This window comes from Aromatoleum buckelii (assembly GCF_012910785.2).
Classification (GTDB): Bacteria; Pseudomonadota; Gammaproteobacteria; order Burkholderiales; family Rhodocyclaceae; genus Aromatoleum; species Aromatoleum buckelii.
On the sequence record NZ_WTVH02000008.1, the window covers coordinates 793,165 to 889,899 of the forward strand.

General features: G+C 66.4%; 84 protein-coding genes, 2 tRNA genes, 3 rRNA genes and 2 riboswitches (1 of these 91 only partly in view). Of the genes, 47 read left to right on the forward strand and 42 right to left on the reverse strand.

Going from position 1 to position 96,735, the window contains the following annotated elements; translation table 11 throughout:
• Both GO608_RS05665 and GO608_RS05670 read left to right on the forward strand, forming a co-directional pair.
• A protein-coding gene (locus GO608_RS05665) for an IclR family transcriptional regulator (RefSeq protein ID WP_169197109.1) crosses the window boundary here: on the forward strand, positions 1 to 73 show its 3' portion. Its footprint begins 473 nt before the window's first position; only the last 73 of its 546 coding nucleotides appear in the window; its start codon lies off the left edge, out of view; the stop codon is at positions 71 to 73.
• Positions 74 to 158: 85 nt separating this feature from the next.
• Positions 159 to 1,349, forward strand: a complete 1,191-nt coding sequence (locus tag GO608_RS05670) for a class I SAM-dependent rRNA methyltransferase (protein ID WP_169197108.1) — start codon at positions 159 to 161, stop codon at positions 1,347 to 1,349.
• Here the strand turns inward: GO608_RS05670 and GO608_RS05675 are convergent.
• From GO608_RS05675 to GO608_RS05750, 16 genes are all read right to left on the reverse strand, one after another.
• On the reverse strand, positions 1,337 to 1,693 hold the full coding sequence (locus tag GO608_RS05675; RefSeq protein WP_169197107.1) for a hypothetical protein: 357 nt from the start codon (positions 1,691 to 1,693) through the stop codon (positions 1,337 to 1,339). The two genes, GO608_RS05670 and GO608_RS05675, sit on opposite strands and share 13 nt — an antisense overlap.
• A gap of 9 nt (positions 1,694 to 1,702) precedes the next feature.
• On the reverse strand, positions 1,703 to 2,764 hold the full coding sequence (ruvB, locus tag GO608_RS05680) for a Holliday junction branch migration DNA helicase RuvB (protein WP_169197106.1): 1,062 nt from the start codon (positions 2,762 to 2,764) through the stop codon (positions 1,703 to 1,705).
• A gap of 51 nt (positions 2,765 to 2,815) precedes the next feature.
• The gene (gene ruvA / locus GO608_RS05685) at positions 2,816 to 3,415 is read right to left on the reverse strand and encodes a Holliday junction branch migration protein RuvA (protein ID WP_169197105.1); all 600 of its coding nucleotides are present in this window, start codon (positions 3,413 to 3,415) and stop codon (positions 2,816 to 2,818) included.
• Between the two features lie 35 nt (positions 3,416 to 3,450).
• Positions 3,451 to 4,410 (reverse strand): prenyltransferase, encoded by a 960-nt coding sequence (locus tag GO608_RS05690; RefSeq protein ID WP_169197104.1) that lies wholly within the window; start codon positions 4,408 to 4,410, stop codon positions 3,451 to 3,453.
• On the reverse strand, positions 4,407 to 5,861 hold the full coding sequence (gene rng / locus GO608_RS05695; RefSeq protein WP_169197103.1) for a ribonuclease G: 1,455 nt from the start codon (positions 5,859 to 5,861) through the stop codon (positions 4,407 to 4,409). Before rng ends, GO608_RS05690 begins: the two co-directional genes overlap by 4 nt.
• Before the next feature lie 92 nt (positions 5,862 to 5,953).
• A complete protein-coding gene (locus GO608_RS05700; protein ID WP_169197102.1) occupies positions 5,954 to 6,574 on the reverse strand; it encodes a Maf family protein in 621 nt (206 codons plus the stop codon).
• A gap of 176 nt (positions 6,575 to 6,750) precedes the next feature.
• The gene (locus GO608_RS05705) at positions 6,751 to 8,427 is read right to left on the reverse strand and encodes a ferric reductase family protein (RefSeq protein WP_169197101.1); all 1,677 of its coding nucleotides are present in this window, start codon (positions 8,425 to 8,427) and stop codon (positions 6,751 to 6,753) included.
• 78 nt (positions 8,428 to 8,505) lie between these two features.
• Positions 8,506 to 9,555, reverse strand: coding sequence for an ethylbenzene dehydrogenase-related protein (locus GO608_RS05710; RefSeq protein ID WP_169197100.1), 1,050 nt, complete (start codon positions 9,553 to 9,555; stop codon positions 8,506 to 8,508).
• A gap of 352 nt (positions 9,556 to 9,907) precedes the next feature.
• Complete coding sequence (rlmH, locus tag GO608_RS05715; protein ID WP_169197099.1) at positions 9,908 to 10,378, reverse strand: 23S rRNA (pseudouridine(1915)-N(3))-methyltransferase RlmH; 471 nt, start codon at positions 10,376 to 10,378, stop codon at positions 9,908 to 9,910.
• A 49-nt stretch (positions 10,379 to 10,427) separates the two neighbouring features.
• Positions 10,428 to 10,799, reverse strand: coding sequence for a ribosome silencing factor (gene rsfS, locus GO608_RS05720; RefSeq protein WP_011238061.1), 372 nt, complete (start codon positions 10,797 to 10,799; stop codon positions 10,428 to 10,430).
• Positions 10,799 to 11,482: a nicotinate-nucleotide adenylyltransferase gene (gene nadD / locus GO608_RS05725; protein ID WP_169197098.1), complete on the reverse strand. Its 684-nt coding sequence runs from the start codon at positions 11,480 to 11,482 to the stop codon at positions 10,799 to 10,801. The genes rsfS and nadD overlap by 1 nt, the downstream gene beginning before the upstream one ends.
• A complete protein-coding gene (locus GO608_RS05730) occupies positions 11,463 to 12,239 on the reverse strand; it encodes a BPSS1780 family membrane protein (protein WP_169197097.1) in 777 nt (258 codons plus the stop codon). The genes nadD and GO608_RS05730 overlap by 20 nt, the downstream gene beginning before the upstream one ends.
• A 5-nt stretch (positions 12,240 to 12,244) precedes the next feature.
• Positions 12,245 to 13,072: a BPSS1780 family membrane protein gene (locus tag GO608_RS05735; protein ID WP_169197096.1), complete on the reverse strand. Its 828-nt coding sequence runs from the start codon at positions 13,070 to 13,072 to the stop codon at positions 12,245 to 12,247.
• A 3-nt stretch (positions 13,073 to 13,075) separates the two neighbouring features.
• A complete protein-coding gene (locus GO608_RS05740; RefSeq protein ID WP_169197095.1) occupies positions 13,076 to 14,017 on the reverse strand; it encodes a homoserine kinase in 942 nt (313 codons plus the stop codon).
• A gap of 34 nt (positions 14,018 to 14,051) precedes the next feature.
• Positions 14,052 to 14,378: a DUF2782 domain-containing protein gene (locus GO608_RS05745; protein WP_169197094.1), complete on the reverse strand. Its 327-nt coding sequence runs from the start codon at positions 14,376 to 14,378 to the stop codon at positions 14,052 to 14,054.
• 162 nt (positions 14,379 to 14,540) lie between these two features.
• Positions 14,541 to 15,266, reverse strand: coding sequence for an LOG family protein (locus GO608_RS05750; RefSeq protein ID WP_169197093.1), 726 nt, complete (start codon positions 15,264 to 15,266; stop codon positions 14,541 to 14,543).
• A gap of 90 nt (positions 15,267 to 15,356) precedes the next feature.
• Between GO608_RS05750 and polA the strand changes: the two genes are divergently transcribed.
• Positions 15,357 to 18,083, forward strand: coding sequence for a DNA polymerase I (gene polA, locus GO608_RS05755; RefSeq protein ID WP_169197092.1), 2,727 nt, complete (start codon positions 15,357 to 15,359; stop codon positions 18,081 to 18,083).
• 27 nt (positions 18,084 to 18,110) lie between these two features.
• Here polA and GO608_RS05760 read toward each other — a convergent pair whose 3' ends face one another.
• Entirely contained in the window at positions 18,111 to 19,538 is a 1,428-nt protein-coding gene (locus tag GO608_RS05760) for an alanine/glycine:cation symporter family protein (protein WP_169197091.1), read from the reverse strand.
• Between the two features lie 204 nt (positions 19,539 to 19,742).
• Here GO608_RS05760 and GO608_RS05765 point away from each other — a divergent pair, with 204 nt between their 5' ends.
• Genes GO608_RS05765 through msbA form a run of 5 tightly spaced genes read left to right on the forward strand, consistent with a single transcriptional unit; the run spans position 19,743 to position 26,804 of the window.
• Positions 19,743 to 21,500 (forward strand): carbamoyltransferase family protein, encoded by a 1,758-nt coding sequence (locus tag GO608_RS05765; protein ID WP_169197089.1) that lies wholly within the window; start codon positions 19,743 to 19,745, stop codon positions 21,498 to 21,500.
• Positions 21,497 to 22,417, forward strand: a complete 921-nt coding sequence (locus tag GO608_RS05770; RefSeq protein WP_169197088.1) for a glycosyltransferase family 2 protein — start codon at positions 21,497 to 21,499, stop codon at positions 22,415 to 22,417. Before GO608_RS05765 ends, GO608_RS05770 begins: the two co-directional genes overlap by 4 nt.
• Before the next feature lie 23 nt (positions 22,418 to 22,440).
• Positions 22,441 to 23,664: a hypothetical protein gene (locus tag GO608_RS05775; RefSeq protein WP_169197311.1), complete on the forward strand. Its 1,224-nt coding sequence runs from the start codon at positions 22,441 to 22,443 to the stop codon at positions 23,662 to 23,664.
• A gap of 57 nt (positions 23,665 to 23,721) precedes the next feature.
• A complete protein-coding gene (locus GO608_RS05780) occupies positions 23,722 to 24,939 on the forward strand; it encodes an O-antigen ligase family protein (RefSeq protein ID WP_169197087.1) in 1,218 nt (405 codons plus the stop codon).
• Positions 24,940 to 24,998: 59 nt separating this feature from the next.
• Entirely contained in the window at positions 24,999 to 26,804 is a 1,806-nt protein-coding gene (msbA, locus tag GO608_RS05785) for a lipid A export permease/ATP-binding protein MsbA (protein WP_169197086.1), read from the forward strand.
• 55 nt (positions 26,805 to 26,859) lie between these two features.
• Here msbA and GO608_RS05790 read toward each other — a convergent pair whose 3' ends face one another.
• From GO608_RS05790 to cobU, 12 genes are all read right to left on the reverse strand, one after another.
• Entirely contained in the window at positions 26,860 to 28,323 is a 1,464-nt protein-coding gene (locus GO608_RS05790; RefSeq protein ID WP_247002898.1) for a lipopolysaccharide kinase InaA family protein, read from the reverse strand.
• A 2-nt stretch (positions 28,324 to 28,325) separates the two neighbouring features.
• Complete coding sequence (gene rfaP, locus GO608_RS05795) at positions 28,326 to 29,153, reverse strand: lipopolysaccharide core heptose(I) kinase RfaP (protein ID WP_169197085.1); 828 nt, start codon at positions 29,151 to 29,153, stop codon at positions 28,326 to 28,328.
• Positions 29,150 to 30,271: a glycosyltransferase family 4 protein gene (locus tag GO608_RS05800; protein WP_169197084.1), complete on the reverse strand. Its 1,122-nt coding sequence runs from the start codon at positions 30,269 to 30,271 to the stop codon at positions 29,150 to 29,152. The genes rfaP and GO608_RS05800 overlap by 4 nt, the downstream gene beginning before the upstream one ends.
• Positions 30,271 to 31,440, reverse strand: coding sequence for a lipopolysaccharide heptosyltransferase I (gene waaC / locus GO608_RS05805; RefSeq protein WP_169197083.1), 1,170 nt, complete (start codon positions 31,438 to 31,440; stop codon positions 30,271 to 30,273). The genes GO608_RS05800 and waaC overlap by 1 nt, the downstream gene beginning before the upstream one ends.
• On the reverse strand, positions 31,440 to 32,492 hold the full coding sequence (gene waaF, locus GO608_RS05810) for a lipopolysaccharide heptosyltransferase II (protein ID WP_169197082.1): 1,053 nt from the start codon (positions 32,490 to 32,492) through the stop codon (positions 31,440 to 31,442). Before waaF ends, waaC begins: the two co-directional genes overlap by 1 nt.
• Positions 32,492 to 33,451 (reverse strand): ADP-glyceromanno-heptose 6-epimerase, encoded by a 960-nt coding sequence (gene rfaD / locus GO608_RS05815; RefSeq protein WP_169197081.1) that lies wholly within the window; start codon positions 33,449 to 33,451, stop codon positions 32,492 to 32,494. The genes waaF and rfaD overlap by 1 nt, the downstream gene beginning before the upstream one ends.
• A complete protein-coding gene (gene rfaE1, locus GO608_RS05820; RefSeq protein ID WP_169197080.1) occupies positions 33,448 to 34,449 on the reverse strand; it encodes a D-glycero-beta-D-manno-heptose-7-phosphate kinase in 1,002 nt (333 codons plus the stop codon). Before rfaE1 ends, rfaD begins: the two co-directional genes overlap by 4 nt.
• A gap of 178 nt (positions 34,450 to 34,627) precedes the next feature.
• Positions 34,628 to 35,179: an alpha-ribazole phosphatase family protein gene (gene cobC, locus GO608_RS05825; RefSeq protein WP_169199764.1), complete on the reverse strand. Its 552-nt coding sequence runs from the start codon at positions 35,177 to 35,179 to the stop codon at positions 34,628 to 34,630.
• Positions 35,164 to 35,934 (reverse strand): adenosylcobinamide-GDP ribazoletransferase, encoded by a 771-nt coding sequence (locus GO608_RS05830; RefSeq protein ID WP_169199763.1) that lies wholly within the window; start codon positions 35,932 to 35,934, stop codon positions 35,164 to 35,166. Before GO608_RS05830 ends, cobC begins: the two co-directional genes overlap by 16 nt.
• A 15-nt stretch (positions 35,935 to 35,949) precedes the next feature.
• On the reverse strand, positions 35,950 to 36,993 hold the full coding sequence (gene cobT / locus GO608_RS05835; RefSeq protein ID WP_169199762.1) for a nicotinate-nucleotide--dimethylbenzimidazole phosphoribosyltransferase: 1,044 nt from the start codon (positions 36,991 to 36,993) through the stop codon (positions 35,950 to 35,952).
• A 77-nt stretch (positions 36,994 to 37,070) separates the two neighbouring features.
• Entirely contained in the window at positions 37,071 to 38,000 is a 930-nt protein-coding gene (locus GO608_RS05840) for a GGDEF domain-containing protein (RefSeq protein ID WP_247002881.1), read from the reverse strand.
• Positions 38,001 to 38,151: 151 nt separating this feature from the next.
• Positions 38,152 to 38,697 carry a bifunctional adenosylcobinamide kinase/adenosylcobinamide-phosphate guanylyltransferase gene (gene cobU / locus GO608_RS05845; protein WP_169199760.1) on the reverse strand — a complete coding sequence of 182 codons (546 nt, stop codon included), beginning with the start codon at positions 38,695 to 38,697 and terminating at the stop codon, positions 38,152 to 38,154.
• A gap of 70 nt (positions 38,698 to 38,767) precedes the next feature.
• Positions 38,768 to 39,013: riboswitch (cobalamin riboswitch) on the forward strand.
• Between the two features lie 130 nt (positions 39,014 to 39,143).
• Between cobU and btuB the strand changes: the two genes are divergently transcribed.
• From btuB to GO608_RS05890, 9 genes are all read left to right on the forward strand, one after another.
• Positions 39,144 to 40,991 carry a TonB-dependent vitamin B12 receptor gene (btuB, locus tag GO608_RS05850; RefSeq protein ID WP_169199759.1) on the forward strand — a complete coding sequence of 616 codons (1,848 nt, stop codon included), beginning with the start codon at positions 39,144 to 39,146 and terminating at the stop codon, positions 40,989 to 40,991.
• 66 nt (positions 40,992 to 41,057) lie between these two features.
• Complete coding sequence (locus tag GO608_RS05855) at positions 41,058 to 42,038, forward strand: FecCD family ABC transporter permease (protein ID WP_169199758.1); 981 nt, start codon at positions 41,058 to 41,060, stop codon at positions 42,036 to 42,038.
• Positions 42,035 to 42,814 carry an ABC transporter ATP-binding protein gene (locus GO608_RS05860; RefSeq protein ID WP_169199757.1) on the forward strand — a complete coding sequence of 260 codons (780 nt, stop codon included), beginning with the start codon at positions 42,035 to 42,037 and terminating at the stop codon, positions 42,812 to 42,814. Before GO608_RS05855 ends, GO608_RS05860 begins: the two co-directional genes overlap by 4 nt.
• 3 nt (positions 42,815 to 42,817) lie before the next feature.
• Entirely contained in the window at positions 42,818 to 43,426 is a 609-nt protein-coding gene (cobO, locus tag GO608_RS05865; protein WP_169199756.1) for a cob(I)yrinic acid a,c-diamide adenosyltransferase, read from the forward strand.
• A gap of 76 nt (positions 43,427 to 43,502) precedes the next feature.
• Positions 43,503 to 44,363: a uroporphyrinogen-III C-methyltransferase gene (gene cobA, locus GO608_RS05870; RefSeq protein WP_169199755.1), complete on the forward strand. Its 861-nt coding sequence runs from the start codon at positions 43,503 to 43,505 to the stop codon at positions 44,361 to 44,363.
• Between the two features lie 27 nt (positions 44,364 to 44,390).
• On the forward strand, positions 44,391 to 45,704 hold the full coding sequence (locus tag GO608_RS05875) for a cobyrinic acid a,c-diamide synthase CobB (RefSeq protein ID WP_169199754.1): 1,314 nt from the start codon (positions 44,391 to 44,393) through the stop codon (positions 45,702 to 45,704).
• Between the two features lie 40 nt (positions 45,705 to 45,744).
• Positions 45,745 to 45,929: riboswitch (cobalamin riboswitch) on the forward strand.
• A gap of 46 nt (positions 45,930 to 45,975) precedes the next feature.
• A complete protein-coding gene (gene bluB / locus GO608_RS05880) occupies positions 45,976 to 46,728 on the forward strand; it encodes a 5,6-dimethylbenzimidazole synthase (RefSeq protein WP_169199753.1) in 753 nt (250 codons plus the stop codon).
• A gap of 269 nt (positions 46,729 to 46,997) precedes the next feature.
• Positions 46,998 to 47,876, forward strand: a complete 879-nt coding sequence (locus GO608_RS05885; protein ID WP_169199752.1) for a LysR substrate-binding domain-containing protein — start codon at positions 46,998 to 47,000, stop codon at positions 47,874 to 47,876.
• A 12-nt stretch (positions 47,877 to 47,888) separates the two neighbouring features.
• Positions 47,889 to 48,473: an acyl carrier protein phosphodiesterase gene (locus GO608_RS05890; protein ID WP_169199751.1), complete on the forward strand. Its 585-nt coding sequence runs from the start codon at positions 47,889 to 47,891 to the stop codon at positions 48,471 to 48,473.
• A gap of 72 nt (positions 48,474 to 48,545) precedes the next feature.
• Here the strand turns inward: GO608_RS05890 and GO608_RS05895 are convergent, their stop codons facing one another.
• Together GO608_RS05895 and GO608_RS05900 are read right to left on the reverse strand one after the other, a co-directional pair.
• Positions 48,546 to 49,706, reverse strand: coding sequence for a mechanosensitive ion channel family protein (locus GO608_RS05895; RefSeq protein ID WP_169199750.1), 1,161 nt, complete (start codon positions 49,704 to 49,706; stop codon positions 48,546 to 48,548).
• 84 nt (positions 49,707 to 49,790) lie between these two features.
• Positions 49,791 to 49,937, reverse strand: coding sequence for a hypothetical protein (locus tag GO608_RS05900; protein WP_169199749.1), 147 nt, complete (start codon positions 49,935 to 49,937; stop codon positions 49,791 to 49,793).
• Between the two features lie 582 nt (positions 49,938 to 50,519).
• On the opposite strand from GO608_RS05900, the gene GO608_RS05905 reads away from it, so the two are divergent.
• Positions 50,520 to 51,269, forward strand: coding sequence for a transglycosylase SLT domain-containing protein (locus GO608_RS05905; RefSeq protein ID WP_211159516.1), 750 nt, complete (start codon positions 50,520 to 50,522; stop codon positions 51,267 to 51,269).
• Positions 51,270 to 51,410: 141 nt separating this feature from the next.
• Here the strand turns inward: GO608_RS05905 and GO608_RS05910 are convergent, their stop codons facing one another.
• Positions 51,411 to 53,255: a phosphoenolpyruvate carboxykinase (GTP) gene (locus tag GO608_RS05910; protein ID WP_169199748.1), complete on the reverse strand. Its 1,845-nt coding sequence runs from the start codon at positions 53,253 to 53,255 to the stop codon at positions 51,411 to 51,413.
• A 324-nt stretch (positions 53,256 to 53,579) separates the two neighbouring features.
• Here GO608_RS05910 and GO608_RS05915 point away from each other — a divergent pair, with 324 nt between their 5' ends.
• The 3 genes from GO608_RS05915 (at position 53,580) to GO608_RS05925 (ending at position 58,325) form a co-directional block, all read left to right on the forward strand.
• The gene (locus GO608_RS05915; RefSeq protein ID WP_169199747.1) at positions 53,580 to 55,856 is read left to right on the forward strand and encodes an NADP-dependent malic enzyme; all 2,277 of its coding nucleotides are present in this window, start codon (positions 53,580 to 53,582) and stop codon (positions 55,854 to 55,856) included.
• A gap of 90 nt (positions 55,857 to 55,946) precedes the next feature.
• Positions 55,947 to 57,077: a patatin-like phospholipase family protein gene (locus GO608_RS05920; protein ID WP_169199746.1), complete on the forward strand. Its 1,131-nt coding sequence runs from the start codon at positions 55,947 to 55,949 to the stop codon at positions 57,075 to 57,077.
• Positions 57,078 to 57,236: 159 nt separating this feature from the next.
• On the forward strand, positions 57,237 to 58,325 hold the full coding sequence (locus GO608_RS05925; protein WP_169199745.1) for a serine hydrolase: 1,089 nt from the start codon (positions 57,237 to 57,239) through the stop codon (positions 58,323 to 58,325).
• Positions 58,326 to 58,342: 17 nt separating this feature from the next.
• Here the strand turns inward: GO608_RS05925 and GO608_RS05930 are convergent, their stop codons facing one another.
• Entirely contained in the window at positions 58,343 to 59,077 is a 735-nt protein-coding gene (locus tag GO608_RS05930) for an IclR family transcriptional regulator (RefSeq protein ID WP_211159518.1), read from the reverse strand.
• A gap of 134 nt (positions 59,078 to 59,211) precedes the next feature.
• Between GO608_RS05930 and GO608_RS05935 the strand changes: the two genes are divergently transcribed.
• The 11 genes from GO608_RS05935 (at position 59,212) to GO608_RS05985 (ending at position 70,776) form a co-directional block, all read left to right on the forward strand.
• Positions 59,212 to 59,952, forward strand: a complete 741-nt coding sequence (locus GO608_RS05935; protein ID WP_211159515.1) for a (Fe-S)-binding protein — start codon at positions 59,212 to 59,214, stop codon at positions 59,950 to 59,952.
• A complete protein-coding gene (locus tag GO608_RS05940) occupies positions 59,952 to 61,394 on the forward strand; it encodes a LutB/LldF family L-lactate oxidation iron-sulfur protein (protein WP_169199743.1) in 1,443 nt (480 codons plus the stop codon). The genes GO608_RS05935 and GO608_RS05940 overlap by 1 nt, the downstream gene beginning before the upstream one ends.
• A gap of 88 nt (positions 61,395 to 61,482) precedes the next feature.
• Positions 61,483 to 62,136: a LutC/YkgG family protein gene (locus GO608_RS05945; protein WP_169199742.1), complete on the forward strand. Its 654-nt coding sequence runs from the start codon at positions 61,483 to 61,485 to the stop codon at positions 62,134 to 62,136.
• 80 nt (positions 62,137 to 62,216) lie between these two features.
• Positions 62,217 to 63,473, forward strand: a complete 1,257-nt coding sequence (locus GO608_RS05950; protein WP_169199741.1) for a putative Na+/H+ antiporter — start codon at positions 62,217 to 62,219, stop codon at positions 63,471 to 63,473.
• 147 nt (positions 63,474 to 63,620) lie between these two features.
• A complete protein-coding gene (locus GO608_RS05955) occupies positions 63,621 to 66,464 on the forward strand; it encodes a monovalent cation/H+ antiporter subunit A (RefSeq protein WP_169199740.1) in 2,844 nt (947 codons plus the stop codon).
• A gap of 1 nt (position 66,465) precedes the next feature.
• A complete protein-coding gene (locus GO608_RS05960; protein WP_169199739.1) occupies positions 66,466 to 66,813 on the forward strand; it encodes a Na+/H+ antiporter subunit C in 348 nt (115 codons plus the stop codon).
• Positions 66,810 to 68,336, forward strand: coding sequence for a monovalent cation/H+ antiporter subunit D (locus tag GO608_RS05965; RefSeq protein ID WP_211159514.1), 1,527 nt, complete (start codon positions 66,810 to 66,812; stop codon positions 68,334 to 68,336). Before GO608_RS05960 ends, GO608_RS05965 begins: the two co-directional genes overlap by 4 nt.
• Positions 68,333 to 68,848, forward strand: a complete 516-nt coding sequence (locus GO608_RS05970; protein WP_169199738.1) for a Na+/H+ antiporter subunit E — start codon at positions 68,333 to 68,335, stop codon at positions 68,846 to 68,848. The genes GO608_RS05965 and GO608_RS05970 overlap by 4 nt, the downstream gene beginning before the upstream one ends.
• Positions 68,845 to 69,114 carry a K+/H+ antiporter subunit F gene (locus GO608_RS05975; RefSeq protein WP_169199737.1) on the forward strand — a complete coding sequence of 90 codons (270 nt, stop codon included), beginning with the start codon at positions 68,845 to 68,847 and terminating at the stop codon, positions 69,112 to 69,114. The genes GO608_RS05970 and GO608_RS05975 overlap by 4 nt, the downstream gene beginning before the upstream one ends.
• Complete coding sequence (locus tag GO608_RS05980; RefSeq protein WP_211159513.1) at positions 69,111 to 69,518, forward strand: Na+/H+ antiporter subunit G; 408 nt, start codon at positions 69,111 to 69,113, stop codon at positions 69,516 to 69,518. Before GO608_RS05975 ends, GO608_RS05980 begins: the two co-directional genes overlap by 4 nt.
• A 538-nt stretch (positions 69,519 to 70,056) precedes the next feature.
• A complete protein-coding gene (locus GO608_RS05985; protein WP_247002882.1) occupies positions 70,057 to 70,776 on the forward strand; it encodes a pseudouridine synthase in 720 nt (239 codons plus the stop codon).
• On the opposite strand, the gene GO608_RS05990 is transcribed toward GO608_RS05985, so the two are convergent.
• The 6 genes from GO608_RS05990 to GO608_RS06015 form a co-directional block, all read right to left on the reverse strand.
• The gene (locus tag GO608_RS05990) at positions 70,753 to 71,025 is read right to left on the reverse strand and encodes a hypothetical protein (protein WP_169199736.1); all 273 of its coding nucleotides are present in this window, start codon (positions 71,023 to 71,025) and stop codon (positions 70,753 to 70,755) included. The genes GO608_RS05985 and GO608_RS05990 overlap by 24 nt on opposite strands.
• A 165-nt stretch (positions 71,026 to 71,190) precedes the next feature.
• On the reverse strand, positions 71,191 to 72,390 hold the full coding sequence (locus GO608_RS05995; RefSeq protein ID WP_169199735.1) for an ABC transporter permease: 1,200 nt from the start codon (positions 72,388 to 72,390) through the stop codon (positions 71,191 to 71,193).
• Positions 72,387 to 73,595, reverse strand: a complete 1,209-nt coding sequence (locus GO608_RS06000) for an ABC transporter permease (RefSeq protein WP_169199734.1) — start codon at positions 73,593 to 73,595, stop codon at positions 72,387 to 72,389. The genes GO608_RS05995 and GO608_RS06000 overlap by 4 nt, the downstream gene beginning before the upstream one ends.
• A complete protein-coding gene (locus tag GO608_RS06005) occupies positions 73,596 to 74,294 on the reverse strand; it encodes an ABC transporter ATP-binding protein (protein WP_169199733.1) in 699 nt (232 codons plus the stop codon).
• A 7-nt stretch (positions 74,295 to 74,301) separates the two neighbouring features.
• Entirely contained in the window at positions 74,302 to 75,474 is a 1,173-nt protein-coding gene (locus GO608_RS06010) for an efflux RND transporter periplasmic adaptor subunit (RefSeq protein ID WP_169199732.1), read from the reverse strand.
• Between the two features lie 121 nt (positions 75,475 to 75,595).
• Complete coding sequence (locus GO608_RS06015; protein WP_169199731.1) at positions 75,596 to 77,329, reverse strand: glutamine--tRNA ligase/YqeY domain fusion protein; 1,734 nt, start codon at positions 77,327 to 77,329, stop codon at positions 75,596 to 75,598.
• A gap of 237 nt (positions 77,330 to 77,566) precedes the next feature.
• On the opposite strand from GO608_RS06015, the gene crcB reads away from it, so the two are divergent.
• A complete protein-coding gene (crcB, locus tag GO608_RS06020) occupies positions 77,567 to 77,962 on the forward strand; it encodes a fluoride efflux transporter CrcB (protein ID WP_169199730.1) in 396 nt (131 codons plus the stop codon).
• Positions 77,963 to 77,974: 12 nt separating this feature from the next.
• Here the strand turns inward: crcB and GO608_RS06025 are convergent, their stop codons facing one another.
• The gene (locus tag GO608_RS06025; protein ID WP_169199729.1) at positions 77,975 to 79,273 is read right to left on the reverse strand and encodes a TIGR03862 family flavoprotein; all 1,299 of its coding nucleotides are present in this window, start codon (positions 79,271 to 79,273) and stop codon (positions 77,975 to 77,977) included.
• Positions 79,270 to 79,770, reverse strand: coding sequence for a DNA-deoxyinosine glycosylase (locus GO608_RS06030; protein ID WP_169199728.1), 501 nt, complete (start codon positions 79,768 to 79,770; stop codon positions 79,270 to 79,272). The genes GO608_RS06025 and GO608_RS06030 overlap by 4 nt, the downstream gene beginning before the upstream one ends.
• 229 nt (positions 79,771 to 79,999) lie before the next feature.
• On the opposite strand from GO608_RS06030, the gene GO608_RS06035 reads away from it, so the two are divergent.
• The 14 genes from GO608_RS06035 to GO608_RS06100 all read left to right on the forward strand — a co-directional run bounded on the left by GO608_RS06035 (position 80,000) and on the right by GO608_RS06100 (position 95,624).
• The gene (locus tag GO608_RS06035) at positions 80,000 to 80,599 is read left to right on the forward strand and encodes a Yip1 family protein (protein ID WP_169199727.1); all 600 of its coding nucleotides are present in this window, start codon (positions 80,000 to 80,002) and stop codon (positions 80,597 to 80,599) included.
• A gap of 246 nt (positions 80,600 to 80,845) precedes the next feature.
• Positions 80,846 to 84,904 carry an ATP-dependent RNA helicase HrpA gene (hrpA, locus tag GO608_RS06040; RefSeq protein WP_169199765.1) on the forward strand — a complete coding sequence of 1,353 codons (4,059 nt, stop codon included), beginning with the start codon at positions 80,846 to 80,848 and terminating at the stop codon, positions 84,902 to 84,904.
• 126 nt (positions 84,905 to 85,030) lie between these two features.
• Positions 85,031 to 85,417 (forward strand): 30S ribosomal protein S6, encoded by a 387-nt coding sequence (rpsF, locus tag GO608_RS06045; RefSeq protein WP_011238126.1) that lies wholly within the window; start codon positions 85,031 to 85,033, stop codon positions 85,415 to 85,417.
• 1 nt (position 85,418) lies between these two features.
• A complete protein-coding gene (priB, locus tag GO608_RS06050) occupies positions 85,419 to 85,775 on the forward strand; it encodes a primosomal replication protein N (RefSeq protein WP_169199726.1) in 357 nt (118 codons plus the stop codon).
• Positions 85,735 to 86,010, forward strand: coding sequence for a 30S ribosomal protein S18 (gene rpsR / locus GO608_RS06055; RefSeq protein ID WP_053421062.1), 276 nt, complete (start codon positions 85,735 to 85,737; stop codon positions 86,008 to 86,010). The genes priB and rpsR overlap by 41 nt, the downstream gene beginning before the upstream one ends.
• Positions 86,011 to 86,025: 15 nt before the next feature.
• On the forward strand, positions 86,026 to 86,478 hold the full coding sequence (gene rplI, locus GO608_RS06060; protein ID WP_169199725.1) for a 50S ribosomal protein L9: 453 nt from the start codon (positions 86,026 to 86,028) through the stop codon (positions 86,476 to 86,478).
• A 128-nt stretch (positions 86,479 to 86,606) separates the two neighbouring features.
• A complete protein-coding gene (gene dnaB, locus GO608_RS06065; protein ID WP_169199724.1) occupies positions 86,607 to 88,007 on the forward strand; it encodes a replicative DNA helicase in 1,401 nt (466 codons plus the stop codon).
• 350 nt (positions 88,008 to 88,357) lie between these two features.
• Positions 88,358 to 89,895: ribosomal RNA gene (locus tag GO608_RS06070) — 16S ribosomal RNA — on the forward strand.
• A gap of 75 nt (positions 89,896 to 89,970) precedes the next feature.
• Positions 89,971 to 90,047: transfer RNA gene (locus GO608_RS06075), tRNA-Ile, on the forward strand.
• Positions 90,048 to 90,059: 12 nt separating this feature from the next.
• Positions 90,060 to 90,135: transfer RNA gene (locus GO608_RS06080), tRNA-Ala, on the forward strand.
• A gap of 282 nt (positions 90,136 to 90,417) precedes the next feature.
• Positions 90,418 to 93,302: ribosomal RNA gene (locus GO608_RS06085) — 23S ribosomal RNA — on the forward strand.
• A 91-nt stretch (positions 93,303 to 93,393) separates the two neighbouring features.
• A 5S ribosomal RNA gene (rrf, locus tag GO608_RS06090) occupies positions 93,394 to 93,507 on the forward strand.
• Together the 16S, 23S and 5S rRNA genes with 2 tRNA genes alongside form the textbook arrangement of a ribosomal RNA operon.
• Before the next feature lie 212 nt (positions 93,508 to 93,719).
• A complete protein-coding gene (locus tag GO608_RS06095; protein ID WP_169200623.1) occupies positions 93,720 to 94,883 on the forward strand; it encodes a UbiH/UbiF family hydroxylase in 1,164 nt (387 codons plus the stop codon).
• A gap of 15 nt (positions 94,884 to 94,898) precedes the next feature.
• On the forward strand, positions 94,899 to 95,624 hold the full coding sequence (locus GO608_RS06100) for a DsbC family protein (RefSeq protein ID WP_169200621.1): 726 nt from the start codon (positions 94,899 to 94,901) through the stop codon (positions 95,622 to 95,624).
• A gap of 53 nt (positions 95,625 to 95,677) precedes the next feature.
• Here GO608_RS06100 and mltA read toward each other — a convergent pair.
• A partial coding sequence (gene mltA, locus GO608_RS06105; protein ID WP_425532290.1) for a murein transglycosylase A occupies positions 95,678 to 96,735 on the reverse strand: 1,058 nt, incomplete at its 5' end.

Genomic DNA, 96,735 nt, shown 5'->3' on the forward strand with positions numbered 1-96,735 from the left:
GGAGTTCCTCGAAACCGCGGATCGCGTGCGGAAGCTTCGGCATCCGCGGGGCCGGACAAACCGCAAGGGCTGAAGCTTTGGCGGCACGGCGCTGGTGAGCCGGCGCCGCTCGCCTTACACTCTCGCGCCTGACTCATCTCCCTGCGGTCCGCCTCCCGATGTCCAAGCTCGTCCTCAATCCCGGCAAGGAGCGTTCGCTCCTGCGCCGTCATCCCTGGGTTTTCGCCGGCTCGGTGGCCCGCCTTGAAGGGCGCGCGCGGCCGGGCGACACCGTCGAAGTCGTCGCCGACGACGGGCGCTTCCTCGGCCGTGCGGCGTGGTCGCCGGAATCGCAGATCCGCGCCCGGATGTGGTCGTTCGCTGCCGACATCACGATCGACCATGCATTCTTCAAGCGCCGCGTCGCCGAATCGGTCGCGCGCCGGGCGACGCATCCGCTACTCGCCGACGAGAGCGGAGTGCGGCTGATCCACGGTGAATCGGACGGCCTGCCCGGCATCATCGCGGATCGCTTCGGCGACGTCGTGGTCATGCAGCTGACGAGCGCTGGCGCCGAGAAGTGGCGCGAGGCGATCATTGCCGGGCTGGTGCAGGCGACCGGTTGCACGGCCGTGTACGAGCGCTCCGATTCCGAGGTGCGCGGCCTCGAAGGACTCGGGCCCAAGACCGGCTGCGTGCATGGCGAGCTGCCAGAGGCCGTGCTGACGATCGTCGAGAACGGCGTGCGCATGGAAGTCGATGTCATCAGTGGCCACAAGACCGGCTTCTACCTCGATCAACGCGACAACCGCCGCTTGACGGGCGTGCTCGCGGCCGGGCGCAGCGTGCTGAACTGCTTTTGCTACACCGGCGGGTTCTCGCTGCAGGCGCTGGCCGGCGACGCAACGTCGGTGCTGTCGATCGACTCGTCCGCGCCGGCGCTCGACGCGGGACGGCGCAATCTGGCGATGAATCCGCAGCTCGACGCGGGGCGCGCCGAATGGCTGCAGGCTGACGTGTTCGAGGCCTTGCGCGCGTTGAAGAGCGAAGGGCGACGCTTCGACCTGATCGTGCTCGATCCGCCGAAGTTCGCCCCGTCGGCGGCGCACGCCGATCGCGCGTCGCGCGCATACAAGGACATCAACTTGTTCGGCTTCCGCTTGCTCAATCCCGGCGGCATTCTGATGACGTACTCATGTTCCGGCGGCATCGGCCTCGAACTGTTCCAGAAAATCCTCGCCGGCGCGGCAAGCGATGCCGGCGTCGATGCGCGCATCCTGCACCGGCTGGCGGCGGCGGCCGATCACCCGGTCGGCCTTGCGGTGCCCGAAGGCGAATATCTGAAAGGGCTCGCGCTTCAGGTCGGCTGAACGCCTTCGCTCGCCGGCGCGCGCCAGTCCGGGTTCGGGCCGCGCTCGCCGGTCGTGAAGGCCGCGCTGACCAGACCCAGCGCGAGCACGATCAGCAGGAAATAGCGGAGCTGCCAGCGGCGCGGCGCGGCGCGTCCGTCGCCGTGTCCCGCCTGCCGGCCGGCCATCAGGCCGAGCGCGGCGACGACGACGAGGCCGGCACCGAGCAGCTGCGACGACAGGCCGCCGAGCAGCACGCCGCGGGCCGGATCGAAGCGATCGGGCCAGAAGAACGTCGGCCCCTGCAGCAGATGGATTGCGCCGAACACACACAGCACGATCGCCAAAGCCTGGAACGTGCGCATTGCGACCGCTCAGGGAGTGGAGAATAGCTCCGCGCTTTCGTCGCCGGCGCGCCGGGGAAAGGCGAGGCCGAAATGCTGCCAGATCGACGCGCTCGCGATGCGCCCGCGCGGCGTGCGCTGCAGGTAGCCCTGCTGGATCAGGTACGGTTCGAGCACGTCCTCGATCGTGTCGGATGATTCGCCGATCGCCGCGGCGAGGTTGTCGAGCCCGACCGGGCCGCCGCCGAATTTTTCGAGCATCGCGCCGAGCAGCTTGCGGTCCATCAGGTCGAGTCCGAGGTGGTCGACGTCGAGCATGAGCAGCGCGGCATCGGCGACGGTGGCGGTGATGTCGCCGTCGGCTTTCACCTGCGCATAGTCGCGTACACGGCGCAGCAGCCGGTTCGCGATCCGCGGCGTGCCGCGCGCCCGCCGCGCGATCTCGACCGCTCCGGCGTCGTCGATCGTGACATCGAGCAGGCTGGCGGAACGCCCGACGATGTACGCGAGCTCCTGCGGCGTGTAGAACTCGAGCCGTGCCGCGATGCCGAAACGGTCGCGCAGCGGGTTCGTCAGCATCCCGGCGCGCGTCGTCGCGCCTACCAGCGTGAAAGGTGGCAGATCGAGTTTGACCGAGCGCGCCGCGGGCCCTTCGCCAATCATGATGTCGATCTGGAAATCCTCGAGTGCCGGATAGAGGATCTCCTCGACGACCGGCGACAGGCGGTGGATCTCGTCGATGAACAGCACGTCGTGCGGTTCGAGGTTCGTCAGCAGCGCCGCGAGATCGCCGGCGCGTTCGAGCACCGGCCCCGAAGTCTGGCGCAGGTTCACGCCCATCTCGGCGGCGACGATGTGCGCGAGCGTCGTCTTGCCCAGACCCGGCGGGCCGAACAGCAGCACGTGGTCGAGCGCCTCGCCGCGGTTCTTCGCCGCCTGGATGAAGATCTCGAGCTGTTCGCGGATTTTTGCCTGGCCGACGTATTCGGCGAGCCGCTTCGGACGCAGCGCGCGCTCGACGACGTCTTCCTGGCGGTCGGCGGTCTGCGCCGAAATCATGCGCGGAGCCTGCAGTTTGTCGGTTTCGATCATCGCGAGAGTTTAGCCTGAGCGGCCCATGCGGCGAAACTCGGCCTCGCGGCCTCAGGCTTTCGACAGCAGCTTGAGCGCCTGGCGGATGCCGTCGGAGACGCCTGTCTCGGGCGGAATCGCTTTCAGCGCCGATTGCGCTTCCTTGTCGTTGTAGCCGAGCGCGAGCAGCGCGTTGAGGATGTCGCTGCGACTGTCTGCCGGCTGCGCTGCAGCGCCTGGAACGGTGCTTGCGCCGAGCCCGGGCAACGCCCTGCCGAGCTTGTCGCGCAGTTCGAGCAGCAGCCGCTCGGCGGTTTTCTTGCCGATGCCGGGAATTTTCACAAGGCGACCGGTTTCCTGCAGCGCGACTGCCTGCGCGAGATCGCCGACCGACAGGCCCGAGAGCACCGACAGCGCGGTGCGCGCGCCGATGCCGGACACTTTCAGCAGCTGGCGAAAGGCGGCGCGTTCGTCGGCGCTCGCGAAGCCGTAGAGGAAATGGCCGTCCTCGCGGATCGCCAGGTGCGTGAACAGCGAGAGCGACTGCCCGGTCGCGGGCAGGCCGTAGAACGTGCTCATCGGCACGTCGATTTCGTAGCCGACGCCGTGCGTGTCGACGACGATCTGCGGCGGGTTCTTTTCCAGCAGGATGCCGGTGATGCGTCCGATCATGAGGGGTGGTCCGGAGGTCTGGGAGTTGTGTCCGATCAGCCGTGCGAGCCGAACGCGAGCGTCGCAGCGAGCACGAGACCGTGCAGGTTCGTCGCGGCGATCGTCAGCCTGATCGCCGGTGCGAGTTCGGCCGGTTCACCGGCGTGCTCGCGCAACTGCCGCGCGGCATGAAACGAGAGGACCAGCGTCAGCGCCGCGGCGGCGCACGCCTGCGGCAGGTTGTTGCGTCCGATCTGCAGCACGAGCCAGCCGTAAGCGACCAGCGCGATGCCGAAATAGCCCCATTTCGCGGTGTCGGCGCCGAGGCGCACGACGAGCGTGCGCTTGCCTGCCGCGGCGTCAGCGGCGCGGTCCGGGAACTGGTTGATGTAGAGGAGGTTCGCGACGAGCAGCGCGAACGATACGCCGGCCGCGACCGGCGTCCAGGCGAACGCGCCGCGCTGGACGAAATCGGCGCCGACCACGACGAGCAGCCAGCACGCCGCGACAGCGAATTCGCCCAGCCCGCGGCTCGCAAGCTTGAGCGGCGGCGCCGAATACGCCCAGCCGAGCACGAGTCCGGCCAATCCGATCGCAATCAGGCCCGCCCCCGCGCCGAACGCGAGCCACAGTCCGGCCGGGATCACCAGTGCGAACAGCGCGTAGCCGAATGCCGCCGTCTCGCGCAGCGTGAGCACGCCGTTCTGGATGAAGCGGCTGCCGCCGGTGAACGGATAGATGCGCTCCGAGTTTGCGGCATCGGCGCCGGTGACCGCGTCGTGAAAGTCGTTGAGCACGTTCGCGCCGGCGTGCGCGAGCAGCGCGAACAGCACCGTGACCGCTGCGCGCAGCCCATCCAGCGCAACGCCGTCGGCATGCGCCGCGGCGAGCCCGATCAGGCAGCCGGCGAGCGTGACGCTGAGGAAAGCCGGGCGTGTCGCCGCGAAGTAACGCCGCGGCGCGCTCGCGTAGCGTTGCGGCGTCGGCTCGGCGGCCGGAGGCGCAGCGCGACTCACAGCAGCACGATGTCGAACTGTTCCTGCGAGTAGCTCGCTTCCGGATGCAGCGAGATCTTCTTGCCGATGAAGTCCGACAGCATCGCTAGCGACTGGGATTCCTCGTCGAGGAAGAGGTCGATGACGTTCGGCGCGGCGAGTACGCGGAACTCGCGCGCGTTGAACTGGCGCGCCTCGCGCAGCAGTTCGCGCAGGATCTCGTAGCACACCGTGCGCGCGGTCTTGACTTCGCCGCGGCCATCGCAGGTCGGGCAGGGCTCGCACAAGAGATGGGCGAGGGACTCGCGCGTGCGCTTCCTCGTCATTTCGACGAGGCCCAGCGCGGTAAAGCCGTTGACGGTCATCTTGGTGTGGTCGCGCGCGAGCGCCTTCTTGAACTCGTCGAGCACCATGTCGCGATGCTCGACGTTTTCCATGTCGATGAAGTCGATGATGATGATGCCGCCGAGGTTTCGCAGGCGCAGCTGGCGGGCGATCGTCTGCGCCGCCTCGAGGTTGGTCTTGAAGATCGTGTCGTCGAAGTTGCGCGCGCCGACGAAACCGCCGGTGTTGACGTCGACGGTCGTCATCGCTTCGGTCTGGTCGATGATCAGGTAGCCGCCGGACTTGAGGCTGACACGCCGCGCGAGCGCTTTCTGGATCTCGTCCTCGACGTTGTGCAGGTCGAACAGCGGCCGCTCGCCGCCGTAGTGCTCGAGCAGCGGCAGCACCTTGGGGGTGTACTCGGCGGCGAAAGCGGCGAGTTTCTGGTGGTTCTCGCGCGAATCGACGAGGATGCGCGAAGTGTCGTCATCGACGAGGTCGCGCAGCACGCGCTGGCCGAGGCCGAGGTCTTCGTACAGCAGGCTCGGCGGGAAGCGGCCGGTCGCGCTGTTGCGGATCTCGTTCCACAGTTTGCGCAGGTACGCGATGTCGGCGCCGAGTTCGTCGTCGGACGCTGATTCGGCCATCGTGCGGACGATGAAGCCGCCGGCTTCGTCCGCCGGCACGAGTCGTGTCAGGCGCTCGCGCAGCGCCTCGCGCTCCGATTCGTCCTCGATGCGCTGCGAGATGCCGATGTGCTTTTCCTGGGGCAGGTACACGAGCAGCCGCCCCGCGATGCTGATCTGCGTCGACAGGCGTGCGCCTTTGGTGCCGAGCGGGTCCTTTAGCACCTGCACGGTGAGATTCTGGCCTTCGGCAAGGATGCGCTCGATCGGCCGCCCCGTGTCGCCGTTGTGTCGATCGCTCCAGATGTCGGCGACATGAAGAAAGGCGGTGCGTTCGAGACCGATGTCGATGAACGCCGACTGCATGCCGGGCAGCACGCGCACGACCCGGCCGAGGTAGATGTTGCCGACGATGCCGCGGCTCGCGGTACGCTCGACGTGCAGTTCCTGTACCACGCCCTGTTCGACGATCGCGACGCGCGTCTCCTGCGGCGTGAAGTTGATGAGAAATTCGATGCTCATTGGGAAAACCGGTAATGGGGAATGCGCAATCGATGATGTCCACATCATCGATTGCGCATTGCCCATCGCGTCCCGCAGGTGAGCCGCCGCGGCTACAAAGGATAGCCGAAGCTTTCGAGCAGCTGGGCGGTTTCGAACAGCGGCAGGCCCATGATTCCGGTGTAGCTGCCGCGGATCTCCTCGATGAACAGCGCCGCTCGCCCCTGGATGCCGTATGCACCCGCTTTGTCCATCGGTTCGCCGGTGGCGATGTAGTGGCGGATCTCGGCGTCGTCGAGGGGGCGAAAACGCACTTCGCTGATGCTCGTCCGGCTGCGCGTGCGACTGCCGTCGCTCAGCGCGACTGCGGTCAGAACGCGGTGCGTGCGTCCCGACAGCTGGTGCAGGATCGCCGCGGCGTCGGCGGCATCGGCAGGCTTACCGATGATATGGCCATCCAGTTCGAGCGTCGTGTCGGCGCCCAGCACCGCGTGATGGGGCAGCGAACGCCATTGCAGGCGCCGACATCCCGCTTCGGCTTTGGTCAGCGCGAGGCGCTCGACGTAACGTTCGACGGGCTCGCCGGGCTGCGGGGTTTCGTCGACATCCGCGTCCTGGCCGCGCTCGCCGCCGCGGAACACGAGCAGCTCGAATTGAACGCCGATCTGGCGCAGCAACTCGCGCCGGCGCGGGCTGCGCGATGCGAGGTAGATGCGGGCTTGAATGGGCTTCATTGGTGTCGGGGCGCCGGGAATGTGCAGTTCGGCCGAAATTCTACCGCGCGCGGCCCCGCAAATGCGCCGGCAATGCCCCGTTTCGGTCGATGCGGAGTGATCCCTGCGGCCTGGCCTCTTCATGCACGGTCCGCCGGGCCGTTTCTCGGCGTGCGCCGGCAAGATCGCCCGGTGACCTAGAACTGTTCCAGCCGCACCGGCCAGCCGCGGCGTCGGCAGACGCGTACGACGTCGCTGGCGAGGGCCGCCGGTCCGCAGACGAAGCAGGTGGGACGCCGGCTCTGGACGGCGATTTCGGCGGCGAGCGTCGACCAGTCGGGCATGCCGCTGCGCAGCCTCACTCCCGGCTCGCCCTGAACGCGCTCCAGCCACACCGGCGGGCGGCCATCTTCAGGCAGATCGGTGAGGTAGAAGTACCAGTGGCAGCGGATGTCCCGGCGCTCGCACAGGCGCTCGACCAGGGGGCGCACCCATTCCAGCAGCGCCGGCTCGCGCACCATCCAGACCAGGTGGAATTCGCGGTGCATCCCGGGCTCGCGCAGGATTTCCCGGATCAGGCCGAGGAAGGGTGTGACGCCGATGCCGCCAGCCACCAGCACCCATTCCCCTGTCTTCAGCGCATGGGCCACCGGACTGGCGTAAGGTCCCCGCAGATCGACCTGCAGTGTGTGCTCGGTCTTGCCGGCCAGCGTCGCCTGCAGGCGACCGGTCCAGTCGCCACTGCAGCGGATCTTGAGTACCACCGAGTCTCCTTCCGCCGTCGGACGCTGGCCGGTGAGGGAGAACTCGTGCCATTCCTTGCGCGACAGGGCGGGAATGCGCAGCCGCACGTAGTGGCCGGCGCGCAGGATCATGCCTTGGGGGCGATCGATCTCCAGGCGCACCACGTTGCCTTCCAGGGGGGTCAGCCGGGCGATGCAGTCGCGATAAAGGTGATGGCGGCGGGAAAGGTAGAGTTCGGCCGCCAGCCCGACCAGCGGCAGATAGATCCACTCCAGGCTGGGGATGTGCAGCAGCAGAAGGGCGGCGAACAGGTAGCCGAGGCGGTGGATGCGCTGGAACAGGTGATGATGCCGGCGGCGGAAGTGCTTCAGGGAGAAGATCCATAGCGCCGCCCCGAGGACGAACAGCACGAGGCCGCTCATGTTGATGCGGAATTGGCGCGACTGGATGTTCTCTCCGGTCCAGGAAGCCGCCTCCGCGTAATTGGTGATGGGCATCCCGGGAATCGCGTAGGTCTGGGTCGACGAGCTGCTGTGGCACTTGCCGCACTCATCCTTGATGAAATACCCCAGTTCCGCCTCGTACATGTCCTTCGGCATGCCGGCGGCGATCCAGCGCTCGGTGATGTCGATGTACTCGTCGTCGCTGACGAACTCGTACATCGTGGTGCGCATGGCGCGCAGCAGATCCGGCTCACGGCCGAAGAGGATGTCGGTGAAGGGGGCGTTGAGGGTCGTGAAATAGCCCAGGTAGTTCGCGCCATGCACCAGGGCGAGGGCGATGAACAGGTGGCCGAGCCAGCGGTGGACGGACTTGGCCTTGTCCAGCGGCAGCCCCTCGCCCAATCGGGAGCGGCGCAGCGCCGAGACGGCATGGCGCATCACCGGCAGCCACAGGACGGCAAGCACCACCAGGAGGGACCAGGCGGTGCCCCGGGCGAGCCGCATGGGCAGGTTCGTGGTCTCGTTCGACTGGTAGATGAAGCCGAGGTAGAACTGGGCGACCAGGGCGGCGCTGAAGAGAAGCAACCAGGGGATGCCCGACCACAGGTTGTGGCGCGCAGTGAGCCGGCCCGGACGCCAGCCTCCCGGCGCTGCAGTCGAGACGGCGAGTATGTTGCGGGTATTCATGCTGGCAAGCCTCCTGGTCGGAGCGGGCGTGAACGGTTCCCGGTACCGGCGCCGGCATGCCGGCGCCGGCGCTCGGTCTCAGCGCTTGAAGGTGAAGGCGACGGCTTTCTTGTGGAACAGGTGGTTGATCTGGGCGTGGTCGAAAATGGCCAGGCCGAAGTGGTAAGTCCTGGCCAGGTCGGCAAATTGCACGTCCTGTTCGGTCGCTCCTTCCCCTGCGGTGACGCGCTTGCGCTTGATCTCCAGCGTCCAGTAGCCGTCCTTCCACACGCCTTGGGCCGCGATGTCGGCCCGGGAGCCTTCGAAGCCGCGGGCGACGATGCCGTTCACCCTGTCCCCCGGCTTGAAATCGTCCTCGAACGCGACCTTGGTCGGCTCGGCCACCAGATGACGGTGCCGGGTCACCTTGGCGCCGTTCATCCAGGCCGGCAGCTTGCCGTCGGCGCTCTTGTTGTCATAGTAGCCGCCAGTGCCGACGTCGCTCTTGCGCCCCCACTCCTTGTTCTCCTGCCGGCTGGCGTCCACGTACTGGTCGTCGGCGAGGCCGACGGGACCAGTGCGGGTCGATTTCCAGTGCCACATATCCACCGTTTCACCCTTGCTCCTGGTGTAGTGGCGACCGGCGGATTTGTCCTCGACGCCTTCGATCAGACCGTTCTCGGGCAAGTGGCAGGACATGTCGCAGCCCTTCTTCTCGAAACCCTTCTGATCGATGTTCCAGAACAGGGAGACTTTGTCCTCGTACCATTGGTTTTCATGGCCGGTGCTGTCCTTGTTCATCATCTGCTTCCAGCTGCCGTCGGCCTGCTTGATCCACGGAAAGCGCTGCAGGCTCTCGGTCGGGTCCTCGTAGCGCAGCAGGAAATAGACGTGCTCGTCGTCGTGGAGGGCGCGCAGTTCCGCCTCCGTGTCCTTGATTCCGTCATAACCGCTACTCGGCTTGTAGGGCAGTTCGTTGAGGGTCAGGGTAAGCGGGACAGCCTTGCTCCAGGCCTTGTCCGGGACGCCGTCAATGGCGATCGGCTGATCAGTGCGGAAGGACTGGAGTTGTAGCGGGGAGGCGGCCTGGGCGCCGGTCGCGCCGAGCAAGGCAGACAGGGTCAGGACGAGGATATCCGGTTTGTTCATCGACTCTACTCCGGGAGATGAGTTGGCTCCGATTGACGGCGCATGGCGACATGCAGCGCCGCGGAGTTGCGGGGGAGGAGAGTCGGGGAAGCCACAGGCCATCTTCCGCTCCTGCCTCGGCGAGGCTGCGTCAATGGCTGGCGGAAGGCAGGGCATGCCTGCTGGCTGGCTGGCTGGCGATCCCGCGCTGGCGGGGTCATCTATCATAACAACGATAATGATAATGAGTCGCACTATCGTATGCAAGCGTTGAGCTGCCACTATGCCGGAGAAATGGTCCTTGCTGTGTGCAAGCAGGGACTACAACACCGACAGAGCACGCTGGGAGGTCGCGGCAATCGTTAGTGTGGTGCTACTCGCGATGATAGGGATGATTTTTGAGCACGCTCCACGCGCGATACAACGCTTCGGCAAGGAGCGGGCGGACCAGTGCATGCGGGAGCGTCAGGCTCGACAGGCGCACCCGCTCGTGCGCCGTCGCCTTCAGCGCGGGGGACAGTCCGTCCGGGCCGCCGACGATCAGCGCTACGTCCTCGCCGCCGGCCTGCCAGGTTTCGAGGCGGCGTGCGAGCGCCATCGTCGTCAGGTCGGTACCGTGCTCGTCGAGGATCACGCGCCGACAGCGCGCCGGAAGCGCCGCTTCGATGCGCGTCGCTTCGGCCGCCATCATCGCGTCGACGGTCTTGCCGGTCGTGCGCGGCTCGGCCTTCACTTCGACGAGTTGCAACGGCAATTCGCGTGGCATCCGTCGCGCGAATTCACCGAAACCGGCTTCGACCCATGCAGGCATGCGCGTGCCGACGGCGACGATCAGCAGCTTCATCGGCGACGACGGCCGCGGCAGCCAATGGCGTAGCGCCGCACCCTGCGGTTCATTCGGACGCCAAGTGAGCCGTGCCCGCAGCGACGCGCGAGCGCTTCGGCGTCGTCGCCCACAGTTCCTCGAGGTTGTAGAAGTCGCGGGTGGCCGGCTGCATGATATGCACGACGATGTCGCCGAGATCGACCAGCACCCATTCGCCGGTCTCCTCGCCTTCGACGCTGACAACATGGCCGCCCGCTTCCCTGACCTTGTCCTGCACGTTGCGTGACAGCGCCCGTGTCTGCCGGTTCGAGTCGCCGCTGGCGACGACGATGCGGTCGAACAGCGACGTGAGCTTGGTGGTGTTGATGACCTCGATGTCCTTGGCCTTGATGTCCTCGAGGGCGTCGACGACGGTTTTCTGCAGTTTGCGTATGTCCATCAGCTTCCGTGATAAAGGTGGTGTCGCTCGATATAGTCGAGGACCGGATCGGGCAACAGATAGCGGGCACTGCGTCCCGCCTGGATCAGGCCGCGCACCTGCGATGCAGAGATCGCGAGCGGCGTCATGTCGAAGGGAACAATCCGGCCGGCGGGTGATTCGCGCACGGCTCCCGGATCGTTGCTCATGTGATCGCTGCACACGGCGTCGAGTTCCGGCGACAGGATATCCGACCGGCGATCGCGGTGCGGCGCATATCCCGGGCGGTTTGCCACCGCGACATGGGCGAGCTGCAGGATGTCGCGCCAGCGGTGCCAGGTCGGCAGGCCCTCGAACGCATCGGCGCCGAGGATCAGCACCAGCGGACGCTGCGGGCCGAGTGCCGCGCGCAGGCGCTCGAGCGTCAGCGCAGTGTAGCTCTTGCCTTGCGCGAATACTTCGGCGTCGTCGACCGTGAAAGCCGGATTGCGGGCAGTCGCCAGCCGCACCATCGCCAGCCGGTCGGCGGCGCGGGAACGCGGCGCGCCGCGGTGAGGGGGGTCGCCGGCAGGAACGAAGCTGACCTGGCTGAGCCGCAATGTTTCGTGCGCCTCCTGCGCGAGGCGCAGGTGACCGATGTGGATCGGGTCGAAGGTGCCGCCGAAGATGCCGAGCGGCCCGGACTCAGGGTTCGCGGCGCTCATCAAGGGCGTCACGGAAGACGTCGCGCGCGTTGGCGTAGAAGCTGGCGAACACGATCGGGATCAGCAGTACCGGCAGCGGCACCGAAAACAGCGTCGCGAGCGTCGGCGAGACGAGCCCCAGCATGCCGATGACGAGGCCCGGCAGGAGCACGCAGAAGATCATCAGCGCGACCGAATAGGCGAGGAACGGGCGCCAGTTGCGCAGGCACGCGATGAAGCTGAAGAACATCGCTTTCTGCGGCGCAATGTTCCACCAGCCGGCGAGGATCGGCGCGAACCAGTAGGCCATCATCACCGGCGTCGACAATGCGATCGCGATCAGCAGCGCGGACGTGAAGCCGGGCGCGTCGGCTGCCGCTTCGGGATCGACTTTCTCGCCGCCGGTCATGATCTGCAGCAGGGTGCCGCCATCGGCGAGCGAGGTCAGGAACAGCACCAGCAGGCTGCCGGCGAGGTACAGTGCGCCGATCGTGACGAGCCCGCGCAGGTTCTGTTGGAAGCCGGAGAACAGCACGTCGGGGCCGGCCTTGCGGCCCTCGTCGATCTCGCGGCAGGTGTTGAGCACGCCGAGCGAGAACACCGGCATCAGCAGCGATGCGAGCGGCTGGCCGATCAGCGGCACGACGCTGAGCAGAACCAGCATCAGCAGGTAGCCGAGCGAAGCGAAGGTCAGCAGCGCCGGGTTGCGGCGCCAGATCACGAGGCCTTCGCCGAGCCAGGCGAAGCCGCGGGCGAGCGGCAGTTGTCGTACTTGCATGCGGTCTATGACTCGTGGTCGGTGTCGGGCGCCGGACCGGGGGCCGGCGCCGAAGCGGGTGGGGCGGGCAGCGGCAGCGCGGGGCGCTCGGCGAACGTGTCCTGCCAGGCGGCGTAGAGCGCACCGGCGAGCACCGGGACGAGGACCAGCATGCCCAGTCCGGCGGGAAGCATCGCGACCCACGTCAGGACGTACAGGATCACGCCGAGGATGACGAAAGTCAGCACGTTGGACAGGCACGCCTGCGCCGATAGTTTCATCGCGTCGAGCGGCGACACGTCCTGCAGCATCACCAGCGCCGGCGCGAACCACAGCGCCATCACGAGCAGCACCCACAGCACGGTGAACACGACGACTGCCAGCATCATGCCGCCGGCGGCCAGCCCCATGCCTGCGAAAGCGCCGACGAGCATGCCGGTGAGCGCCGCGCTGCCGCCGACTGCCGCCGCGATCAGCGCCGCGAGCAGCGCGCCGAAGAGATGGAATGCGCCGATCATCAGCAGGTTGCCGGCGTGATGGCGCAGCCCGTCGAAGAGATGGTCGACGCGCAGAGGCTGGCCGCGGTCCACCGCCTGCGCCCCCGCGAGCATGCCGGCGACCAGCACCGGGAAGGCCAGCGGCGCCACTGCCCAGCCGAGGAACGGCACGAAACCGAGCGCGCTGAGGATGACGATCAGGATTACGGTCTGGATCATCCATACGCCGGGTCGCGCGGTGAACATCCGCCAGCCGGCGGCGAGCCACTGCAGGGTCTGTCCCGGCGCGACATGGCCCGGTTCGGGTAGCGGATGGCGTCGCCGCGAAGCGCCGGCGCCGGGATGCGGATCGGTCATCGTTCAGACAGGGAGGGAGTGGGGGGCGGCGATGTGCCGGCGCAGGATGTCGCGGTATTCGGCAGGCGGCTTGACGAGCACCATCTCGCCCGCTTTGGGCAGATGGAAGTCCTCGGCGCGCGACAGCCAGAACCGCAGCGCTGCGCCGCGCAGCATCGCCGGCCACGCGTCGCGCTCCGCGGCTTCGAACGGGCGCTCGGCGTGGTAGGCGGCGAGCAGCGCTTCGGCGCGGGACGGGTCGAGTTCGCCGCGAGGCGTTGTGCACCAGTCATTGACGGTGACTGCGACATCGAACAGCAGCGCGTCATGGCCGGCGAAGTAGAAATCGATGACGCCGCCGATCCGGTCGTCGTCCCACAGCACGTTGTCGCGGAAGAGATCCGCGTGGATCACGCCGCGCGGCAGCCGGTCGTACGCGACGCCCGTCTGGAATGCGAGCTCGATATCGAGCAGCGCCTGCTCGTCGGCCGGCAGGAAGGGACGCACGCGTGCCGCCGCAGCATCGCGCCAGGCTGCGCCGCGCGGGTTGTCCTGCCTGCGGCCGTACGACAGGCCCGCCAAGTGCAGCCCGGCGAGCATCGCACCGACGCACGCGCAGTGGGCCGTGCCGGGCGTCATCTCGGAATGCCCGGAGAGCCTCCTGACGAGCGCGGCGGGCCGGCCGCTAAGGGTGCCGAGGTATTCGTTGTCGCGGTTGGCGATCGGCGCCGGCACCGGCAGGCCGTGACGCGCGAGATGCGCCATCAGGTGCAGGTAGAACGGCAGCTCGGCGCGCGGGATCGCCTCGAACAGCGTCAGCACGTAGCGGCCGAGCGTCGTCGTGACGAAGAAGTTGCTGTTCTGCACGCCCGCCGAAATGCCCTGCAATTCGACCAGCCGGCCGACCGCATAGCGGCCGAGCCACGCGGACAGCTCCTCGGTCGAGACGGGGGTGAAGACGGACATGGGCTGGTTGGCGGGCCGGTTCAGCGGACGTGCGTCACCAGGACTTGATGACCCACATCGGCACCGACAGCGTCGGCATGACGTCCTGGCGCGCCATGACGCCGTTGCCTTCGTGGTCGACGAGGTAGTAGGGGACGCCGTGCGGCGGCGTCACCTTGATCATGTAGAGGCGGCCACGGATGCGATATTCCTGCACCGTGTCTTCACCGCTTTTCTTGATCGTCACTTCCGGTTCGAGCGATTCGTCGCTCATGCCCGGTGGAATCGGCGGCGGTTCGGGAATCGGCTCGAGTTGCGGCGGCCGCTGGGCGGCAACCGGGCCGGCGATGGCCATCAGCAGGACGATCAGGGTGCGGCGCATGGGGCTCTCCTTGGATGAGGCCGATTCTAGCAGAGGCGCGCCGAAACGCCCGTCGCGCAAGGCGCTCGCGTCGGCGAAGGGTTCGCATGGCATGCCGCGGGCAAGTCGCCGGCCGGCACGGGATTCCTTCGTCACCTGTCCGCCCGGGCGGCGGAAGGACGCTCACAGGTTCAGCATCAGCTCGTGCTCTTCGGGCAGCGGCAGGAAGCCGCGCGTTTCGTAATGCTTGAAGATCGCCTCGACTACGTCTTCGGGCTTGTCGATCAACTGGATGAGGTCGAGATCCGCCGGGTTGACCATGCGTTCGGCAATGAGGCGGTCGCGGAACCAGTCGAGCAGTCCTCTCCAGAACGGTTCATGAACGAGGATGATCGGGATGTTGCGGCTTTTTCCCGTCTGGATCAGCGTCATCGCTTCCATCAGCTCGTCGAGCGTGCCGAAGCCGCCGGGCATGACGACATACGCCGACGCGAACTTCACGAACATGAATTTGCGCGCGAAGAAGTGCTGGAAGGTCTGCGAGATGTCCTGGTAAGGATTTGCCGCCTGCTCGAGCGGCAGCTGGATGTTGAGGCCGATCGACGGGCTCTTGCCGAAATACGCGCCCTTGTTCGCAGCTTCCATGATGCCGGGGCCGCCGCCGGAGATCACCGCGAAGCCGGCGTCCGACAGCAGCCGGCTGATGCGCTCGGTGAGCATGTAGTACATGTGGTCGGGCGGCGTGCGCGCGCTGCCGAAGATCGACACCGCCGGGCGGATCGCGTTGAGGCGTTCGGTCGCCTCGACGAACTCTGCCATAATTCCGAAGATTCGCCACGACTCGCGCGCATTGAAGCGCGGAGTCGTGCTGCTCGGGGCGCTGAGGGGGATTTTTTCTTTCGCCGTCATGTTGTTCTCGATTCTCGTCTCACGGGATCCGCCCGGGTATCGGTTTGATTCCCGCCGCATCGGCCCCGTTCTCCGAAGGATGTTTTTCCGATGCCCGTCCTGCTGCTCGTCGATGGTTCCAGCTATCTCTACCGCGCGTTCCATGCCTTGCCGGACCTGCGGACGTCGAAGGGGGAGCCGACGGGGGCGATTCGGGGTGTCCTGTCGATGCTACGTCGCCTCGAAAGCGACTACAAGGCAGAGTTCCGCGCCTGCGTGTTCGATGCGAAAGGCAAGACTTTCCGCGACGACTGGTATCCGCAATACAAGGCGCACCGCCCGTCGATGCCGGACGACCTGCGCGCCCAGGTCGAACCGCTGCACGAGGCGGTCAAGGCCGAAGGCTGGCCGCTGCTGTGCGTCGACGGCGTCGAGGCGGACGATGTCATCGGCACGCTGACGCGCCGGGCCCTCGAGCGCGGCTGGGAAGTGGTGATCTCGACCGGTGACAAGGATCTCACGCAGCTCGTGCGCCCCGGCGTGCGGTGGGTCAACACGATGAGCGACGAAGTGCTCGACGAAGCCGGCGTCACCGCGAAGTTCGGCGTGCCGCCGACACTGATCGTGGACTACCTCGCGCTCGTTGGCGACACCGTCGATAACATTCCCGGCGTCGAGAAATGCGGCCCGAAGACGGCGGTGAAATGGCTCACCGAATACGGCACGCTCGACAACCTCGTCGCGAACGCGGACAAGGTCGGCGGCAAGGTCGGCGAGAACCTCAGGAAGCATCTCGAATTCCTGCCGCTCGGCAAGCGGCTCGTGACCGTCGCGACCGACCTCGCGCTGCCGATCCAGCTCGAGGACTTGCCGGCGCGCGACGACGACAAGGTCGCGCTGCGCGCGCTGTACGAGCGCTTCGAATTCCGCGGCTGGCTGCAGGCGATCGACGCCGCCGCGAAATCAGGCGTTGGTGCCGATTTCGCGGAAAACAACGATGGCCTGTCCCCGGTTGCCGAGCCCGGCGCACACCGCGCCGGCTATGAGAGCATCCTCGACTGGCCGACGTTCGACCGCTGGCTGGCGAAGCTCGAAACTGCCGAGCTCATCGCGTTCGACACCGAGACGACCAGCCTCGACCAGATGGCCGCGCAGCTCGTCGGCATGTCGTTCGCGATTGTCGAGGGCGAGGCCGCATACCTGCCGCTCGCGCACATTTATCCGGCGGCGCCGGCGCAGCTGCCGCTCGCCGAAGTGCTCGCGAAGCTCGGGCCGTGGCTCGAATCCGACGCGCACGCGAAGCTCGGGCAGAATCTCAAGTACGACGCCCACGTGCTCGCGAACCAAGGCTTGCGGCTCGGCGGCATCGCGCACGACACGCTGCTCGAGTCCTATGTGCTCGAGAGCGACAGGCCGCACGACATGGATTCGCTGGCGAAGCGCCACCTCGGCCTCGACACGATTCCCTACACCGCGGTGTGCGGCAAGGGCGTCGGCCAGATCTGCTTCGACCAGGTCGCGATCGAGCGTGCCACCGAATATGCCGCCGAGGACGCCGACATCACGTTGCGGCTGCACCGCACGCTGTGGCCGCAGATGGAGGCGGCGCCGGCGCTCGCCGCGCTGTACCGCGACATCGAGATGCCGGCGATGGCGGTGCTGTTCGACATGGAGCGCACCGGCGTGCTGATCGACGCGTTCCTGCTCGCGCAGCAGAGCGAGGAACTCGGCCGCCGGCTGATGACGCTCGAGCGCGAGGCCCACGACCTCGCCGGCCAGCCGTTCAACCTCGGTTCGCCGAAACAACTCGGCGAGATCCTGTTCGGCAAGCTCGGCCTGCCGGTCGTCAAGAAAACCTCGACCGGCCAGCCGTCGACCGACGAGGAAGTGCTCGCCCAGCTTGCCGACGACTACCCGCTGCCGAAGCTGCTGCTCGAGCACCGCGGACTGTCGAAGCTGAAAAGCACCTACACCGACAAGCTGCCGCGCATGGTCAATGCGAAGACCGGCCGCGTGCACACGAGCTTCTCGCAGGCGGTCGCGGTCACCGGCCGGCTCGCGAGCTCGGAACCGAACCTGCAGAACATCCCGATCCGCACTGCCGAAGGACGCCGCATCCGCGCCGCGTTCATCGCGCCGCGCGGCCACGTGATCGTCTCGGCCGATTATTCGCAGATCGAGCTCCGGATCATGGCGCACCTGTCGAACGACGCGCGGCTGCTGCAGTCGTTCGCCGAAGGGGAGGACGTGCACCGGGCGACCGCCGCGGAGATCTTCGGCACGACGCCCGGCGAGGTCACGAGCGAGCAGCGCCGCTACGCGAAAGTCATCAACTTCGGCCTGATCTACGGCATGAGCGCGCACGGCTTGGCGAAGAACCTGGGCCTCGAACGCGCCGCGGCCGCGGCCTACATCGACCGCTACTTCGCGCGCTACCCCGGCGTTGCCGCGTACATGGAACGGACCCGCAGCGAGGCACGGGCGCGCGGCTACGTCGAGACGGTGTTCGGCCGCCGGCTGTATCTGCCGGAGATCCGTGCGAGCCAGGCCGGGCGGCGCCAGGCCGCCGAGCGCGCGGCGATCAACGCGCCGATGCAGGGCACGGCCGCCGACCTGATCAAGAAGGCGATGATCGCGACGCGGCGCTGGCTCGCCGACGCGCAGCTGCGTTCGCGGCTCGTGCTGCAGGTGCATGACGAACTCGTGCTCGAAGTGCCGCGCGACGAACTCGAAACGGTGAAGGCGACGCTGCCCGGCGTGATGACCGGTGTCGCCGACCTGTCGGTGCCGCTGCTCGTCGAGGTCGGCCACGGCGAGAACTGGGACGAAGCGCACTGAACAGCGGCTGCTCGGGTTTTTGCCGCGTCACTTCTTCCAGTAGTCGGCGTTGTGGATGCCGAGCTTTTCGGGGTCGAACGTCGGGTCGAGGCCTGCCTTCTTCTGGCGCTCGTAATCGCGCAGCGCGACGAGCGCCGGTTTCTGCAGGATCAGGATCGCGATGATGTTGAGCCACGCCATGACCCCGACGCCGATGTCGCCGAGATCCCACGCCGCGCTCGCCGTCCTGACCGCGCCGTAAGTGACTGCGCACAGCATCAGCAGCCGCAGCACGAAGACCAGCCATGGACGGTGCACCTTGCGGTTGATGTACGTGAGGTTGGTCTCGGCGATGTAGTAGTACGCGACGATCGTCGTGAAGGCGAACAGCGCCAGCGCCAGCGCGACGAAAATGCTGCCGAAGCCGGGCATCACCGATTCGACCGCGGCCTGCGTGAAACCAGGGCCGGCTTCGACCCCCGGCAGCGCCTCGACGAGCATCGAGCCGTCGGGGTGCCTGACGTTGTACATTCCCGTTGCGAGCAGCATGAACGCGGTCGCCGAGCATACCAGCCATGTGTCGATATACACCGAGAACGCCTGCACGTAGCCCTGCTTCGCCGGGTGCGAGACTTCGGCCGCGGCCGCTGCGTGCGCACCCGAACCCTGGCCCGCCTCGTTCGAATACACGCCGCGCTTGACGCCCCATTGCACCGCGAGGCCGAGCACCGCGCCGAAGCCTGCTTCGAGTCCGAACGCGCTGGCGAAGATCAGCCGGAACATCTCCGGCACGCGCTCGACGTTGAGCAGCACGATCACGAGCGCGACGAGGACGTACGCCAGCGCCATGAACGGCACGACGAATTCGGCGAAATGCGCGATCCGCTTGACGCCGCCGAAGATGATGAAGCCGAGCGTGATGACGATCAGCGCCGCCGTCACCGCGGGCTCGATGCCCCACGCGGTGGTCAGGCCGGAGGCGATGCTGTTGGCCTGCACGCCGGGCAGCAGCACGCCCATCGCGATCACGGTGGCGACGGCGAAGATCCACGCATACCAGCGCTGGCCCATCGCCTTTTCGATGTAATACGCGGGGCCGCCGCGGTACTGGCCGTTGTCGTCCTTTTCCTTGTAGATCTGCGCGAGGGTCGACTCGACGTATGCGGTCGACGCGCCGAGGAACGCGACCATCCACATCCAGAACACCGCGCCCGGCCCGCCAAACGTGATCGCGGTTGCGACGCCGGCGATGTTGCCGGTGCCGACCCGTCCGGACAGCGCGATCGCGAGCGCCTGGAACGACGACACGCCCGCCTCCGAGCTCTTGCCGCTGAACATCAGCCGGATCATCTCGCCGACGCTGCGCACCTGCATGAAGCGCGTGCGGATCGAGAAATACAGGCCGACGCCGAGGCACAGATACACGAGCGCCGGGCTCCAGACGTAGCTGTTGATCGTGGATATCAGGCCGTCCATGGTTTTTCCCTTGTCGTTCGCTGCACTGCCGGTGCGGGCGATTATCACGGCAACGGGCGCGCAAGCCAATTTGCCGGCCATCGAACATCGCAAGACCGCCGGTTTCGGCGATCGGCGCCGGGAAGGTATACTCGCCCGCTTTATGCGGCTGCGCACCGCCCTTTCCGCTGCGAGCGGGCGTTTGCGAACGATGAGACCCCACCCTTGGCTCTGACCCTACTCGGATTGTCCGGCGCGCTGACCCACGACCCTTCGGCGGCGCTCTATATCGGCGGCCAGCTCGTGGCTGCAGCCGAAGAAGAGCGCTTCGTGCGCGACAAGCACGCAAAGAACCGGATGCCGTACGAAGCGGCAAAGTTTTGCCTCGAGTTCGCCGGCATCGAGCCGGACGACGTCGACGCGGTCGCGATCCCGTTCGCACCGATCAGCATCATGGAGCCGGCGCGCTGGCACTATGCGAAGCGCTACTGGTACGCGCCCGACCGCGGGCTCGATGCCATTTTGGCCGGCAACCGCCGCTTCCATCGCTATAAAAAGCGCATCGAATGGTGCCTGCAGCAGCTCGGCTTCGATCCGAAGAAGACGAAGATCGTGCCGGTCGAGCATCACCTCGCGCACGCATCGAGCGCCTATCACTGCTCCGGCTTCAAGGAGAAGACCGCGATCCTCGGCATCGACGGCAAGGGCGAATACGCGACGACGTTCTTCGGTTACGGCGAGAACGGCCGCATCCACAAGATCAAGGAGTTCTACGACCCCGATTCGCTCGGCGGCCTGTACGGCGCGATCACTGAGTACCTCGGCTTCGAGATGCTCGATGGCGAATACAAGGTCATGGGCATGGCGCCCTATGGCGACCCGGGCAAATACGACTTCTCGCGCCTGGCGAAATTCGACAACGGCGAGCTCGTCGTCGACACCGATTACGCGAACGTGATCGGCTTCCGGCGCTACAAGGAAAACGGCAAAGGCTACTATTTCTCGCCGAAGCTCATCGACTGGCTCGGCCCGAAGCGCGCCGGCGACATCGCCGACGAGCCGTACATCCATTACGCCGCGAGCATGCAGAAGCTGTTCGAGGACCTCGCGCTGCAGATGATCGACTATTACCTCGGCGACATCCTGCGCGACACCGGCCGCCTCGCGTTCGCCGGCGGCGGGGCGCTGAACGTCAAGCTCAACCAGAAAATCATCGCGCGCCCCGACGTGCGCGAGCTGTTCGTGCAGCCGGCGTCCGGCGATTCGGGCACCGCGATCGGCGCCGCATCGTATGTATCGGTCGCGCGCGGCGTCCCGGTCGAGAAGATGGAACACGTCTATCTCGGCCCGCGCTACACGAACGAGGAGGTCATCGCCGCGTGCGCGAAGCACCCGTCGCAGCCGCAGTGGCAGCAGATCGCCAACGGCGACGCCGAAGTGCCTGCGCGCATCGCCAAGATCCTCGCCGACGGCAACCCCGTCGCGTGGTTCCAGGGGCGCATGGAGTTTGGCCCGCGCGCGCTCGGCGGTCGCTCGATCCTCGGCTGCCCGAGCGCCGCAGGCGTCGCCGATCGCATCAACGAGCAGATCAAGTTCCGCGAGCGCTGGCGCCCGTTCTGCCCGAGCATGCTCGACACCGTCGGCCCGCGGATGCTGCAGACCGACCACCCCGCGCCGTTCATGACTTTCACGTTCGAAGTCGCCGACGAATGGAAGACGCGCGTGCCCGAAGTCGTGCACGAGGACGGTACGTCACGCGCCCAGGTCCTGAAGCGTGAATTCAACCCGCGCTACTACGACCTGATGCTCGAACTCGAGAAACTCACCGGCAACGGCGTCGTGCTGAATACGTCGCTGAACCGTCGCGGCGAACCGATGATCTGCTCGCCGACCGATGCGCTGAACATGTTCTTCGGCTCGGATCTGCAGTATCTGGTGATGGAGGATGTGCTGGTCGTAAAGGGAGTGGATGTGCCGACATGATAGCGTCGGCCGGCTTAACCATCAGTGTCGTCATCCCTGCGTACAACTATGCGGCGACGCTGCCGCGTGCGGTCGAATCCGTCGTGAACCAGCTGGGCCCGGCGCATGAGCTGATCGTGATCGACGACGGTTCGACCGATACCACTCCCGAAGTCCTCGCGGAACTCGCCCACCGGCATCCGCATGCCTTTCGGGCCGTGCGCAAAGAAAACGGTGGCCTTTCGTCAGTCCGCAATCGGGGCATACGGGAAGCTCGAGGGAGCTATCTGATATTTCTCGATGCCGACGACGAACTGCTGCCCGGCGCGCTGGCGGCGCTGGACGAGCACATCGACGCTCATCCGGACACTTGCATGGTGATCGGTGGGCACATCAGCGCCTGGCCCGATGGAAAACGTCGCGAAGACATTCCACCGGACCTGCCTGGCCAGCCGTTCGACCGTCTGCGCGCCTACCTGCTCGACAAGCGGCTCGCACTTTCGAACGGTGCCTGCGCGATGCATCGTGACGTGTTTTCCCGCGGCGGTTACCCGGAGCAGTTTCGCAGTGCCGAGGACATTCCGGTTTTCGCGCAGGTGCTGGCGAACTATCCGTGCAGCGTGCTCAAGAGGCCGCTCGCATGCATCCACAAACATGACGACAGCCTTCGGCATCAATTCACCCACGCGAAGGCGGGCGGATTGGCGCTGGTTGACGAAATATTCTCGCCGAGGCGACTGGGGAGCGAATTCCAGGAGCTGAAAGGGCGCGTGTACGTGCAGCGCTGTCTGTCGCTGTTTCGCAGCGCCTATCTTGCCGGGGACGCGGCTGCGGCCAAAGGATACTTTCGCGCCGCGCTGAAACAGGATCGACGGGTCATTTTTGCCGGGGCTTATGTTCGAAAAGCCCTGCGGCTGTGGGTTTGCGGCAGCCGCTGATGCATGGGTGCAGCCAGACGACGATGGACGCACATTGCAGGCTACAGGCGCTTCAGGATTTCGTCATCGGCAAATCCCGGCGCCGCGACCACGGAGCGGCAGGGAGCCTGAAGCTCCGGGCCCGGCTGTTTCTGAAAGCGTTTCTGTCTCTCGTGTTCCAGAGGCGGCGGGCTATCGAGGCGGTCGATTGCGACGTCCTGCTCGTTCATCCGTCGAGAAAATCGTTTCGCCTCGGCAGAAAACAGGCTTTGCTGGCCGCGTTGCGAAGCCGGGGACTCGCCGTCGAGGAGTTCGTCGAAGAGGGCGATTTCGATCTTGTCCGGGGCAGGCAGTTCGTGACGCCCGCGTCGGGAGTGCCTGCTTTGCTGCGCTGGGACGCGGCGCATGCGGCGTATCTGCTGTCGCGGTACAAGGCAAAGGTCATCGTCACGGAAAGGAACGGCTGGATAATCCCAAGCCTCATCAAATTGCAGCGGAAGACGGGCCCCCGGATCGTCCACCTTGCCCACTCGGTACCTTCCGACGAATCCAGTCGCTACGATTATTTCGATTACGATTACTACCTGCTGTTCGGGAAAAGCTCTCTCGAATATCTCTCGGCGCTCGAAGGAGCGTTCGGCGAGTGCGTCGTAAAATTTGCCGGACCCTATTTTTTCACGGATCGCGAAGGTCCATTGCCGGTGACGGTGCGAAATGAGGGCAAGGGCGTCAAATGTCTGTTTCTCGGATCGGGACCGGATTACGAGGTCTCCGAGCCTTACCTTGAACATTGCAGCTGGATTGCAGCGTGGTTGATCTCCCGCCCGGATGCGGAGCTATGGGTGAAAGTACACCCGCGGGGGTCAGGCGAGCCGTGGCGATCGCAGGCGGCGAGCAATTCCAGAATAAAAATGATTCCTCCGGACACCATGCTCGACGCCTGCATCGGAGATTTCGATTTCGTGCTTTCAGATTATACGAACGCGGTCCTGGATGTTTCGCGTTTCGGCACGCCATTCATTCTGCTCGGAGAGGGAGCGGATTATTTTTCCACCGAACGTTTCGGCATTCCTCGGGCGCGATCTAGCATGGAGCTGACAAATTGTATTGACGTCCTTCTCGCCGATGTCCATAGGGCCCGCGAGATGGCGTCGAGGTTTTTCGATTTTCATGTGCATGAAAAATACCTGCCGCTGACTTCCATGGTGAATGTCATCGAGCGGCTGGCGGCAGGCGGCGAAGTGAAAGGCCTGTCATTATCATCGTAGTCCGCTGAACTTGCATGCAGTTCATGGGTTTTCGAGTGCATCTTTAATGGATCATGCGTGATTATCGGGAAAAAGCATTTTTTGCTGGTTGAAAATGCCGCGCGTCATTTTATTGTCGCGGGGCTTTTCCTTTATCTCGGGGCGCTTTATTTCGTCGATACGAACCGGCAGAACACCATCTTCTATTTGTCGGTCGCGCTGCCGGGACTGCTCTTGCTGGGCACGTTGAAAGACGTGCTGTCGGTCGGATCCAGGGAGGTCCTGTTCGTCTTTGTGTTCCTGCTCTACCTGGTCGCAAGCTCCCTGTGGTCGGGCATGGGCGTCGCGACGTTTTTTGTCGCGTTGAAGTACAGCTTTTATCTCGCCTGCCTGATGCTGAGCATCTATCTGTTCGTGTCCCGTACGTCGGCCGGCGAACAGGCGATGACCCGGTTTTTTGTCCTGATCGGATTTTGCGCCTCCCTGGTCTACCTGTTTTTTGCGTTTCGATCGGCCCCTGGTGTGCCAAATCCACTGGGTGGAAGGTATGCGCTGCATGATCTCAGCGGGTGGGGAGAAAACAATCCGATAACGTCCGCCGTATTTTTCGGCCTGCCTGTATTGGCGGCATGGTGGCGTTATCCGGACGAGAAGCTGGCGTCGAAGATCGGCCTTTTGTTGCTCATGATCGCCTGCATGGGAGTCATGTTCCTGACCAAGAGCCGCGGACCTTTCCTGGCGCTGGCGATAACGCTGCTGTTCGTCACGGTCTACAGACGAAACCGGAGCGATATCGTGCTGTGGGCGGTCTGTGGTGTCCTCGGACTGGGTTTCGTACTGGCTCTCGATCTTCATTCCGTTATCGCCGACCGAGTGAGCGCTCCGGACTACCGGATGGAAATCTGGTCGCATGCCCTGGCACTGATCTCCGAACGGCCGATATGGGGGTACGGATATGGTTCCGTGGCAGCCCTTTCGTTTGGGGCTGGCGACATGGCCACTCACTCCCATTCGTCGATCCTGGAGGTGCTCAGAGTGGGAGGTATTGCGGGTGGCACGCTCTTTCTTGCGATGGTGTTTCTCGCGGTGCGCAAGTCTCTTGCGGGAAATGCCGGCGCCAGATTTTTCCTGTTCTGGCTGATTTACGGCGTCATATGTCTCTCGACCAACGGCCGCATGCTGTTGAGCAGACCGTCCGTCGAGTGGTTCGCGTTCTGGATCCCGCTTTTTTTCATGCTGATCGCCTCGGGCAACAGCCGCGAGCCGGGCTGGAGGGATGGAGCTTTCAGTACGTAGGGTCCGGGCGTTCCGGTAGCTCGTGGTAACATCCGGCGTCCTATTGCCGCCCCCGCGCCATGCAACGTTCCGATGCGGCTCCTGCCTCCAGCATCAGGATCTACTTCCGTCTGTTGAGCTACGTCCGGCCCTATGTCGGACTGTTCGCAGTCAGCATCCTGGGCTACGTCATCTTCGCTTCCTCGCAGCCGATGCTCGCCGGCGTGCTGAAGTATTTCGTCGATGGCCTGACTCATCCCGACGCGGCGCTGATCACCGGCGTGCCGCTGCTCGACGGCATGGAGCTGATGCACGGGGTGCCCCTGATGATCGTGCTGATCGCGGCGTGGCAGGGGCTGGGCGGCTACCTCGGCAATTATTTCCTCGCGAGAGTTTCGCTGGGCCTCGTGCAGGACCTGCGCCAGGCGCTGTTCGACAGCCTGCTGCGCCTGCCGAACAGCTATTTCGACCAGCACAGCTCCGGGCACCTGATCTCGCGCATCACGTTCAACGTGACGATGGTCACGGGCGCGGCGACCGACGCGATCAAGATCGTCATCCGCGAAGGGCTCACCGTGGTGTTCCTCTTTGCGTATCTGCTGTGGATGAACTGGCGGCTCACGCTGGTGATGGTCGCGATCCTGCCGTTGATCAGCCTGATGGTCCGGAACGCGAGCGGCAAGTTCCGCAAGCAGAGCAGAAAGATCCAGGTCGCGATGGGTGACGTGACCCACGTCGCATCCGAAACGATCCACGGTTACCGGGTCGTGCGCAGCTTCGGCGGCGAGCATTACGAGCGCGAGCGTTTTCGCGCGGCGAGCGAGGACAACACACGCAAGCAGCTGAAAATGGTCAAGACTTCGGCGGTCTATACGCCGACGTTGCAACTCGTCACGTACAGCGCGATGGCCGTGGTGCTGTTTCTCGTGTTGCGGCTGCGCGGCGAGGCGTCGGTCGGCGATCTCGTCGCCTACATCACCGCTGCGGGGCTGCTGCCCAAACCGATCCGCCAGCTCTCCGAAGTCAGTTCGACGATCCAGCGCGGGGTGGCGGGCGCCGAGAGCATCTTCGAACAACTCGACGACAAGCCGGAAGTGGACCACGGGCGCATCGAACGCGAACGTGTCAGCGGGCGCATCGAGGTGCGCGACCTGTCGTTCCGCTATCCAGGCTCGGACCGTGAAGTGCTCGACAACGTGAGCTTCACGGTCGAGCCGGGGCAGATGGTCGCACTGGTTGGCCGTTCCGGCAGCGGCAAGTCGACGCTCGCGAACCTCATTCCGCGTTTCTATCACCACGACCGCGGCCAGATCCTCATCGACGGTGTCGATGTCGAGGACTACACGCTGAAGAACCTGCGCCGCCACATCGCGCTGGTGACGCAACAGGTGACCCTGTTCAACGACACGGTGGCGAACAACATCGCCTACGGTGACCTGGCCGGTCTCCCGCGCGCCGCGGTCGAAGCCGCGGCGGAAGCGGGCTATGCGAAAGAGTTTATCGACCGGCTGCCGCAGGGTTTCGACACGCTGATCGGGGAAAACGGCGTGACGCTGTCGGGCGGCCAGCGCCAGCGCCTCGCGATCGCCCGCGCGCTGCTCAAAGATGCCCCGATCCTGATCCTCGACGAAGCGACGAGCGCGCTCGACACCGAATCGGAACGGCATATCCAGGCGGCGCTCCACCGCGTGATGCAAGCGCGTACGACGCTCGTGATCGCGCATCGGCTGTCCACCATCGAACAGGCGGACGTCATCATGGTGATGGATCACGGGCGCATCGTCGAACGCGGCAGCCACGCCGAACTCCTCGCCGCTGGCGGCCATTACGCACGGCTGCATGCGATGCAGTTTCGCGAGGAGCCCGCGGTCGCGGCGGCTCGCTAGCCGCGCCCGGTCGGGCCGGGCGCCGAGCGAGGCGACACGGCGGCATCAAGCGCGATCAGGTCGAAGAGCGCCGCTGCGGCCCCGGGGTTGCGGGAGGAACGTTCTCGTCGAACCAGCCGCGCAACACACAGCCTTCCGGCCAGTTGCGCAGCAGCCGCGCGCGGTCCTTCTGCCACGCCCGGGCGTGCGCGGCGATGCTGGCGTGCTGGCGCATCGCGTCGAGGTCGATCAGTTTGACCCCTCCCTGGTCCCACAGCAGGTTCGTCGCCTTGAGGTCGCCATGGCTGATGCGCTCGCGATGCAGCGCGGCGAAAAGCTCGCGCAGCGCTCGCCCCTCGGCTGGCGGCGGTTCGCTTCCGGCGTCGAGATGTTGCAGCAGGTGGGGGCCGTCGCAGGAATCGGTGACGAGCCACGCACGGCCGCGCAAGGGCCCGAAGCGGCGCTCGATCAGCGCCAGCGGCCGCGGCGTCGCGATGCCGAGAAAAGCGAGGCGGTGAGCTTCGATCCACGAATGCCAGGCGCGGCTCGGCCGCCAGAAGCGCGACAGCGCGTGGGCCGTGTCCTTGATGTTGTAGCGCTTGATGACGAGCTTGCGGCCGCCGACGTCGATCCGGGCGACGGTGCTGCTGCCGCCGTCCTTCAGCAAGGATCCGGCGGCGAGGGCGAGGTCGGGGTCGGCGACGACGGGAGCGAGCCGCTCGGCTTCCTCGCGGACGACCGAAACGAAGCGGTCGCGGCGCTGCTCGACGTGGAACAAGGTGCAGTCGCGCAGCGTCTTCGCGAGATAGTCGCGCAGCCGCCAGCTCCGTACCCGGGCGATTTCCCGGCGAAGCGATGCCGGATCGAACGACAGGTCTGGATTCCCGGCGTGGTAGTCGACAAGCAGAGCCGGCAGCCGCGCATCGACGTCGCGCGGCAGTTGCGCGAGCAGGATCGCGAGGTTGCGCAGCGCGTCGCCGGCACCGAGAGGGCGACCGGGGCGGCGCGCACGGACCGCATCGCCGTCGATCGCATACAGCACGCCGCGCTGGCGCAGGAAATTGCCCAGATGCAGGTCGGACTGCGCGAGCCCGCGCGCATGCATGCGGCCGAGCGTCTCGAGCGCGGGAGAGAGCACGCCGAGCGCGGCGTCGATGTCACACGGGTGCGCGGCGAGCGCTGCCTGCCAGCAACTGGCCAGGTCTTCGGCCTCGTCGAGGAACTCGGTCAGCAGGTAATGCCCGCTGTCGAGCGTGCCGGCACCGAGCAGCCGCGGCGTTGCGATCGCCTGCGCGGCAAGCGCTGCGAGCCCGTCCCGCTCTTGCTCGAAGTGCCGCGCCGAGCCCCTGCGGGCGATGAAAAACTTCGCCAGCACCGTCTGCCCACCGACTTCCGCTTCTCCTACCAGGCGCTTGCCCGGCAACACGCGCAGCAGGCGCTTGACGGTTGCGACACGTCCGTCGTCGAGCGCGATGCGAAACGGTACGACCGGGTTCCGGCCGGCCTGGCGCAGTGTCGTGGCAGTCTCGAGTGGCCGCACGCTCAAAGTGCGGCCTCGGGCGCGTATTTGCGCAGATAGCGGGCGTGCAGGCGTCCGGCTTGCGCTTCGAGACGGGCAAGCAGGACCGCTTCGTCGCGCAGCACTTCGCGCAGCGGCCGGCCGAAGTATCGCCGCACGAAGCGCAGCTTGTCGCGCCGCGTGAGCCCGATGCCGAGCGCCGAAAAATACAGCGCTGCGAGGTCTTTGTCGCGCCAGCGCCGCGGCGTACGGGCGCGGATCTGCGAGCGGTGCAGGTCGATCAGCGACAGGCGCAGCGCGGCCGGCGTGGGCGCCGGGTCGAGATGCAGCAGGAAATGACAGATGTAGAGGTCGCGGTGGTTCATGCCGCCTTCGTGCATCCGCCTCACCATGTCGGCGACCCGGTCGATCAGCGCGCGTTTCAGTGCGCTGTCGGGCGGGCACCGCGGCCAGTCGCGGCAGAAATCCTCTAGGCTCACCGTCGGTGCGAGTTCCTCGGTGACGATGAACGAATGCTGTCTCGCCGGGTTACATCCGCGCTCGCCGTAGGCGACCGCCTTCATCGTCGCGACGCCGAGCTCGTCGAGCTGCCGTATCGCCCGCCACTCGTTGCGCGCGCCAAGCACCGGCAGTCGTGCCGACAGCAGGTTCTTGAAGATTTCTCGCCAGCCGACGCCACGATGGATCTTGACGAAATAGCCGCGCCCGCCGGCTTCGACGCGCAGCGTGCGGCGCCCCTCGAGTTCGCGGAACACTTCGCCCTGCAGCGCCTCGACCATGTCGAACGGATCCCGTCCGGCCCACAGCGAGCGGAACGGTTCATCGACGAAGAGCGTGGCCGACGCGCTCATCCGCGTCCCCGCAGGATCACGTCCGCGGCGCGCTCGGGCAGGCTGTAGAGGTCGGCGTGCTGAGCGAACGCGAGGCCGTTAGCGCTCCAGCGGGCGCGGCTTTCGCTGTCCGCGAGCATCGAGGCGAGCAGGCGGTCGAGCGCGGCCTGCTCGAACGGTGCCGGGACGACTTTTCCGGCATCGGCGTCGGCGATGTAGTGCGCGTAGCCGCAGGCGGCGCTCGCGAGCACCGGCAGCCCAGCGACGATCGCTTCGAGCAGCACGGTGCCGGTGTTCTCGTTGTAGGCGGGATGAATCAGCAGGTCGGCGCCGAGCAGGAAGCGCGGAATGTCGTCGCGTCCCTGCAGGATGCTGACGCGGTTCCCGAGGCCGAGCGTGTGCAGCTGCACGAGGAACGGCTTGGGGTCGTCCTGGCCGATGGCGATCAGGCGCGTGCGCTCTTTCAGCACTTCCGGCAGTGCCGCGAGCGCCCGCAGGCTGCGGTCGAGGCCTTTGGTCTTGAAGCCGGAGCCGATCTGCACGACCAATAGGTCGTCCTCTTCGAGGCTGAACTCGCGCCGGAAGGCGGCACGGATCTGTGCGGCATTGGGCGGAGCGCGACGGTCGGGGGCGATGCCGGGCGGCAGCAGGTGGAAACGGCGCGCCGGGGTGCCGTAATGCGTCATGAAAAGCGGCTGCTGCGCGGCCGAGATCAGCAGGATCTCGGTGTGGACTTCAGGCGCGAACACCCCCCGCTCGTACGCCGAAAAGTGCCGGTAGCGTCCGCTGACGCGGTACAGCGAATTGCGCAGCGTGCGCGCCTTGTCCTCGAAGCACGGGTCGGCAGCGTAATAGACGTCGAGCCCGGGCATCTTGTTGAAACCGACGACCCGGTCGGCGGGGCGGCGCGCGAGGTCCTGCTGCACCCATTCGGTGAATTTCTCGTTGCGGCGCGGGTTCGTGATCGCCCGCACCGGGACGCGCAGCACTTCGAACCCGGCCGGGATTTCGCCGTGCCATTCGAGCGTGTAGACGCGGATCGCGTGGCCGCGCGCCTGGCACGCCAGCGCGATGCGCAGGAAGTCGCGCTGCAGGCCGCCGAACGGGAAGTACTTGTACAGGCAGAATGCGAGCTGCATCAACCGGAGGCCTTGCGGTCGAACATCGTGTGGACGAGCGGCCCAGGCGACGGGTCGAAGCCGCCGAGCGCGCCGTCGGCGGCGAGCGGGTGGACGGCCGGCACCCCCTCCGCGGACGTTTTGCCGTCGAGGATGCGCTGCAGCGCGCTCCACACCTGCTCCGGGCCGATGCGCGTGAAGCACAGCGGCTGTTCGGCGACGAGATCGAAGTGTGCGCGCTCGTCGGCAGTCGGCACGTGCGTGCAGCGCCGCTGCAGGCACGGGGCGCACGCCATGTTCGACGCGACGTGGAACTGGTTCGGGCCCCAGGCGCCGGTGAAGCCGGGATTGGTCGGGCCGAACAGCGACAGCGTCGGCACGCCGAACGCGGCGGCGAGGTGGCCGAGGCCGGTGTCGACAGCGACACACGCGCGCGCGCCGGCAATCTCGGCGGCGATGCCGACGAGTTTGAGCTGGGGCAGCACCGTCACGGCCGGCTGTCCGGCGGCGAGGCGCTGCGCGCGCGCCTCTTCGACGGCGTTGCCCCACGGCAGGCGGATCGCCCAGCCCGCCGCGGTCGCGAGCGCGATCAGCCGCCGCCAGTAGAGTTCCGGCCAGTGCTTGGTCACCCAGGTCGTGCCGTGCAGCAGCAGCAGGTAGGGTTCGGGGTTGTCGACGCTGGCGAGCCGGTGCCGGTCGAGTCCGTACGTGACCGGCCCTTGCGGCACGGGATAACCGAGCGCCCTGGCGAAGAGTTCGCGCAGCCGCTCGACGGCATGGCGGCCGACCGGCACCGCGTGCGCGTGCGTGTAGAAGCGGCTCGCGATCGGCTCGCGGGCGGAGTCCTGGTCGAGCCCATGCACGGGCTTGCTGCCGTAGCGCGTCAGCAGCGCGCTCTTCAGCAGGCCCTGCGCGTCGATCGTCGCGTCGTAACGGGTCGCGGCGACCGCACGCTTGAAGCGGCGCCACTCGCCGCTCACGAGCGCTTTCACCGGCGTCTTGCGCCAGCGCCGCACTGCGACCGGGATCACGCGGTCGACTGCCGGATGCCAGGACGGGATTTCGGCGAAAGCTTCCTCGACGACCCAGTCGAAGCGGATCCCGGAGATCGCGCGGGCGGCGTCGGTCAGCGCCGGAAGCGTGTGGATGACGTCGCCGAGCGAGGACGTCTTGACGATCAGCACGCGCATCAGACGGTTCCGGCGGACGGGGCGAAGTGGCTCGGGGTGCCGATGGCGAGGCTGTCCAGCGCGTTCAGCACGCTCTCGGGCGTGACCTCGGTGAGGCAGCGCGTGTGGCCGAGCGGGCAGACCCGCGCGAAGCACGGCGAGCATTCGAGGCGCAGGTAGCGCACGACGACGCGGTCGGCGAGCGGCGGCGTGTGGTCCGGTGTCGACGAGCCGTACACCGCGACCAGCGGCCGATCGAGCGCCGCGGCGACGTGCATCAGGCCTGAATCGTTGCTGACCGCGGCCTCGCTCATCGCGAGCAGATCGACCGCGTCGGCGAGCTGGGTGCGGCCGCACAGGTTCACGACGCCGTCGCCGGCTGCCGCGACGATCTCGTCGCCGGCTGGCGCGTCCTTTGCCGAACCGAGCACCCACACCTGGTGGCCGCGGGTGACGAGCGCGCGCGCTAGCGCGGCGAAATGCGGCAGCGGCCATTGCTTGGCCGGGCCGTATTCGGCGCCCGGCATGAAGCTGATCGCTAGCCGCTCGGCCGTGAGCCCGTAGGCGGCGCGCAGCCGCGTCTGGTTCGCCGCATCGGCGACGAGGCGCGGGCGCGGCAGCGGCCGGGGCAAGGCGGCGCCGGCCGGCAGGCCGAGCGCGACGAAGCGCTGCACCGTCATCGGCAGCGCGGCCTTGTCGAGCGCGCGCAGGTCGTTGACCAGGCCGTAACGCATCTCGCCGCGGAACGCGGTGCGGCGCGGGATGCCGGCAAAGAACGGCACGAGCGCGGATTTCAGCGAGCCGGGGAGGACGATCGCCTGGTCGTAGCGGGCCTGCGCGAGTTCGCGGCCGAGGCGCCAGCGCATGCCGAGGCCGAACTGGCCGTGGCCGAGCGGCATCGCGATGCCGCGTCGCACTTCGGGCATGCGTTCGAGGATCGGCAGCGACCAGCCCGGCGCGAGCACGTCGATCGCGCACGCGCTTTCGGCCTGCAGGGTCATGAAGAGGCTCTGCGCCATCACCATGTCCCCGACCCACGACGGCCCGACGACGAGAATCCGGCGAGTCGGCATCAGTCGCGCAGCGCGAGCCATTCCAGGTAGCGCGGCACGCCGATTTCGACCGGCATGAACTCGCCCTCGTAGCCGGCCTGGCGCAGCGCCGTGATGTCGGCTTGCGTGTAGCTCTGGTAGCGGCCCCTCAGATGTTCCGGGAACGCGATGTAGTCGATGCCGCCGCCGCCCGCGCTGCCCTTGTGCCAGCTCAGCGCGGCATGGGCGACTTCGTTGAAGCTCTGCGCGCGGCCGGTGCCGACGTTGAAGATACCGCGCACGCCGGGGTTGTCGAGCAGCCACAGGTTCACCGCGACGACGTCGTCGACGTGGATGAAGTCGCGCTGCTGCTCGCCGGGCCCGTAGCCGTCGGCGCCTTCGAACAGGCGCAGGCGGCCGCTGTCGTTCAGCTGGTTGTGGAAATGGTACGCGACGCTCGCCATGCTGCCTTTGTGCTGCTCGCGCGGACCGTAGACATTGAAGTAGCGCAGGCCGACGACCTGGCTGTCGATGCCCGCCGCGAACCTGCGCAGGTGGCAGTCGAACAGGAACTTGGAGTACGCGTACATGTTCAGCGGACGCTCGAACTCGCGCGATTCGCGGAACGTCGGCCCCATGCCGTACACCGACGCCGACGACGCGTACAGCAGCGGCACCTTGCGGGCGACCGCCCAGGCAAGCAGCGCCTTCGTGTATTCGTAGTTCACCGCCATCACGAAGCGCCCATCCCACTCGGTCGTCGACGAGCACGCGCCTTCGTGGAAGATCGCCTCGACCGGACCGAAGTCATCGTTCGCCTCGACGCGGCGCAGGAAATCGTCCTTGTCTATGTAGTCGCGGATGTCGGCGTCCGCGAGGTTCAGGCACTTGTGCCCGTCGGTGAGGTCGTCGACGACGAGGATGTCCGTGATGCCGCGAGCGTTGAGCCCCTGCACGATGTTGCTGCCGATGAAGCCGGCGCCGCCTGTGACGATGATCATGTTTTCTCCTGAATGCGCCCGCTCAGCGTTGCGTCGGGACGGTCGGCTGGGATCGCTGCGCGCAGCGCGAAGTCGAGCTCGGCGGTGCTGACCGTTGCCGTGCCGAGCTTGCCGACGACGACGCCGGCAGCGAGGTTCGCGAACGCGGTCGCGTCGGCGAGGGGCAAGCCGCACGCGAGCCCGGCCCCGAGCACCGCGACAACGGTGTCGCCTGCACCGGTCACGTCGAACACGTCACGCGCCTGCGTCGGCAGGTTCAGTGGCGCCGTGTCTTTCTGCAGCAGCGTCATGCCGCGTTCGCTGCGCGTGATCAGCAGCGCGTCGAGCCCGAGCTTGTCGCGCAGCGCTTCGCCGCGCGACACCAGCGTCGCCTCGTCCGCACAATGGCCGACCACCGCTTCGAACTCGCTGAGGTTCGGCGTGATGACGGTCGCGCCGGCGTAACGGCCGAAATCCGTGCCTTTCGGGTCGACCACGATCGCGACCGCATGTTCGCGGGCGACGCGGATCAGCTGGCCGACCTGCGCGAGCGTGCCTTTGCCGTAGTCCGACAGCACGACCGCGGCACTGGCGTCGAGCGCATCCTCGAACGCCTGCTCGATGCCGGCGCTCTCGAGCATCGCGAAGCTGTCCTCGAAATCGAGCCGGATCAGCTGCTGGTGGCGGCTGATGACGCGCAGTTTCGTGATCGTCGGGTGCTGCGGCGCGTCGAGCAGGCGGCACACGACGCCGCCGCTGGCGAGCCGTTCGCGCAACAGCCGCGCCGCCTCGTCGCAGCCGACGAGCCCGACGAGCTCGGCCCGGGCGCCGAGCGAGGCCGCGTTCAGCGCGACGTTGCCGGCGCCGCCGGCGCGGAACTCGTCCCCTTCGACCTTGACGATCGGCACCGGCGCTTCCGGCGAGATCCGCGTCGTCGAGCCGTGCCAGTAGCGGTCGAGCATCACGTCGCCGGCGACGAGGACGCGGCCTTTGGAGAAATCCGGCAGGGTGGGCGGCATGAGGCGGTAGGCGTCGCTAGCGTGTCGAAAAGGCCGCAATTATCCCACGAACGGCAGCGTCCGGCGTGCGCACGGGGCGGGCAGCCTCGTCGGGCGGGGAGCAAGGTCGGGCGGAAATGCCGTCGGATCGCCGCGCCGGCACGGCCGTACCGGCTCACGTTGCGTTGGCGGCCCGGTTTCAGCGGTTGAACCACTTCAGCACGACGCCCCAGTCCTCGATGTCGAGCCGTGTCGCGTGGCCGCACGCGAAGTCGAGCGAGAGCCAGCGCTGCGGCGGCAGGCCGAGCAGGTGGCCGGCGATCGCGCGCAGCGGCCCGCCGTGCGCGACGACGACGACCGGATCGGCGGCGCCGGGCGCGACGATTTCGTCGAGCCATTGCAGCACGCGTGCAGCCATGTCGCGCGCCGACTCGCCGCCGGGGGCGCAGAAGCCGAGCGGGTCCGTCACCCACACGTCCACCGCGTCGCCGAGCTCGGCGTACGGCTGCAGTTCCCAGGCGCCGAAGTGCATTTCCCGGAGCCGGTCGTCGAATACCGGCGTGCCCAGTTCGAGCGCGAGCAGGCGGGCGCGCGCGAGCGGGCTCGCATGCAGTGCGTAGCGCGGCGGCAGCAGCGGCCGCAGGCGGGCGGCGACCGTCGCGGCGCATTCGGCGAGGCCGACGTCGGACTGGCCGTAGCAGATTCCTGCCGCGACGTCCGGCCGCGGGTGGCGGATCAGATGAAGTTCCATGCGGCGAGGATCCCGAGATAGCACGCGAGTTCGCTGCCCTGCTGTGCGGCGCCGAGGCAGTCGCCGGTGTAGCCGCCAAGGCGGCGGACGAACACGCGTGCGGCCCACAGGGTCGTCGCGACCACCGCGATGAGCGCGGCGAGCGCTTCGGCCGCGGCGAGCAGCGCCAGCGGGGCGAGGCCGAACACCGCCGCGACCGCGAGCTCGATCACGGACAGCCGGCGCGCGAGGGGCTTCGATTTCGCGCTGTCGTCGTCGCGCACGTACTGCAGCGTGTGGATCAGGCTCGTCGAAGCCAGCCGCGACAGCGGGTGCGCGGCGATCAGCGCCAATGCGACGTGCATGTCGCCGCGGGCGGCCAGTTCGACGAGCGCTGCGGCTTTCGCGAACAGCATCAGCACGAGGCCGACCGTGCCGTAGCTGCCGATGCGCGAGTCCTTCATGATCGTCAGCACCTGCAGCCGGTCCCACCCGCCGCCGAGCCCGTCGCACGCATCGGCCCAGCCGTCCTCGTGGAACGCGCCGGTCGCGCGGATCGTCACCGCCATCGACAGCAGCACCGCGAGCATCGGCGGCAGCAGCTGCACGAACGCGACATAGCTCGCCGCGCCGATCGCGCCGACGACCCAGCCGACGAGCGGGAAAAAGCGTGCGGCGTGATTGAGCCGCTCCGGCGACCACGGCACCCACGCCGGCACCGGCAGGCGGGTGAAGAAGCCGAGCGCGGTGAAGAAGAGTTCGAGCTGGTAACGCACCGGCCTGTGCGCGCTTCAGGCCGACTGGAGCTGGTCGTCGACGCCGGCCGAATCGAAGCTCGCCATGTCATTGAGGAAGTTTGCCGCCGCCTGCACCAGCGGGAACGCGAGCGCAGCGCCGGTGCCTTCGCCGAGGCGCAGGTCGAGCTCCATCAGCGGTTCGACGCGCAGATGGGCGAGCTGGGCAGTATGTCCCGGCTCTTTCGAGCGGTGCGCGAACACGCAATACGGCAGGATCGCCGGCGCGATCGCCTGCGCGACGAGCAGCGCGGAGGTCACGATGAAGCCGTCGATCAGCAGCGTCATGCGTTTTTCGGCCGCGCCGAGCATCGCGCCGACCATCATCGCGATCTCGAAGCCGCCGTATTCGGCGAGTGCGTCGAGCGTGTCGGCCGGACGGCCGCCGCGCGCGAGCGCCTGCGCGAGCAGCTTGTGCTTGCGCGCGAGGCCTGCGTCATCGAGGCCGGTGCCGCGGCCGGTCACGGTGGCCAGGTCGATGCCGGTGAGGCAGTGCGTCAGCAGCGACGCCGAAGCGGTGTTGCCGATGCCCATCTCGCCGAAACCTACGAGGTTGCAGCCGTTCCCGGCAAGCGCGTGCGCGAGTTCGCGGCCCCGCGCGAGCGCCGCGTCGCGCTGCTGCGCGCTCATTGCGGACGTCTCGATGTAGTTCGCGGTGCCGGGGGCGATTTTCGCGTCGACCAGCCCGTCGCGTCGGCCGAAGTCGTGGTTCACGCCGCTGTCGATGACGGTCAATGCCAGTTCGGTCTGTCGGCAGAACACGTTGACCGCGGCGCCGCCGGTGAGAAAATTCTCGACCATCTGCCACGTCACGTCTTGGGGAAACGCGGAGATTCCGGCACGCGCGGCGCCATGATCGCCGGCGAACACCAGGATGTGTGGCTGGCGGATCTGCGGCGCCGTGGTCTGCTGGATCAGGCCCAGCTGCAGCGCGAGCGCTTCGATCCGGCCGAGGGCGCCGAGCGGCTTGGTCTTGCGGTCGATGCGGTGCTGGATCGCCGCCGTGAGGCCCGGGTCGGGCAGGGAAATCGCGAAGTCCATGAGGGTCGTGACAATGTCCTGAGGGAGCCGATCTTAGCACGGGGTCGGGGCGGGACCGGCGGGGCCGGCACGGTCCGTCAGGCCGCCGAAGCGGCCGGGTCCGCCTGCGGCGGAGGCAGATCCTTGGCACGCTTGGCGTGGCGCATCAGCCGGCCGGCGTGGCGCAGCAGCCCGTCGGCGTCGGTCCCGCCGTCCGGATAGATCGCGCAGCCGACCGAAGCGCCGAGGGTGAGCGCATGGCCGCGGGCTTCGAATTCCTGCGCCAGCGCAGTGGTCGCCGCGCTCGCGACACGCTGCACGTCCTGCGTGTCGAATACCTCTTCGAGCACGATGACGAATTCGTCACCGCCGGTGCGTGCGACCGTGTCCTGCTCGCGCACCAGGCCACGCAGCCGTGCTGCGGCGGCCTTCAGCACTTCGTCGCCGACCGCTTCGCCGAACGCGGCGTTCATGCCGTTGAAGTCGTCGATGTTGACCAGCACGACGGCGGTACGGCAGTTGTGCCGTTTCGAGCGCGTGATGGCGTGGGCGATGCGGTCGCCGAGCAGCAGGCGGTTCGCGAGTCCGGTCAGCGGATCGGTATGTGCGTTGTATTGCAGGCGATGCTCGGTTTCCTGCAGGCGCCGCGTCGCTGCTTCGAGTTCCTGGCTGCGCTGGGCGAGGCTGCGGGTCAGCGCCTCCCCGGATGCCTGCAACGTGCGGATCAGCTGGTCACGGCTCGCGAGGGCTTCCGCCTGAGCGCGCGCCTGTTCGCGTGCGAGCGACCGCCCGCGTGCGATGAGCGCGATCGACACCAACAGCACCGCGAGCGTGACGGCATAGAACGGGAGGCCGAGGTGAGCCGCTTCGAGGCATTCGACGAGCCGAGCTGCGGGGTCCGCCGCGCGCGCACCGGGCGGCGCTGCGAGCACGATGACAGCCGTGACGGCGGCGCCGCTTCGCCCCGGCGACCGGGACGCCCGGAGGTCGGAGTTGCTCTTCAGTCGCGCCGTACGATCCCGCATCATCCCTCCCGGCAAACAAATCGTTACATGCGCTTATTGTATGAGGCGTTGCCCGCAGTGCCGTGTGAAAAAGGCGCGGCTCGGGCAACAAATCGAGCGGGACACTGTGAGCCCGGCGCGATGCGTCGCAGGAGGCAGCGGTGAGCACAGCGGTTCAGCCCTTCAGCGTCAGCGGCAGGCCGGCGACAACGAAAGTCACGCGCTCGCACCGTGCGGCGACCGACTGGTTGAGCCGTCCGGCCTCGTCGCGGAAAAGCCGCCCGAGTGGCGTCTCGGGCACCAGCCCGAGGCCGATCTCGTTGGCGACGAGCAGCACGTCGCCGGGCAGGCCGGGCAGGCAGTCGAGCAGTGCGGCGCGTTCGGTGAGCAGCCGCGGCAGGGCATCGGCGTCGAGCGCAGATGCCAGCGTGTCGGCGTCCCCCATCAGGTTCATCAGCCACAGCGTCAGGCAATCGACGATGACGCAGCGCCCGGGCTGCGCTTCGCGGCGCAGCGCGTCGGCGAGCGCCAGCGGCGTCTCGACGGTGCGCCACGCGTCCGGCCGGTCCTGCTGGTGGCGGCGGATACGGGACGCCATTTCGTCGTCGAGCGCTTCGGCGGTGACGATCACGGTGACCGGCAGCCCGGACCCGAGCGCGAGGGTTTCGGCGTAACGGCTCTTGCCGGAGCGGGCGCCGCCGAGGATCAGGTGTGCGGGCATGGTGCGGATTGCGCGGCCTTCGCTGCGGGAAGTTGCGGAACGCGCTATTATCCGCCCCGCATCCGGTTTCCGGGTGCAACGTGTTTCAGGTGCCCGAAGGCGAGTCTCGCTGACGGGTTAAACGGGAAACAGGTGCGCGAGAGCTTTTGAACCGCCTCGCAATGCCTGTGCTGCCCCCGCAACGGTAAGTGGACGCAAGGCGCATCCAACCGCCACTGGACGATCAGTCCGGGAAGGCGATGCGACCGGTCCGGCATTCCATCGGGAACGCCGGCCAGCCCACGAGCCCGGATACCGGCCCGAACGCGAATTGGCTGAAGTGCTGCGGGGTGGCGGCGACGGGTGCAGTTCTTCTGCGGCTCTCGACGTATTCCCTGTAGCGGCACTTCCTCGTGAAACATGCCACGGTGAGCGGGGACGCTACCGATGGCGCAGGGAGAATCCCGATGAACATCCGCTTGTCGGCGGCCGCTGCCGCGGTTGCTGCCGCATTTCCGTTTGTTGTTTCCACTCCTGCATGGGCTGACGCCGAAGGCGAAACCGTCGTCGTGACGGCGACGCGCACGGCGCGAACCATGTCCGACACACTGGCGTCGGTGAGCGTCGTGACGCGCGAGGACATCGAGGCGATGCAGGCGCGCTCGTCGCTCGACCTGCTGCGCGGGCTGCCCGGCATGTCGATCGGCAACAACGGCGGCCTCGGCAAGAACACCTCGATTTTCCTCCGCGGCACCGAGTCCGACCACGTGCTCGTGCTGATCGACGGCATCAAGGTCGGCTCGGCGACGTCCGGCGCGACGGCGATCCAGGACATTCCGGTGGAGCAGATCGAACGCATCGAAGTGGTCCGGGGGCCGCGCTCGGGCCTGTATGGTTCGGAGGCGATCGGCGGCGTGATCCAGATCTTCACGCGGCGCGGCGGCGGCCCGCTGACACCGAGCTTCAGCGCCGGCTTCGGCAGCGACAGGACGTGGCGTCTGGCGGCCGGGCTGTCCGGGGGCGGCGAGCAGACGTGGTTCAACGTCAGCGCCTCCGGGCTCGAGACCGATGGCTTCAATGCATGCTCCGGCAAGCCTTTCCCCGGCGGTGCCGGCTGTTTCACGACCGAACCGGATCGCGACGGCTACCGCAACGTCAGCGGTAGCGCACGGGCCGGACTGCGGCTGCCGGGCGGCGGCGAGCTCGACTTCAACTGGCTGCGCACCGACAGCGACAACGAGTTCGACGGGACGACCCAGAACGAAGGTGAATCCAGGCAGGAGGTTTTCGGCGGCCGGCTGAAAGTGTCGCCGCTGGCCGCGTGGGACGTGAGCCTGTCGGCAGGGCTGAGCCGCGACCATTCGGACAATTTCAAGGACGGCGTGTTTGCGAGCCGCTTCGAGAGCGACCGCGAAACGCTGTCGCTGCAGAACGACTTCCAGCTCGCCGCTGACCACGGCGTGACTCTCGGCTACGACTGGCAGAAGGACAAGGTGTCGAGCACGACGCCTTTCCCGGTGCGTTCGCGGGACAACGAAGGCCTGTTCATCCAATACCTCGGCGAAGTCGGCGCGCAGACGTGGCAGATTTCCGGGCGCGCCGACGACAACGAGCAGTTCGGCGTGCACCGCACCGGCAGCGTCGCGTGGGGTTATGAATTCAACCGCGAGCTGAATGTCTTCGCGTCGTACGGTACCGCCTTCAAGGCGCCGACGTTCAACGAACTCTACTTCCCGTTCTTCGGTAACCCGGACCTCGAGCCGGAGACCGCACGCAATATTGAAGTCGGGCTGAGCGGCGAGGCCGGGTGGGGCAGGTGGTCGACGAGCGTTTATCGGATGCGTGTCGAAGACCTGATTGCGTTCGATGCGGCGCTCGGCCTGCCGAACAACATCGATTCGGCGCTGATCACCGGACTCGAAGGCACGCTCGGCACGCAGCTGCTCGGTTGGGACGTCAATGCGAGCGTGACGCTGCTCGATCCGGAGAACCGCGCGAGCGGCGCGAACCGCGGCAATGTCCTGCCGCGCCGCGCCGAGCAGAGTGCGCGAATCGACATCGATCGGGGATTCGGGTCGCTGCGCGTGGGGGCGAGCCTGCTTGCGGCGGGGCGGCGATATGATGACGTCGCCAACACGCGCCGGCTCGGCGGCTACGGCACGCTCGACCTGCGCGCCGAATACGCATTCCACCGCGACTGGCGTGTCCAGGCGCGGGTCGAAAACGTTTTCGACAAGGATTACGAGACCGCGTCGTTCTTCAACCAACAGGGCCGCGGCGCGTTCGTCACGGTCCGATACGAGCCGAAGCGTTAAGCTCCGGGAATCCCCGGCGGGGCAGCGACTCAGCGATCCCGCCGGGGCCAGGAGTTCGGCAAGCACATGACTTCGCAGCGGAACATCCTCGTCACGCTCGGATCGTTAGCGCTCTCCGGCGCACTCGCGCTCGCATGGGCGCTGTCGGCCGGCGACTTCGCGATCCCGTTTTCCGACATCGTCGCGGCGCTTTTCGCGGGCGCCGAAGGGATGCCGGCGACGGTCGTGCGCGAACTGCGCCTGCCGCGCGCGGTCGCGGTGTTCGCGTGCGGCGGACTGCTCGCGATCGCCGGCGCGCTGATGCAGGTGCTGCTGAGGAACCCGCTCGCCGACCCGTACGTGCTCGGCATCTCCGGCGGCGCGGCGGTCGGGGCGCTCGGCGCGATGCTGCTGGGCCTCGCGCCGTGGCTCGTCGATGCGGCGGCGTTCGCGGGCGCGCTCGGCGCGATGCTGCTGGTGTTCGGGCTCGCGCACGGCGACGGGTCGTGGACGCAGACGCGGCTGCTGCTGACCGGTGTCATCGTCGCCGCCGGTTGCGGCGCGGCAGTGACGCTGATGCTGTCGCTCGCGACCGATACCCGCTTGCAGTCGATGCTGTTCTGGCTGATGGGCGACGCGTCCGGGGCGTCGCGGCCGTGGCCGGCGCTGGTACTGATGGGCGTGGGGCTGGTCGCGGTGCTGCCGTTCGCGCGCGACCTCAACGTGCTCGCGCGCGGCGAGCTGTCAGCGCGTGCGCTCGGCGTGCGCGTCGAGCGACTGCGCTATCTACTGTATGTGCTTGCGTCGCTGCTGACCGCCGCGGCGGTGACGCTGATCGGTTCGGTCGGTTTCGTCGGGCTGATCGTCCCGCACCTGGTGCGCTTCGTCCTCGGCAACGACCAGCGCGTGCTGCTGCCCGCTGCGATGCTCGCCGGCGGCGCGCTGCTGACGGTCGCCGACACTGCAGCGCGCACGGTGATCGCACCGATACAGCTGCCGGTCGGCGTGCTGACGGCGCTGATCGGCGTGCCGGTGTTCCTGTTCCTGCTGTCGCGCCACCCGCGATGAACGCCGCCGCCGAAATCCTCCTCGAAGCGGACCGCCTCGCGCTGAGAGTGGGCGAGCGCTGGCTGTGCTGCGAATTCAGCCTGCGCCTAGCTGCCGGCGAGTGTCTCGTGCTGCTCGGACCGAACGGCGCCGGCAAGACGACACTGCTGCATACGCTCGCGGGCCTGCGCGAGCCGTCGGTCGGCAGCGTGCGGCTCGGCAGGCGGCAGTACGCCGACTGGGACTCCCTTGCCGCGGCGCGCTTTCGCGGGCTGTTGCCGCAGCAGCAGCCGGATCATTTCTCCGCGACGGTGCTGCAGACCGCGCTCGTCGGCCGCCATCCGCATCTCGGCCGCTGGGGCTGGGAAAGCGACGACGACGTCGCGATCGCACGCGCGGCGCTCGCCGAAGTCGGGCTCGCCGAGCTCGCCGGGCGCGACATCCTGAGCCTGTCCGGCGGCGAGCGGCAGCGCGTGTCGATCGCCGCGTTGCTCGCACAGGCGCCGCGCCTGTTCCTGCTCGACGAACCGACGAACCATCTCGATCTGCATTACCAGGTCGCGGCGCTCGAGCTGTTCGCGCGGCTTGCGCGGGCCGGACGCGGCGTCGTGATGGTGCTGCACGACATCAACCTCGCGGCGCGCTTCGCCGATCATGTGATCCTGCTCGACGGCCGTGGCGGCGTCATCGCCGGCGCGCGCGATGAAGTGCTGCAGGCGGACCGCCTGAGCCATGCGTACAACCATCCGATCTGCCGCGTCGCGGTCGACGGGCGAACCGTTTTTCTTCCGGACTGAGCCATGAACGAATCGATCGAAAAAGATGCCCGCCACGCCGCACGCATGCAGCGCAAGAAGACGGTCATCGACGAAAAAATCGCCGCCGCGCAGATCGAACGCGGCGTGCTGGTGGTCAATACCGGCAACGGCAAGGGGAAATCGAGTGCGGCGTTCGGCGTCGTCGCGCGCGCACTCGGCCACGGCATGAAAGTCGGCGTCGTGCAGTTCGTCAAGGGACGCTCGGACACCGGCGAGGAAGCGTTCTTCCGCCGCCAGCCGGGCGTGGTCTGGCACGTGATGGGCGAAGGCTTCACGTGGGATACGCAGGACCGGGCGCGCGACGTCGCGACCGCGGAAGCGGCGTGGGAGCAGGCGCGGGCGCTGCTGCGTGATCCGGCAATCAGCCTCGTCGTGCTCGACGAACTGAACATCGCGTTGAAATATCGTTACCTCGACGTCGAGCGCGTCGTCGCCGACCTCGTCGCGCGTCCAGCCGCCCAGCACGTCGTCGTCACCGGGCGCGCCGCGCCGCCGGAACTGATCGCCGTCGCCGACACAGTCACCGAGATGGGGCCGGTGAAGCACGCGTTTTCGGCCGGTGTGAAAGCGATGCCGGGCATCGAGTTCTGACTGGGCGCGCTTTTTCCACTATCCGGCCCGGTCTTGAGGGGTTGGGTCGATACTGCAATGGAGTCGAGAGAAAACGATGTCACTGCCTGATATTCCCTCGCCGCGTCCCGGTCCGGTCGCGGGCCACGTCTATCTCGTCGGCGCCGGTCCCGGCGACCCCGAGTTGCTGACCTTGCGCGGTGCGCGCCTGATCGCAGGCGCCGACGCCGTCGTCTTCGACAACCTCGTCAGCCCGGTGATCGTCGATCTCGCGCCGCCCACGGCCGAACGCCATTACGTCGGCAAGAAGGCGTCGGACCACACGCTGCCGCAGGGCGAGATCAACCGCCTGCTCGTGCGGCTCGCCCAGGCCGGCAAGCGCGTCGTGCGGCTCAAGGGCGGCGATCCGTTCATTTTCGGCCGCGGCGGTGAGGAGATGGAAGTGCTCGTCGGCGCGGGAATCACCGTCGAAGTCGTCCCCGGCGTCACCGCCGCGGCTGGCATCGCCGCGTACGCCGGCATTCCGCTGACGCATCGCGAGCACGCGCGCTCGGTGATCTTCACGACCGGCTTTCTCAAGGACGGCGCGCTCGACCTCGACTGGCCGATGCTCGCGCGGCCCGGTCAGACGCTCGTCGTCTACATGGGCATTTCGCGGCTCGCCGAAATCTGCCGGCAGCTGATCGCGCATGGGCTCCCGGCGGCGACCCCTGCCGGCGTCGTCGAGCGGGGCACGACTCTGGCGCAGCGCGTCGCGGTCGGCACGCTCGCAACGCTTGCCGACGTCGTTCGCGAGGCCGACATCCGTCCGCCCGCACTGACGATCGTCGGCGACGTCGTCGGCCTGTACCCGCGACTCGCGTGGTTTTCGCCCGAGCAGGTCGACCCTCTGCGGCACGCGCCGCATGTCGGTTGCACCGTCGTACACCCGGAGCCGGACCGCGGCTCCGCCACCTGACGACCATTGCCCCCGAGCTGACTCCCGATGACTTCCGCAACCGAATTGGCCCCGGCTTCGTGCCCGGCCCTGTTCGTCGCTGCTCCGGCGTCCGGCCAGGGCAAGACCACTGTCACCGCGGCGCTCGCCCGTCTGCATGCGCGCCAGGGGCGGCAGGTGCGGGTGTTCAAGTGCGGCCCGGATTTCCTCGACCCGCAGATCCATGCCGTCGCAAGCGGCGCGCCGGTGTACAACCTCGACCTCGGCATGTGCGGCGAGGTTGACGCCGCGTGGCGGCTGCATCGCGTCGCGGCCGATGCGGACCTGATCCTCGTCGAAGGCGTCATGGGGCTCTTCGACGGGGCGCCGTCGGGCGCCGACATCGCGCGCCGCTTCGGTTTGCCGGTCCTCGCCGTGATCGATGCGCGGGCGATGGCGCAGACGTTCGGCGCGATCGCGTGCGGCCTCGCACATTACGAGCCCGATCTGCCGTTTTCGGGCGTGCTCGCGAACCACGTCGGCAGTGAGGGGCATGGGGCAATGCTGCGCGCCGCGCTGCCGGACGGGATGCGCTGGTACGGTGCAGTCGCGCGCGAGCCGCAAGCCGCGCTGCCGGAGCGCCATCTCGGCGTGCTGCAGGCGGCCGAAATCGGCGACCTCGTCGAGCGCCTCGACCGGCTTGCCGATGCGCTCGCTGCGACCGGGGCGGCCGAGCTGCCGCCACCGGTGTCGTTTCCCGCGGCCGGCATGCCGGAGATCCGGCCGCTGCTCGCCGGCACGACGATCGCGATCGCGCGGGATGCGGCGTACGGCTTCATCTATCCGGCGAACCTCGACACGCTCTCGGCGCTCGGCGCTCGGCTTGCGTTCTTCTCGCCGCTCGCCGGCGACGCGCTGCCCGATTGCGACGCGGTGTGGCTGCCCGGCGGCTATCCGGAGCTGCATGCGGCGGCGATCGCTGCCAATATCGGTTTTCACGACGCGCTGCATGCGCATGCTGCCGCCGGCAGACCGGTACTCGCGGAATGCGGCGGCATGATGAGCTTGTTCGACGAGATCGTCGACACGGCCGGGCAGCCGCACCCGCTCGTCGGCCTGCTGCCCGGACGCGCGGTGATGCAGCCGCGGCTCGCAGCGCTCGGGATGCAGGTCGCCGAGCTCCCGGAAGGGCAGCTCGCCGGCCACACCTTCCACTATTCGAAGTCGGACACGCCGTTGCCGCCGCTGCTGCGCGCACGCACGCCCGACGGGCGCGACGGCGAAGCGATCTACCGTCGCGGGCGTGTGACGGCGTCGTACGTGCATTTCTATTTTCCGTCGAACCCAGCCGCGGTTGCCGGGCTGTTCGGCCGAGCGCCTTGACGCGTTGCGCCGCGAAGGAGACCGAACGAAGCGCACAACGTTTTTTGAACCGTCTCGAGGTGCCCGCGCCCGCGCGGGAGAATCGGGAAGGCGGTGCGATTCCGCCACGTGCCCAGCGCCGTGATGAGGATCGTCCGGGCAGGCGTCAGCCACTGGCGAAAGCCGGGAAGGCGCCCGGACGAGTCGAGCCTCAGTCGGAAGACCGGCCTCGAGACTTATTGGCAGCCGCCTGGACCGCGGTGCCCGACTGCTCCACTCAAGGGGACTATCCATGAGCAGCTCCATGCAGCAACAGCAGGACCAGCCTTCGTTCAGCGACGACGAGAAGGCGGCGGTGTATCGCGCGATCTACACGCGGCGCGACGTGCGTGGCCAGTTCACGCCGCAGCCGATCCCGGACGAGGTGCTCGCGCGCGTGCTCAACGCCGCACACCACGCGCCGTCGGTGGGTTTCATGCAGCCGTGGGATTTCATCGTCGTGCGCTCGCCCGAGGTCAAGAGCCGGGTGCATGAAGCGTTCCGCACCGCACATGCCGAAGCCGCGCTGATGTTCGAAGGCGACAAGCGCGACACGTATCGCAGTCTCAAGCTCGAAGGCATCCTCGAAGCGCCGGTCAACCTGTGCATCACCTGCGACCGCAGCCGCAACGGGCCGGTTGTCGTCGGCCGCACGCATATCAAGACGATGGACGTCTACAGTTCGGTGTGCGCGGTGCAGAACCTGTGGCTCGCCGCACGTGCCGAAGGCCTCGGTGTCGGGTGGGTCAGCATCTTCCACCAGAAGGCGCTGCGCGAAGCGCTCGACATTCCGTCCGGCATCGTCCCGGTCGCGTACCTGTGCATCGGCCACGTCAGCCATTTTTACCGCAAGCCGGAGCTGGAGTCCGCCGGCTGGTTGGCACGCCGGCCGCTCGAAACCTTGTTGCATTTCGACCGCTGGCAGGGGGCTGCGGACGACTCAGCCGCCGCGCTCATCGAGTCTGTTCGCGAAGTGCAGGCAGCTGTGGGTGCCACAAGCCGCTGATGCGGCTGCAGTGAAGGTCTCCCGGCGGCGACTGGGTTGCCGCCCGGGACGCCCAAACTGCAGGGATTGAACGGTACAATCGACTTTCGCCGCACCGTCCGTGGCGCCGATTCTGGCGTCGGCGTGTTCCGTGCGCACGTCCCCGTCGATGATCCACAAGGGCTTTGCTCGAGACTGGTGCCATTGGTGTCCGACCCCGATTTCGATGACCATCCGGTCGACCGTTTTCGCCGTGAGGCGGTCCCACGGCCCGCGGCGGACGGTGGGCGATGAGCAGCGTCGTGCGCCGCGTTCCGCCGATGCATGCGCTGGCCGCTTTCGAGGCCGCGGCCCGGCTCGGCGGTTTCGCGCAGGCGGCGGACGAGCTGTGCGTGACGCCGAGCGCCGTCAGCCACCGTATCCGCCAGCTCGAAGCGATGCTCGGCACGCCGTTGTTCGAACGCACGCCGGCCGGGGTGCGCCCGACCACGGTGGGGCGGCTGTACCTCGAGAGCGTGCGCGAGGCGTTCGGCAAGCTCGCGCAGGCGGGCGCGCTGCTGCAGCCCGAGCGCGAGCGGCTGCGCGTGTCGCTGCCGCCGACTTTCGCGCGGCAATTGCTGATGGCGCGCCTGCCCGAGTACCTGCGCTCGCACCCGGAAGTCGAAGTCGAGATGCACCTGTCGATCCCGCTGCAGGACGTCACGGCCGAGACCGCGGACGTCGAAGTGCGCTGGGGGCGTGGGGACTATCCGGAGCGCACGGTGTGCAAGCTGTTCGACGACGTCGTCATGCCGCTCGCCGCGCCGCAGTGGGTTGCGGCACGCGCCCTGCGCGGCGTTGCCGATCTCGCCCGCGCCGAACTGCTGCGCTCGCCGCTGCTGCCGTGGCGGCCGTGTTTCGCCGCCGCCGGGCTCGACTGGCCAGAGCCTGAGCGCGGCGCCGTGTTCAACGATCTCGGGATGCTGTTCGAGGTCGCCGCGGCGGGGCTCGGCGCCGCCGTCGGCACCCGCAGGCTGTCGGCAGCGTGGGTCGACACCGGCCGGCTGGTGCCGCTGTTCGGCGTGACCGCGCCGGCACCTTTCACGTATTACGCCGTCGCGACGCCGGCGCAGCACAAGCGGGCAGTGGTGCGGGATTTCATCGCCTGGCTCGCCGGCGTCTTCGCCTGAGCCGGTGCGGCGATGAACTTCCTTGCGCACGTCTATCTCGCCGGTGACTCGCCCGCGGACCGGCTCGGCGGGCTGATCGGTGACTTCGTTAAAGGGCCGCTGCCGGCCGGCCTGCCGCCGGATGTCGCCGCCGGGGTGCGACTGCATCGGCAGATCGACGTCTTCGCCGATACCCATGCGGCCTTCGTCCGCAGCCGTTCAAGGGTGTCGACCGCGCGCCGGCGCGTCGGGGGCGTGATGGTCGACATGTTCTACGACCACTGTCTCGCGCTGCACTGGAGCCGATTCCGCGACGAGCCGCTCGACGTCTTCACGGCGCAGCAGTACGCGCTGCTGGAAGCGAACGCGTCGATGCTGCCGCCCCTGCTGGTCGACCTGCTCCCGCGCATTATCGGCGCGGACTGGTTCGGTTCGTACCGCTCGGTCGATGCGACCTCGCATGCGCTCGACCGCATCGCGTTGCGGCTGCGGCGCACCAACCCTTTGGCCGGCAGCGGCGCCGAACTGCAGTCGGACTACGCCGGCTTCGAGTCGGATTTCTTCGCGTTCATCGCGGACGCGCGGCGCTACACCGAAAGCTGCCGCGCGCAGCGGTGATGGTCCCTCGCCGTTTTGTCCCGCCGGTCGAGGTAAAAACAGCTTCACCCCAGCTAGTGCGCACGAACATTGTCAGGTGCCTGCTTTCGCCCAGGATTGCGGTGCTTCCGGCGCCGGCGACAGCCGCCGCCCCTCGGGTTTCCCCGCGTCGGGCTCAGCCGTCTGCAACCCGCGTTCGACCTGCAGGCGGCCGTCGACGTGCAGCGTCTGCGTCGGGAACGCGAACTCGACGTCGCGCTCGGCGAACGCGCGCACGAGCTGAAGGTTGATCGCCTGCTGCACGTCCATGTAGACGTTGAAATCCGCACTCAGGACGATATAGACCGCTTCGAAGTCGAGCGACGATGGGCCGAAGCCCTTGAAATGCGCGCGGTCGAAGCGGATCTTCCCCTGCTGCGCCTCGATCGCCGCGCGGATCAGGCCCGGAATCTCTTCGAGGCGCTCGGCCGGGGTGTCGTACGTGACGCCGATCTGGAACGCGATGCGCCGCTCCTGCATGCGCTTGTAGTTGCGGATGCGGCTCTTCAGCAGATCGTTGTTCGAGAAGATGATCTGCTCGCCGCTGAGGCTGCGCACGCGGGTCGTCTTGAGGCCGACGTGCTCGACAGTGCCCATCAGGTCGTCAACGATGATGAAGTCGCCGATCACGAAAGGCTGGTCGACCGCGATCGACAGCGACGCAAAGAGGTCGCCGAGGATGTTCTGCACTGCGAGCGCGACTGCGATGCCGCCGATGCCGAGGCTCGCGATCAGCGCGGTGACGTCGAGCCCGAGATTGTCGAGGATCAGCAGCAGCACCAGCGCCCACAGCACGACGCGGCCGATGAACGCGAGCAGCGAGCGCGTCATCGCGCGCGCGCCGGGGTCGCCCGGCGTGGCAACGCTGAAACGGCGTCGCAGCCAGAAATCGAAGCCGCGGTTCGCCCAGAAGCCCGCCTGCAGCAGGAGCAGGCCGACGAAGAGGCGGTTGACGACCGTCGTGAGCGCTTCGGGCAGCGTCAGGAAGCGCGTCGCGACGTAGAGGCCGATCGCGGCGCCGAGCAGGATCCGGGTCACCGAAAGGAGTTCGACGAGGAAGTCGTCGATGCCGTTGTCGGTCGTCGGCGCGATCGCCGTCAGGCGCGCGAGCAGCAGCCGGCGCACGGTATGCAGGACGAGCATGCTGCCGATGACGGCGAGCAGCGCGTAGCTCCAGTCCTGGAGCGTGTTGTTGTTGATCAATTCACGAAACATGATGGCTCGTCGGGAAGGGGGCGGGAAAGTGTTCGTGCCGGTCGGGCCTGTGCATTTCCTCGGGGGGAAATCGCTCGTCGCGCCTCACGCGCCGGTGAGCGAAAGCGACAGAGACCGGAAGGTGCCCTCTGCGCCGGGTCCGCGCAGGCGCAATGGGTCGTTCATGCTATCGACTGCGGAAGCCTGCACTTCCTGGGCGGCGAAATGGATTTCTGCGGCGATTTCACCCATCGATTCGTCTCCTCTGGCTGTTCGAGGGACGAAAGAGTGTACGTTGAAAAGTAGTTTTGGCCAAATGCATGAGCCGGTGCACGAGCCAGCCGAATTGGCGGGATTTCGCTCGTGGAAGAAACATCCGGTCAAGTGGCGAGGCGCAGTTTTGCGTAAAAGCCACATTTCCTCACAATTCCAAATCCCCGCGCCGTGTCACGCTTTGCGCCCGAAGTCTGGTGGGGGGGCCCTGATCTTGCGCCGCGCGCGTTGACAGAAAACCTTCCTGTAAATACATTGCAATTGTTGTTGCATCGCAGCAGCTGACAGCAACACTCTGATTCGATTGATCTGGTTAGGTGCGGCGCCGGAATTTCCCTTCCCACACGGCGCAGACAAGCATGGCCGCGCGCACCGCGGGGGCACGTCGTCAAGTTGCGGCGGCTTGCCTGAACGACCACTGAAGACCGAGTACTTCGATAGCCGGTGGCGACATTCCGTCCGCGACCGGTTCCCCGCCCGATGCAATACCCGGGGCTCCGTTGCGCCGATTTTTGGCCCACGGCGGGACATCGATGTGCCTGATCACAGCACGGAGGAACCATGGTCCACGCAACTCAGGGCGACGGGCGCAGACGCACTACCGCCAACGTCGTTGTTCATTTTGTTCAGGCTTCACTGGTGGTGGGGATGCTCGCTGCAGGATGGCTCGGCGGCGCCTATCTGAAGCATGAGTCCGTCAAGTTTGCCGACATCGGCATGTTCCCTGCCAGCGAGGCGGCAGTGGAGGTCGCAGCGGTTGCCCTGTCGACTCCCGCGATACTGCCGGCCCCACGGACTCCCGCGATACTGCCCGCCCCGCGCAACGCGAGCGCCGAAGGGGGGCTGTCGTCCGAGATGAGGCGGGTGCGGGACTACGTCGCGAGGCGCTACAAAGTGCCGACGACGATGCTCGAGCCGGTGCTTGCGGCCGCGGAGCATCATGGGCGAACATCCGGCATCGATCCCCTGCTGATCGTCGCGATGATGGCGATCGAGTCGAGCTTCAATCCGGTTGCGGTGAGCAGTATGGGTGCGCAGGGCCTGATGCAGGTGATCCCACGCTTTCACATGGACAAGATCGGCGACGTCGAGCGGAAAAATCCGCTTTTCGATCCGCAGTTGAACGTGCGCGTGGGAACGCAGGTGCTCGCCGAAGGCTTGCGCCGTTTCGGCAGCCTGCAGGCGGCGCTGCAGTACTACGGCGGCGCGCGCAGCGATCCGCAGGCGAGATACGCGAACAAGGTGCTGGCGATGAAGAAGCGGCTGATCAGCGCTGCCGGTCGTGATCTGCAGGTCGCCACCGGGGCCTGAGTTTTCGCCGCGTCGATCCGGTTGCAGCGCTTTTCCTTGCCCGGTTGAGTGCCGGATTGCAGGAAACCGAAACGAAAAAGCGCCGACGGATCGGCGCTTTTGCTTTTTCGCCGGCTGCCCCTGCGGCGCCGGCAGCGCGGGTCAGACCGCGAGCGTCAGTTCGAAGAGTTCCCGCTTCAACACCAGTTCGCGCGGCAGGCGGTCCTGCAGCTTGTCGAACCATTCCTTGTGCAGCGCGAGTTCCTTTTTCCACGCGTCGGCGTCGACGGTCGTCAGGGCTTCGAACTGCTCGCGGGTGACATCGGCACCGGTCCAGTCGATATCCTCGAACTTCGGCATCCAGCCGAGGCCGGTTTCCTTGCCGCCGACGCGGCCGCGCACGCGGTCGACGATCCACTTGAGCACGCGCATGTTCTCGCCGAAGCCCGGCCACATGAATTCGCCGCGCTCGTTGATGCGGAACCAGTTCACGCAGAAGATCTTCGGCGTGTCTTCGACGACGTGGCCCATCCGCAGCCAGTGGTTGAAGTAGTCGCCCATGTGGTAGCCGCAAAACGGCAGCATCGCGAACGGATCGCGCCGCACGACGCCCTGCGCGCCGAACGCCGCTGCAGTGGTTTCGGAGCCGAGCGTCGCGGCCATATAGACGCCGAAATTCCAGTTGAACGCCTCATACACCAGCGGCACCGTCGTCGCGCGGCGGCCGCCGAAGATGAACGCCGAGATCGGCACGCCGGCGGGGTCTTCCCACATAGGGTCGACCGACGGACATTGCGCGGCCGGCGCGGTGAAGCGCGAGTTCGGGTGCGCCGCCTTGCGGCCGGTCTGCTTCGCGATCTCGGGCGTCCAGTCGTTGCCCTGCCAGTCGATCAGGTGGGCAGGCGCTTCCTTGCTCATGCCTTCCCACCACACGTCGCCGTCATCGGTCAGCGCGACGTTGGTGAAGATGATGTTTTCCTTCAGCGTCGCCATCGCGTTGAAGTTCGTCTTCTCGGACGTGCCCGGCGCGACGCCGAAGAAGCCGGCTTCCGGGTTGATCGCATAGAACTTGCCGTCCTTCCCCGGCTTGATCCACGCGATGTCGTCGCCGATCGTCGTGATCTTCCAGCCGTCGAAGCTCTTCGGCGGAATCAGCATCGCGAAGTTCGTCTTGCCGCAGGCCGACGGGAACGCGGCGGCGACGTAGGTCTTTTCGCCTTCGGGCGACTCGACGCCGAGGATCAGCATGTGCTCGGCGAGCCAGCCTTCGTCACGCGCCATCGTCGAGGCGATGCGCAGCGCGAAGCACTTCTTGCCGAGCAGCGCGTTGCCGCCGTAGCCTGAGCCGTACGACCAGATCTCGCGCGTCTCGGGGTAATGGACGATGTATTTGGTGTCGGGGTTGCACGGCCAGCGGCTGTCCTGTTCGCCGTCGGCGAGCGGCGCACCGACCGAGTGCACGCAGGGAACGAATTCGCCATCGCTGCCGAGCACGTCGAACACTGCGCGCCCCATGCGGGTCATCGTGCGCATGTTCGTGGCGACGTACGGGCTGTCGGAGATCTCGATGCCGATATGCGCGATCGGCGAGCCGAGCGGGCCCATCGAGAACGGGATCACGTACATCGTGCGCCCGCGCATGCAGCCCGCGAACAGGCCGTCGAGCGTCTCGCGCATCCTGGCCGGGTCTTCCCAGTTGTTCGTCGGGCCGGCGTCGGCCTTGTCCTTCGAGCAGATGTAAGTGCGATCCTCGACGCGCGCAACATCGGACGGGTCGGACCATGCCAGGTAGGAATTCTTGCGCTTTTCCGGATTGAGCTTGATCAGCATGCCCGAGTCGACCATTTCGGCGCACAGGCGGTCGTATTCTTCCTCCGAACCATCGCACCACACGACCCGCTCGGGCTCGGTCAGGGCCGCGATGCCGGCGACCCATTTCTTCAGGCCTTCGTGACGGACATAGGTGGGAGTAGCGGCCAGGGCGGCCTCGGAAAAGCGGTGATTCATGGCGACGAGCTCTCCAGATTACAGAAGCGGAACCGGTCCCGTCGGTCGAGCCTGTAGCCTTGCGGCCGGCGGGGACGAGGGGTCGTGGTGACCGCCCCGTTTCCCGAACTGTGGAAACTACTAGGGTTAACCGCAGTCGGCGAAAGCCTAATATTATGCCACGGGCCGGCAGGTGCTCGAAACGGCATTGAAAGCTTTTCTTTCGCTCTCGACGGGCGCGGCGCCTTTGCCCGAGTCGCCCGAAGACGCTGCCGCGTATGGGCCGCGGACAACGAATGTGTCCGGTGCCGATGCATCACGATACGAACAACCGAAAGGACCGTCATGGATGAACTGATTCGCAGCGCCGCTCTCGACTATCACCGCTACCCGCAGCCCGGCAAGATTTCGGTCACCCCGACCAAAGTCCTGTCGAACCAGCGCGACCTGTCGCTGGCGTATTCCCCCGGTGTTGCCGCGGCGTGCGATGCGATCGTCGAGGATCCGGCCGAAGCGGCGAACCTGACGGCGCGCAGCAACCTGATCGGCGTGGTCACGAACGGCACAGCGGTGCTCGGCCTCGGCAACATCGGCCCACTGGCGGCCAAGCCGGTGATGGAAGGCAAGGGCGTGCTGTTCAAGAAGTTCGCCGGCATCGATGTCTTCGACCTCGAGATCGCCGAAAACGACCCCGACAAGCTGATCGACATGATCGCCGCACTCGAGCCGACTTTCGGCGGCATCAACCTCGAAGACATCAAGGCGCCGGAGTGCTTCTACATCGAATCGAAGCTGCGTGAGCGGATGAAGATCCCGGTGTTCCACGACGATCAGCACGGCACTGCGATCGTCGTCGGCGCAGCGGTGCTCAACGGCCTGCATCTGCTCGGCAAGGACCTCAAGAAGGTCAAACTCGTGACCTCCGGTGCCGGGGCTGCGGCGCTCGCGTGCCTGCGGCTGCTCGAGAAGCTCGGCATCCCGGTCGAGAACATCTGGGTCACCGACATCGAAGGTGTGGTCTACGAGGGTCGCCCGACGCTGATGGACCCGATCAAGGCACGCTACGCGAAGCCGACGTCGGCACGCACGCTGTCCGAAGTCATCGAAGGCGCGGACGTGCTGCTCGGGTTGTCCGCGGGCGGCGTCGTCAAGCGCGAAATGGTCGCGAAAATGGCCGCGAAACCGCTGATTCTCGCGCTCGCGAATCCGACGCCGGAGATCCTCCCCGAAGAAGTGAAGGCGGTGCGCGACGACGCGATCATCGCGACCGGCCGTTCGGACTATCCGAACCAGGTCAACAACGTGCTGTGCTTTCCGTTCATTTTCCGCGGCGCGCTCGACGTCGGGGCGACGACGATCACCGACGAGATGCAGCTCGCTGCCGTCAAGGCGATCGCCGAGCTCGCGCGCGCCGAGCAGAGCGACATCGTCGCGGCGGCGTACGGCGAGAAAGTGTCCGGCTTCGGGCCCGAGTACATCATTCCGCGTCCGTTCGACCCGCGCCTGATCGTCAAGATCGCCCCGGCCGTCGCCATCGCCGGCATGGCCTCGGGCGTCGCGACGCGACCGATCGGCGACTGGGACGCATACCGCAGCCAGCTCAACAACTTCGTCTGGCACTCCGGCATGATCATGAAGCCGGTGTTCGCCGCCGCGCGCGGCACGGCCAAGCGCATCATCTTCGCCGAAGGCGAATCCGAGCGCGTGCTGCGCGCGGTGCAGACGGTCGTCGACGAAGGCCTCGCGAGCCCGATCCTGATCGGCCGCCCGGAGGTCGTGACGACGAACATCGAGCGCTTCGGGCTGCGCATCCGCGCCGAGCAGGACTTCGAGCTGGTGAACCCGGATTCCGATCCGCGCTTCAAGGAGCTGTGGACCGATTTCCACCAGATCATGGAACGGCGCGGCGTGTCGGTCGATTACGCGAAGAAGGAGGTGCGCCGGCGCACCACGCTGATCGGCTCGCTGCTGCTCAAGCACGGCTACGGCGACGGCCTGATCTGCGGCACCTACGGGATGCATGCGCTGCACCTGAAGTTCATCGAGAGCGTCATCGGCCGCAAACCGGGCGTGAAGAACTGCTACGCACTGAACGTCGTCAACCTGCCCGGGCGCACGGTGTTCCTCGCCGATACCTATGTCAATTACGACCCGTCGCCGGAACAGATCGTCGAGATGACGCTGCTCGCCGCCGAGGAGATGTCGCGCTTCGGCCTGACGCCCAAAGTCGCGCTACTGTCGCATTCGTCGTTCGGCTCGGCCGACTCGCCGACTTCCGAGAAAATGCGCGCGGCGCTGCGCCTGATGCACGAGCGCCATCCGGAGATCGAGGTCGAAGGCGAGATGCACGGCGACGCGGCGCTCGACGCCGAACTGCGACTGCGCATCTTCCCGAATTCGCGCATGCGCGAGCCGGCCAACCTGCTGATCTTCCCGACGCTCGATGCCGCGAACATCGCATTCAACCTGCTCAAGACGGCCGCCGGCGAAGGCATGACGATCGGGCCGATCCTGCTCGGCGCGGCCAAGCCCGTGCATATCCTGACGCCGTCGGCGACGGTGCGCCGCATCGTCAATATGACTGCATTGACGGCGGTCGAAGCGGCACAGGGCCAGTCCTGAGTCCGCGGGCAGCATGAGTGCGCGCACGCCTCAGCTGCCCGCACGCCGTGGCATCATTTCCCCGCCAGGTTCGATCGACGCGGGAGGCGCATGACGGAAGGGAAGGCGGCGCTGGTATTGACGGGGGGCGGCGCGCGCGCGGCCTACCAGGTCGGCGTGCTCGCCGCGATCCGCAAGATCCGGGGGCGGCAGCCGGGAAACCCCTTCCCGATCCTGTGCGGCACGTCGGCCGGCGGCATCAACGCCGCGACGCTCGCGGTGTTTTCGTCCGACTTCAATGCCGGGGTGCGCAAGCTGGCGTGGATCTGGCGCAATTTCCACGTCGACCAGGTGTATCGGGCCGATGCTGCAGCGCTGATGGGCACCGGATTGCGCTGGGGCGGCGCGCTGATGTTCGGCTGGGCGGTACGCCAGACGCCGCGCTCGCTGCTCGACAACAGCCCGTTGCGCGCGCTGCTCGAGCGCGTGCTCGATTTCTCGGCGATCCGCCGTGCGATCGACGCCGGACATCTTCATGCGGTCAGCGTCGCCGCATCCGGTTATTCATCCGGCGAGAACCTCGCATTTTTCGAAGCGGCCCCGGAAGTGCTGCCGTGGCGCCGCGCCCAGCGCGTCGGCATGCCGACCCGCCTCGGCATCGAGCATCTGCTCGCGTCGAGCGCGATTCCGTTCGTGTTTCCGGCGATCAAGATCAACCGGGAATATTTCGGCGACGGCTCGATGCGCCAGCTCGCGCCGATCAGCCCCGCCATCCACATGGGAGCCGAGCGCATCCTCGTCATCGGTTCAGGCCGGCTCGCCGAAGAGGGGCGCCAGCGCACCGAAGACTATCCGCCGCTCGCGCAAATCGCCGGCCACGCGCTGTCGAGCATCTTCCTCGACGGACTCACTGTCGATCTGGAGCGCATGGAGCGCATCAACGCGACGCTGAACGCCTTCACCGCTGCCGAGCGCGACGCGGCAGGCCTCGCGTTGCGGCCGATCGAAACCTTGGTGATCTCGCCGTCGAAACGGCTCGACGCGATCGCCGGCCGTCATCGCGGCACGCTGCCGCTGGCATTGCGAACGCTGTTGCGCGGGGTCGGCGCGATGCGTCGCGAGGGTTCGACGCTGCTGTCCTACCTCCTGTTCGAGCCGGCCTTCACGCGTGCGCTGATGGACATGGGCTTCCAGGACACCCTCGCGCGCCGTGACGAGGTGGCGGCTTTTCTGCGGCTGTGAACTTTTTTTTCGCCAGTTGTGTAAGCGCCAACCCATCCCGCCATGTTGATGTAACAATGTGTCTGAGGTTTTTTTGAATCCACTTCAAAAAAACTTGATATCTGCTTAATTTGATTAAAAATAAAAGTGCCGTCCCGCGCACTTTCCGGCTCGCCTACCATGACTTTCCGCAATCTTGTCGTTGCCCTGCTGAGTCTTGCCCTGCTGCAGACCGGAGGGATCGAACCCGCTGCCGCCGCGACCGGACAGGAGCGGGCCCGGACGGCCAAATCGACCGCGACCAAAAAGGCGCCGGTCCGCTACACGATACGCAAAAAAACTGCCAAGGCGACGATGGTGCGCAAGGGCACGGTGCGCAAGGCCACCGTGCGCAAACCGGTGCTGCGCAAGGTGTCTGCTCGTCGCTCGCTGGCGGCCCCGCTCGCGCCGAGGGCTCCGGTCGAGGTTCGGCCCGAAGTCGACCGGCTGGGTAACCCGCAGCTGCGCTCCGCGGCCTTCGTCGTCGTCAATCAGGCGACCGGCGAAGTGATCCTCGAGAAGAAGAGCGACTCGGTGCTGCCGATCGCATCGATCACGAAGCTGATGACCGCGATGGTGGTTCTCGACGGCGGGCAGAGCCTGTCCGAAGAGATCGTCATCACCGAGGAGGATCTCGATACGATCAAGGGGACGGGGTCGCGGCTCGCGCTCGGCACCCGGCTCACGCGCGAGCAGCTGCTGCACCTGGCGCTGATGTCGTCGGAAAATCGCGCCGCTTCGGCGCTCGGCCGCAACTACCCGGGCGGCATCGCTGCGTTCGTCCAGGCGATGAACGTGAAAGCCCGCCTGGTCGGGCTCGGCGACACGCATTTCAGCGACAGCACCGGCCTCGATCCCGCCAACGTCTCGAGTCCGCGCGATCTCGTCCGCATGGTGGCGGCGGCGTCCACCTACCCGCTGATCCGCCAGTTTTCGACGAGCAGCGAAGATCATGTCGAGATCCGGGGCCGGATGCATCGCTTCGGCAACACCAATTCGCTCGTCCGCAGTCCCGAATGGGATATCGACGTGTCGAAGACCGGCTACATCCGCGAGGCGGGGCGCTGTCTCGTGATGCAGGCCCGGCTGCTCGACCAGCCGGTGATCATCGTGCTGATGGATTCGGACGGGCGCTACACGCGCACCGCCGATGCAGTGCGGATCAAGAAGTGGCTCGAGGCGGTGGGTGCCCAGCGCGTCGCGAGCATCGTCCCGGGCGGCAACGGCTAGGCGCTGCTCGGCCTTCGTCAGTGGGAGGCGCGGTTCGGGACGTAACCGAGCGCACGGGAGATTTCGTCGGCGGCTTCGCGCACGAGGGGGGCGCAGTCGGGATTGAAGCGTTCCGACGGGGTCGACAGCGACAGGCCGGCGATCAGTTCGCCGGAATCGTCGCGGATCCCGGCAGCGATGCAGCGCACGCCGTTTTCGACTTCGTCGAGGTCGAACGCGACGCCGTGCCGGCGCACCTTGTCGAGTTCCTTTTCCAGTGCGGCGGGGTCGGTGATGGAGCCCGGCGTCGAGGGCGGCAGGCCGGTGCGGCGCGCATACTCGCGCACGCGCTCCAGGCCGTCCTCGACGAGGAAAAGCTTGCCGGTGGCGGTGGTGTGCAGCGGGGCCCGGGCGCCGACGATATGCACGACGCGCACGGCCGAGCGACCGCTCGACGTGCGGTCGACGTAGACGATCTCGTCGCCGTCGCGAATGCCCAGGTTGATGCTCTCGCCGGTTGCGGCGTGGAGCTTTAGCATCGCCGGCATCGCCGTCTCGCGCAGCGAGATGCGCGACTTCACCAGGCTCCCCAGCTCCAGCAGGCGGATGCCCAGACGGTAGGTGCCGCCTTCGCCGCGCTCAACGAAACCGCTTTGCGACATCGCGCCCAGGATGCGGTGGGCGGTCGAGGGATGAAGGCCCGTCTCCTGTGCGATCTGCTTCAGCGGCGCGGGATCGGGGTGATGGGCAAGGACGTCGAGCAGCTTCATCATGCGCTCGACGACCTGGATCGGATTCTTGGTTTCGGGGGGAGAGGTCACGCGGGTCACTGCGGGTTTTCCTTAACTTGTACAGTTTACTCGGGCGTCGTAATTTCGCCTAGTGAAATGAAATGGCGGTTGTCGGAATGACGAAAGAGAAAATGCGTGTCGGCCTGTTCGTCACATGCCTGGTGGATCTGATGCGCCCGCGCATCGGTTTCGCCGCCCTGCGACTGCTCGAAGCGGCGGGCTGCGAAGTCGTCGTGCCCTCCACCCAGACATGCTGCGGACAACCGGCCTTCAACTCCGGTGACACACGCGTCGCGCGCGCGCTGGCGCTGAAGCTGATCGCCGAATTCGAGGGGCTCGAATACGTGGTCGTGCCGTCGGGGTCATGCGGCGGCATGATCCGGGTTCATTACCCGCAGCTGTTCGCCGACGAGCCGGCCGTCGCGGCGCGGGCCGGGGCGCTGGCTGCGCGCACGTTCGAACTGACAGATTTCCTCGTCTCCGTGCTCGGCGTCGCGAAGGTGCCGGGCGACTTCGAAGGCACCGTGACCTACCACGACAGTTGCTCGGGGCTGCGCGAGCTGGGCGTGAAGGCGCAACCGCGCGCGCTGCTCGCGCACATGCCGGGCGTCGAGCTGAAGGAGATGGCCGCGAGCGAGGAGTGCTGCGGCTTCGGCGGCATGTTCTCGGTGAAGTTCGGCGACATCTCCACGCGCATCGTCGATCGCAAGTGCGACAACATCCTGGCGACGGGAGCCGACGCGGTCGTGCTCGGGGATCTGGGCTGCATGCTGAACATCGAAGGCCGGCTGCGTCGCCGCGGCGACGAGCGCACGCGCGTGCTGCATGTCGCCGAGGTACTGGCCGGGGAAGACTGATGCGCTCGCAGGCGATGTTCTTCAAGGCGCGGGCCGGCGACAAACTCGCGGACCGCCAGCTGCAGGCGAACCTCGGCAAGGCCAAGAGCCGCTTCGTCGAGGGGCGGGCGCAGGCCGTCGTCGACTACGATGCCGCTCCGGGCGCGGACTTCGAGGCGCTGCGCGACGCCGCCAGCGCGATCCGCGACCGTGTGCTGGCCAATCTCGACGTCTGGCTCGAGACTTTCGAGGACAAGGCGCGCGCCCGCGGGGCCGAAGTGTTGTATGCGCGTGACGGGGCCGAGATCTGCCGGCTCGTGGTGGACATCGCGCGCCGCCATGGCGTGACGAAAGCTGCGAAGTCGAAGTCGATGCTGTCGGAAGAGGCCGGCCTCAACGAGGCGCTCGCGGCCGCCGGAATCGAGCCGGTCGAGACCGACCTCGGTGAATACATCCTGCAGATCAACGACAACGAGCCGCCTTCGCACATCATCGCGCCGGTCTTCCACAAGTCGAAGGAGGAAGTCGCCGAGCTTTTCGCGCGCACTCACCACACGCCGAAAAAGGACGACATCGCCGGCATGGCGCGCGAGGCGCGCGAAGTGCTGCGCGAGCATTTCATGAGCGCCGAAATGGGCATCAGCGGCGCGAACTTTCTCATCGCCGAGACCGGTTCGGCCGCGCTCGTGACGAACGAGGGCAATGGGCGGATGGTGACGACGCTGCCGAAAGTCCATGTCGTCGTGACCGGGATCGAGAAGCTCGTCCCGACGCTCGAGGACTTCTCGACGCTGATGCGGCTCTTGCCGCGCTCCGCGACCGGCCAGCGCATCTCGAACTACGTGTCGGTGCTGACCGGGGTGAAAGGCGAGGGCGATCTCGACGGGCCGGAGCACCTTTACGTCATTCTCGTCGACAACGGCCGCGCGAGCCTCGTCGGCACCGAGTTCGAGCCGATGCTGCGCTGCATCCGCTGCGGCGCGTGCATGAACCACTGTCCGGTGTATCAGAGCGTCGGCGGGCACGCGTACGGCTGGGTCTATCCGGGGCCGATGGGCTCGGTGCTGACGCCGCTCTATACCGGCATCGAGAATGCGCTCGACCTGCCGCACGCCTCGACGCTGTGCAACCAGTGCGGCGTCGTCTGCCCGGTCAAGATTCCGCTGCCGGAACTGCTGCGCAAGCTGCGCGAGAAGCAGGTCGATCTGAAGCTTCGCCCGTGGCGCGAACGGCTCGCGCTGCGGCTGTGGGGCTGGGTCGCGGCCCGCCCGGCGCTGTACGGATTCGCGGCGCGGACCGCAGTGCGCTATCTGAACCGGCGTGCCGGCGGCACGGACCGCATCCGCGCGCTGCGCGCCGTGCCGGACTGGACGGCAGGCCGCGATCTGGCCGCGCCGGAAGGGCGGACGTTCCGCGAACTGTATGCCGAGCGGGTTGGGCACGAGGGGAGGACGAAGCGATGAGGCGCGGTGCGGGGCTCGAACACGGCCCGGGCGGGGCGCAATTGCGTCGCCCGCCATCCTTCGCAGACGCCACCGACGGAGGCGAAGAATGAACGCGCGTGACCACATCCTCGGGCGGATCCGTGCCGCACTGGGCCGCACCGAGCGCAGCCGGGAGGCGGCGCGAGCCGAGGTGAAAGCGACCTTCGATGCGCGCACGGCCGGACCGCACCCGCTGTTCGACGCCGATCTCGCAGCCCGCTTCCGGCGCGAGGCCGAGCGCATGTCGAGCACGATCGACGAGGTCGCAGCGCTCGCCGACGTGCCGGCCGCGGTTGCCCGTTATCTCGATGCCCGCGCGCTGAGTCGTCGCGGCGTCGTGTGGCCTGCGCTCGCCGGGCTGGACTGGGCAGGCGCGGGGCTGGCGATGGAGACGCGTGCCGCCGGTGACATGGATCTCGTCGGCGTCACCGGCTGCTTCTGCGCGATCGCCGAGACCGGCACGCTGATGACCTGTTCCGGCCCCCGCACTCCGGCAGCGACGAGCCTGCTGCCCGAGACGCATGTCGCCGTGGTGCCGATGTCGCGCATCGTCCCGGCGATGGAAGAGGCCTGGGCGCTCGCGCGCAGCGAAATCGGCGAACTGCCGCGCGCGGTGAATTTCATTTCCGGCCCGTCGCGCACCGGCGACATCGAAATGACGATCGTGCTCGGGGCGCACGGGCCATACCGTGTGCATCTGGTCCTCGTGCGCGGCGAGTAGCAGCGCCTTTTGCGGCGGAAACGTGGCGCCTGACCGCCTATAATCGGGCGCTTCCATTTTTTGACGATGGCAAGGTTTGAATGAATCCCTCGATGCTCGAAATGGTCGGCACCGGCTTGTTCGCGGTGGCGGTCGCCCACACTTTCCTGACCAAGTACTTCGAGCATCTTGCTCACCTCCAGCCCAATCACGCCGGCATCTGGCATCTGCTCGGCGAAGTCGAAGTCGTGTTCGGCTTCTGGGCGTTCGTGCTGCTGATTTTCATGGCCGTGACGAGCGGTGCGAGCGCCCCGACGACATATCTCGAAGGGCTCAACTACACCGAACCGGCGTTCGTGTTCATCATCATGGTGGTTGCCGCGAGCCGGCCGATTCTCGAGCTGTGCAAGATCGGCGCGCGTGCGCTGGCCCGCTACATTCCACTCCATGACAGCGTCGCGTTCTACTTCGTGTGCCTGTCGGCGCTGCCGTTGCTCGGCTCGTTCATCACCGAGCCGGCAGCGATGACGCTGGCCGCGCTGATGCTGCGCGACAACTTCTACGCGAAAGGGATCTCGCACCGGCTCAAGTACGTCACGCTCGGCGCGCTGTTCGTGAACGTCTCGATCGGCGGCACGCTGACGCATTTCGCCGCGCCGCCGGTGCTGATGGTGGCCGCGAAGTGGAACTGGGACTTGTGGTACATGCTCGGCCATTTCGGCTGGAAAGCGGCGCTCGCCGTGTTCGTCAACGCCGGCATCGCGACTTTCCTGTTCGCACGGGAACTGAAGGCGCTGAAGGTCGACGCGCGGAGCAAGGACCGCACCGTGCCCTGGCCGCTGATCATCGCGCACGTCGCGTTTCTCGCCGGCATCGTCTATTTCGCCCATCACCCGATCGTGTTCGTCGGCCTGTTTCTGCTGTTTCTCGGCGTGGCCGAAGGCTACCGGCACTATCACGACCGCCTGATGCTGCGCGAGGGCCTGCTGGTCGGCTTCTTCCTTGCCGGGCTGGTGACGCTCGGGGCGTTGCAGCAGTGGTGGCTGCAGGACATTCTTGCGGGCATGGACACGACCGCCCTTTATTTCGGCGCCACCGCGCTGACCGCGATCACCGACAATGCCGCACTGACGTATCTCGGCTCGCTCGTCGAAGGCACGGACGAAGCGTTCCGGTATTCGCTGGTTGCCGGGGCGGTCACCGGAGGCGGCCTGACGGTGATCGCGAATGCGCCCAACCCGGCAGGCTTCGCGATCCTGCGGGGCAATTTCGAGGACGAGGCGATCAACCCGCTGGGCCTGCTCGTCACGGCCCTGCCGCCGACTCTGGTGGCGGTGCTGGCATTCCAGCTGCTGTGATCGCGACTGATCCCGTCGTGAAACGTATCGACAGCCGACGGCCGGGAATGCATCCACCCGCAAGTGTGGCGGGGAGCGGCCAGCTGTCTTCGCGCCGCAGCCGCTACCCCGGCTAGCGGCCCGTCGAAGGTCGGGGAGGATAGCCGGATGAGTCTTGCCCTGATCGTGATGCTGCCTTTTGTCGGTGCGGTGCTGCCGGCGCTGCTCGGACGCGCTGGCAGCACCGCCTCCGCGCTCGCGGCCTTCTCGGTGAGCCTGGTGGCTTTCGTGCTGCTGCTGTCGCACGCGCCTGCCGTGTTCGACGGCGACGTCGTGCAGGCGGGGTGGGTATGGCTTCCCGGGCTCGGCCTGAACGCGAACCTGTTTCTCGACGGGCTCGGTTTCCTCTTCGCCGTGCTGATCCTCGGCATCGGCTTGCTGATCATCGCCTACACCCGTTTCTATCTGCCGAAACGGGACTCGGGCAGCCGCTTCCATGCCTACCTCCTGCTCTTCCAGGGGGCGATGCTCGGCATCGTACTGTCGGACAATGTCCTGCTGCTGTTGATCTTCTGGGAACTGACGAGCCTGTCGTCGTTCCTGCTGATCGGTTACTCGAAGCACTTGCCCGAGGCCCGGCAAGGCGCGCGGATGGCGCTTGCGGTGACCACTGCCGGCGGGCTGTCGATGATCGCGGGCATGCTGATCCTCGGCGACATCGCCGGATCCTTCGATCTGACGGTGATCCTGCAGCAGCGCGACCAGATCCACGCGTCGCCTCATTACCTGCCGGCGCTGCTGCTGATCCTCGGCGGTTGCTTCACGAAATCCGCGCAGTTCCCGTTCCATTTCTGGCTGCCGCATGCGATGGCCGCGCCCACGCCGGTATCGGCTTACCTGCATTCGGCGACGATGGTGAAAGCCGGCGTGTTCCTGCTGGCGCGGCTGTGGCCGGTACTCTCCGGCACCGACGCGTGGTTCTACGTGGTCGCGACGACCGGCCTCGCGACGATGCTGATCGGTGCCGTCGTCGCGCTGTTCGAGGACGAACTCAAGGCGTTGCTGGCGTTCTCGACGATCAGCCACCTCGGCCTGGTGGTGATGCTGTTCGGTTTCGGCACGCCGCTCGCGGCGGTCGCCGGCGTGTTCCACATCCTCAACCACGCGACTTTCAAGGCGGCCCTGTTCATGACCGCCGGCATCATCGACCACGAAGTCGGTTCGCGCGACATCCGCCAGCTGGGCGGGCTTGCGACGCTGATGCCAGTGACGGCGACGCTGGCGACGCTCGCCGCAGCGTCGATGGCCGGCGTGCCGCTGCTCAACGGCTTCCTGTCGAAGGAGATGATGCTCGACGCGGCCGCGCGGACGCAATGGGCAGGGCAGGGCTGGGCCGTGCCGCTCGTCGCGACGGTGGCGGCGATGTTTTCGGTCGCGTATTCGTTTCGCTACCTCGTGCACGTGTTCTTCGTGCGACGGCATGAGCGCTATGCCAAAAGACTGAAGGATCCGTCGGCCGGATTGTGGCTGCCGCCGCTGGTGCTTGTCGCGATCGCCGTGCTGATCGGGCTGTTTCCGGCAGCGCTCGCGGGACCGCTGGTCGCAACAGCGGCAGCGGCGGTCGTCGGCGGGCCGCTGCCCGAGTACGAGCTGGCGCTGTGGCATGGTGCGACGCCCGCGCTCGCGATGTCGGTTTTCGCGCTGGCCGCCGGGCTTTTCCTGCTGTCGCGCCACGCGCGGCTGCGGGAGGCGTGGCAGGCAGTGCCGCATCCGCAAGCCAAGCCGATGTTCGATGCGGCGATTGCCGGCAGCGTCGCGTTTTGCAGGCAGGTGACGGCGGACGTGCACAACGGGTCGCTGCGGCGTTACCTCGCGTTTCTCGTCGGTAGCGCAGTGTTCATCGGCGACGTCGGCTTCTTCAGCGGCAGCCACGCTGCGGGCGTGCGCGAGACGCTGCCGGCGACCCCGGTGGCGATCGTCGCGTGGCTGCTGCTCGTCGGCTGTTGCACCGTTGTGCTCGTACTCCAGCGCCAGCGGGTGCTCGCGCTGGTGAGCGTGGGAGTGATCGGGCTCATCGTCGCTTTCGCCTTCCTTTACCTGTCGGCCCCGGATCTCGCGCTGACGCAGATTGGCGTCGAGGTCGTCACGGTAGTCCTGATGCTCCTTGCACTGAACGTGCTGCCGAAGACGACTCCGGCCGAGAGCGGCCGCGTGCGGGGGCTGCGCGATGCGACGCTGGCGGTGCTTGCGGGGCTTGGCAGCGGCGGGGCAGCGTGGGCGGTGATGACACGGGACGTCGAGACGCTATCCGGCTATTACCTCGAACGCGCGCTTCCCGAAGGCGGCGGCGCGAACGTCGTCAATGTCATCCTCGTCGATTTCCGCGGCTTCGATACTTTCGGCGAAATCATCGTCCTCGGCATTGCCGCGCTGACGGTCTTCGCGTTGCTGGATGGGGCGCAGCGCCTGTTCGTCCGGACGGCGCGGCTGGAGGAGGCGCTGTCGCCCCGCGCGCGCGACCGCCGGCCGCTGATGCTGGCAGTCGTTGCGCGGATCATGCTGCCGCTCGCGCTGGTCGTCGCCGCCTACATCTTCCTGCGCGGTCACCACGCTCCGGGAGGCGGTTTTGTCGCCGGCCTGATCGTCGCGATCGCGCTGATCATGCAGTACATCGCCGGCGGCGCAGCGTGGGCCGAACAGCGGCTCGGGCCGGATCACCACGTCGTCATCGGTGCGGGCGTGCTGGTCGCCGCGGCGACCGGAGTCGGCGCCTGGGTCGTCGGCCATCCGTTCCTCACGAGCGCTTTCGGCCATGTTGCGGTACCGCTGCTCGGCGTCGTCGAATTCTCGAGCGCGATGGCGTTCGATGCCGGCGTGTTCCTGACCGTCGTCGGCGCCGTGATGCTGATCCTGGCGACTTTCGGCCGTATCGACCGGCGCGACCCCCAGCCGGCGCCCGCTCCCACACCGCCGACGCCAAGGCTGCCCGACGCGCGCCGGCAGGAGGGCTAGGATGGAATTCCTCGTCGCCACCGCCGTCGGCATGCTCACCGCTACAGGCGTTTATCTGCTGCTGCGCGCTCGCAGCTTCCCGGTGGTGCTCGGGCTCGCGCTGCTGTCGTATGCGGTCAACGTGTTTCTCTTCGCGGCCGGCCGCCTCGCCGTCGACCTGCCGCCGGTGATCCGCGCCGGTGGCGATTACACCGACCCGCTGCCGCAGGCGCTGGTGCTGACCGCGATCGTCATCTCGTTCGGCATGACCGCAGTGGTGGTCGTCATGGCGGCACGCGCGTATGTTGAAAGCGGCAGCGACCGGGTCGACGACGAACCGGGCGGGAACGGCGACGGAGGGGACCGTTGATAACCCACGAAATCGTCCTGCCTATCGTGCTGCCGGCCGTCATCGCGGCGGTGATCGCGCTGACGATGCGTCGCGACATCGCGCTGGCGCGCACCGCTTCGCTCGCCTCGGCGGTCGCGCTGCTGCTGCTCGCGATCGCGCTCGTGAGCTTGGCGAGCGACGGCAGCGTCCGCACCTACGCGCTCGGCGGCTGGCCGGCGCCGTTCGGCATCGTGCTGGTGCTCGACCGCCTGTCGGCACTGATGCTGCTGCTCACCGCGGTGCTCGCCGTCGCGGTGCTGCTGTACGCGGTGAATGGCTGGGATACGCGCGGCAGGCATTTCCACGCACTGCTGCAGTTCCAGCTGATGGGGCTGAACGGCGCTTTCCTGACCGGCGATTTCTTCAACCTCTTCGTGTTCTTCGAAGTGCTGCTGATCGCATCCTACGGCCTGATGGCGCACGGTGGTGGTGCGCGGCGAGTCGGCGCAGGGGTCCGGTATGTGGTCGTCAATCTCGCGGCGTCGGTGCTGTTCCTGTTCGCCGTCGGACTGCTGTACGCCGTCACCGGCACGCTGAACATGGCTGATCTCGCCGTCAAAGTGCCCGATGTTGCAGCGGCCGACCAAGCCCTGCTGCGCAGCGGGGCGCTGCTGTTGCTGCTGGTCTTCGCAGTCAAGGGAGCGCTGGTGCCGCTGCACTTCTGGCTGCCGGATACGTATGCGAATGCCCCGGCACCGGTCGCGGCGCTGTTTGCGGTTCTGACGAAGGTCGGTGCGTACGCGATCATCCGCCTGTTCACGCTCGCGTTCGGCGAAGGGGCGGGCGACGCGGCGTGGCTCGCCGCGCCGTGGCTGATGCCGGCGGCGATGCTGACGCTGCTGCTCGGGATGTTCGGCGTGCTCGCCGCCCGCCGGCTCGGCGCGATGGTCAGCTTTGCAGTGCTCGGTTCGATGGGCACGCTGCTGATCGCAGTCGCGCTGTTCACACCGCCGGCGTTGTCCGCGGCGCTGTACTACCTGCTGCACTCCACCCTTGCCGCCGGCGCACTGTTCCTCGTCGCCGATCTCGTCGCGGAGCGCCGCGCCGGTCACGGTGACACGCTCGTCGCGGCGCCGGCGTTCGCGCAGTCGGGTCTCGTCGGCGCGCTGTTCCTGCTCGGCGCGATCGCGATGGCGGGGCTGCCGCCGATGTCCGGTTTCATCGGCAAGCTGCTGATTCTCGACGCCGCGCGCGACGCCTTCAACCGCAACTGGATCTGGAGCCTGATGCTGTCGACGTCGCTGCTGGCGATCATCGGCTTCGCGCGCGGCGGCAGCTCGCTGTTCTGGAAGAGTGCGTCGTTTCCCGGCGGGCTCGACGCGCGTCAGCTGACCCGCCCGGCGCTGACGATCACCGCAGCCGGGCTGCTGCTTGCCGCCAATGCCGCGCTGGTGGTGTTTGCCGGGCCGGTCACGCGTTACCTCGATGCGACCGCCGCCCAGCTGTTTGCCCCGGCCGGCTACATCGATGCGGTTCTCGGTGCCGAGGGAGGCAACGAATGACCAGCGAACCTTCCCGCCGCCCGCCTGCCGCTTGGCTGCCGCATCCGCGCCTCGCGCTGCTGCTCGCGGTGCTGTGGCTGCTACTGCAGAACCGTTTCACCGTCGGCGGCCTGCTCATCGGACTGGTGCTCGGCGTCGTCGTTGCGCATGCGACCCGCAGCTTCTGGCCGCAGCGCCCGCATATCCGCGCCTGGGGCAAGGTCTTCGCGTATCTGCTCAGGGTGTTCCGCGACATCCTCGTCGCCAACCTGGTCGTCGCGCGATTGATCCTGTTCCGCCCGGCAGCGCGTCTCGAACCGTGCTGGATCGTCGTGCCGCTCGATCTGCAATGGCCGGAAGCGATCGCGGTTTTTGCCGGCACGATCACGCTGACGCCCGGCACGGTGAGCTGCGACCTCTCCGCCGACCGCCGCAGCCTGCTCGTGCATTGCCTCGATGCGCCGGATCCGGAGGCGATGGTGCGAGTCCTGAAGGAACGCTACGAGGCGCCGCTGAAGGAGATATTCGAATGATCGGATACGCGCTCGCATTCGGGTTCGCCGCGATCTCGGTCGCGCTGCTGCTGAACTTGTGGCGGCTCGCGACAGGACCGACAGTCATGGATCGCCTGCTTGCAGCGGACACGATCGTCACGAACCTGATCGCGCTGATCATCCTGTACGGGATCCACCAGGCGACGAGCACCTACTTCGAGGCCGCGCTGCTGTTCGCGATGTTCGGCGTCATCTCGACGATCGCATACTGTCGTTTCATGCTGCGCGGCGACGTCCTCGAATGATCGAAACCCTGGGCGAACTTGTCGTATCGCTGCTGATCGTCGCCGGCAGCGGCTTCACGCTGGTGGGATCGATCGGCCTCGTCAAGCTGCCCGACCTGATGACCCGCCTGCATGCCCCGACCAAGGCGACAACGGCCGGGGTCGGCGGCGTGCTGCTCGCATCGATGATCCACGTCGTCGTGCGCAGCGGCGAAGTGTCCGCGCACGAACTGCTCATCGCGCTGTTCCTTTTTCTGACCGCCCCGATCAGCGCGCACTTCCTCGCGAAAGCCTACCTCCACCTCCATCGGGAGCGCGAGCGGAACTTTCCGCCGGCGTGCCATGGGCGTGACTGGACTCTCCTCGACGAGCCCGGCGAAGAATTGCCGCGCGAAGACAGACCGCAACCGCCGCCGCGCGTATGATTCGGCACCGGCCCCGCGCGGCCGACTTTTTCTGATTGCAGGTTTCCATGAAACGCTCCCCCTCCGCCGGAGATACCGGCCGGCCCGCCGCCGAGACGGACGACACGACAACGAAGCCTTCCGGCAGCGTCACCGGCGACGAGGCTCCAACCGGCACCCGCCGCACGACTCTCGGCGTCAAGCCGGCTGCGGCCGTCGATGCGGCGCCCGCAGGCGACGACGTTCCCGCCCGGAAATCCGGCCTGCGCACGCGCTTCCTGCCGTCGGCCGATCGCCGCGGCACGGGAAAGCCTCCCGAGCGCCAAACGGTCGCCCCGTCGAAAGACTCGAACGCAAGCCCCGGCCCCGCGCAAGAACCCCCTCATCATCCCCTTCCGCAAGCGGTGATGGTCCGGCTCGCAGGACCGCGAAGGCTCCCGTTGCCGGACGCACTTCGGACCGCCCGCGGTCCCGCGCTCCCGAGGCCGCCGTACGTCCCCGCTCCGTCGCGACCGCGCCGTCCGTTCCCTCGCCCGCGCCGACTGACGCGCCGGAAGGGGTGCGGCTGTCGAAAATCATGTCGGAGCGTGGCCTGTGTTCGCGTCGCGAGGCCGACGAGATCATCGAGCGTGGCTGGGTGTTCGTCGACGGGCAGCGGGTCAGCGAGCTGGGCATCCGCATCGATCCGAACGCCGAAATCACGCTCGCCGCGCAGGCGAAGCGCCGCCAGATGGAGCAGGTCACGATCCTGCTGCACAAGCCGGTCGGCTACGTGTCCGGGCAGCCCGAGCCGGGTTTCGAGCCGGCGGTGTCGCTGATCGGGCCGGACAACCAGTTCGACCGCGCCGACGCGCAGCGCTTCCATCCCTCGCACCTGAAAGGGATCGCGCCTGCGGGACGGCTCGACATCGACTCGACCGGCCTCCTGGTGCTGACGCAGGACGGAAGGATCGCGCGCCAGCTGATCGGCGACGATTCGAAGGTCGAGAAGGAATACCTGGTGCGGGTCGAAGGTAGACTGGACGAACGCGGCCTCGCGCTGCTCAATCACGGTCTCGAACTCGACGGCCGGACGCTGCGTCCGGCGAAAGTCGAGTGGCTCAACGAGGATCAGCTTCGCTTCGTGCTGCGCGAAGGCCGCAAGCGCCAGATCCGGCGAATGTGCGAACTGGTCGGGCTGAAGGTCGTCGGCCTCAAGCGCGTGCGCATCGGGCGCGTCAAGCTCGGCGACCTGCCGCTCGGGCAGTGGCGCTTTTTACGAGAAGACGAACGCTTCTGAACGCGGCTGCACTTCGTCGCCGAGCCGGGCGCCGCGGACTTTCCGGCGCCGGGGAGGCGGGGGCGCCCGCCGGCAGGGCAGGCTTGCGGGATCGGTGACGCCGGATTGTTCGGTGAAGATGCCTTTCAGCGGGCAGTCGAAGCCGGGCGGGCAGCCATGCTCGCACGCACATTCCTGCTGGGTTTCGTCCAGCAGCACCAGTTCCCGTACGGCCTCGCAACGGCCGACCGGCGAGTCGAAGAAACACATGACAACCTCCATGCTGTAGTTGCGCGAAGAGCGAATCCGTTGATTCACTGTAGTCGCCATGGACGGCGGCCGCCGCAGCCGATCGCGGGAGTTTGATCTGCCGCAATGAAACCGCGTCGGGGACAGGACGAGGGCGTCGCCTGCGCCTCGCGGGTTCCGCGGTTTCTATTCGGCGCGCAGCGCTTCGACCGGATCGAGCCGCGCCGCCTTGCGCGCCGGCAGCACGCCGGCGAGCAGGCCGATGGCGATCGCGAGCACTTCGGCGACGACGACGAAATGCCATGGCGTGCGCACTGGCAGTGCCGGCACGAGCAGCCCGACGAGCTGCGCGAGGCCGGCTCCGGCGAGGAGGCCGAGCGCGCCGCCGATCGCGGCCAGTGCGACCGCCTCGCCGAGGAACAGGCCGAGTATCGTCGCGCGCCGCGCGCCGAGCGCGACGAGCAGGCCGATCTCGTTCGTGCGCTCGGTGACTGCGATCGTCATGATCGTGACGATGCCGACGCCGCCGACGGCAAGCGAGATGCCGCCGAGCGCGCCGACTGCCGCGGTGAGAATGTCGAGAATGTTCGACAGCCGCGCGAGCATGTCTTCCTGTGTCGTCAGCGTCACGTCGTCCTGACCATGGCGCGCCGCCAGCAGCGTGCGGATCGCTTCCGCCACCGCCGCCGCCGGCGTCGTCTCCGCGTAGGTGACGTCGATCTCCATCAGCCCTTCGCGGTTGTACAGCGCGAGCGCGCGTGCCGTCGGAATATAGGCGGTGTCGTCGAGATCCACGCCGAGGAACTGGCCTTTCTCCGCCATGACGCCGATGACGCGATAGCGCTCGCCGCCGATGCGCAGGCGCTCGCCGAGCGCGTTCGCGTTGCCGAACAGCTCGCGCTTGAGCTTTGCGCCGAGCACGACGAACGCGCGCGCGCCGACCGGGTCGTCCGGCGGCAGGAAACGGCCGATGCCGACCCGCATCGAGAAGAGCCGGTCCATCTCGGCGCCCACGCCGTAGATGGTGGTGCGCCGCACCCGCCCGGCCGCGGAGACTTCCGAGTTGCCATGCACGACCGGCGTCATGCCGGTGACGAGCGGCAGGCGAGCGATCGCGGCGGCGTCGTCGAGCGTAAGCTCGCGCGTCGTGCTCGGCAGCCCGGGCGGACCGCCGCGCGCGCCCTGCCGGCCGGGCGTGACCTGGATGATGTTGGTGCCGAACTGTGTGAATTCCTTGAGCACGAACTGGTGCAGGCCTTCGCCGATCGAGGTCAGCAGGATCACCGCGGCGATGCCGACGCCGATGCCGAGCAGCGTCAAAAAGCTGCGCAGCCGGTGGGCGACGAGCGAGCGCAGCGCGAGCTGGAGGAAGTCGGCGAGGCTCATCGCTTCGCCAGCGCCTGCACCGGGTCGAGGCGCGCGGCGCGGCGTGCCGGCATCACGCCGAACAGCACGCCGGTCACGATTGCCGTGCCGAGCCCGGCGTACACGGCCCAGTCCGGCGGCCAGGCCGGCAGCACCGGGAACGCGAGCCGCAGCCCCCACGCGCCCAGATGACCGAGCGCGAGGCCGGCGAGTGCGCCGGCGAGCGACAGCAGCGCCGCTTCGGCGAGAAAGGCGAGGCGGATGTTGCGCCCGGTCGCGCCGAGCGCCTTCAGCAGGCCGATCTCCGCAGTGCGCTGCGTGACCGCGACCAGCATCACGTTCATCACGAGGATGCCGGCGACCGCGAGGCTGATCGCGGCGATGCCGGCGACCGCGAACGTCAGCGCGCCGAGGATGCGATCGAAGGTGCCGAGCACCGCATCCTGCGTGATCACGGTGATGTCGAGTTCGCCGTCGCGGCGCGTGCGCATGATGTCTTCGACCTGGCGCTGGGCCGAGGCGAGCGCGTCGCGGCTGCGTGCCTCGACCATCACGCGGAAAAGGGTGTTGGTGTTGAACATCGCCTGCGCCGTCGCGACCGGCACGACGACGAGCTCGTCGGTGTTCATGCCCAGGCCCTGACCGGATTTTTCGAGCACGCCGATGACGCGCAGCCGCCGGTCGCCGATGCGGATCATGCGGCCGACCGCGGGCTCGATGCCGAAGAGCTCGTCGCGCAGCGTCGCGCCGAGCACCGCGACGGACGACGCGCGTTCGAGATCCTCGCGCGGCAGGAAGCGCCCGAGCGCCATGCGGTAACCGCGGATGCCGAGGTAGTCCGCGCTGGTGCCGAGCACGAGCACTTCGCGCAGCCGTCCGCCGTACGCGATTTCGGAATTGCCGAGCGTCAGTGGGGTGATGCGCTGCACGTCGGGCGCGCGCAGCAGCGCCGCGGCGTCGCGCACCGTGAGATCGCGCGGCGTGCTCGTGAAAAGACTGCCGAGACCGACGCCGCCGGTTTCCGAGCGGCCGGGCAACACGATGATGAGGTTGCTGCCGAGCGCAGAGAACTCGTTGACGACGTAACGGCGTGCGCCGTCGCCGAGGGCCGTCAGCACCACGACCGCGGCGACGCCGATCGACATCGCGAGGACCATCAGCGCGGTGCGCAGCGGGTAGCCGGTGGCCGCGCGCGTCGCGAAGCGCAGAGTGTCGGCAGGCGTCATTCAGGGGGTTGAAGCGGCGTCCGCACGCAGGTCGGCGACGAGCGCGCCGTCTTCCATCATCAGCCGGCGCCGCGCCCGCCCGCCCATGACCGGGTCGTGGGTGACGACGATCAGCGTCACGCCCGACGCGTTCAGGCTCTCGAGCAGCGCGGTGACGTCCTGGCCGGTCGCGCGGTCGAGGTTGCCGGTCGGCTCGTCGGCGAGGATCATCGCCGGGCGCATGATCGTCGCGCGCGCGATCGCGACGCGCTGGCGCTGGCCGCCGGACAGTTCGTCGGGGCGATGGTCGGCGCGCGTATCGAGACCGAAGTTCTTCAGCGCTTCGGCGACGCGCGGCGCGCGCTCGGCAAGTGGCACGCCGGCGAGCATCAGCGGCAGCGCGATATTCTCGGCGGCGGTGAGCCGCGGCACGAGGTGGAAGCTCTGGAACACGAAGCCGATGCGGTTGCGGCGGACTTCGGCCTGCTCGTCGGCGGTGAGCGTCGTCACGTCGCGCCCTTCGAGCCGGTAGGTGCCGCCATTCGGCCGGTCGAGCAGGCCGAGCAGGTTCAGCAACGTGGACTTGCCGGAACCGGACGGCCCCATCACGGCGACGTATTCGCCGGCCTCGATCGCGACCGTCACGGCGTGCAGCGCATGCACTTCGCTGTCGCCGAGCTTGAATACGCGTTCGATGTCGGAGAGTTCGATCTGCGCCATGGGTGTTTCAGCGCGCGGCGCGTCCGTCGTTTTCCGGGTCGACCCGCGCGCCGGGCTTGACGCCCTCGCGTTCGAGCGAGCTGACGATGCGGTCCCCCGCGGCGAGGCCGTCGAGCACTTCCGTGTAGTCCCAGTTCGCCACCCCGGGCTTGATCTCGCGCGCTTCGAGCGTGCCGTCCGATTCCCGATAAAGCAGCACCTGGTTGCCTTCCTGCAGCGTCGCGGTCGGGATGCGCAGCACGTTCTCGCGCACGTCGAGCACGATCTCCGCGTCGGCGCTGTAGCCGACGAGCAGGCCGCGCGCTTCGTCGGGCCGGACGAATTCGACGTCGACATCCACCGTGCGCGCCTGCTTCTCGACCGCGGTGATGTAAGGGGCGATGCGCTTGACCTTCGCGTCGAACACTTTCCCTGGCAGCGCGTCGAGGGTCACGCGGGCGCGCTGGCCGGGGTGGATTTTCGGCGCGTCGATCTCGTCCATCGGCGCCTTGACGTACAGGCAGCTGTCGTCGATCAGGTCGATCGCGGGCGGCGTCGGCACGCCCGGCGGCGACGGGGTGGAATATTCGCCGAGCTCGCCGGTGATCTTCGCGACCGTGCCGGCAAACGGCGCGATCAGCACAGTGCGCTGCCGGTCGGTCGCGGTCGCGTCGATCTGCGCTTCTGCGGTGCGCGTGTCGGCGCGCGCGGTTTCGCAGGCCGCCCGGAGAGCCCGGGCTTCGGTGCGGGCCTGCTCCTCGCGCGAGGCCGAAATGAAATTGCGCTGAAAGAGTTCCGTTTGGCGGGCCGCTTCGCGTTCGGCATTGTCGGCCTGCGTGCAGGCTTCCTGCACGCGTTTGCGCGCTGTCTCGAGTTGCGCGCGGTTGACGGCGAGCCGGGCGTCCTGGTCGGCGTTCCACAGCCGCATCAGCACCTGCCCGGCTTCGACCCGGTCGCCTTCCTCGACGCCGAGAAAATCGATGCGCCCGCCGACGATCGTCGACAGCCGGGTGCGCTGGCACGCTTCGATCTCCCCGGCGCGCGTATTCGACAGCGTCGCCTCGACGACGCCATGCCCGACTTCGACGAGCAGCACCGGGACCGGTTTCGGGCGGGTGAACCACCAGACGGCGGTGGCGACGAGGGCAAGGACGAGAAGGGTGACGACAACCGCGCGGACGCGGCGAAGGAGGGGAGTCATCGGCTTTCAATCGGCATTTTTCGCCGATGATCCGCCGATGCCCGCGGCGGCGCAACCGCGATTCCGGCTGCCGCCGCCGGACGCGCCGGCGGTCGTGCGGAGCCGTTCCCGGATGGGCCGCTTATCCTTTGGTCTTGCTCCACGAGTCCTTCAGCGTCACGGTGCGGTTGAAGACCGGTGCTCCGGCGGTCGAATCGATGCGGTCGGCGACGAAGTAACCGTGGCGCTCGAACTGGAAATGGTCTTCCGGCCGGGCGTTCGCGAGCGCCGGTTCGAGCTGCGCGCGGATCGTCAGCTTCGACGTGTCGTTGAAGTCGTCGATGTAGCTGCGCTCGAAATCCTCCGGATCGCCTTCGCGCCGGTTGCCCGGGTAGGGATGGGCGAACAGCCGGTCGTAGAGCCGCACCTCGGCTTCGTACGCGTGCGCGACGGATACCCAGTGCAGGTTGCCCTTGACCTTCACCGAGTCGGCGCCCGGCGTGCCGGATTTCGTGTCCGGCAGATATTCGCACAGCACTGCGGTGACGTTGCCGTCGGCGTCTTTCTCGTAGCCGGAGCATTTGACGACGTAGCCGTAGCGCAGCCGCGCCATGTTGCCGGGGTAGAGGCGGTGGAAGCCTTTGGCCGGCGTTTCCATGAAGTCCTCGCGCTCGATCCACAGTTCGCCCGAGAACGGCATCGGCCGTTTGCCCAGTTCGGGCTTGAGCGGATGGTTCGGCGCTTCGCACTGCTCGCTGTGCCCTTCCGGGTAGTTCGTGATGACGAGCTTCAACGGATCGAGCACTGCGACGCGCCGCTCGGCGGCGTCGTTCAGGTCCTCGCGCATGCATTCCTCGAGCACGCTGACGTCGATCCACGTATCCGACTTCGTCACGCCGATGCGCTCGGCGAAGAGACGGAAGCCTGCTGCCGTGAAGCCGCGCCGGCGCGCGCCGACGAGCGTCGGCAGGCGCGGGTCGTCCCAGCCGTCGACATGGTGTTCATCGACGAGCTGGATCAGCTTGCGCTTCGAGAGCACGACGTAAGTCAGGTTAAGTCGCGCGAATTCAATCTGCTGCGGCAGCGGCCGCGGGAAGAAACCGCCGGTCGCGAGCGCGTCGAGCAGCCAGTCGTAGAACGGGCGCTGGTCCTCGAACTCGAGCGTGCACAGCGAATGCGTGATGCCTTCGATCGCGTCCTCGATCGGATGCGCGAAGGTGTACATCGGGTAGATGCACCAGGCGTCGCCGGTGCGGTGGTGAGTCGCGCGGCGAATGCGATAGATCGCCGGGTCGCGCAGGTTCAGATTCGGCGAGGTCATGTCGACTTTCGCGCGCAGGATGTGCTGCCCGTCGGTGAACTCGCCGGCGCGCATGCGGCGGAAGAGGTCGAGATTCTCGGCGACGCTGCGGTTGCGGTACGGGCTGTCGCGACCCGGCTCGGTCAATGTGCCCCGGTACGCGCGCATCTCCTCGGCCGACAGCGATTCGACGTAGGCACGGCCCGACGTGATCAGGTATTCGGCGCACGCGTACATGCGATCGAAATAGTCCGAGGCGAAATACAGGTGTTCGCCCCAGTCGAAGCCGAGCCAACGCACCGCTTCGATGATCGAATCGACGTATTCCTGCTCTTCCTTTTCGGGATTGGTGTCGTCGAAGCGCAGATGGCAGGCACCGCCGTAGCTCTGCGCGAGGCCAAAGTTCAGGCAGATCGACTTCGCGTGGCCGTAGTGCAGGTAGCCGTTCGGTTCGGGCGGAAAGCGCGTTTCGACGCGGCCGCCCCATTTCCCGCTCCGGTTGTCCTCGTCGATGAGGTTGCGGATGAAGTTGCTCGCAGGGGGCGCAATGGCGCCGGATTTCGGAGTGTCGGACACGGGGTGAAGCCTCGAAGAATGGGTGCAATGCCCGGAAGTCGGCGATTCTACCGCCGCACCCGGTTGAAATCGAATCGCCGCGGCGGATGGCGGGGCGTTGCGCCGCTCGCGTCCGGTAGAATGCCGGCGGTTTTGCACGCATAGGAATGTCATGGCTGGTGAGCCGGTCGACTTGGTCCCGATCTCCCCGAGGTCCGTTCACACGGGCGAAGAAGCGATCCGGGGCGGGAGCACCCGATGACGTTGCCGGTCACGGTGTCGGCGTTCCTCGCGGTCGGTGCCGGGGCGGCACTCGGCGCGTGGCTGCGCTGGGGACTCGGACTGCTGCTGAACCCGATATTCCTGACCATTCCGTTCGGCACGCTCGCGGCGAACCTGCTCGGCGGCTTGCTGATGGGGGCGTCGCTCGCATGGATCCATGCCGTTCCCGCAATGTCGCCCGTGCTGAAACTGCTGCTGACGACCGGTTTTCTCGGCGGGCTGACGACTTTTTCGACGTTCTCCGCCGAAGGCCTGCATCTCGTCCAGCGCGGCGAATGGGGCTGGCTCGCGTTGCACACGGCCGTTCACGTCGCAGGATCGCTGCTGATGGCGTGGATCGGTTACACGGCGTTCAATGCGTGGCGTGGCTGAACGCGGAACATCCTACTTTCGCAGCGCGCTCGCCAGCCATGCGCTGGCGCCCAGCCCCGCGGCGCGACCCGTCGCAAAGCAGCCGGTCAGCAGGTAGCCCCCGGTCGGCGCCTCCCAGTCGAGCATCTCGCCGCAGCAGAACACCCCCGGGAGCTTGCGGATCATCAGGCCTTCGTCGAGTTCCTCGAACACCACGCCGCCTGCCGTGCTGATCGCTTCGTCGAGGGGGCGGGGCGCGACCAGCCTGAGGGGCAGCGCATGGATCGCCGCGGCAAGCCGGACGGGCGACGCGAACGCGTCCGAGGCCAGGCACTCGCGCAGCAACCCGGCCTTGACGCCGGCAATCCCCACTTTGCTCTGCAGGTGGCTCGACATCGAACGCGCGCCGCGCGGTCGCGACAGCTCTTCAGTGAGCCGTTCGAGCGTGCGGCCCGGCGCGAGATCGATCGACAGTTCGACGGTGCCGTTGGCCGCGAGCGTGTCGCGCAGCGGCGCCGACAGCGCGTAGATCAGGCTGCCTTCCAGGCCGGTCGCCGACACCATGCATTCGCCCGCACGGTAATGCGTCTCGCCGTGCGCATCGGTGAAGCCGAGTACGACGGATTTGAGCGGCTGGCCGGCGAAACGCGCGCGGAAATGCTCGCTCCAGCCCGTGCCGCTCGCACCACGACTGGAACCCGGCGTGGCGACGTCGAAGCCGCAGTTCGCGGCTTTCAGCGCGGCGACCGTGACCTCGCGCCCGCTCAACCACGGCACCCAGGCGCCGTCCGAACCGAGTCTCGCCCAGCTCGCGCCGCCGAGCGCGAGCACGACCGCGTCGGCGTCGACGAGATGCTCGCCGGCAGGGGTCGCGAAGCGCAGTCCGTGCGTCGGCAGGGCGTCGCCGGCCTGCCAGCCCAGCCAGCGCTGGCGCACGTGAAATCGCACTTCCGCCTCGCGCAGCCGGCGCAGCCACGCGCGCAGCAGCGGCGCCGCTTTCATCCCGACCGGAAACACGCGCCCGGAACTGCCGACGAAAGTCTCGATGCCGAGCCCGTGTGCCCAATCGCGCAGCGCGGCTGCCCCGAACGTCGCGAGCAGCCGCTCGAATTCGTGCCTGCGTTCGCGATAACGCGCGGCGAATGCTTCGGGTGCTTCCGAGTGCGTCAGATTCAGGCCGCCGATGCCGGCGAGGAGAAATTTGCGCCCGAGCGAAGGCATCGCATCGAAGACGTCGACGGCGTGGCCGCGCGACGAAAGCATTTCGGCGGCCATCAGTCCCGCCGGCCCGCCCCCGATGACGGCGACCCTGCGTTTCCGGCCCGCGCTCATCGCGCGATTTCCCGCCATGCCGCGAGCTTCGCCGCATGCGGGATCGATGCGTTCGCCGGGCTCGTCGATGGCAGCCGCCGAATTTCGAATTCGAAGCGCCCTTCGAGCGCCGGCAGGACGTGGCGGCGGAAGCATTGTTCTGCCGTCGTGCCGTTGCAGAACACCCGATCGATCGACGGGTGCGTGGCGAAGAAGGTCGCGAAATCATTCACTTCGATCGAGTCGTTCTCGATGTTCGAATCGAGGCTGCCGTGCCGGCGGCACGCCCCGAGCACGTCCCACAGCGCGTAGCCGGCATCGGCCAGGCGACGCGTGCGCTCCGCATAAGGCAGCGCCGGATCGATGCCGAGCACTTCGCCGAGGATCGGCCAGAAGAGATTGCGGCGGTGCGCGTAATACTCGACCGCCGCCAGCGACGCGGCACCCGGCATGCTGCCGAGGATCAGGGTGTGGGCGCCGGGAGTGGCGACCGGCGGAAAGCCTTCGAGTCGGGACATGGGGAGCGGGAAGTGGGGGAGTGGGCCGGGCCGCACGCGAGGACATCGCGCAAGCGACGCAAGGTACCGAGCGATTCCATTGTCGGCAAGTCATGCGGCAACAGTCCTGCGGCGGCAGGGGTGGGGCCGGTGGATTTTCGCCGTTGTCTACAATGAAAACGAGGCGGGACTTTTCGCAGGGCCGGACGGTCCAATTGCAGTCTCGTCACGCGAACCGAGGAGGTCGACGATGAACACGCACAATCTTCCGAAAATGTTCTATTCGTACCGCGAGGGCTGGCAGGACCTGATCGAGACCCGCCCGAGCGTGAGGAAGCTTTTCACGACGTTCGTGCTGCCGATGTCGCTGATTCCTCCGGTGATGTTGCTGTATGCGTTGCTGGTCATGCCGGGAGGGGTGTTTCCGGAGCTGGTGCCGGCGATCACAGTGGGCGAAGCGATCGGCGTGGCTGTCGCGTTCTTCCTCGCCGAACTCGCGATGGTCGCGCTGATGGCGTCGATCATCCAGCAGATGGGTGACGTCGTCGATGCCACGCCGACCTACCAGGACGCGTTCCTGCTCGCGGCCGTCGCCCCGACGCCGCTGTGGATTTCGGCGCTCGCGCTGTTCGTCCCGATCACGTGGTTCAACGCACTCGTCGTCGCGATCGCGTGGGTTGCGTCGGCGGCGCTGATCTACCACGGCGTCTATCCGCTGTTCAGGCTCGCGGACAAGAGCAAGGCCCGGGTCATGGGCACTTTCGTGCTGATGGCCGGCATCATCGCGTGGATGGCATTGCTGGTCGTCCTGGCGCTCGCGATGAGCATGATCGTCGGCCTGCGCGGCTGATCCTGCTGCCCAAGGCGAGGGGCGGAAGACTTCGCTCCTCGTCCGAGGCGCCACACGCGCTCCGGTGGCCCTGCCGCGTTCTGGCATAATCCCGCCTCGCCACCGGAAAACCCGGCTTCGCCGCCTTGTCCGGAACGATTTTCCTTTTCCGGCGTCGGACGCGCTTCTTCTCCGACGACACCGATATTGAAAACCATAGACACGCTTTCCGCCCGTGCCGGCGAACGGCAATCCTTTGCCGACTGCCTGAGCGCCGATCGCCCGCGCCTGCAGCGCCTCGCCCGCGACCTCGGACGAGCACAGGGCGCCCGGCGGGAGCGCGCGCAGGCTGATCTCGAGGCGTTGCTGACGCGCTCGCGCGCAACTTTCGCCGAACGACAGGCGGCGCTGCCGCACCCCGACTTTCCGCCGGAGCTGCCGGTCACGCAGAAGCGCGGCGAGATCGCTGCGGCCATCGCCGCGCATCAGGTCGTCATCGTCAGTGGCGAAACCGGTTCGGGCAAGACGACCCAGCTGCCGAAAATCTGTCTCGCGCTGGGGCGCGGTGCGGCGGGGCTCATCGGTCACACGCAGCCACGGCGCCTCGCCGCGCGCGCGACCGCGGCGCGCATCGCCCAAGAGCTGAAATCCGAACTCGGCCAGGCGGTCGGCTACAAGATCCGTTTCACCGACCGCATTGGCGCGACGACTCACGTCAAACTGATGACCGACGGCATCCTGCTCGCCGAGACTCAGGGCGACCCGCTGCTGGCCGCGTACGACACGCTGATCATCGACGAGGCGCACGAACGCAGCCTCAACATCGACTTCCTGCTCGGTTACCTGAAGACGCTGCTGCCGCGCCGTCCCGACCTGAAAGTGATCGTGACGTCGGCGACGCTCGATGCGGAGCGCTTCGCGCGCCATTTCGGTGTTGCGGGAAAGCCGGTGCCGGTGATCGAGGTGTCGGGGCGCCTCTATCCGATCGAGATGTGTTATCGGCCGGTCGAGGACGACGAGCCATCGAGCGAAGAACGCCGCGGTGGGGGGCGGAAAGAGAAGGGACGCGACCTGTACGACGCGATCGTCGACGCGGTCGACGAGGCGCACCGCAGCGGCCCTGGCGACACGCTGGTGTTCCTGCCGGGCGAGCGCGAAATCCGCGAGGCCGCCGAGGCGTTGCGCAAGGCGCATCACGCCGGCAGCACCGAGATCCTGCCGCTCTTCGCGCGCCAGTCGGCGCAGGAGCAGGCGCGCGTGTTCTCCCCGGGCCGGGGGCGGCGCGTCGTGCTCGCGACGAACGTCGCCGAGACGTCGCTGACCGTTCCGGGCATCCGCTACGTCGTCGACACCGGTCTGGCGCGGGTCAAGCGCTACTCGCATCGCAACAAGGTCGAGCAGCTGCAGATCGAGAAGATCGCCCAGTCGGCGGCGAAGCAGCGCGCCGGGCGCTGCGGCCGCGTCATGGACGGGGTCTGCTTCCGGCTGTACGACGAGGCGGATTTCGACAAGCGCGCGGCGCACACCGACCCGGAGATCCTGCGCTCGTCGCTCGCCGGCGTGATCCTGCGCATGAAGTCGCTGCGCCTCGGCGAGGTCGAGGACTTCCCGTTCCTCGACGCTCCGCTGCCGCGCATGATCGCCGACGGCTACCAGCTGCTCACCGAGCTCGGAGCACTCGACGAAGAGGGCGACGCGCGGCAGCTCACATCGATCGGCCGCGAGCTCGCGAAGCTGCCGCTCGACCCGAAGATCAGCCGCATGATCCTCGCCGCGCGCGATCGCGGATGCTTGGCCGAAGTGCTCGTGATCGCCGCCGCGCTGTCGGTGCAGGATCCGCGCGAGCGTGCGCCGGAGAGTCCGGGTGCGGCCGACCAGGCGCATGCGAAGTTCCGCGGCGGCGAACAGGACCAGCGCTCGGAATTCCTGTGGTACTGGAACCTGTGGAAAGCCTGGGACGAAGTGCTGCGGCACGAATCCGGATCCAAGCAGAAAGCGTGGGCGAAGCGCCATCACCTGTCCTACATGCGGCTGCGCGAATGGCGCGACGTGCATAGCCAGCTGCTGACGCTGTGCGCCGAGCACGGCTGGAAGGAAAGCCAGCAGCCGGCGCAGTACGAACCGCTTCACAAGGCGCTGCTGACCGGCCTGCTCGGGCACGTCGGCAGCAAGATCGAGGACGCGAGCGGCCCGCAGGCGGGCAGCTATCTCGGCGCGCGCGGCATCCGTTTCTGGCCGCATCCCGGGTCGGCGCTGGCGAAGAAGGCCGGCAAGTGGATCGTCTGTGCCGAGCTCGTCGAGACCTCGAGGCTCTTCGGCCGTTGCCTCGCGAAGATCGAGCCGGAATGGCTCGAAGAAGTGGGCGCTCATCTCGTCAAGCGCCAGGTTTTCGAACCGCACTGGTCGAAGGCGTCGGGAGCGGTGCGCGCGTGGGAGCGCGGCACGCTGCACGGGCTCGTGCTCTACCCGCGGCGCGGAGTCGGCTACCGCGACATCGACCCCGAGCTGTGCCGCGAACTCTTCATCCGCGAAGGTCTCTTGCAGGGCGAAATCGCCGAAGGGCAGGCGCGCGGCATGGCTTTCCTGCAGCACAACCGGCGGCTCGTCGCCGAGATCGAACGGCTCGAACACAAGTCGCGGCGGCCGGACGTGCTCGTCGACGAAGAGCTGATCTTTGCCTTCTACGATGCAAAACTGGCGCCCGACGTCCTGGATGTCGCGAGCTTCGAGCGCTGGCGCAAGGCAGCCGAGCAAGCGGATCCGAAGCTGCTGTACGTGACGCGCGACCAGCTGATGCGCCACGACGCCGAAGGCATCACGACCGACCGCTTCCCGTCGACCTTGGACGTGCTCGGCCAGAAGCTGAAGCTGACCTATCTTCACCAGCCCGGCGAGCCCGACGACGGCGTGACGCTGACGGTGCCGCTCGCGATGCTGAACCAGGTGCCGGCGAATCGCTGCGAGTGGCTCGTGCCCGGCCTGCTCGGAGAAAAGGTGGCCGCGCTGCTGCGCACCGTGCCGCAGCGGCATCGGCACCGGCTGCAGCCCATTGCCGACAGCGCCGCGGCGTTCGTCGAGCAGTTCGAGACGGGCGAGTTCAATGTCGACGAAGGGTTGTTGCGCGCGCTGCAGCGCTTCGTCGAGGAGCGCGTGTCGCTGAAGCTGCCGATGGAGTCGTTCCGCGCGGAAAACCTCAATCCGCATTTCTTCATGAACTTCCGCGTCGTCGACGAGCATGGCCGCGTGCTCGGCCAGTCGCGCAACCTCGCGGAATTGCGCACGAGGCTGCGCGACCAGGTCGCCGAGCGCTTCCGCGCGGCGCGCATCGCGTTGCCGGAAAACGAAGCGGCGAAGCAGTCCGACGCTTTGCCTCGTGGGGCAACGCCTTCCCCGAGCCGCGTCGCGCGTGCAAAAACCGACGGCGGGGCGGGGCAGGCGGAGCGCCAGCCACCGTCATCTCCCGCCTCCCCGGCTATGGGAGGCTTCACGGCCTGGACTTTCGGCCCGCTGCCCGAACTGCTCGAAGTGAAAGTCGCCGGACGTGAGGTCATCGGCTACCCGGCGCTGCACGATGACGGCGACAGCGTTTCGCTGCGCCCTTACGACACGCCCGAGGAAGCGGCGAAAATCCATCGCAAGGGGCTCGCGCGGCTCTTCACGCTCGTGCTGAAGGACCAAGTCAGGGCGATCGAAAAGCTACCCGGCCTGCGCGACCTGGCGCTCGCGTTCATCCCGTTCGGCACCGAAGCCGAACTCAAGGCGCAACTGGTCGCCGCAACCCTCGCGCGCACCTGCCTGCTCGATCCGCTGCCGAGCGATGCCGCAAGCTTCGAGCGGCGCTGCGTAGAGGCCAAGCCTCGCGTCACGCTCGTCGCGCAGGAATTCATGCGCCTCACCGCCGCGTTGATCGCCGAACATGCGGCACTGCAGAAACGGCTCATCGGGCTGCGCGCGTTCCCCGAGGTCGCCGCCGATATCCAGTCGCAGGTCCGCGAACTGCTGCCGAAGAACTTTCTGCTCGCATTCCCGTGGAGTCGTCTGGCGGAATTTTCCCGCTACCTGAAAGCGGCCGGCGTGCGGCTCGACAAGCTGCGCAACGATCCGGCGCGCGACGCCCGGCTCGCCGCCGACTGGCGTTCGCTCGTGCAGCCGTTCGAGCGCGAGCTGCTCGCGAAACGCAAGGCGGGCGTCACCGATCCGGCGCTCGAGGAATTCCGCTGGCTGCTCGAAGAGTTGCGCGTCGGGCTGTTCGCCCAGGAACTGAAGACGCCGATGCCGATGTCGGTCAAGCGGCTGCAGAAGATCTGGGACGCGCGACCGCGTTGAGGACGGGGCGAGCTCGGAGCGTGTTGCCTTTTGATTCCCTGCGCCTTTCCTGCTATCCTGCCGGGCTTTCCCTTGCTCCACCGGTCCGCATGCCGGGGAGCTGACATCAAACCGCAAGGAGTCTGCATGCGACATTATGAAGTTGTATTCATCGTCCACCCGGACCAGTCGGAACAGGTCCCGGCGATGATCGAGCGCTACAAGGCGATCGTCACCGCGCGCAATGGCCAGATCCATCGCCTCGAAGACTGGGGCCGCCGCCAGATGGCCTACCCGATCCAGAAGGTGCACAAGGCCCATTACGTGCTCATGAACATCGAGTGCGACGGCGAAGCCCTCGGCGAACTCGAGCATGCGTTCAAGTTCAACGACGCCGTGCTGCGTCACCTGGTCGTCAAGACGAAGGCCGCCGTGACCACGCCGTCGCCGATGATGAAGGAAGAGAAGTCGCGTTCGCTGACCGCCGCACCGGCCACCGACGAAGCGAAGCCGGCCGAGGCGGAATCCGCCTGAGGTGGCTGAGCCCGGGGCGAACGAACTGCGCCTCGATGCACGGATAGCCGAGCTGCTGCCGCTGCGTCGAACCCCGGCAGGAGTGCCGATCGCCGCTTGCGGCCTCGCGCACGAATCGAAACAGGACGAGGGCGGCATCGCCCGCGACGTTTCGGTGGAACTGCAGGCGGTCGCGGTCGGCGAGTTGGCCAGCGTGCTGGCCGGCGCTTCTCCCGGCATGAGGATACGGGCCACCGGTTTTCTCGCGGCGAAGAGTCTTCGCAGCCGGACGCCGGTGCTGCACCTGAGCAAGATCGAATTTCTGGAAGGAAACGAAAATGGCTTTCAAGCCCAAGTCGAAGTTCAAGAAAAAGGATGATCGCGGCAACCGCGGTCTGTTCAAGCGTCGCAAGTTCTGCCGCTTCACCGCGGAGAAGATCGAGGAAGTCGACTACAAGGATGTCGATATCCTGAAGGACTTCGTCACCGAAAACAGCAAGATCATGCCGGCCCGCATCACCGGCACGAAGGCCGGCTACCAGCGTCAGCTGTCGACCGCGATCAAGCGCGCACGCTTCCTCGCGCTGCTGCCCTACACCGATCTGCACAAGTAAGAGGAGAGATCGGACATGCAAATCATTCTGCTCGAAAAAGTTGCCAACCTAGGCGTGCTCGGCGACGTCGTCAAGGTCAAGGACGGCTACGCGCGCAACTACCTGATCCCGCAAGGCAAGGCCAAGCGCGCGACCCAATCCAACATGGCCCAGTTCGAGGCCCTGCGTGCCGAACTCGAGCGCGCTCACGCCGAGAAGCTCGCAGAGGCCCAGGCGATCGCCACCAAGCTCGAAGGCCTGATGGTGCAGATCACCCGCAAGGCCGGCATGGACGGACGCCTGTTCGGTTCGGTCAGCAACATCGACATCGTCGACGCGCTTGAAACGCAGGGCTTCAAGATCGAGCGCAGCGCCGTGCGCATGCCGGAAGGTCCGATCAAGCAGGTCGGTGATTCCCAGATCGATGTCGCACTGCACTCTGATATCGTTGTGCCGATCACCGTTTCGGTGCTGGGCGAACAGCAGTAAGCTGCGCCAGGAAGTCTGATCCTGAAGGGGCTGCTTCGGCAGCCCCTTTGCTTTTTTCAGCGTCGTCTTTTCAGCCCCGTTCCCGCTTCGCTAGAATTTTTCCCCTTTTCGCAAGGACCCGTGCCCCGATGGCCACTTCAAAGCGACGCTTTTCCGATAGCTCGAGCGATCCGCAGATTTCCGCAATCAAGCTCCCGCCGCATTCGCTCGAGGCCGAACAGTCGCTGATCGGCGGCATTCTGCTCGATAACGCCGCATGGGAGCGAATTGCGGATCTCGTCAATGAGGTGGATTTCTACCGGGACGATCATCGCCGCATCTACCGGCACATCTCCAGATTGATCGATCTGGGGAAACCCGCGGACGTCGTGACGGTCTTCGAGTCGCTCGAAAAGAACGGCGAGACCGAGCAGGCGGGCGGACTCGCATACTTGGCAGAAGTCGCGAACAACACCCCGTCTGCGGCAAATATCCGCCGCTACGCGGAAATCGTTCGCGAGCGGGCGATCCTGCGCAAGATGGTCGCCGTGGGTGATGAGATTGCCGCCAGCGCATTGAGCGCGTCCGGCAAGGACGCGAAGACGCTGCTCGACGAGGCCGAGGCCAAGGTTTTCGAGATCGCCGAGGCCGGCGCGCGACACGCAAGCGGTTTCGTGTCGATCCAGCCGATCCTGAAGCAGGTCGTTGACCGCGTCCAGGAATTGTACGACCGCGACAACCCGCTCGAGGTGACCGGAGTGCCTACCGGCCTCATCGACCTCGACGAGAAGACTTCGGGTCTGCAGCCGTCGGACATGATCATCGTGGCGGGCCGACCCGCGATGGGCAAGACAACTTTCGCGCTGAACGTCGCCGAGCATGTCGCTGTCGATTGTCGTCTGCCGGTAGCGATTTTCTCGATGGAAATGCCCGGTACGCAGCTCGCCACACGTTTCATCTCGTCGGTGGGGCGAATCGACCAGCAGAAGATCCGTACCGGTCGTCTCGGCGACGAGGATTGGCAGCGACTCACGGCGGCGATGGGCAAGCTCTACGACGCCCCGTTGTTCATCGATGAGACGCCGGGCCTCAACCCGATCGATCTTCGCGCGCGGGCGCGTCGCCTGTCGCGCCAGTGCGGCAAGCTCGGCCTGATCGTCATCGACTACATCCAGCTGATGACCGGCACGAAGGACACCGACAATCGCGCCTCCGAGCTCTCCGAAATTTCGCGTTCGATAAAGTCGCTGGCGAAGGAACTGCACGTGCCGATCATCGCGCTGTCGCAACTAAACCGCAGCCTGGAGCAGCGCCCGAACAAGCGCCCGGTGATGTCCGACCTGCGTGAATCGGGCGCTATCGAGCAAGATGCCGACATCATTATGTTCATCTATCGCGACGAGGTCTACAACCCGGACTCCCCGGACAAGGGCTCGGCCGAGCTGATCATCGGCAAGCATCGCAACGGGCCGACCGGCACGGTGCGCATGACGTTCATCGGCGAGTGCACGCGCTTCGAGAATTACGCGGGAGGCATGGCTGGGTATTGATCGGCTGTTTTCGATTCGCTTCCGGGAGGGGGTTGACTGTCTATCGGAAGTGTCTATAATTCGCCCTCTTCGCGGCACCGAGCGGTTTTGGCAGTACGGTGCGAGGCGCGGTGGCGATGGAGAGAGCTTCCCCGGTGGTCAGGAAAAGGTCCGGTGGGGGTTGACGGCAGCGGCGAAGTCGATCAGAATCTCTTTCTCGCTGCAACGGCAGCAGTTCTTTAAAAAGTTGAACAACCGATAAGTGTGGGTACTGGGTTGCTGCGGTGGTCGAACTGCCTTCGGGTGGATTCGGCAATTGCAAAGATTGAGTGCTCGCAAGTCAGAGATGATTTTGAGTACTTTGTTGGATTGAACTTAAGAGTTTGATCCTGGCTCAGATTGAACGCTGGCGGCATGCTTTACACATGCAAGTCGAACGGCAGCGGGGGCTTCGGCCTGCCGGCGAGTGGCGAACGGGTGAGTAATGCATCGGAACGTACCCAGTCGTGGGGGATAACTACGCGAAAGCGTAGCTAATACCGCATACGCCCTGAGGGGGAAAGCGGGGGACCTTCGGGCCTCGCGCGATTGGAGCGGCTGATGTCGGATTAGCTAGTTGGTGGGGTAAAGGCCTACCAAGGCGACGATCCGTAGCTGGTCTGAGAGGATGATCAGCCACACTGGGACTGAGACACGGCCCAGACTCCTACGGGAGGCAGCAGTGGGGAATTTTGGACAATGGGCGCAAGCCTGATCCAGCCATGCCGCGTGAGTGAAGAAGGCCTTCGGGTTGTAAAGCTCTTTCAGACGGAAAGAAATCGGGCGGGTGAATATCCCGCCTGGATGACGGTACTGTCAGAAGAAGCACCGGCTAACTACGTGCCAGCAGCCGCGGTAATACGTAGGGTGCGAGCGTTAATCGGAATTACTGGGCGTAAAGCGTGCGCAGGCGGTTGTGTAAGACAGGTGTGAAATCCCCGGGCTTAACCTGGGAACTGCGCTTGTGACTGCACGGCTAGAGTACGGCAGAGGGGGGTGGAATTCCACGTGTAGCAGTGAAATGCGTAGATATGTGGAGGAACACCGATGGCGAAGGCAGCCCCCTGGGCCGATACTGACGCTCATGCACGAAAGCGTGGGGAGCAAACAGGATTAGATACCCTGGTAGTCCACGCCCTAAACGATGTCGACTAGTTGTTCGGGAAGGTAACTTCCTGAGTAACGCAGCTAACGCGTGAAGTCGACCGCCTGGGGAGTACGGCCGCAAGGTTAAAACTCAAAGGAATTGACGGGGACCCGCACAAGCGGTGGATGATGTGGATTAATTCGATGCAACGCGAAAAACCTTACCTACCCTTGACATGCCTGGAATCCTGCAGAGATGCGGGAGTGCCTTCGGGAGCCAGGACACAGGTGCTGCATGGCTGTCGTCAGCTCGTGTCGTGAGATGTTGGGTTAAGTCCCGCAACGAGCGCAACCCTTGTCGCTAATTGCCATCATTAGGTTGGGCACTTTAGCGAGACTGCCGGTGACAAACCGGAGGAAGGTGGGGATGACGTCAAGTCCTCATGGCCCTTATGGGTAGGGCTTCACACGTCATACAATGGTCGGTACAGAGGGTTGCCAAGCCGCGAGGTGGAGCCAATCCCACAAAGCCGATCGTAGTCCGGATCGTAGTCTGCAACTCGACTACGTGAAGTCGGAATCGCTAGTAATCGCAGATCAGCATGCTGCGGTGAATACGTTCCCGGGTCTTGTACACACCGCCCGTCACACCATGGGAGTGGGTTTCACCAGAAGTAGGTAGCTTAACCTTTCGGGGAGGGCGCTTACCACGGTGAGATTCATGACTGGGGTGAAGTCGTAACAAGGTAGCCGTATCGGAAGGTGCGGCTGGATCACCTCCTTTCAAGAGATGACGCCGCGGCGGCGCAGTATCCACAACTTATCGGTTGTTCAGGCAACGAGAGCCTCGAAGGCATGAGGGTCTGTAGCTCAGCTGGTTAGAGCACCGTCTTGATAAGGCGGGGGTCGTTGGTTCGAACCCAACCAGACCCACCACACGATCAAGCGGGGGGATTAGCTCAGCTGGGAGAGCACCTGCTTTGCAAGCAGGGGGTCGACGGTTCGATCCCGTCATCCTCCACCAGCGTTCGGGGGTGGGCAGAAGCAGGCGTCGAAGGGCTAAGCGGTGCGGATCGTCGGGTCCGCAGCGCTTAGGCCTTGGCAGGTTTTTGAGGTCGCGTTCTTTAACAAAGTGGAAGAAGTAAAGTGTGCGACAGTGGGCCGCAAGGCGCACTGTTGCATGGGTTGGTGTGATTGCATTTTTGCATTCATCTGCGCTTTGAACCAGCGGCAGGTGAGTGCGCGCACAAGCGTGAGTTCGTCTATGGCGGTGGGTGCCCTGGCAACACAGGGTCCATGGTTATAGGATCAAGCGACTAAGTGCATGTGGTGGATGCCTTGGCGATCACAGGCGATGAAGGACGTGCAAGCCTGCGAAAAGCGGGGGGGAGCTGGCAATGGAGCTTTGATCCCCCGATGTCCGAATGGGGAAACCCACTCCTTTTGGAGTATCCCGCGCTGAATACATAGGCGTGTGGAGGCGAACGCGGCGAACTGAAACATCTAAGTAGCCGCAGGAACAGAAATCAACCGAGATTCCCCAAGTAGTGGCGAGCGAACGGGGAGGAGCCTGCACGACTAAACCATCTACTTAGCAAAACGGTCTGGAAAGTCCGACGATACAGGGTGATAGTCCCGTATGCGAAAAGTAGGTGGCGGGTCTGAGCGTGCGACAAGTAGGGCGGGACACGAGAAATCCTGTCTGAAGATGGGGGGACCATCCTCCAAGGCTAAATACTCGTGATCGACCGATAGTGAACCAGTACCGTGAGGGAAAGGCGAAAAGAACCCCGGGAGGGGAGTGAAATAGATCCTGAAACCGCATGCATACAAACAGTGGGAGCCTCCTTCGTGGGGTGACTGCGTACCTTTTGTATAATGGGTCAGCGACTTACGTTCAGTAGCGAGCTTAACCGAATAGGGGAGGCGTAGGGAAACCGAGTCTGACAAGGGCGATTGAGTTGCTGGGCGTAGACCCGAAACCGGATGATCTATCCATGGCCAGGATGAAGGTGCGGTAACACGCACTGGAGGTCCGAACCCACTAATGTTGAAAAATTAGGGGATGAGCTGTGGATAGGGGTGAAAGGCTAAACAAATCCGGAAATAGCTGGTTCTCCCCGAAAACTATTTAGGTAGTGCGTCGTACGGACACTTGCGGGGGTAGAGCACTGTAATCGTTGGGGGGGTCACTGCGATCTACCCCGCGATAGCAAACTCCGAATACCGCAAAGTGATATACGGCAGACAGTCCTGGGGTGCTAACGTCCTGGGACAAGAGGGAAACAACCCAGACCGCCAGCTAAGGTCCCAAATACATGGCTAAGTGGGAAACGAAGTGGGAAGGCCCAGACAGCTAGGAGGTTGGCTTAGAAGCAGCCATCCTTTAAAGAAAGCGTAATAGCTCACTAGTCGAGTCGTCCTGCGCGGAAGATGTAACGGGGCTCAAGCCATGAACCGAAGCTGCGGATCTCGCAAGAGATGGTAGGGGAGCGTTCCGTAAGCCTGCGAAGGTGTCTCGAGAGGGATGCTGGAGGTATCGGAAGTGCGAATGCTGACATGAGTAGCGATAAAGGGTGTGAAAAGCACCCTCGCCGAAAGCCCAAGGTTTCCTGCGCAACGTTCATCGGCGCAGGGTGAGTCGGCCCCTAAGGCGAGGCAGAAATGCGTAGTCGATGGGAAACGGGTCAATATTCCCGTACCGGTCCTAGATGCGATGGGGGGACGGAGAAGGTTAGGCCAGCCGGGTGTTGGACGTCCCGGTTTAAGCGTGTAGGCGTGCCCCGTAGGCAAATCCGCGGGGCTGAGCTGAGGCGTGATGACGAGGGCTCTTTGAGCCCGAAGTGGTTGATACCATGCTTCCAGGAAAAGCCTCTAAGCTTCAGTCTAGGATCGACCGTACCGCAAACCGACACAGGTGGGCAGGTAGAAAATACCAAGGCGCTTGAGAGAACTCAGGAGAAGGAACTCGGCAAATTGATACCGTAACTTCGGGAGAAGGTATGCCCCGTTAGCTTGTAGGAGTACATCCGAAGGGCGAAGGGGCCGCAGAGAATCGGTGGCTGCGACTGTTTATTAAAAACACAGCACTGTGCAAACACGAAAGTGGACGTATACGGTGTGACGCCTGCCCGGTGCCGGAAGGTTAAGTGATGGGGTGCAAGCTCTTGATCGAAGCCCCGGTAAACGGCGGCCGTAACTATAACGGTCCTAAGGTAGCGAAATTCCTTGTCGGGTAAGTTCCGACCTGCACGAATGGCGTAACGATGGCCACACTGTCTCCTCCTGAGACTCAGCGAAGTTGAAATGTTTGTGAAGATGCAATCTCCCCGCGGCAAGACGGAAAGACCCCATGAACCTTTACTGTAGCTTTGCATTGGACTTTGACGGGACTTGTGTAGGATAGGTGGGAGGCTGTGAAGCGGGAACGCCAGTTTCCGTGGAGCCAACCTTGAAATACCACCCTGGTGTCGTTGAGGTTCTAACCTTGGCCCGTGAATCCGGGTCGGGGACCGTGCATGGCAGGCAGTTTGACTGGGGCGGTCTCCTCCCAAAAGGTAACGGAGGAGTACGAAGGTCGCCTAGACACGGTCGGACATCGTGTTGATAGTGCAATGGCAAAAGGCGGCTTGACTGCGAGACCGACAAGTCGAGCAGGTGCGAAAGCAGGTCATAGTGATCCGGTGGTTCTGTATGGAAGGGCCATCGCTCAACGGATAAAAGGTACTCTGGGGATAACAGGCTGATTCCGCCCAAGAGTTCACATCGACGGCGGAGTTTGGCACCTCGATGTCGGCTCATCACATCCTGGGGCTGTAGCCGGTCCCAAGGGTATGGCTGTTCGCCATTTAAAGTGGTACGTGAGCTGGGTTTAAAACGTCGTGAGACAGTTTGGTCCCTATCTGCCGTGGGCGCTGGAAGTTTGAGAGGACCTGCTCCTAGTACGAGAGGACCGGAGTGGACGCACCCCTGGTGTACCGGTTGTGACGCCAGTCGCATCGCCGGGTAGCTAAGTGCGGAAGAGATAACCGCTGAAAGCATCTAAGCGGGAAACTCGCCTCAAGATGAGACTTCCCCGGGGCCTCGAGCCCCCTGAAGGGTCGTTGAAGACCACAACGTTGATAGGTCGGGTGTGGAAGCGCAGCAATGCGTTGAGCTAACCGATACTAATTGCCCGTGAGGCTTGATCCTATAACCCTGGATCCAACACCGCGACAACTCACCGAAAAACGCATCACACCCCCACACACACTTTGCTTCCCCACTTTGTTACCCTTTACAGTCTGACGACCATAGCCTCCTGGCCCCACCCCTTCCCATCCCGAACAGGACCGTGAAACAGGAGCGCGCCGATGATAGTGCCCACTGCGGGTGCGAAAGTAGGTCATCGTCAGACTACCCCTTGCACCGAAAAGCCGCTTCCCCCTCCACGGGAAAGCGGCTTTTTGCTGCCTATTCGCCGCAGAAAAGAGCTTGCGCCGCGCCGGCGACGCGTCTGCGCCCGCTACCCGGCGAGGACGTCGCGTTGCGCTGCGCGCCCCCCGCCCCCGGCGTGACTTGCCGAGCGCGTTGCGGCAGAATCACGTTCTTTCCGAAAAGCCGGGATTCATGGATTTCGACCTTATCATTGTCGGAGGAGGGCTTGCGGGAGCGAGCCTGGCTGTTGCGCTGCGCGCGAGCCGCTTGCGGATCGCTGTAGTCGAGACGCATCTTCCGGCCGATGTTCCGGGCTGGGATTCGCGGATCTATGCGCTCAGTCCGGAGAACGCGGATTTCCTTCGGGAAATCGGGGCATGGCAGCATCTCGATGCTTCGCGCATCAATCCGGTACATACGATGTCGATTCGAGGCGACGCAGGTGGCAGCCTCGAATTTTCGGCATATGAAAGCGGGCTGCGGGAACTCGCGTGGATCGTCGAATCGGGGCGCCTCCACCGCGAGTTGTGGGAGACGATGCGCCGACAGCACAATGTGACGCTGCTCTGCGGCATCTCGCCAGTCACCCTTTCGCAGGACGCCGCTTCTGTCACCGTCGGACTCTCCGACGGTAGACAGGCCCATGCACGCCTCCTGGTCGGCGCGGACGGAGTCAATTCGTGGGTTCGTCAGCAAGCAGGCATTGCAGCGGCTTTCACGCCGTATGATGAGGTCGGTGTCGTTGCGAATTTCCGTTGCGAGCGCGGACATCGCAACGTTGCGTACCAATGGTTCCGGCCGGATGGAATTCTCGCCTTGCTCCCGTTGCCCGGACAAATGGTGTCGATGGTCTGGTCCGCTCCTGCCCGGTCCGCACAGGAACTGCTCGCGCTCGATGCCGACTCGTTGTGCCGCCGCATGGCCGATGCGACGAGTGGCGAGTTGGGGGGGCTGGAGCTCGAAACTTCCGCTGCCGGATTTCCGCTTCGCCTGATGCGGGTCGATATGACGGTAAAACCGAGGATCGCTGTCATCGGCGACGCCGCACATGCGATTCATCCGCTTTCGGGACACGGCATCAATCTGGGATTCAAGGACGCCCGGCAGCTCGCGAATCTGCTGAACGGGCTGCCGTCGTGGCGGGACCCAGGCGAAATCTCCGTCCTTCGCTCGTACGCACGTCAACGGGCCGAAGAGCCGTTTCTGCTTCAATACACCACTCATGCGTTGAATCGCCTGTTCGGCACAGCGAACCCGGTACTGTCGGTGCTACGCAACGTGGGAATGAACCTCACCGACCGGCTGCCGGTCGTACGACACGCGCTGGTGCGGTATGCCGCCGGCGGACGATTCTGATTTCTGGAGATACCGATGTTTGAACGCGCACTTCGTCCGGTCCTGGTGACCGCTTTTGTTGGCATGGCGTCGCTGGGTCTTGCCCACGCCGACGAAGGGAGCGTGCGCAAGGCCGTGGAGGAATTTGTCGGCTCCCCGGTCGTCGAGTCGGTCGCCAGGATTCCGTACGGCGGGCTCTACGAAGTCGTGCTGAAGAGCGGGGAAATCGTTTACACGGACGAAAAAATGAGCTTCCTGATCGACGGCAGGGTGATCGACACCCGGACGCGACGCGATATCACTCAGGCACGCATGGCGCAGCTTTCGGCGATCGACTTCGGCACCCTTCCGTTGGACCAGGCGATCAAGCAGGTAAGGGGAAACGGCAAGCGGGTCATCGTCTCGTTCGAAGATCCGAATTGTGCGTACTGCAAGCGTCTCGGCAAGGAACTGGCGCAATTGAAGGACGTCACCGTCTATACCTTCCTGTATCCGATCCTGAGTCCGGATTCGACCGAGAAGTCACGCAATATCTGGTGCGCCGAGGACCGGGCGAAGGCGTGGAGCGACTGGATCCTGAATGCGAAAGTGCCGGCGTCGGCGAGTTGCGAAAGTTCGGTTGTCGAGCGCAACGTCACGCTCGGGCAGAAGCTCAAGATCAATGGAACGCCGACGATGTTCCTTGCCGACGGCCGGCGGCTGGGCGGCTATCTCCCGGCGGCAGAGCTGGAGCAGGCGCTGCTGGAAGCAGGGAAGAAGTAGGCGCAGAACGCCCCCACAGGGCGGGCTGGATCTGCGGCCCTGCCGTGCGCGGTTCAGGGCCGGGAGCTTCGGGGGAGCAGCACCCACAATTGTCCTTGCTGGCGCATCCGGCCGGCCTGCACTCCCGCCTCCGGTCCGAATCCCCAGAAAAAATCCGCGCGCACGGCTCCCTTGATCGCTCCGCCAGTGTCCTGGGCCACCATCAGTCGCTGCAGCGGGCGGTTCGATAACGGCCAGGTCGTCGAAAGGTACACCGGCGCGCCGAGCGGGACGGTGCGCGGATCGACGGCAACACTGCGCTCATCGGTCAGCGGAACCCCTAGCGCGCCGATCGGTCCTCCCCCGCGGGCCGGCAGCTCGCGGAAGAAGACGTAGCTCGGGTTGGTGTTCAGCATTTCGGACAGGCGTTGCGGGTTTGCCCGCGCCCAGTTCTTGATGCCTTCCATCGAGGCCTTCTCGATCGGCAACTCACCCTGGGCGACGAGCCAGCGTCCGATCGACTGGTACGGATGACCGTTTTGGTCGGCATAGCCGATGCGCACTTTCGTCCCGTCGGGCAGTTCCACCCGTCCGGATCCTTGTACCTGCAGGAAAAACAGGTCGATCGGATCGGCTGCCCAGAGCAGAGCCGGGGCGGGCGCGCGATCCTGCATGCGCTCGATATCGGCTCGGGTCCAGTACGGGACGACTTTGTTGCCGACAATTCGCCCGCGCAGGCGAAGACTCTTCAGGTCCGGATACAGGTCACCGAAGTCGACCGTCAGCATGTCGGGCGGAACGCCGTGGATCGGCCACGGATAACGTTCGGAACGCGTACGGCTGCCGCGGATCAGGGGTTCGTAATAGCCGGTGATGAGGCCCTCTCTCGTTCCGTCGGGATTGACGATCGCCCATGGCTCGAGGTGGGCTTCGAGGAAGCGGCGAACCAACGCGGCAGCGGGAGCGTCGCCGAGCGCCCGTGCTGCCTCGCACGTCGCCTGCCACCGCGGCTGCCGCGCGATCGCGTTGCACGACTCGCGCAACGCGGGCCACGCACGGGCGTGGTCGTCTTCGCCCCAGCCGGGGAGCTCGCTCCAGTCGATCCGCTGCAGAGGCTCGGCCGGAGCGGGCG

Excerpts from the sequence above, each read along its gene's own strand:
- GO608_RS05990 (WP_169199736.1), bottom strand. The coding sequence starts at position 71,025 with ATGTGTTTCTTCGACTCGCCGGTCGGCCGTTGCGAGGCCGTACGGGAA.
- GO608_RS05800 (WP_169197084.1), bottom strand. The coding sequence starts at position 30,271 with ATGCAGCTCGCATTCTGCCTGTACAAGTACTTCCCGTTCGGCGGCCTG.
- GO608_RS05970 (WP_169199738.1), top strand. The coding sequence starts at position 68,333 with ATGACCAGCGAACCTTCCCGCCGCCCGCCTGCCGCTTGGCTGCCGCAT.
- rsfS (WP_011238061.1), bottom strand. The coding sequence starts at position 10,799 with ATGGACATACGCAAACTGCAGAAAACCGTCGTCGACGCCCTCGAGGAC.
- rpsF (WP_011238126.1), top strand. The coding sequence starts at position 85,031 with ATGCGACATTATGAAGTTGTATTCATCGTCCACCCGGACCAGTCGGAA.
- GO608_RS05775 (WP_169197311.1), top strand. The coding sequence starts at position 22,441 with ATGGACGCACATTGCAGGCTACAGGCGCTTCAGGATTTCGTCATCGGC.
- GO608_RS05875 (WP_169199754.1), top strand. The coding sequence starts at position 44,391 with ATGACTTCCGCAACCGAATTGGCCCCGGCTTCGTGCCCGGCCCTGTTC.
- GO608_RS05930 (WP_211159518.1), bottom strand. The coding sequence starts at position 59,077 with ATGATGAAGCTGCTCGACGTCCTTGCCCATCACCCCGATCCCGCGCCG.
- crcB (WP_169199730.1), top strand. The coding sequence starts at position 77,567 with ATGACGTTGCCGGTCACGGTGTCGGCGTTCCTCGCGGTCGGTGCCGGG.
- rplI (WP_169199725.1), top strand. The coding sequence starts at position 86,026 with ATGCAAATCATTCTGCTCGAAAAAGTTGCCAACCTAGGCGTGCTCGGC.
- GO608_RS05955 (WP_169199740.1), top strand. The coding sequence starts at position 63,621 with ATGAGTCTTGCCCTGATCGTGATGCTGCCTTTTGTCGGTGCGGTGCTG.
- GO608_RS06000 (WP_169199734.1), bottom strand. The coding sequence starts at position 73,595 with ATGACGCCTGCCGACACTCTGCGCTTCGCGACGCGCGCGGCCACCGGC.
- cobO (WP_169199756.1), top strand. The coding sequence starts at position 42,818 with ATGAACGAATCGATCGAAAAAGATGCCCGCCACGCCGCACGCATGCAG.
- GO608_RS06095 (WP_169200623.1), top strand. The coding sequence starts at position 93,720 with ATGGATTTCGACCTTATCATTGTCGGAGGAGGGCTTGCGGGAGCGAGC.
- GO608_RS06005 (WP_169199733.1), bottom strand. The coding sequence starts at position 74,294 with ATGGCGCAGATCGAACTCTCCGACATCGAACGCGTATTCAAGCTCGGC.
- msbA (WP_169197086.1), top strand. The coding sequence starts at position 24,999 with ATGCAACGTTCCGATGCGGCTCCTGCCTCCAGCATCAGGATCTACTTC.
- GO608_RS05770 (WP_169197088.1), top strand. The coding sequence starts at position 21,497 with ATGATAGCGTCGGCCGGCTTAACCATCAGTGTCGTCATCCCTGCGTAC.
- GO608_RS05730 (WP_169197097.1), bottom strand. The coding sequence starts at position 12,239 with ATGCAAGTACGACAACTGCCGCTCGCCCGCGGCTTCGCCTGGCTCGGC.
- rfaP (WP_169197085.1), bottom strand. The coding sequence starts at position 29,153 with ATGAGCGCGTCGGCCACGCTCTTCGTCGATGAACCGTTCCGCTCGCTG.
- GO608_RS05925 (WP_169199745.1), top strand. The coding sequence starts at position 57,237 with ATGACTTTCCGCAATCTTGTCGTTGCCCTGCTGAGTCTTGCCCTGCTG.
- GO608_RS05840 (WP_247002881.1), bottom strand. The coding sequence starts at position 38,000 with ATGATGCGGGATCGTACGGCGCGACTGAAGAGCAACTCCGACCTCCGG.
- btuB (WP_169199759.1), top strand. The coding sequence starts at position 39,144 with ATGAACATCCGCTTGTCGGCGGCCGCTGCCGCGGTTGCTGCCGCATTT.
- GO608_RS05995 (WP_169199735.1), bottom strand. The coding sequence starts at position 72,390 with ATGAGCCTCGCCGACTTCCTCCAGCTCGCGCTGCGCTCGCTCGTCGCC.
- GO608_RS05705 (WP_169197101.1), bottom strand. The coding sequence starts at position 8,427 with ATGAATACCCGCAACATACTCGCCGTCTCGACTGCAGCGCCGGGAGGC.
- GO608_RS05900 (WP_169199749.1), bottom strand. The coding sequence starts at position 49,937 with ATGGGTGAAATCGCCGCAGAAATCCATTTCGCCGCCCAGGAAGTGCAG.
- GO608_RS05710 (WP_169197100.1), bottom strand. The coding sequence starts at position 9,555 with ATGAACAAACCGGATATCCTCGTCCTGACCCTGTCTGCCTTGCTCGGC.
- GO608_RS06025 (WP_169199729.1), bottom strand. The coding sequence starts at position 79,273 with ATGAGCGCGGGCCGGAAACGCAGGGTCGCCGTCATCGGGGGCGGGCCG.
- cobT (WP_169199762.1), bottom strand. The coding sequence starts at position 36,993 with ATGGACTTCGCGATTTCCCTGCCCGACCCGGGCCTCACGGCGGCGATC.
- GO608_RS05885 (WP_169199752.1), top strand. The coding sequence starts at position 46,998 with ATGAGCAGCGTCGTGCGCCGCGTTCCGCCGATGCATGCGCTGGCCGCT.
- rfaD (WP_169197081.1), bottom strand. The coding sequence starts at position 33,451 with ATGATCATCGTCACAGGCGGCGCCGGCTTCATCGGCAGCAACATCGTG.
- waaC (WP_169197083.1), bottom strand. The coding sequence starts at position 31,440 with ATGCGCGTGCTGATCGTCAAGACGTCCTCGCTCGGCGACGTCATCCAC.
- cobU (WP_169199760.1), bottom strand. The coding sequence starts at position 38,697 with ATGCCCGCACACCTGATCCTCGGCGGCGCCCGCTCCGGCAAGAGCCGT.
- GO608_RS05750 (WP_169197093.1), bottom strand. The coding sequence starts at position 15,266 with ATGACGGCGAAAGAAAAAATCCCCCTCAGCGCCCCGAGCAGCACGACT.
- GO608_RS06010 (WP_169199732.1), bottom strand. The coding sequence starts at position 75,474 with ATGACTCCCCTCCTTCGCCGCGTCCGCGCGGTTGTCGTCACCCTTCTC.
- GO608_RS05935 (WP_211159515.1), top strand. The coding sequence starts at position 59,212 with ATGACGAAAGAGAAAATGCGTGTCGGCCTGTTCGTCACATGCCTGGTG.
- GO608_RS05890 (WP_169199751.1), top strand. The coding sequence starts at position 47,889 with ATGAACTTCCTTGCGCACGTCTATCTCGCCGGTGACTCGCCCGCGGAC.
- GO608_RS05860 (WP_169199757.1), top strand. The coding sequence starts at position 42,035 with ATGAACGCCGCCGCCGAAATCCTCCTCGAAGCGGACCGCCTCGCGCTG.
- GO608_RS05920 (WP_169199746.1), top strand. The coding sequence starts at position 55,947 with ATGACGGAAGGGAAGGCGGCGCTGGTATTGACGGGGGGCGGCGCGCGC.
- GO608_RS05735 (WP_169197096.1), bottom strand. The coding sequence starts at position 13,072 with ATGACCGATCCGCATCCCGGCGCCGGCGCTTCGCGGCGACGCCATCCG.
- dnaB (WP_169199724.1), top strand. The coding sequence starts at position 86,607 with ATGGCCACTTCAAAGCGACGCTTTTCCGATAGCTCGAGCGATCCGCAG.
- GO608_RS05960 (WP_169199739.1), top strand. The coding sequence starts at position 66,466 with ATGGAATTCCTCGTCGCCACCGCCGTCGGCATGCTCACCGCTACAGGC.
- GO608_RS05940 (WP_169199743.1), top strand. The coding sequence starts at position 59,952 with ATGCGCTCGCAGGCGATGTTCTTCAAGGCGCGGGCCGGCGACAAACTC.
- GO608_RS06030 (WP_169199728.1), bottom strand. The coding sequence starts at position 79,770 with ATGTCCCGACTCGAAGGCTTTCCGCCGGTCGCCACTCCCGGCGCCCAC.
- GO608_RS05740 (WP_169197095.1), bottom strand. The coding sequence starts at position 14,017 with ATGTCCGTCTTCACCCCCGTCTCGACCGAGGAGCTGTCCGCGTGGCTC.
- GO608_RS05760 (WP_169197091.1), bottom strand. The coding sequence starts at position 19,538 with ATGGACGGCCTGATATCCACGATCAACAGCTACGTCTGGAGCCCGGCG.
- GO608_RS05975 (WP_169199737.1), top strand. The coding sequence starts at position 68,845 with ATGATCGGATACGCGCTCGCATTCGGGTTCGCCGCGATCTCGGTCGCG.
- GO608_RS06100 (WP_169200621.1), top strand. The coding sequence starts at position 94,899 with ATGTTTGAACGCGCACTTCGTCCGGTCCTGGTGACCGCTTTTGTTGGC.
- rfaE1 (WP_169197080.1), bottom strand. The coding sequence starts at position 34,449 with ATGCCGCCCACCCTGCCGGATTTCTCCAAAGGCCGCGTCCTCGTCGCC.
- GO608_RS05675 (WP_169197107.1), bottom strand. The coding sequence starts at position 1,693 with ATGCGCACGTTCCAGGCTTTGGCGATCGTGCTGTGTGTGTTCGGCGCA.
- cobC (WP_169199764.1), bottom strand. The coding sequence starts at position 35,179 with ATGGAACTTCATCTGATCCGCCACCCGCGGCCGGACGTCGCGGCAGGA.
- rng (WP_169197103.1), bottom strand. The coding sequence starts at position 5,861 with ATGAGCATCGAATTTCTCATCAACTTCACGCCGCAGGAGACGCGCGTC.
- GO608_RS05945 (WP_169199742.1), top strand. The coding sequence starts at position 61,483 with ATGAACGCGCGTGACCACATCCTCGGGCGGATCCGTGCCGCACTGGGC.
- GO608_RS05745 (WP_169197094.1), bottom strand. The coding sequence starts at position 14,378 with ATGCGCCGCACCCTGATCGTCCTGCTGATGGCCATCGCCGGCCCGGTT.
- ruvB (WP_169197106.1), bottom strand. The coding sequence starts at position 2,764 with ATGATCGAAACCGACAAACTGCAGGCTCCGCGCATGATTTCGGCGCAG.
- nadD (WP_169197098.1), bottom strand. The coding sequence starts at position 11,482 with ATGAGCGCCGCGAACCCTGAGTCCGGGCCGCTCGGCATCTTCGGCGGC.
- GO608_RS06035 (WP_169199727.1), top strand. The coding sequence starts at position 80,000 with ATGAACACGCACAATCTTCCGAAAATGTTCTATTCGTACCGCGAGGGC.
- rlmH (WP_169197099.1), bottom strand. The coding sequence starts at position 10,378 with ATGAAGCTGCTGATCGTCGCCGTCGGCACGCGCATGCCTGCATGGGTC.
- GO608_RS05910 (WP_169199748.1), bottom strand. The coding sequence starts at position 53,255 with ATGAATCACCGCTTTTCCGAGGCCGCCCTGGCCGCTACTCCCACCTAT.
- GO608_RS05895 (WP_169199750.1), bottom strand. The coding sequence starts at position 49,706 with ATGTTTCGTGAATTGATCAACAACAACACGCTCCAGGACTGGAGCTAC.
- rpsR (WP_053421062.1), top strand. The coding sequence starts at position 85,735 with ATGGCTTTCAAGCCCAAGTCGAAGTTCAAGAAAAAGGATGATCGCGGC.
- GO608_RS05915 (WP_169199747.1), top strand. The coding sequence starts at position 53,580 with ATGGATGAACTGATTCGCAGCGCCGCTCTCGACTATCACCGCTACCCG.
- GO608_RS05855 (WP_169199758.1), top strand. The coding sequence starts at position 41,058 with ATGACTTCGCAGCGGAACATCCTCGTCACGCTCGGATCGTTAGCGCTC.
- GO608_RS05670 (WP_169197108.1), top strand. The coding sequence starts at position 159 with ATGTCCAAGCTCGTCCTCAATCCCGGCAAGGAGCGTTCGCTCCTGCGC.
- waaF (WP_169197082.1), bottom strand. The coding sequence starts at position 32,492 with ATGCCGACTCGCCGGATTCTCGTCGTCGGGCCGTCGTGGGTCGGGGAC.
- ruvA (WP_169197105.1), bottom strand. The coding sequence starts at position 3,415 with ATGATCGGACGCATCACCGGCATCCTGCTGGAAAAGAACCCGCCGCAG.
- GO608_RS05950 (WP_169199741.1), top strand. The coding sequence starts at position 62,217 with ATGAATCCCTCGATGCTCGAAATGGTCGGCACCGGCTTGTTCGCGGTG.
- polA (WP_169197092.1), top strand. The coding sequence starts at position 15,357 with ATGCCCGTCCTGCTGCTCGTCGATGGTTCCAGCTATCTCTACCGCGCG.
- cobA (WP_169199755.1), top strand. The coding sequence starts at position 43,503 with ATGTCACTGCCTGATATTCCCTCGCCGCGTCCCGGTCCGGTCGCGGGC.
- GO608_RS05980 (WP_211159513.1), top strand. The coding sequence starts at position 69,111 with ATGATCGAAACCCTGGGCGAACTTGTCGTATCGCTGCTGATCGTCGCC.
- bluB (WP_169199753.1), top strand. The coding sequence starts at position 45,976 with ATGAGCAGCTCCATGCAGCAACAGCAGGACCAGCCTTCGTTCAGCGAC.
- GO608_RS05700 (WP_169197102.1), bottom strand. The coding sequence starts at position 6,574 with ATGAAGCCCATTCAAGCCCGCATCTACCTCGCATCGCGCAGCCCGCGC.
- GO608_RS05905 (WP_211159516.1), top strand. The coding sequence starts at position 50,520 with ATGGTCCACGCAACTCAGGGCGACGGGCGCAGACGCACTACCGCCAAC.